The 112,727-nt window shown below is 57.3% G+C and carries 112 protein-coding genes, 1 pseudogene and 1 riboswitch; of the genes and pseudogenes, 43 read left to right on the top strand and 70 right to left on the bottom strand.

Annotated features, from left to right (window positions below; translation table 11 throughout):
• Positions 1–168: 168 nt before the first annotated feature.
• Entirely contained in the window at positions 169–471 is a 303-nt protein-coding gene (locus AC2FFF_RS13285; RefSeq protein WP_142637291.1) for an SH3 domain-containing protein, read from the bottom strand.
• A 310-nt stretch (positions 472–781) separates the two neighbouring features.
• Here AC2FFF_RS13285 and AC2FFF_RS13290 point away from each other — a divergent pair, with 310 nt between their 5' ends.
• Positions 782–1,111, top strand: a complete 330-nt coding sequence (locus AC2FFF_RS13290; RefSeq protein ID WP_281973422.1) for an arsenate reductase family protein — start codon at positions 782–784, stop codon at positions 1,109–1,111.
• 138 nt (positions 1,112–1,249) lie between these two features.
• On the opposite strand, the gene AC2FFF_RS13295 is transcribed toward AC2FFF_RS13290, so the two are convergent.
• A complete protein-coding gene (locus tag AC2FFF_RS13295; protein ID WP_281973421.1) occupies positions 1,250–2,164 on the bottom strand; it encodes an NAD(P)-dependent oxidoreductase in 915 nt (304 codons plus the stop codon).
• A 75-nt stretch (positions 2,165–2,239) separates the two neighbouring features.
• Between AC2FFF_RS13295 and AC2FFF_RS13300 the strand changes: the two genes are divergently transcribed.
• A complete protein-coding gene (locus AC2FFF_RS13300) occupies positions 2,240–3,133 on the top strand; it encodes a LysR family transcriptional regulator (RefSeq protein WP_221929485.1) in 894 nt (297 codons plus the stop codon).
• A gap of 198 nt (positions 3,134–3,331) precedes the next feature.
• Here the strand turns inward: AC2FFF_RS13300 and AC2FFF_RS13305 are convergent, their stop codons facing one another.
• The 3 genes from AC2FFF_RS13305 to AC2FFF_RS13315 are packed head-to-tail and all read right to left on the bottom strand — an operon-like array spanning position 3,332 to position 5,608.
• Positions 3,332–3,820, bottom strand: coding sequence for a DUF8737 domain-containing protein (locus AC2FFF_RS13305; protein WP_142637299.1), 489 nt, complete (start codon positions 3,818–3,820; stop codon positions 3,332–3,334).
• A gap of 55 nt (positions 3,821–3,875) precedes the next feature.
• Positions 3,876–4,448 (bottom strand): carbonic anhydrase, encoded by a 573-nt coding sequence (locus tag AC2FFF_RS13310; protein WP_142637301.1) that lies wholly within the window; start codon positions 4,446–4,448, stop codon positions 3,876–3,878.
• 47 nt (positions 4,449–4,495) lie between these two features.
• Complete coding sequence (locus AC2FFF_RS13315) at positions 4,496–5,608, bottom strand: NmrA family NAD(P)-binding protein (protein ID WP_496882971.1); 1,113 nt, start codon at positions 5,606–5,608, stop codon at positions 4,496–4,498.
• Positions 5,609–5,689: 81 nt separating this feature from the next.
• Between AC2FFF_RS13315 and AC2FFF_RS13320 the strand changes: the two genes are divergently transcribed.
• On the top strand, positions 5,690–6,277 hold the full coding sequence (locus AC2FFF_RS13320; protein WP_185956695.1) for a TetR/AcrR family transcriptional regulator: 588 nt from the start codon (positions 5,690–5,692) through the stop codon (positions 6,275–6,277).
• Between the two features lie 413 nt (positions 6,278–6,690).
• Here the strand turns inward: AC2FFF_RS13320 and AC2FFF_RS13325 are convergent, their stop codons facing one another.
• The 5 genes from AC2FFF_RS13325 to AC2FFF_RS13345 all read right to left on the bottom strand — a co-directional run bounded on the left by AC2FFF_RS13325 (position 6,691) and on the right by AC2FFF_RS13345 (position 11,205).
• A complete protein-coding gene (locus tag AC2FFF_RS13325) occupies positions 6,691–7,704 on the bottom strand; it encodes an alpha/beta fold hydrolase (RefSeq protein ID WP_425595604.1) in 1,014 nt (337 codons plus the stop codon).
• 9 nt (positions 7,705–7,713) lie between these two features.
• On the bottom strand, positions 7,714–9,153 hold the full coding sequence (locus AC2FFF_RS13330) for a glutamine synthetase family protein (RefSeq protein ID WP_281973417.1): 1,440 nt from the start codon (positions 9,151–9,153) through the stop codon (positions 7,714–7,716).
• Between the two features lie 103 nt (positions 9,154–9,256).
• On the bottom strand, positions 9,257–9,655 hold the full coding sequence (locus AC2FFF_RS13335; RefSeq protein ID WP_074739464.1) for a cupin domain-containing protein: 399 nt from the start codon (positions 9,653–9,655) through the stop codon (positions 9,257–9,259).
• 4 nt (positions 9,656–9,659) lie between these two features.
• Positions 9,660–10,094, bottom strand: a complete 435-nt coding sequence (gene gloA / locus AC2FFF_RS13340; RefSeq protein ID WP_085823161.1) for a lactoylglutathione lyase — start codon at positions 10,092–10,094, stop codon at positions 9,660–9,662.
• 19 nt (positions 10,095–10,113) lie between these two features.
• Positions 10,114–11,205 (bottom strand): aromatic ring-hydroxylating oxygenase subunit alpha, encoded by a 1,092-nt coding sequence (locus AC2FFF_RS13345; RefSeq protein WP_281973416.1) that lies wholly within the window; start codon positions 11,203–11,205, stop codon positions 10,114–10,116.
• Positions 11,206–11,639: 434 nt separating this feature from the next.
• On the opposite strand from AC2FFF_RS13345, the gene AC2FFF_RS13350 reads away from it, so the two are divergent.
• Positions 11,640–12,176 (top strand): Lrp/AsnC family transcriptional regulator, encoded by a 537-nt coding sequence (locus tag AC2FFF_RS13350; protein WP_496708133.1) that lies wholly within the window; start codon positions 11,640–11,642, stop codon positions 12,174–12,176.
• A 196-nt stretch (positions 12,177–12,372) separates the two neighbouring features.
• Here the strand turns inward: AC2FFF_RS13350 and AC2FFF_RS13355 are convergent, their stop codons facing one another.
• From AC2FFF_RS13355 to AC2FFF_RS13375, 5 genes are all read right to left on the bottom strand, one after another.
• Entirely contained in the window at positions 12,373–12,933 is a 561-nt protein-coding gene (locus AC2FFF_RS13355) for a tyrosine-type recombinase/integrase (protein ID WP_345741761.1), read from the bottom strand.
• A gap of 182 nt (positions 12,934–13,115) precedes the next feature.
• Entirely contained in the window at positions 13,116–13,562 is a 447-nt protein-coding gene (locus AC2FFF_RS13360; RefSeq protein WP_345741760.1) for an Arm DNA-binding domain-containing protein, read from the bottom strand.
• Positions 13,563–13,850: 288 nt separating this feature from the next.
• Complete coding sequence (locus tag AC2FFF_RS13365; RefSeq protein WP_142637315.1) at positions 13,851–14,249, bottom strand: (deoxy)nucleoside triphosphate pyrophosphohydrolase; 399 nt, start codon at positions 14,247–14,249, stop codon at positions 13,851–13,853.
• Positions 14,246–15,472: a bifunctional glutamate N-acetyltransferase/amino-acid acetyltransferase ArgJ gene (gene argJ / locus AC2FFF_RS13370; RefSeq protein WP_281973415.1), complete on the bottom strand. Its 1,227-nt coding sequence runs from the start codon at positions 15,470–15,472 to the stop codon at positions 14,246–14,248. Before argJ ends, AC2FFF_RS13365 begins: the two co-directional genes overlap by 4 nt.
• A 4-nt stretch (positions 15,473–15,476) precedes the next feature.
• A complete protein-coding gene (locus AC2FFF_RS13375) occupies positions 15,477–16,325 on the bottom strand; it encodes a peptidylprolyl isomerase (RefSeq protein WP_142637319.1) in 849 nt (282 codons plus the stop codon).
• Between the two features lie 176 nt (positions 16,326–16,501).
• On the opposite strand from AC2FFF_RS13375, the gene secA reads away from it, so the two are divergent.
• From secA to AC2FFF_RS13390, 3 genes are all read left to right on the top strand, one after another.
• Positions 16,502–19,219 carry a preprotein translocase subunit SecA gene (secA, locus tag AC2FFF_RS13380; RefSeq protein ID WP_496750959.1) on the top strand — a complete coding sequence of 906 codons (2,718 nt, stop codon included), beginning with the start codon at positions 16,502–16,504 and terminating at the stop codon, positions 19,217–19,219.
• A 100-nt stretch (positions 19,220–19,319) separates the two neighbouring features.
• Positions 19,320–20,246 (top strand): hypothetical protein, encoded by a 927-nt coding sequence (locus AC2FFF_RS13385; RefSeq protein WP_281973413.1) that lies wholly within the window; start codon positions 19,320–19,322, stop codon positions 20,244–20,246.
• A 25-nt stretch (positions 20,247–20,271) separates the two neighbouring features.
• Positions 20,272–21,828 (top strand): phosphate ABC transporter substrate-binding/OmpA family protein, encoded by a 1,557-nt coding sequence (locus AC2FFF_RS13390; RefSeq protein WP_281973412.1) that lies wholly within the window; start codon positions 20,272–20,274, stop codon positions 21,826–21,828.
• A 3-nt stretch (positions 21,829–21,831) separates the two neighbouring features.
• Here the strand turns inward: AC2FFF_RS13390 and radC are convergent, their stop codons facing one another.
• The 13 genes from radC to dnaK all read right to left on the bottom strand — a co-directional run bounded on the left by radC (position 21,832) and on the right by dnaK (position 33,433).
• On the bottom strand, positions 21,832–22,587 hold the full coding sequence (gene radC / locus AC2FFF_RS13395; protein WP_142637327.1) for a RadC family protein: 756 nt from the start codon (positions 22,585–22,587) through the stop codon (positions 21,832–21,834).
• Between the two features lie 35 nt (positions 22,588–22,622).
• Positions 22,623–23,357, bottom strand: a complete 735-nt coding sequence (locus AC2FFF_RS13400) for an ABC transporter permease (RefSeq protein WP_281973411.1) — start codon at positions 23,355–23,357, stop codon at positions 22,623–22,625.
• A complete protein-coding gene (locus AC2FFF_RS13405) occupies positions 23,354–24,082 on the bottom strand; it encodes an ABC transporter ATP-binding protein (RefSeq protein ID WP_142637331.1) in 729 nt (242 codons plus the stop codon). Before AC2FFF_RS13405 ends, AC2FFF_RS13400 begins: the two co-directional genes overlap by 4 nt.
• Positions 24,079–24,753 carry a thiaminase II gene (tenA, locus tag AC2FFF_RS13410; RefSeq protein ID WP_281973410.1) on the bottom strand — a complete coding sequence of 225 codons (675 nt, stop codon included), beginning with the start codon at positions 24,751–24,753 and terminating at the stop codon, positions 24,079–24,081. The genes AC2FFF_RS13405 and tenA overlap by 4 nt, the downstream gene beginning before the upstream one ends.
• Positions 24,750–25,685 (bottom strand): ABC transporter substrate-binding protein, encoded by a 936-nt coding sequence (locus AC2FFF_RS13415; RefSeq protein ID WP_281973409.1) that lies wholly within the window; start codon positions 25,683–25,685, stop codon positions 24,750–24,752. The genes tenA and AC2FFF_RS13415 overlap by 4 nt, the downstream gene beginning before the upstream one ends.
• 19 nt (positions 25,686–25,704) lie before the next feature.
• Positions 25,705–26,670 (bottom strand): ThiF family adenylyltransferase, encoded by a 966-nt coding sequence (locus tag AC2FFF_RS13420; protein ID WP_496750953.1) that lies wholly within the window; start codon positions 26,668–26,670, stop codon positions 25,705–25,707.
• The gene (locus AC2FFF_RS13425; protein WP_282027501.1) at positions 26,667–27,263 is read right to left on the bottom strand and encodes a thiamine phosphate synthase; all 597 of its coding nucleotides are present in this window, start codon (positions 27,261–27,263) and stop codon (positions 26,667–26,669) included. The genes AC2FFF_RS13420 and AC2FFF_RS13425 overlap by 4 nt, the downstream gene beginning before the upstream one ends.
• The gene (locus AC2FFF_RS13430) at positions 27,260–28,024 is read right to left on the bottom strand and encodes a thiazole synthase (RefSeq protein ID WP_496882972.1); all 765 of its coding nucleotides are present in this window, start codon (positions 28,022–28,024) and stop codon (positions 27,260–27,262) included. The genes AC2FFF_RS13425 and AC2FFF_RS13430 overlap by 4 nt, the downstream gene beginning before the upstream one ends.
• 2 nt (positions 28,025–28,026) lie before the next feature.
• Complete coding sequence (thiS, locus tag AC2FFF_RS13435) at positions 28,027–28,221, bottom strand: sulfur carrier protein ThiS (protein WP_142637341.1); 195 nt, start codon at positions 28,219–28,221, stop codon at positions 28,027–28,029.
• Positions 28,205–29,182 carry an FAD-dependent oxidoreductase gene (locus AC2FFF_RS13440; RefSeq protein ID WP_282022161.1) on the bottom strand — a complete coding sequence of 326 codons (978 nt, stop codon included), beginning with the start codon at positions 29,180–29,182 and terminating at the stop codon, positions 28,205–28,207. The genes thiS and AC2FFF_RS13440 overlap by 17 nt, the downstream gene beginning before the upstream one ends.
• On the bottom strand, positions 29,179–29,982 hold the full coding sequence (gene thiD / locus AC2FFF_RS13445; RefSeq protein ID WP_496750949.1) for a bifunctional hydroxymethylpyrimidine kinase/phosphomethylpyrimidine kinase: 804 nt from the start codon (positions 29,980–29,982) through the stop codon (positions 29,179–29,181). The genes AC2FFF_RS13440 and thiD overlap by 4 nt, the downstream gene beginning before the upstream one ends.
• A gap of 47 nt (positions 29,983–30,029) precedes the next feature.
• Positions 30,030–30,136, bottom strand: a riboswitch (TPP riboswitch).
• A gap of 166 nt (positions 30,137–30,302) precedes the next feature.
• Positions 30,303–31,451 (bottom strand): molecular chaperone DnaJ, encoded by a 1,149-nt coding sequence (dnaJ, locus tag AC2FFF_RS13450; protein ID WP_142637347.1) that lies wholly within the window; start codon positions 31,449–31,451, stop codon positions 30,303–30,305.
• 74 nt (positions 31,452–31,525) lie between these two features.
• The gene (dnaK, locus tag AC2FFF_RS13455) at positions 31,526–33,433 is read right to left on the bottom strand and encodes a molecular chaperone DnaK (RefSeq protein ID WP_142637349.1); all 1,908 of its coding nucleotides are present in this window, start codon (positions 33,431–33,433) and stop codon (positions 31,526–31,528) included.
• 211 nt (positions 33,434–33,644) lie between these two features.
• Between dnaK and AC2FFF_RS13460 the strand changes: the two genes are divergently transcribed.
• On the top strand, positions 33,645–34,247 hold the full coding sequence (locus AC2FFF_RS13460) for an alpha-ketoglutarate-dependent dioxygenase AlkB family protein (RefSeq protein WP_142637351.1): 603 nt from the start codon (positions 33,645–33,647) through the stop codon (positions 34,245–34,247).
• On the opposite strand, the gene AC2FFF_RS13465 is transcribed toward AC2FFF_RS13460, so the two are convergent.
• Positions 34,244–35,065 carry an ABC transporter permease gene (locus tag AC2FFF_RS13465; protein ID WP_142637353.1) on the bottom strand — a complete coding sequence of 274 codons (822 nt, stop codon included), beginning with the start codon at positions 35,063–35,065 and terminating at the stop codon, positions 34,244–34,246. The two genes, AC2FFF_RS13460 and AC2FFF_RS13465, sit on opposite strands and share 4 nt — an antisense overlap.
• A gap of 122 nt (positions 35,066–35,187) precedes the next feature.
• Between AC2FFF_RS13465 and cysQ the strand changes: the two genes are divergently transcribed.
• The 7 genes from cysQ (at position 35,188) to AC2FFF_RS13500 (ending at position 43,153) form a co-directional block, all read left to right on the top strand.
• The gene (gene cysQ, locus AC2FFF_RS13470) at positions 35,188–35,985 is read left to right on the top strand and encodes a 3'(2'),5'-bisphosphate nucleotidase CysQ (RefSeq protein ID WP_142637355.1); all 798 of its coding nucleotides are present in this window, start codon (positions 35,188–35,190) and stop codon (positions 35,983–35,985) included.
• The gene (locus AC2FFF_RS13475) at positions 35,985–36,785 is read left to right on the top strand and encodes a 3-deoxy-manno-octulosonate cytidylyltransferase family protein (protein ID WP_281973403.1); all 801 of its coding nucleotides are present in this window, start codon (positions 35,985–35,987) and stop codon (positions 36,783–36,785) included. Before cysQ ends, AC2FFF_RS13475 begins: the two co-directional genes overlap by 1 nt.
• 48 nt (positions 36,786–36,833) lie before the next feature.
• A complete protein-coding gene (galE, locus tag AC2FFF_RS13480) occupies positions 36,834–37,817 on the top strand; it encodes a UDP-glucose 4-epimerase GalE (protein WP_281973402.1) in 984 nt (327 codons plus the stop codon).
• Positions 37,777–38,871: a glycosyltransferase family 2 protein gene (locus AC2FFF_RS13485; protein ID WP_281973401.1), complete on the top strand. Its 1,095-nt coding sequence runs from the start codon at positions 37,777–37,779 to the stop codon at positions 38,869–38,871. Before galE ends, AC2FFF_RS13485 begins: the two co-directional genes overlap by 41 nt.
• A 146-nt stretch (positions 38,872–39,017) precedes the next feature.
• A complete protein-coding gene (locus AC2FFF_RS13490; protein WP_142637363.1) occupies positions 39,018–40,004 on the top strand; it encodes a glycosyltransferase family 2 protein in 987 nt (328 codons plus the stop codon).
• Entirely contained in the window at positions 40,001–41,701 is a 1,701-nt protein-coding gene (locus tag AC2FFF_RS13495) for a DUF5927 domain-containing protein (protein ID WP_142637365.1), read from the top strand. Before AC2FFF_RS13490 ends, AC2FFF_RS13495 begins: the two co-directional genes overlap by 4 nt.
• 6 nt (positions 41,702–41,707) lie before the next feature.
• Complete coding sequence (locus AC2FFF_RS13500; RefSeq protein WP_142637367.1) at positions 41,708–43,153, top strand: sulfotransferase domain-containing protein; 1,446 nt, start codon at positions 41,708–41,710, stop codon at positions 43,151–43,153.
• Here AC2FFF_RS13500 and AC2FFF_RS13505 read toward each other — a convergent pair.
• The 8 genes from AC2FFF_RS13505 to hslO form a co-directional block, all read right to left on the bottom strand.
• On the bottom strand, positions 43,137–43,655 hold the full coding sequence (locus tag AC2FFF_RS13505) for a L,D-transpeptidase family protein (RefSeq protein ID WP_142637369.1): 519 nt from the start codon (positions 43,653–43,655) through the stop codon (positions 43,137–43,139). The two genes, AC2FFF_RS13500 and AC2FFF_RS13505, sit on opposite strands and share 17 nt — an antisense overlap.
• 58 nt (positions 43,656–43,713) lie before the next feature.
• A complete protein-coding gene (locus AC2FFF_RS13510) occupies positions 43,714–44,499 on the bottom strand; it encodes an ion transporter (protein WP_142637599.1) in 786 nt (261 codons plus the stop codon).
• A gap of 20 nt (positions 44,500–44,519) precedes the next feature.
• Positions 44,520–45,749 (bottom strand): class I SAM-dependent RNA methyltransferase, encoded by a 1,230-nt coding sequence (locus AC2FFF_RS13515; RefSeq protein ID WP_281973397.1) that lies wholly within the window; start codon positions 45,747–45,749, stop codon positions 44,520–44,522.
• Between the two features lie 38 nt (positions 45,750–45,787).
• Positions 45,788–47,620, bottom strand: a complete 1,833-nt coding sequence (locus AC2FFF_RS13520; protein WP_281973396.1) for an ABC transporter ATP-binding protein — start codon at positions 47,618–47,620, stop codon at positions 45,788–45,790.
• Positions 47,617–49,455 carry an ABC transporter ATP-binding protein gene (locus AC2FFF_RS13525; protein WP_281973395.1) on the bottom strand — a complete coding sequence of 613 codons (1,839 nt, stop codon included), beginning with the start codon at positions 49,453–49,455 and terminating at the stop codon, positions 47,617–47,619. The genes AC2FFF_RS13520 and AC2FFF_RS13525 overlap by 4 nt, the downstream gene beginning before the upstream one ends.
• 190 nt (positions 49,456–49,645) lie before the next feature.
• On the bottom strand, positions 49,646–50,797 hold the full coding sequence (locus AC2FFF_RS13530; protein ID WP_425595605.1) for a CCA tRNA nucleotidyltransferase: 1,152 nt from the start codon (positions 50,795–50,797) through the stop codon (positions 49,646–49,648).
• Complete coding sequence (locus tag AC2FFF_RS13535) at positions 50,797–51,402, bottom strand: CoA pyrophosphatase (RefSeq protein ID WP_142637601.1); 606 nt, start codon at positions 51,400–51,402, stop codon at positions 50,797–50,799. The genes AC2FFF_RS13530 and AC2FFF_RS13535 overlap by 1 nt, the downstream gene beginning before the upstream one ends.
• Positions 51,386–52,363 (bottom strand): Hsp33 family molecular chaperone HslO, encoded by a 978-nt coding sequence (gene hslO / locus AC2FFF_RS13540; protein ID WP_142637378.1) that lies wholly within the window; start codon positions 52,361–52,363, stop codon positions 51,386–51,388. Before hslO ends, AC2FFF_RS13535 begins: the two co-directional genes overlap by 17 nt.
• 76 nt (positions 52,364–52,439) lie before the next feature.
• On the opposite strand from hslO, the gene AC2FFF_RS13545 reads away from it, so the two are divergent.
• A complete protein-coding gene (locus tag AC2FFF_RS13545) occupies positions 52,440–52,883 on the top strand; it encodes an NUDIX hydrolase (RefSeq protein ID WP_271950593.1) in 444 nt (147 codons plus the stop codon).
• On the opposite strand, the gene AC2FFF_RS13550 is transcribed toward AC2FFF_RS13545, so the two are convergent.
• The gene (locus AC2FFF_RS13550; RefSeq protein WP_246097238.1) at positions 52,880–54,151 is read right to left on the bottom strand and encodes a PP2C family protein-serine/threonine phosphatase; all 1,272 of its coding nucleotides are present in this window, start codon (positions 54,149–54,151) and stop codon (positions 52,880–52,882) included. The two genes, AC2FFF_RS13545 and AC2FFF_RS13550, sit on opposite strands and share 4 nt — an antisense overlap.
• A gap of 156 nt (positions 54,152–54,307) precedes the next feature.
• Here AC2FFF_RS13550 and AC2FFF_RS13555 point away from each other — a divergent pair, with 156 nt between their 5' ends.
• Positions 54,308–54,631: an Hpt domain-containing protein gene (locus AC2FFF_RS13555; protein ID WP_281973392.1), complete on the top strand. Its 324-nt coding sequence runs from the start codon at positions 54,308–54,310 to the stop codon at positions 54,629–54,631.
• 125 nt (positions 54,632–54,756) lie between these two features.
• Here the strand turns inward: AC2FFF_RS13555 and ilvA are convergent, their stop codons facing one another.
• Both ilvA and AC2FFF_RS13565 read right to left on the bottom strand, forming a co-directional pair.
• Positions 54,757–55,983, bottom strand: coding sequence for a threonine ammonia-lyase IlvA (gene ilvA, locus AC2FFF_RS13560; protein WP_496882973.1), 1,227 nt, complete (start codon positions 55,981–55,983; stop codon positions 54,757–54,759).
• Positions 55,984–56,040: 57 nt separating this feature from the next.
• Positions 56,041–56,766: a hypothetical protein gene (locus AC2FFF_RS13565; protein WP_496882974.1), complete on the bottom strand. Its 726-nt coding sequence runs from the start codon at positions 56,764–56,766 to the stop codon at positions 56,041–56,043.
• Between the two features lie 177 nt (positions 56,767–56,943).
• Between AC2FFF_RS13565 and AC2FFF_RS13570 the strand changes: the two genes are divergently transcribed.
• From AC2FFF_RS13570 to msrA, 3 genes are all read left to right on the top strand, one after another.
• The gene (locus AC2FFF_RS13570; RefSeq protein WP_142637390.1) at positions 56,944–58,170 is read left to right on the top strand and encodes an argininosuccinate synthase; all 1,227 of its coding nucleotides are present in this window, start codon (positions 56,944–56,946) and stop codon (positions 58,168–58,170) included.
• A gap of 147 nt (positions 58,171–58,317) precedes the next feature.
• Positions 58,318–58,599, top strand: coding sequence for an SCP2 sterol-binding domain-containing protein (locus AC2FFF_RS13575; RefSeq protein WP_142637392.1), 282 nt, complete (start codon positions 58,318–58,320; stop codon positions 58,597–58,599).
• 96 nt (positions 58,600–58,695) lie between these two features.
• Positions 58,696–59,367 (top strand): peptide-methionine (S)-S-oxide reductase MsrA, encoded by a 672-nt coding sequence (gene msrA / locus AC2FFF_RS13580; protein ID WP_142637394.1) that lies wholly within the window; start codon positions 58,696–58,698, stop codon positions 59,365–59,367.
• Here the strand turns inward: msrA and AC2FFF_RS13585 are convergent.
• Both AC2FFF_RS13585 and AC2FFF_RS13590 read right to left on the bottom strand, forming a co-directional pair.
• Entirely contained in the window at positions 59,364–60,233 is an 870-nt protein-coding gene (locus tag AC2FFF_RS13585) for a ribokinase (protein WP_142637396.1), read from the bottom strand. The genes msrA and AC2FFF_RS13585 overlap by 4 nt on opposite strands.
• A gap of 3 nt (positions 60,234–60,236) precedes the next feature.
• On the bottom strand, positions 60,237–62,492 hold the full coding sequence (locus AC2FFF_RS13590; protein WP_142637398.1) for an NADP-dependent malic enzyme: 2,256 nt from the start codon (positions 62,490–62,492) through the stop codon (positions 60,237–60,239).
• Between the two features lie 160 nt (positions 62,493–62,652).
• Between AC2FFF_RS13590 and mutS the strand changes: the two genes are divergently transcribed.
• Positions 62,653–65,265: a DNA mismatch repair protein MutS gene (mutS, locus tag AC2FFF_RS13595; protein ID WP_496882975.1), complete on the top strand. Its 2,613-nt coding sequence runs from the start codon at positions 62,653–62,655 to the stop codon at positions 65,263–65,265.
• A 32-nt stretch (positions 65,266–65,297) separates the two neighbouring features.
• Here the strand turns inward: mutS and AC2FFF_RS13600 are convergent, their stop codons facing one another.
• Together AC2FFF_RS13600 and hrcA are read right to left on the bottom strand one after the other, a co-directional pair.
• Complete coding sequence (locus AC2FFF_RS13600; RefSeq protein ID WP_142637400.1) at positions 65,298–65,861, bottom strand: nucleotide exchange factor GrpE; 564 nt, start codon at positions 65,859–65,861, stop codon at positions 65,298–65,300.
• 10 nt (positions 65,862–65,871) lie between these two features.
• Positions 65,872–66,936, bottom strand: coding sequence for a heat-inducible transcriptional repressor HrcA (gene hrcA, locus AC2FFF_RS13605; RefSeq protein WP_142637402.1), 1,065 nt, complete (start codon positions 66,934–66,936; stop codon positions 65,872–65,874).
• Positions 66,937–67,048: 112 nt separating this feature from the next.
• On the opposite strand from hrcA, the gene rph reads away from it, so the two are divergent.
• The 4 genes from rph to AC2FFF_RS13625 are packed head-to-tail and all read left to right on the top strand — an operon-like array spanning position 67,049 to position 69,874.
• Positions 67,049–67,762, top strand: a complete 714-nt coding sequence (gene rph, locus AC2FFF_RS13610; protein WP_142637403.1) for a ribonuclease PH — start codon at positions 67,049–67,051, stop codon at positions 67,760–67,762.
• The gene (rdgB, locus tag AC2FFF_RS13615; protein WP_142637405.1) at positions 67,759–68,373 is read left to right on the top strand and encodes an RdgB/HAM1 family non-canonical purine NTP pyrophosphatase; all 615 of its coding nucleotides are present in this window, start codon (positions 67,759–67,761) and stop codon (positions 68,371–68,373) included. The genes rph and rdgB overlap by 4 nt, the downstream gene beginning before the upstream one ends.
• On the top strand, positions 68,363–69,517 hold the full coding sequence (hemW, locus tag AC2FFF_RS13620; protein ID WP_281973388.1) for a radical SAM family heme chaperone HemW: 1,155 nt from the start codon (positions 68,363–68,365) through the stop codon (positions 69,515–69,517). Before rdgB ends, hemW begins: the two co-directional genes overlap by 11 nt.
• A 3-nt stretch (positions 69,518–69,520) precedes the next feature.
• Positions 69,521–69,874 (top strand): YbaN family protein, encoded by a 354-nt coding sequence (locus AC2FFF_RS13625; protein ID WP_142637410.1) that lies wholly within the window; start codon positions 69,521–69,523, stop codon positions 69,872–69,874.
• Here AC2FFF_RS13625 and AC2FFF_RS13630 read toward each other — a convergent pair.
• The 7 genes from AC2FFF_RS13630 to AC2FFF_RS13660 form a co-directional block, all read right to left on the bottom strand.
• A complete protein-coding gene (locus tag AC2FFF_RS13630; protein ID WP_142637412.1) occupies positions 69,864–70,760 on the bottom strand; it encodes a ParB/RepB/Spo0J family partition protein in 897 nt (298 codons plus the stop codon). The two genes, AC2FFF_RS13625 and AC2FFF_RS13630, sit on opposite strands and share 11 nt — an antisense overlap.
• 19 nt (positions 70,761–70,779) lie before the next feature.
• Positions 70,780–71,583 (bottom strand): ParA family protein, encoded by an 804-nt coding sequence (locus AC2FFF_RS13635; protein ID WP_142637414.1) that lies wholly within the window; start codon positions 71,581–71,583, stop codon positions 70,780–70,782.
• Complete coding sequence (rsmG, locus tag AC2FFF_RS13640) at positions 71,576–72,190, bottom strand: 16S rRNA (guanine(527)-N(7))-methyltransferase RsmG (protein WP_142637416.1); 615 nt, start codon at positions 72,188–72,190, stop codon at positions 71,576–71,578. The genes AC2FFF_RS13635 and rsmG overlap by 8 nt, the downstream gene beginning before the upstream one ends.
• The gene (gene mnmG, locus AC2FFF_RS13645) at positions 72,187–74,055 is read right to left on the bottom strand and encodes a tRNA uridine-5-carboxymethylaminomethyl(34) synthesis enzyme MnmG (protein WP_281973387.1); all 1,869 of its coding nucleotides are present in this window, start codon (positions 74,053–74,055) and stop codon (positions 72,187–72,189) included. Before mnmG ends, rsmG begins: the two co-directional genes overlap by 4 nt.
• 12 nt (positions 74,056–74,067) lie before the next feature.
• Positions 74,068–75,354: a tRNA uridine-5-carboxymethylaminomethyl(34) synthesis GTPase MnmE gene (mnmE, locus tag AC2FFF_RS13650; RefSeq protein WP_281973386.1), complete on the bottom strand. Its 1,287-nt coding sequence runs from the start codon at positions 75,352–75,354 to the stop codon at positions 74,068–74,070.
• A gap of 31 nt (positions 75,355–75,385) precedes the next feature.
• Positions 75,386–76,657, bottom strand: coding sequence for a transcription termination factor Rho (rho, locus tag AC2FFF_RS13655; protein ID WP_142637421.1), 1,272 nt, complete (start codon positions 76,655–76,657; stop codon positions 75,386–75,388).
• A gap of 124 nt (positions 76,658–76,781) precedes the next feature.
• The gene (locus AC2FFF_RS13660; RefSeq protein WP_271950620.1) at positions 76,782–77,231 is read right to left on the bottom strand and encodes a CopD family protein; all 450 of its coding nucleotides are present in this window, start codon (positions 77,229–77,231) and stop codon (positions 76,782–76,784) included.
• A gap of 404 nt (positions 77,232–77,635) precedes the next feature.
• Here AC2FFF_RS13660 and AC2FFF_RS13665 point away from each other — a divergent pair, with 404 nt between their 5' ends.
• From AC2FFF_RS13665 to dnaQ, 4 genes are read left to right on the top strand one after another with little or no spacing between them, the layout of a single operon-like run.
• Positions 77,636–78,235, top strand: coding sequence for a Maf family protein (locus AC2FFF_RS13665; protein WP_142637605.1), 600 nt, complete (start codon positions 77,636–77,638; stop codon positions 78,233–78,235).
• On the top strand, positions 78,232–79,065 hold the full coding sequence (locus AC2FFF_RS13670; RefSeq protein WP_281973385.1) for a shikimate dehydrogenase: 834 nt from the start codon (positions 78,232–78,234) through the stop codon (positions 79,063–79,065). The genes AC2FFF_RS13665 and AC2FFF_RS13670 overlap by 4 nt, the downstream gene beginning before the upstream one ends.
• Positions 79,062–79,655 (top strand): dephospho-CoA kinase, encoded by a 594-nt coding sequence (gene coaE, locus AC2FFF_RS13675; protein ID WP_281973384.1) that lies wholly within the window; start codon positions 79,062–79,064, stop codon positions 79,653–79,655. Before AC2FFF_RS13670 ends, coaE begins: the two co-directional genes overlap by 4 nt.
• The gene (dnaQ, locus tag AC2FFF_RS13680; RefSeq protein WP_271950625.1) at positions 79,648–80,370 is read left to right on the top strand and encodes a DNA polymerase III subunit epsilon; all 723 of its coding nucleotides are present in this window, start codon (positions 79,648–79,650) and stop codon (positions 80,368–80,370) included. The genes coaE and dnaQ overlap by 8 nt, the downstream gene beginning before the upstream one ends.
• A 26-nt stretch (positions 80,371–80,396) precedes the next feature.
• Here the strand turns inward: dnaQ and secB are convergent, their stop codons facing one another.
• The gene (gene secB, locus AC2FFF_RS13685) at positions 80,397–80,894 is read right to left on the bottom strand and encodes a protein-export chaperone SecB (protein ID WP_142637430.1); all 498 of its coding nucleotides are present in this window, start codon (positions 80,892–80,894) and stop codon (positions 80,397–80,399) included.
• A gap of 54 nt (positions 80,895–80,948) precedes the next feature.
• The gene (locus AC2FFF_RS13690; protein WP_142637432.1) at positions 80,949–81,449 is read right to left on the bottom strand and encodes an FxsA family protein; all 501 of its coding nucleotides are present in this window, start codon (positions 81,447–81,449) and stop codon (positions 80,949–80,951) included.
• Positions 81,450–81,557: 108 nt separating this feature from the next.
• Between AC2FFF_RS13690 and AC2FFF_RS13695 the strand changes: the two genes are divergently transcribed.
• The 3 genes from AC2FFF_RS13695 to AC2FFF_RS13705 are packed head-to-tail and all read left to right on the top strand — an operon-like array spanning position 81,558 to position 83,835.
• Positions 81,558–82,217 carry a Tim44/TimA family putative adaptor protein gene (locus tag AC2FFF_RS13695; protein ID WP_142637434.1) on the top strand — a complete coding sequence of 220 codons (660 nt, stop codon included), beginning with the start codon at positions 81,558–81,560 and terminating at the stop codon, positions 82,215–82,217.
• Positions 82,214–83,248: a murein transglycosylase A gene (gene mltA, locus AC2FFF_RS13700; RefSeq protein ID WP_281973383.1), complete on the top strand. Its 1,035-nt coding sequence runs from the start codon at positions 82,214–82,216 to the stop codon at positions 83,246–83,248. The genes AC2FFF_RS13695 and mltA overlap by 4 nt, the downstream gene beginning before the upstream one ends.
• A complete protein-coding gene (locus AC2FFF_RS13705) occupies positions 83,248–83,835 on the top strand; it encodes a Smr/MutS family protein (protein ID WP_142637438.1) in 588 nt (195 codons plus the stop codon). Before mltA ends, AC2FFF_RS13705 begins: the two co-directional genes overlap by 1 nt.
• Here the strand turns inward: AC2FFF_RS13705 and AC2FFF_RS13710 are convergent.
• The 3 genes from AC2FFF_RS13710 to hslU all read right to left on the bottom strand — a co-directional run bounded on the left by AC2FFF_RS13710 (position 83,832) and on the right by hslU (position 87,548).
• Positions 83,832–85,049, bottom strand: coding sequence for an MFS transporter (locus tag AC2FFF_RS13710; RefSeq protein ID WP_281973382.1), 1,218 nt, complete (start codon positions 85,047–85,049; stop codon positions 83,832–83,834). The two genes, AC2FFF_RS13705 and AC2FFF_RS13710, sit on opposite strands and share 4 nt — an antisense overlap.
• Positions 85,049–86,143, bottom strand: coding sequence for an alpha/beta hydrolase (locus AC2FFF_RS13715; protein ID WP_142637442.1), 1,095 nt, complete (start codon positions 86,141–86,143; stop codon positions 85,049–85,051). Before AC2FFF_RS13715 ends, AC2FFF_RS13710 begins: the two co-directional genes overlap by 1 nt.
• 97 nt (positions 86,144–86,240) lie before the next feature.
• On the bottom strand, positions 86,241–87,548 hold the full coding sequence (gene hslU, locus AC2FFF_RS13720) for an ATP-dependent protease ATPase subunit HslU (RefSeq protein ID WP_142637444.1): 1,308 nt from the start codon (positions 87,546–87,548) through the stop codon (positions 86,241–86,243).
• Positions 87,549–87,728: 180 nt separating this feature from the next.
• On the opposite strand from hslU, the gene AC2FFF_RS13725 reads away from it, so the two are divergent.
• Entirely contained in the window at positions 87,729–88,970 is a 1,242-nt protein-coding gene (locus AC2FFF_RS13725; RefSeq protein ID WP_281973381.1) for an MFS transporter, read from the top strand.
• A gap of 14 nt (positions 88,971–88,984) precedes the next feature.
• Here AC2FFF_RS13725 and hslV read toward each other — a convergent pair whose 3' ends face one another.
• Entirely contained in the window at positions 88,985–89,536 is a 552-nt protein-coding gene (gene hslV, locus AC2FFF_RS13730; protein WP_142637447.1) for an ATP-dependent protease subunit HslV, read from the bottom strand.
• 198 nt (positions 89,537–89,734) lie between these two features.
• Here hslV and AC2FFF_RS13735 point away from each other — a divergent pair, with 198 nt between their 5' ends.
• Positions 89,735–89,929, top strand: coding sequence for a DUF1127 domain-containing protein (locus tag AC2FFF_RS13735; protein ID WP_142637449.1), 195 nt, complete (start codon positions 89,735–89,737; stop codon positions 89,927–89,929).
• A gap of 166 nt (positions 89,930–90,095) precedes the next feature.
• Here the strand turns inward: AC2FFF_RS13735 and trxA are convergent, their stop codons facing one another.
• The 8 genes from trxA to regB form a co-directional block, all read right to left on the bottom strand.
• Positions 90,096–90,416 (bottom strand): thioredoxin, encoded by a 321-nt coding sequence (gene trxA, locus AC2FFF_RS13740; protein WP_271950641.1) that lies wholly within the window; start codon positions 90,414–90,416, stop codon positions 90,096–90,098.
• 60 nt (positions 90,417–90,476) lie between these two features.
• The gene (gene addA / locus AC2FFF_RS13745) at positions 90,477–93,836 is read right to left on the bottom strand and encodes a double-strand break repair helicase AddA (protein ID WP_281973380.1); all 3,360 of its coding nucleotides are present in this window, start codon (positions 93,834–93,836) and stop codon (positions 90,477–90,479) included.
• Positions 93,833–96,760: a double-strand break repair protein AddB gene (addB, locus tag AC2FFF_RS13750; protein ID WP_496750942.1), complete on the bottom strand. Its 2,928-nt coding sequence runs from the start codon at positions 96,758–96,760 to the stop codon at positions 93,833–93,835. Before addB ends, addA begins: the two co-directional genes overlap by 4 nt.
• Positions 96,753–97,439, bottom strand: coding sequence for a nucleotidyltransferase family protein (locus AC2FFF_RS13755; RefSeq protein ID WP_281973378.1), 687 nt, complete (start codon positions 97,437–97,439; stop codon positions 96,753–96,755). Before AC2FFF_RS13755 ends, addB begins: the two co-directional genes overlap by 8 nt.
• Positions 97,436–98,440: an aminoglycoside phosphotransferase family protein gene (locus AC2FFF_RS13760; protein ID WP_281973377.1), complete on the bottom strand. Its 1,005-nt coding sequence runs from the start codon at positions 98,438–98,440 to the stop codon at positions 97,436–97,438. The genes AC2FFF_RS13755 and AC2FFF_RS13760 overlap by 4 nt, the downstream gene beginning before the upstream one ends.
• Positions 98,437–98,910, bottom strand: a complete 474-nt coding sequence (gene tsaE / locus AC2FFF_RS13765; RefSeq protein WP_281973376.1) for a tRNA (adenosine(37)-N6)-threonylcarbamoyltransferase complex ATPase subunit type 1 TsaE — start codon at positions 98,908–98,910, stop codon at positions 98,437–98,439. Before tsaE ends, AC2FFF_RS13760 begins: the two co-directional genes overlap by 4 nt.
• A gap of 41 nt (positions 98,911–98,951) precedes the next feature.
• The gene (locus AC2FFF_RS13770) at positions 98,952–100,457 is read right to left on the bottom strand and encodes a PAS-domain containing protein (RefSeq protein ID WP_281973375.1); all 1,506 of its coding nucleotides are present in this window, start codon (positions 100,455–100,457) and stop codon (positions 98,952–98,954) included.
• 63 nt (positions 100,458–100,520) lie between these two features.
• On the bottom strand, positions 100,521–101,915 hold the full coding sequence (regB, locus tag AC2FFF_RS13775; protein ID WP_142637465.1) for a sensor histidine kinase RegB: 1,395 nt from the start codon (positions 101,913–101,915) through the stop codon (positions 100,521–100,523).
• Positions 101,916–102,007: 92 nt separating this feature from the next.
• Here regB and AC2FFF_RS13780 point away from each other — a divergent pair, with 92 nt between their 5' ends.
• The 3 genes from AC2FFF_RS13780 to AC2FFF_RS13790 all read left to right on the top strand — a co-directional run bounded on the left by AC2FFF_RS13780 (position 102,008) and on the right by AC2FFF_RS13790 (position 104,703).
• A complete protein-coding gene (locus AC2FFF_RS13780) occupies positions 102,008–102,628 on the top strand; it encodes an SCO family protein (protein WP_281973374.1) in 621 nt (206 codons plus the stop codon).
• 86 nt (positions 102,629–102,714) lie between these two features.
• Positions 102,715–103,269 carry an ActR/PrrA/RegA family redox response regulator transcription factor gene (locus AC2FFF_RS13785; RefSeq protein ID WP_142637470.1) on the top strand — a complete coding sequence of 185 codons (555 nt, stop codon included), beginning with the start codon at positions 102,715–102,717 and terminating at the stop codon, positions 103,267–103,269.
• Positions 103,270–103,626: 357 nt separating this feature from the next.
• Complete coding sequence (locus tag AC2FFF_RS13790) at positions 103,627–104,703, top strand: CapA family protein (RefSeq protein ID WP_281973373.1); 1,077 nt, start codon at positions 103,627–103,629, stop codon at positions 104,701–104,703.
• Positions 104,704–104,709: 6 nt separating this feature from the next.
• Here the strand turns inward: AC2FFF_RS13790 and AC2FFF_RS13795 are convergent, their stop codons facing one another.
• Positions 104,710–105,309: an HD domain-containing protein gene (locus AC2FFF_RS13795; protein WP_271950659.1), complete on the bottom strand. Its 600-nt coding sequence runs from the start codon at positions 105,307–105,309 to the stop codon at positions 104,710–104,712.
• Between the two features lie 204 nt (positions 105,310–105,513).
• Here AC2FFF_RS13795 and AC2FFF_RS13800 point away from each other — a divergent pair, with 204 nt between their 5' ends.
• The 4 genes from AC2FFF_RS13800 (at position 105,514) to AC2FFF_RS13815 (ending at position 108,697) form a co-directional block, all read left to right on the top strand.
• Entirely contained in the window at positions 105,514–105,831 is a 318-nt protein-coding gene (locus AC2FFF_RS13800; protein ID WP_142637476.1) for a hypothetical protein, read from the top strand.
• Positions 105,832–105,932: 101 nt separating this feature from the next.
• Complete coding sequence (gene ahcY / locus AC2FFF_RS13805; protein ID WP_271950718.1) at positions 105,933–107,321, top strand: adenosylhomocysteinase; 1,389 nt, start codon at positions 105,933–105,935, stop codon at positions 107,319–107,321.
• A gap of 13 nt (positions 107,322–107,334) precedes the next feature.
• A complete protein-coding gene (locus AC2FFF_RS13810; RefSeq protein WP_281973372.1) occupies positions 107,335–108,084 on the top strand; it encodes an extensin-like domain-containing protein in 750 nt (249 codons plus the stop codon).
• Between the two features lie 271 nt (positions 108,085–108,355).
• Positions 108,356–108,697, top strand: a complete 342-nt coding sequence (locus AC2FFF_RS13815) for a DUF2853 family protein (protein WP_281973371.1) — start codon at positions 108,356–108,358, stop codon at positions 108,695–108,697.
• A 204-nt stretch (positions 108,698–108,901) separates the two neighbouring features.
• Here the strand turns inward: AC2FFF_RS13815 and AC2FFF_RS13820 are convergent, their stop codons facing one another.
• From AC2FFF_RS13820 to tsaD, 4 genes are read right to left on the bottom strand one after another with little or no spacing between them, the layout of a single operon-like run.
• Positions 108,902–109,324, bottom strand: a complete 423-nt coding sequence (locus AC2FFF_RS13820) for an EVE domain-containing protein (protein WP_281995804.1) — start codon at positions 109,322–109,324, stop codon at positions 108,902–108,904.
• Positions 109,324–109,593, bottom strand: coding sequence for a YciI family protein (locus AC2FFF_RS13825; RefSeq protein ID WP_142637484.1), 270 nt, complete (start codon positions 109,591–109,593; stop codon positions 109,324–109,326). Before AC2FFF_RS13825 ends, AC2FFF_RS13820 begins: the two co-directional genes overlap by 1 nt.
• A gap of 1 nt (position 109,594) precedes the next feature.
• Positions 109,595–110,557 (bottom strand): NAD(P)H-dependent glycerol-3-phosphate dehydrogenase, encoded by a 963-nt coding sequence (locus AC2FFF_RS13830; RefSeq protein ID WP_281973369.1) that lies wholly within the window; start codon positions 110,555–110,557, stop codon positions 109,595–109,597.
• Entirely contained in the window at positions 110,554–111,651 is a 1,098-nt protein-coding gene (gene tsaD, locus AC2FFF_RS13835; protein ID WP_281973368.1) for a tRNA (adenosine(37)-N6)-threonylcarbamoyltransferase complex transferase subunit TsaD, read from the bottom strand. The genes AC2FFF_RS13830 and tsaD overlap by 4 nt, the downstream gene beginning before the upstream one ends.
• A 97-nt stretch (positions 111,652–111,748) precedes the next feature.
• On the opposite strand from tsaD, the gene AC2FFF_RS13840 reads away from it, so the two are divergent.
• Together AC2FFF_RS13840 and AC2FFF_RS13845 are read left to right on the top strand one after the other, a co-directional pair.
• Positions 111,749–112,462 (top strand): uroporphyrinogen-III synthase, encoded by a 714-nt coding sequence (locus tag AC2FFF_RS13840; protein ID WP_142637490.1) that lies wholly within the window; start codon positions 111,749–111,751, stop codon positions 112,460–112,462.
• A 54-nt stretch (positions 112,463–112,516) separates the two neighbouring features.
• Positions 112,517–112,727: pseudogene (locus tag AC2FFF_RS13845) on the top strand (hypothetical protein); the annotation flags it as partial.

Consider the following 112,727-nt stretch of genomic DNA (forward strand, 5'->3'; position numbering starts at 1 on the left):
TATACCCCTGAAACTCACGGGTATGAATCACGCAGGCGGGATGACGGCAACCAAATTAATAGGTCCAGAACCTAAGCCCATGTTGAACGATGCCAATTGAACAGAAAGGGCAATTTCCATCGACATTTCATGGTCGCTGTTAACATGGCAATGCTGATCTCCATTGTATCAAATTTTTCGCAAATATGCCCAGGAGACATACCCTTTGAGCCCACGCGCACGCACCAAAGAAACGCGGCACCAACGAGTGCCACCGGTTTGCTCGCAACTGTGAACACGTAAGGCGGTTCCATTTGGCAGACCAACAATCACATTGTAGCCTGTTCCGGGTCCACCACGCATTTTCAGCATGTCACCGTCTTCGACGCCAAAAACCTCGTATCGTCCGAGTGAGGCGGCCGTTGCTGGTGCAGCGTATATTGTGGCCCCCAGGAACATTGCCGCTACGGGTAAGAAGATTGCACTGCGCATCGCGTTATCCTGCTTGTTGCCTCATCTACAATCGTAGCGATTCAGCTCACCAAGAGGAATAACCCTAAGACAGGAATGCGCAAATTGGCCAAAGTCTGGTGGCTATGACTGCCACGCCCGGTTCGAAGGGCCGCAACGCAGTATCTCGATTGTCAGGCGATTTACTGGAATGGGTTGATCCAGAAACCTCAAGGAACGACGAACAATGTTCGTAGCGTGGGATACATGTGGGCAGCTATGCCAGATCAAATGGTTGCGTTGGAGGGGTTGATGCGTGAGGTTGCGAGATGGCTGCAAAAGAGACCGCGACATGATGATCTATGGATTGAACACCTGCGCGATTTGCCAGAAGGCCCGAAAGGCGTTGGAGGCAGAAGGCAAGGAAGTCACTTTCCGCGATGTCAGGGCGGAACCTCTGACCGAAGCGGAGCTGGCTGAGCTGATTGCAGAATTCGGGGACTTGCTGGTGGACCGAAAATCGAACGATTACCGAGCGCTTAATGACTGGCTAAAAAATTCGGAAGTAGAGGCACAGATTTCGGCCCAACCCAAGGTGATGGCGCGCCCGGTAATACGCGATCGGGATGTGTTGTATCTTGGCTGGGATGAGACGATTCAAGTCGCTTTGCTACAGAGCTGAGTTTTTAAAAAAAATGCATAATTAGCTTAACGAAACCCGCTGAAATGCTGCACATGGCCGAATGCCCGCTCTCGGAGTGCCGTTCGGTAGATCGTGGTAGCTGCAGAACGTCTGCAATGGGCGGAGAGCCTTTTTGCATCAGGCATCGGTCATATGCTGGACCAGTGAGGTCAGCTGTCTGTCGCCATGGCCATCGTCCCAAGCCGTCTTGGTTCGGTCATGCATCAACCGGATGAAATCAGCGGGAGCATTAAGTGAGAGATAGGTCTTCAACGCATCCTCTTGCGCCATCGCGTAAACCTTCAGAGAGGCTTCTGCATTGTCGTAGTCCTCGGTCGGAACGGTTCTGGCAAAGAGATCATGGTAGTCCTTGACCAATTTGATCGTGGCAGGAAGTTGGTCGGCATAAACTTGCATCGGGATGCCCGCTTTCTGACAAACAAGTGCACCGTATATCATTCCGAACATAAACCCCTGCCGAACCGTGAAGAGGCCGGCGAAGAGCGCGGCAAGCGCCGCTGGCTTCTCTCCAACATGGGCGGACTTTCCACCCAAGTTTCCGATGACGCTGCCATAACGGTCCCAGGTACCGGCACTGCCGACCGTCAGGATTGTGGTTTCGTCACCGCCAATGCCAGAAGGGTAGGCATTGATCATGCCAAGCATGTAGCCAGCCCCCTGTTTCTCCAGGATGGCGACCAGTCTATCGGCATCCGAGGTATCGCCTGTGCTCATGTCGCAGATAGTCTTACCCTCTAGCGAAAGACTCAGCCCGTTGACTAGTTCAACTGTTTCCGTGTGGCTCTTGATACAAATGATGACAAAATCAGACGCCGCGATGGCATCATTCGGTGAGGAGCAGATGGTGGCGCCAACCTCAGCGAAAACCTCTGCCTTTTCCGGCGTGCGGTTCCAAACGCTGACATCGTGACCTGACTTGAGCAGGCAATGCGCCAGCGCTGACCCCATGTTGCCCAGTCCCAATACAGCAAGTTTCATGATCTTAGCCTCCTGTGTCCGCCAATGAGTTCCAGCACCAGCATGCGCCGGCATGGGGAGATGACATAGTTGTAAATTTTTCTATATTGTTAGATGGTCTAACTTATGGATTGGCGCACGCTTCCCTCGTTGACATCTCTCAGAGCTTTCGCCGCCGCCGCCGAGTTTCAAAATCTGACCCGGGCGGCAGAGGCACTGAACGTGACCCATTCCGCAGTCAGCCAGCAAATCCGCGGGCTAGAACAACAACTCGGCACCCGGCTTATCACTCGTACCCGGCACGGTATTTCTCTGACATCGCAAGGCGAATTCCTGTCGGCTGGTTTGCTTGAAGCCTTCGCTGAAATGGCCTCTGTGACCGAGAGGGTGACGAGTGCAGAGTCGGTTCGACCGTTGGTGGTCAGCGCGACTCCGATGTTTTCAAGCGCGTTCCTCATGGCGCGGCTGTCGACGTTCATTGATGAATTCCCCAATATCGAATTGAGGATCGATTCAACGATCCAGGCTGTCGATCTCAAGCCGGGCGGAATTGATATGGCCGTCCGATACGGAACAGGTCGCTGGTCAGGGCTTGTCTCGCAGATGCTGCTACCTGGTTGTCTGACGGTCGTCGCGTCCCGCGAACTGATCGGAAACAGGGTGCTCAAAAACCCTGTAGAATTGCTTGATTTCACACTTCTTCAGGAACAGGCGTCGGTCGAGTTTGATCTGTGGCTGGAAAAGGCTGGCATCCCGCCCGAAGCGGAACGGAAAGTGATCCGCATGCCGGGCAACATGCTGTTGGATGGCATCCGCCGAGGTGACGGTATCGGGGCGACAGTACCGGCCTTTGTCTCTGACGAGTTGAAGTCAGGACAACTCGTGGCGCTGTTTGATGATCCAATACCACGGATCGGCTATTACCTTGTCACGCTGTCTGGTCCGGTTCGGCCAGTGGCAAAACTGTTCATACAGTGGCTTTCAAAATCAATTACCGAATATGAGAAAAGCCTGTTCCGATGGCCGCCCGGTCACCTGTTGTAGACGATAAAGAGCACCGGTTAGAGTCAAATAGGGTCTGGCTTACAAGGTAACGACCCGACAATGCTGCGCTACGACTGAAGGTCCGCTCTGTGGATGCCGCACCGCTGCGTTAATGGCAGGGGCGAAGGTCCGGTGTGGGCCGTGAGACTCAGTGGGGCAGGCAGCAGCACTGCCTGCCTGAGAAGCACATTTGTTCTGTCATGCCGACGCCGCCTTGGGCCATTCTGCCTTCAACAGCCGTGCAAAGATCATCACATGCGTGACCAAAAGTACCGGGACAAAGAATGTTGGAATGAACCAAGTGGGGCCAAAGTAGTTAATTGCCTCGGCTTGGCGCAAGGCGTTCACCAGATCTACAGTACCTAGGATGTTGAAACCCCACACCAACGGAAGGGCGGCCACTGATCCCCATCGCAAAGCGATAAGCGCGGCGATTGCCAGAAACGCCGAGAGTAAATCGCCATAGCTGGCGCTGGTTGCGAACGCCTCGGGCAACCCTCCGTTGTTGAGATTTGGTACCAAGAAGCTCATTCCGATGTGTCGGAATGCATGCGGCAACAGCAGGATTGAGAGCGCTGCCGCCGCCGACAGCCGTGCAAGCCAGGGTGCAACGTACCACGCCGCGATCAGAGCAAAGACAAAGAGACTCATCGCGAACTGAAGAAGGAATATCACTGTGGGCGTCATCTGATCGGTCCTTTCGATATGCGTTTGTTTACGTGAATTGGAGGTAGGCAGACCTTCACCCTCGAACCGCAGTTTGCGATACGCTCACCTCGGCCCGGATCGCCCCCAATGATGCGGCCGGAGCAATCTCGTGGGCTGTTCCAGTGGCGACATCATAAAGCAAGGCTGAGACGGTGATCGCGTCCGGTACCTCCGGTGCTACCGCTAGGCGCTTGATGTCTGCGAAAAGGTCGCTTTCCTGATCCGTGATCGCGTACTCGGACACATCTATCCCAAGCTTTTTCAGCAGCGCGTCCTGAAGGTCTGGATTGGACAGCCGCTGGGCTCCACATTGTGTGTGCTGCATCAGGATTACGTTGAACGCCTGTTCGCGGCCCTCCGTCATGACGCTCACCAGAAAGGCGAGGGTGGCGATTTCTTCGATTGCAGCGCGTGTAACCCGTCCGCCATTGTTTCGGATTACAACCGCATCACCAAGCTCCAGTCCGAGGATGTGCGCGGGATCGACCCGGGCATCGCCGCAAGTCAGCACAACCGTTCGCAACTTTGGCAGGATCGGCAGGTTAGCACTGTCAAAGCCCGCCGCGAATTCTTGGTTTCGAGTGATAAGTTCGTCCTGAATGTTCATTCAGAGGTCCTTTCGTCTTGGGGGACAATCCTTCGTCTTGCGTAGTGTCAGGCGACACGCATCGGTGCGGTCTTTCTGGCGGTGGGCTGGTGACTTTCCGCCCACGCGGCGTCGTCTTGGCAATACGACGGGGAAGAAAGCTGTACATAGTCTCGCTGCATCTGGGCGCGATCAAGATCGAAGGGGCGCGTCGTGAGGATCTTTAGAAAGCTGCCGATCGCGCCAATGCTGCCTGGTAGGCTGCGCGCCAGGCCCGGTTGATCAGCGACCTTGCGCCGTACAATGCTTTCGAAGGCTTCAGGTTCGTGCCCGCTGACTTGGAACACGTCTTCGGTTGGGGCGTTCACCGCGAAGGCGCCTCGCCGGTACTCTTCTGAATAGATTGCAAGCTGGGTGACTGCCGCTTCCGAATAGTTTGCTGGGCGAAGGGCTTTCAGCGCCTTGACCATCATACGCTCGGAAATGTCGACATAACGTACCCGCCGCCCCAGCGCCCGGCCCATTGCTTCAGCGATCTCGTTGGGTGACAACAGCGTTGGGCCCGTGGGACGATATGTCTTGCCTGCATGGTGTGCCGGATCCGTCAAGGCACCGACAACTACGCTGGCAATGTCTTCGTTTGAGGGGGCGGCATTCTTCTTCACGTCGCCGTCGCCGAGCGGCATCGTGAACTGCCCAAGATGGGCCGCCATGCCCAGTACCATCAGGTAGTTTTCAGCAAACCAGCCGACATTCACCGTGGTTACGGACATCTCGGGGCGCATGCCGATCAGGATGTCGCCCAAGTAAACTTCGCGTGTAAACAGTGATGGGTGATCTACGCTCGAAAGCCATTGGCTAAGTGTAACGACATGTTCAACCTTTGCTTCGTAAGCCGCAGCGGTGAAGACTGCGGTGAAGTGCAGCCCGTTGGGTGCCGTCGGGGCGCATTGATACGCCCGCTGCACGCCTTTCATGGCTTTGCGCATGTCGCTCAGCGAATACTGGTCACCCACGAATAATTCAGCGCCCGCGCGATCTAGCATGTCAGAACGATGATCTCTCTGTCGTATGAACGCACGGACTTGGTAACCCTTGGCTCTGAGCTGATGTGCAACTTGCAGTCCGGTCTTACCGCTTGCACTTGTGACAAGGATCTTGGGTTTGGTAGGCACGGGCACGCTCCTTTAGATGATGCTTGCAATCTATAATTTAGATGATACATATAATCTTAAATGTCAACCCCGTCTGGGAGCGCGAAAATGCCGAGGATGTCGGAAGCGGAGAAACAGCGCAGTCACAACAGGATACTGGATGCTGCAGCGCAGTTGTTCCGCGAACGCGGGGTCGAAGCGACCAGCGTCGCTGACGTCATGAAGGCAGCCGGAATGACACATGGCGGTTTCTACCGGCACTTCGAGTCGAAAGAGGATTTGATCGCGACAGCCTTCTGGCACGCAGTCGACGATGTGGTTTCCGACATGGAGCGCGAAGAAACCAGCGAAGGGCGAAAGAAGGAGCGCCAAGGCTACATAGCTAAGTATCTTTCCCAAGCTCACGCTCAAGATAGTCGGAACGGATGCCCGTTGGCGGCGATGGGAACAGAGCTTGCCCGCACAACGGGCGCGCCCCATCAAGTGGGCGCACAGGCGTTAGATCGCATGGCGGCCCTTTTGCAGGACACGTCGGAAACCCGTTCGGGTCAGGGCTTAGCTGCGATGGCGCTCTTGATGGGCACGATTACCCTGGCTCGTCTGACGGAATCCGAAGAAGAGGCAGACCGAGCGCTGGAAGCAGGGCGCACAGCCATAGGTTTGCTTCAGGATTATTGGCCGAAAGAAAGATCCTAACTATCGCAGAGTATCCCGAGAATTTGACGGCTATGTTGTGGTTTGCCGTCACCCGCTGTTCGACAATGCTGCAAGGTGCACGAACGGCAGCAATGCGCAGGCTGCGCTGCAGCGTCGAGTGGTGAGGCAAACGGCTGGTTTGGGCCGTACAGGACAGGGTTTATCTTGGCTTGGGAGTCATTCTGCGCCGCATCCGACGGTAGCAGTGAGTCCAATGTTTCGAATGCCGCGACTGGCATCGACGTCTGTTATGCGCAGTAATGCGGACTTGGCAACATCGAACGAATTACCCAGAGCGTAACTATAGCTAATCCACTGCGATTGCAGTTCTGTTGCCGAATTGCTGCCCTTCATTTGAAGGAATGTACCAGTCGCTAATGAATGAGTACAATCTCTCATTTATTTACAAGGTCTTATTCTTCTAAGAGCTCGCGGATATTAACGTCCAACTGTGCCGCAAAGCCTTTGTCGTTACCAGGATTGGCGGCGCAATGACCCCATGGCGAGTCGTAAGGACGGAAGATGGCGTTAGGCATGTGGTGGGCCTCAATTTCATTGTCTTCAGGAGGGAAATAGAGGTCCTGAGTGCAGGGCATCAGGATGGCACGCGCCTTGATGGCACCCAGCGCCAGTTTGTAATCCCCATTGTAAAGTGGCCCGGCAGAGATGTCGCCAGCCTGCCAGGTGGCAAGCTTGGCCAGTAGATTGTTGGCATCCCAGCTTTGTACATGGTCCTGTTCCCAATCTTGCATCAGCTCTTCAATGGATTGGAATCCAAGCTGCTCATAAAGCCCCTCGCGGTAAAAGGTCTGAGAGAAAGCCCAGCCTGCGTAGACCCGACCGAAGGCTTTGAGCCCGGCCTTGGGCGGGCTGTCATAATTGCCGCCGTTCCAATTCTGGTCCGCGCAAAGGGCGGCCTTGACCCCTTCGAGGAAGACGAAATTATGCGGTGAGGTTTTGGCCGAGGCGCAGAAAGGCAAGATCGCTTGTACCATATCCGGGTATTGCGCCGCCCATTGATAGGATTGACAGCCCGCCATTGACCAGCCGGCGACCAGCGCGATCTTTTCGATGCCGAGGTGATCTTGGATCAACCGATGCTGCGCCGCGATATTATCCCACATCTGCACCAACGGAAATCGCGGGCCGTCTTGAGGGGAGGGCGTATTCGAGGGCGAAGACGAACGGCCATTGCCGAACAAATTTGGACTGACGATGAAGTGGCGGCTTGGGTCAATAGCGCGACCGGGGCCGAAGAACCCTTCGTTCCGAGTATTTGTCCCCGTGTAGAAGGTCGGTAGGACGATGACATTGTCTCGGGTGGCCGACAACGTGCCGTAAGTTTGATAGGCAAGTTTGGCGTCGCGCAAAACCTGACCCGATAGAAGCGGGAAGTCTCCAAGGTCGAATGTCCTAAACTCATCCACGACCATCTTTCAGTACAGCCTCAGATACTCTTGCACTTCCCAGTCAGTGACCGATTGGTGATAGCGCTCCCATTCGTCGTTCTTGTACTCGAGATAGGAGTTGCGCATCACGCGCCCCATCACATGTTCGGCCATCTCGTCATGACGCAGAGCCTCAATAGCGTTGAACAAAGTTCGCGGAAGCCTGCGTATACCGAGCTCGGCAAGCTCGGATTCAGTCTTTGAGTACAAATCAAAATCTGTTGGTTTGCCCGGATCGATCTTGTTTTTGATGCCTTTTATTCCGCAGCTCAAGTGCATCGCCATCGCGAGATAGACATTCATTGTCATGTCACAGGCGCGATTTTCGATGCAGTGGCGGCTTTGCGGAAGGCGGAACTGGGCGGATCGGTTGTTGAAGCCGTAGGTGATATTTGTCGGGGCCCATGTGACCGTGCCGCCTTCAAAGCCGCCAACACGTGGCACCAGACCGTTATAGGAATTCACCGTCGGACAGGTGATCGCGGTGATTGCTTCTGCATGCTGCATCAGTCCGCCAACTGCCCAGCGGCTTTCGTCACTCCAATCGCCATCCGGCGTTTCGAAAATGTTCTCGCCCGGACGGCTTTCATGCTGCATCGACATGTTGATATGCGCGCCAGACCGCCAATCGCCCACTGTCGGTTTCGGCATGAAAGTGATGAACATCCCGTGCTTTTTTGCGACTTCTTTCAGGGTGATGCGCAGGAATGCCAGCCGATCAGACATTTCCAGCATGTTGGTGTAGTGGAAATCCAGCTCGAACTGCGAATACGCACCCTCGGCCACCACGTCATGCAGGTTCCAACCCAGACCCTCGATGATGTCGATCATGTCTTTCAGAAACGCCATCGAGTCGATCGAGTATTCAACGTCATAGCCAAACGCCTGACGGCGGGGCCGAAGGCCGCTTGCAGGGTCGTCGTCAAACGCCTTCACCGGCTGACCGGCGTCGTCGTATTTCATCACAATGAATTCGGGCTCGACCCCAGCATAACCTGTGTACCCTTCCTGCGCAGCCTCGTGCATGGCACGTTTCAGGGCCTGACGCGGGCAGACATTATAAGGCGCATCTTCCCAATAGAGATCCGAGAAAATAATCGCCATCGATGTGTCCCACGGACAGACGTAGACGGCATCGAGATCCGGAACCACTACCTGATCGCTGTCGGCGGGGCTTAGCTCGGGCACGTACGAAATCGAATGCACCGCGAATTGTGGCCCTTTCCCAAGGCATAGCGGTTCAAAATCACTCATCGGTACGGGTTTGGTTTTTGGAATACCGTGCAGGTCAATCCAGGCAGCCATCACGTATTTGACGCCAGCCTCCTCCAGACGTTGCCGTACCTCTGCGATACGCGGGCGGTTACGCTCGACAGCGTCATGGAAAGTCTCGTAGTAGATGCGGGTGCTGGCATTGTCCTTGGGCATTCGGCGTCCTCCCATCGAATGGCAATCAGATTTGGTTCACCGAAGGTGATCCCTCAGTGTTGGTGCTGGTTTCGGTTGTTCTGTCGCTCAGCGGTTAAGATGTTCAGCCAGGGACAAAATCGTCAGGGTCGATGCCCGGAACCTGCGTGATCCCGGCAAGCTGTTTCCAGTTGTGAGGGTAGGCGGCATAGAAGATCACGCATTTGCCATCCGACTCGTAGGAAATGTGGTTGTCCTTGGGGACAAACAGCACGTCACCGCGATTGCAAACATAGCTTTCGCCATCGCAAACCAACCGGAAAGTACCTTCAAGGCAATAAATGATTTCGTCGCAGGTCAGATCCCACGGCACCTTGATGTTGTTCAGGACGTTGATACCGCCGCACATGGACTTGCTGAATTCGCTGGTCACCATTGGTTTGATGTAAGTGTCGCTGTCGCCCATCGAGTCGTAGCGATTTTGAACCAGATCGAATTTGAAAAGTTGAGGTGTGTCACCCATTTGGTCAGCCTTCCTGTGCCAGGTGTTTCAGTATGGATTCGTTCAATTCGACCTTGTAACCGTCAGGGTCCTCGCAAAAGGCGATGACCCTTGTGCCGTTTTTCATTGGCCCCGGTGGGCGGGTGATGTTTACCCCGGCCGCAGCCAGCTGTTCGCACGCGGCATAAACATCTGGCGTTTCGATGCAGATGTGACCCCAACCGTCGCCTTTGTCATAAGGCGTGCCCTGATCCCAATTGGCGGTCAGCTCCAGCGTGGGAAACTCGGCCTCGGGCCCATAGCCGATAAAGGTATTGGTGAATTTGCCTTCGGGGTAGTCCGTGCGCCGCTGCACTTCCATACCCAGAATTCCGCAATAGAAATCCAGTGACTTCTCCATGTCGGTGACCCGCATCATCGTATGGGCCAGACGAAACCCTTTGGATATGGACTTGTTCATCGATATTGTTCCTTCTTGCTTAAGTACCGGCCACGTCGCGCTCGATCAGATCCTGAAAGGCGCGGACGCTGTCCTCCCAAGCGGGCGACAACAGGCCCCCATCCTCGGCGACCGGGGATTTGCGGCCCTCAAACATGCGTTCAACCATCTCGTGATCTTCCTTGTGGACATCCCACCAAAGGTTTCTGAGGGCTTGTACTTCCTCGGCGCTCAGTTCCTGGCCTTCTGTCGTGTAAAGTGCTCGGTACTGGCGCATCTTTCCGGGACCAATGGGCACGTTCAGATATACGCCCAGCTGATCCGGAAAATAGCGGCCCAGAATAAAATTGGGGTACAGGGTCAGATAGCGAGAGCTGACCCCCAGACTGCCGGATGTGCCCAACTCTTCGTTCAGATCCACCGCGCTGCCGATGCAGGTGCCATCGGTGATTGTATAGTGGTTTTCCAATGGTTGATCAGTGGTTGAGGCATGGACAAACTGAACGTGGTAGGGCTCAATAAAGTTCTCCATGATCAGCTTCCAGTTGGTGCTAATCTCACCAAAGTCGAGCAGGCCAATTGGTTCCACTCTGGTGAAATCCATCCCCTCCAGCCGGCTGATCAAAGGCGCGGCATAGTCTTCGAAATCAGGCGCGTTCCCATCCAGATTGACGAAGATCCAGTCATGCCAGACATGGGTGCGTACAGGCTTGAGGCGATGATTTTTGATGTCAAAGCCGTCGAACTCCTGCTTGCCGGTTCCGGCAAAATGAGGTGCAGCCCGCAGGCGGCCATCCAGGTCATAAGCCCAGGCATGATAGGGGCAGCGGATCAGCTTGCCGACATTCTTGGGCTTGTCGACCAATGTCATACACCGGTGCAAGCAAACATTGTGAAACACCTGGATGTCGCCGTCACGACCGCTCACCGCCAGCAGTGGTAAGTCTGCGCAGGTAACCGGATGAGCATCACCGGGGTTAGCCATCTGATGGGCAAACCCGATGAACACCCAGTTCTTGGCCAGGACAGTCTGGCATTCCCGCTGCCAGAACTCTTCGCTGCGATACGCCCCGGCGGTCAGCCCGTGCTGAGGCCCTCCAATGGCCTGAGTTCTATCCTCGGCAATTGTCATTTGTCCTCCCTTCGACACTGCCACCTGTACCCGTCGGTCCAACGACAGGCGCATGGTTTTACCGTTTCTCGCGGTCTTCCTACTTGCGGACTCTGTCCCGCCGCGCCGGGAATTGAAGTTTCGACTGCGAATATCGCATTAGCCGCCTAACATTCTTTCGATTTTCGCGAATATTTTGGGATTTTGGGGCACGAATCAGAAATAATCTGGTCAAAAAACGGCATGGAAGTGCGAATTTCGAATAACCAGGTCGTGTGGATTGCGAGAGCCGCAATTTCAGCGGGATTTTACAGAAAATTTGGCAATAGGCCCGCGTCACGGTCCTTGGAAGCTGCGGTGTCGAGGGCAAAAGATGTCGTTTTCTGCACTTCCTGCCACAGAATTCTTAGGAGAGAATTGCGAATTTCGATGTCCTCACCTAGTCTCAGCTACGAATGCAGCAATCGAGCATCGGGTATATGGCAGTCAAAAAGCAATCAAACGTGCGCGCCTCCGCACAGAGCATTAGGTCCCCAAAGGATGACTTGAACCAGCAGATCATCCGGCTATTGCAGCAAGATGGTCGGATGGCTTTTTCGGAAATTGCACAGCAGTTGAATGTGTCCGAAGGAACCATCCGCAACAGGGTGAGCGGTCTGCGAGACAACAACATGTTGCGGATCGTTGCGATGTCGGATCCGGTGGCCACAGAATACACAACCGACGCGATGATCGGGTTGAATGTGGCCGCTGGCGTGACCCCACGCCAGGTGGCGAAGCGCCTTGAAAAGAACCCAAGGGTTGTTTTCATCCTGTGGGTCGCGGGACGTTACGACCTGATCATTGAACTGGTCAGTGACCACGGTGACGCATTGAAGGAATTTCTAGAGCATGAAATCCATGCGAGTGACGATATCGCCAATGCCGATGTTATGCCGGGGCTGAAGAATTTCAAGAATCAGTTTCTGCTAAAGCAGGATGTGAAGGAGTGAAGAGGAAGAAGCCGATCGCTGACGTTTCTAATGCGAAAGGGTTTCAACAGGGTTTTTGGGGAGATGTTCAGCGCCGATCTTAATGCCGACCCCGACAGCCATCCGTCTTCCGAACTGCGCGAACGATGTTGTCTAATATTTCGCTTTGAATGTCAGATCCTGCAGCGAGTTACCGCTTGGGCTTCGGGCGGACGGTTCAGAAATCATCATGGATGCTTTCTTCCTCGCCAGTTACATAACGAGCCCATTCGTTCATGATTAGTCGACGTTGCTCCAGATAATCCGTCCTGCGATACGCCCTTTCGACCTGACTTCCTGCAACATGGCCAAGGCTGGTTTCTGCGACTTCCCTTGGCGCATTGGTTCGGTCCGCCACCCAATCCCGAAAGCTGGATTTGAACCCATGAGGCCTATATGGCAAACCTGCCTTGCGCATATGTTGCCCCATCGTCATATCCGAAATCACTCCTTTGCGAAGGCCGGGGAAGAGAAAACCATCACGGTAGAAGGGTTTGGTGAGGTCAACCACGCGCTGGGCTTCGCCGGACAAAGGCACGCGAAAATCCGCCGTTTGGCCTAACCGGCCCTTCATCTGATGCGCAGGGATTGTCCAAATGTCATCTTCAATTTGATCGTATCTCATAAAGCGGAGTGGACCTGAGCGGGCTGCCGTCAGGATCAGCATCCGCAGGGCCAGATTGGTTGTCGTGGGCACTTCTAGGGTTCTGTAGAATTCTGGAACGTCAATCCACGGCATGGCAGCAATGTGTTGTGGCGTATGCCTAGATTTACCAAGAAGCGCTTTGGCTTTTTCGGTGGCTTGCAAATCTACGTCCAACCCTAGCGCCGCAGCGTGCCTTAGAGCGATGCTGAGGCGATTAATGGCTTTCCGGGCAGTTTTTCCCCCTTTGGAGTGCCAAATGGGCTTCAGAGCGTCTCTTATGTCGATCTGATCGATATCTGAGCCGGGGATCTACCCAGTTTGGGTAAGACATGTAGTTCTAGAGGAGAAAACCAGCGCCCAGCTTTACCGTCGCCTTTGAGTTCGGCCTTCCGACTTTCGAACGCGTCCAATGCGACATCCGCCAAACAATGTAAATTGCGTTCAGCCTCACGCCGTTGTTTTTCGCGTTCTTTGATTGGATCAAGACCCTTCCGGGCAAAGGCGCGCCACTGTTCCGCGTGTTCTCTTGCTTCTTTGAGCGATACATCTGCAATGGACCCAAGGCCCATTTCACGCCTGCGACCGTGTACCGTGATCCTGAGGAACCATTGCCCGCCGTCATCTTGGCGCTTGTGTAACCACAATCCGGCACCATCGTTGTGCTTACCGGGGCCTGCTGCCTTCACCGCTGCGGCCGAAAGTTTACGGATAGGCCGCGCCATTCGTCCACCCTCCTATCCACCTTATTGTCTGCGGTATCCTGCTATATCCTGACACATAACGGAATAGCTAAAGTCTTAGGGTGTTGGTTTTTATAAGAAAGTGGAATGTCGTGGGGTATGGTGGTGTAAGGTCTAAATGCATCTCCTGGGCACCAAACTCCAAACATCTCCCTACTTTTCAAGCGATTGCGCTCGTGCGTTTTTCCGTTTCTTGCCTGCGCCTAAGCGCTGCAATAGGTTTAAATCGCGCGCTGAATTCCAGCGTCCAGACAAGATCGAACCGGGACCCTAAAGCCAATCCCGCAAAATCGGGATCAACGGCACATCTGCCGCAGGCATCGGGTAACTGCGCAGATCATTCGCACGCACCCATTTCAGCGCCTGTCCTTCCTTCGATTGTGGAATGCCCTCCCATTTGCGGCAGGCAAACAGCGGCATCAGCAGGTGAAAATCATCATAGCTGTGGCTGGCGAAGGTCAGCGGCGCAAGGCAGGAGGACCATGTGTTGATACCCAGTTCTTCGTACAGTTCGCGGATCAGGGCGACCTCGGGCGTTTCGCCGGGTTCGATCTTGCCGCCGGGAAACTCCCACAGGCCCGCCATGGATTTACCTTCGGGGCGCTGCGCCAGCAGCACCCGGCCCTCAATGTCTATCAGGGCGACCGCAGAAACCAGAACTGTTTTCACGACCGGTAATCCGCGTTGATCTCGATATAGCCATGGGTCAGGTCGCAGGTCCAAACGGTGGATTTACCCGCGCCCAGCCCCAGATCGACGCCGATTACAAGGTCCTGAGCTTTCATGTATTCGGCGGCGTCTTCCTCGCGGTAATCGGGACTGACCCAACCTTTTTCGGCCACAAGGATGTCTCCGAAAGAAATGCTCAGCAGGTCACGGTCGGCAGCTGCACCCGATTTTCCGATGGCCATGACGACGCGGCCCCAATTCGGGTCTTCGCCCGCAATGGCGGTTTTTATCAGTGGTGAATTGGCAATCGCCAATCCATGCACCTTGGCGTCGGCATCGGTGACAGCCCCGGTCACACGAATTTCTACGAATTTCGTGGCGCCCTCGCCATCGCGTACCACTTGTTGGGCAAGGTCCAGCATCACGGTTTCCAAAGCCTCAGCAAAGGCGGCATTGTCTGTCGCATCCACCCCCGAAGCCCCAGTAGCACACAGCAGCAGGCTGTCCGACGTCGAAGTGTCGCTGTCGACGGTGATGCAGTTGAAAGTGCGGTCGGTTTGCGCACCCAGCATCTGCTGCAACGCGGATTGCTCGACCTGGGCGTCGGTGAAGATATAAACCAGCATCGTCGCCATATCAGGCGCGATCATGCCAGAACCCTTGGAAATCCCCGCAATAGAGACCGTTTTCCCATCAATCTCGACCTGCGCCGAGGCTCCTTTCGGAAAGGTATCCGTGGTCATGATGGCCCGCGCTGCATCTTCGATTGCGTGGCGACTGAGGCCGGATTTCAGGGCCTCAAGCTGCGCCACGATGCGGTCATGCGGCAAGGGTTCACCGATCACACCAGTTGACGAGGTAAAAACCCGTTCGACCGGTACGCCTGTGGTCTTGGACACTGCTTGCGTCACCTCGGCGACCGAGCTTTGGCCATAATGCCCGGTAAATGCATTGGCATTGCCCGAATTCACAAGGATCGCCGCCGGCCCGTCACTTGGCCCGCCGATCTTGTCCTGACAATCCAGCACGGGTGCCGCGCGTGTGGCCGAGCGGGTAAAGACCCCAGCCACTGAAGTGCCTGGATCAAGGACCGCCAGCATCACATCAGTGCGGCCTTGATAGCGTACGCCGGCTTCGACGGTCGCAAAGCGCACACCGTCAATCGCGGGCAATTCGGGAAACGCCGCCGGGGCCAGCGGAGAGACTTTGGTGATCGAGGCCACGGGGTTACTCCTGAATCAAGTCCAACTGACGCACGATGCCCGGGGTCACATCTTCGAGCGCAGGACGTTCGATCTGTGCAGCCTGGGTCAATTCGCCGATACGGGCCTGAATAGCTTCACTTTGCAGATCCTGTGCCAGCTCGTCGCGTACCGCATCAAGTGCGGGCGCTTCGGATTTGCGCTTGTCATTCAGAATGATCACGTGCCAGCCAAACTGTGTCTGCACCGGGTCCGACACCTGATCCTTCTCAAGCGCGACAACGGCGGTTTCAAACTCGGGAACCATCTGCCCCTTGCCGAACCAACCCAGCACCCCGCCATTCGGGCCGGAAGGACCGGTTGATTTTTCTTTGGCCAGCTCGGCAAAGTCGGCGCCATCATCCAACTGAGCCTTAAGGTCTTTGGCCTCATCCTCGGTCTCGACCAGAATATGGCTGGCATTAAACTCATCTTCGCCTTCAAACTCGGCAAAGCGCGCATCATAGGCGGTCTGAATGGTTTCTGCCGTTACAACTTCGTCGATCAGGGCATTTACGGTCTGAACCGCCAGCAACGACCGCGTCTCGTTCTCGATGGCCAAGGCGTTCAGATTGCTCAGCCCTTCTTGCTCCTGGCCCAGCAACTGCTGCTGAATCAGCTGCTCGATGATGAAATCATACAGAACATCATCTTCGACCTGCTGGTAGTTGGGGGGCAGTGTCGCAACTGTTGCGATCACATGCGCCAGAGTGATTTCTTCACCGTTTACGCGGGCGACCACCGTGCTGGCATCGGGCTTGGTTTCGGCGGCCAATGGCAGCGCCATCACCGTTGCAAGGGCCAGCGATGGCAGAAAAGTGAGGCCTTTGGGCATGGAATCATCCTATTTCTTTGCCACGGCAGGGCGCAGCGTTGACACTCTGGAACCTGCCGCTTACATCGCTTTGAAGCCTTGGACAGGGCCGCCTTTCACCCCCCGTATCTATGGGTTGCGCGCAAGGTGGGCAAGCCTGTCAAAACCAAGACAAGAACAGATCCGCTGGAGTGAACATGCTGGGACTCGGAACGCTCGCCAAAAAGGTGTTCGGAACACCGAACGACCGCAAGATCAAGGCGACCCGCCCCCTGATCGAACAGATCAACGCGCTGGAACCCGAGTTCGAGAATCTGTCGGATGAAGGCCTGATCGCAAAGACCGCCGAGCTGCGCAAACGTGCGCTGGAAGGCGAAAGCCTGGATGATCTGCTGCCCGAGGCGTTTGCAAACGTACGCGAAGGGGCAAAACGCGCGCTGGGCCTGCGTGCCTTTAATGTGCAGTTGATGGGCGGCGCCTTCCTGCATCAAGGCAATATTTCCGAGATGAAAACGGGTGAAGGCAAGACATTGGTTGCGACCCTCCCCGCCTATCTGAACGCGCTGACCGGTAAGGGCGTGCACGTGGTCACGGTGAACGAATACCTGGCCAAGCGCGACTCGGAATGGATGGGCAAGGTGTTTGCCGCCGTGGGCATGACCACCGGTGTCATCTGGTCAGGGCAGCCCGATGCCGAGAAAAAGGCTGCTTATGCCTGTGACGTGACCTATGCCACCAACAATGAGCTGGGTTTTGATTACCTGCGCGATAATATGAAGGCGGAACTGGATCAAATTTACCAGAAACACCACAATTTCGCGATCGTGGATGAGGTCGACTCGATCCTGATTGACGAGGCGCGGACGCCGCTGGTCATTTCCGGGCCCTCCGAGGACCGGTCGGACCTGTATACCGCGATTGATGCGCTAATCCCGTCATTGGGAGAAGATCACTTCACGCTGGACGAAAAGTCCCGGAACGTGACCTTCACGGATGAGGGTAACGAGTTTCTGGAGCAACAGTTGATTGCCAACGGCCTGATCCCAGAAGGCCATTCGCTGTATGATCCTGAAAGCACCACGGTCGTTCACCACGTGAACCAGGGCTTGCGCGCGCATAAGCTGTTTACACGTGACAAAGATTACATCGTGCGGGACGGCAATGTCGTTCTGATTGATGAGTTCACCGGTCGCATGATGCCAGGTCGTCGCCTGTCGGAAGGTCTTCATCAGGCCATCGAAGCCAAGGAAAACGTGCAGATCCAGCCCGAAAACGTAACATTGGCCAGCGTGACGTTCCAAAACTATTTCCGCCTGTATGACAAGCTGGGCGGCATGACCGGCACCGCGCTGACCGAGGCTGAGGAATTTACCGAAATCTACGGTCTGGGCGTTGTCGAAGTACCAACCAACAAACCGATCGCGCGTCTGGATGAGGACGATCAGGTCTTTCGTACCGCAGCCGAAAAATACGGCGCCATGATCGACGAGACAAAGGAAGCCCAGAAAAACGGACAACCGGTCCTTCTGGGCACCACTTCCATCGAAAAGTCCGAATTGCTCAGCCAGATGCTCACCAAAGAGGGTATCCAGCACAATGTTCTGAATGCCCGCCAACACGAGCAAGAGGCGCAGATCGTTGCCGATGCGGGCCGATATGGCGCAGTAACCATCGCCACCAACATGGCCGGTCGCGGTACTGATATTCAGCTGGGCGGCAATGTGGAAATGAAGGTTCTGCAGGCGCTGGAAGAAAACCCCGATGCCGACCCGGCCGAGCTGCGTGCCGCGGAAGAAGCCCGCCATGCTGAAGAAAAAGAAAAGGTCCTGGCTGCCGGTGGGCTGTATGTCATGGCGTCCGAACGGCACGAGAGCCGCCGTATCGACAACCAGCTGCGGGGCCGGTCCGGCCGTCAGGGTGATCCGGGCCGCACCGTGTTTTACCTCAGCCTCGAAGACGACCTAATGCGCATCTTCGGCTCGGAACGGTTGGACAAGGTTCTGACCACGCTGGGCATGAAAGAAGGTGAGGCCATCGTCCACCCCTGGGTGAATAAATCGCTGGAGCGGGCGCAATCCAAGGTCGAAGGTCGCAACTTTGACATGCGCAAGAACGTCCTGAAATTCGACGATGTGATGAACGACCAGCGTAAGGTGGTATTCAGCCAACGGCGCGAAATCATGTCCGCTGACGATCTGTCCGAAATCGTATCAGACATGCGTGAACAGGTGATCGACGATCTGATCGACGAATATATGCCGCCGAAATCCTATGCTGATCAGTGGGATACCGAGGGTCTGCACGAGGCGGTTAAGGACAAGCTGACCATTGACGCCCCGGTTCAGGACTGGGCCGCCGAAGAAGGCGTAGATGACGAGCAGGTGCGCGAACGGCTGATCAACGCCGCTGACGAGATGATGGCGCAAAAAGTGGCCGCGTTCGGCCCCGAGAACATGCGCAACATCGAAAAGCAGGTCTTGCTGAACACGATCGACAGCAAATGGCGCGAACATCTGCTGACGCTGGAACATCTGCGCTCGGTCGTGGGCTTCCGCGGCTATGCCCAGCGCGACCCGCTGAACGAATACAAGAACGAAAGCTTCCAGCTGTTCGAATCCATGCTGGATTCGTTGCGCGAAACCGTGACCCAGCAGCTCTCCCGCGTGCGACCGCTGACCGAAGAGGAACAGCGCGAAATGCTGACCCAGATGCAAGCACAGCAGGCACGGGCGCAGCAGGCGGTAGATCAGGCCACTGGTCACGCCGAAGCGGTGGCCGAGGCCGAAGCCTCGGGTGATGCGCGGCCTGGATTTGTCGAAGACGACCCGGCAACTTGGGGAAACCCGTCGCGCAACGACAAGTGCCCCTGCGGTTCAGGCAAGAAGTTTAAGCATTGCCATGGCCGGTTGACCTAACGTCACCACAATCGAGACACAATGAGTCCGCCTCACGGCCACATATTAGCCGTGATTCAACTGCAGGGTGCGAATCGCTCCTTCAACTGGGGAGGGTGTCTTGTTTGTAATTAAGAACTACGTAACCACTGGCGGCACCGTTGCTTGTGCATTGGCCATTGGCTACCTCATGCAGAACGGAACCCCTGCGCAACCGCGAGGGGAGCGGGCTTCTGTTGATGTGGCATCAGTTACGGATCAGGCTTCAATCATCCCCGGGTTAAGCGAAGTCGTTCTGACCTCATCTGCGCCGGTTCACGGAACAAGCAAAGAGACTAGGTCCGACAGCCGTTTTATCGAATCCAGTCGATCAGAACCTGTCAATTCCGTTGACTGCACCCTCAGTGCGCGCGCTACTGCCGTTCCCGGCGCTGCCGCCCGGCTGGTCGTCAACGCCCCCTGCCACAGTAATGAATCCGTGGAAATTCACCACAGCGGTCTGACAGTCACACAGCGCACCGACGCAGTAGGGCGCATGGACATGACAATCCCGGCCCTGTCAGAATATGCGATCTTTCTGATCTCGTTTGAAGACCAGCATGGAACAGTCGCAACCACCCATATCGCTGACATTGCCAATTACGAACGCATTGCCCTGCAATGGCAGGGTGAAACTGACCTTCAAATTCATGCGCTGGAATTCGGGGCCATCTATGGCGGCAATGGCCATGTCTCGGCCGAGACCCCGACCGAAGGCGCCGGACAGGTAGTGCGTCTGGGCAATACCGGAACCGGGGACATGAAAAACATCGAAATCTATTCGTTCCCTGCTGGTCTTTCCAACCAAAACGGGTCGATAGAAATCACTGTCGAAACCGAGGTGACTTCAGAAAATTGCGGGCGCGACCTGAACATCCAGTCGCTTGAATTGCGGGATGATCGGTTGAGATCAAAAGACAGGACGCTGAGTTTTCCTGAATGCTCTCGCACCGGAGAGTTTCTGGTGTTGAATAATCTCTTCCAAGACCTGACAATCGCCGCAAACTAAATCCGCAGGCAGGCTCGGGCATCTTATGACATTCTTTCGTGTGGCAGCGGCTGCACTGGCTTCCGTTACAATCGCGTCGGGCGCACAGGCGCAAGACATCTCGCTTAGATCGCATGACGGCAAGGTCGAAGTCACCGGTGACCTGCTGGGATTTGACGGCGAGTTCTATCGTGTGGCAACACAATTCGGCACGCTGACAGTTGATGGGTCCGGTGTGACCTGTACCGGACCTGCCTGCCCAAGCCTGACCGATTTTGTGGCTGAAATCCGATTTGCCGGATCTTCGGTCATGGCGGAAAAAGTTCTACCAGCGCTGGTTGTTGGCTTCGCACAGCAGCAAGGGTTGTCGGCGACCCCAAACAGGCTGACCACCAACACATTTTCTTACGAACTGCACCAACCCGGGCGGGCAGCACCGCTGGGTCGGTTCTTCTTTGACGCAGGGAACACTGAGCGCGGATTTAGGGCGCAAGCAGAAAACCAGGCTGATATTGTTCTGGCGTTGCGCGAAATCCGACCCGAAGAGGAGCAAGCCGCACAAGCGGTAGGCCTTGGCGATCTGACCCGCTCCCGCCGGGCCCGCATCATCGCGCTGGACGCTTTGGTACCAATCGTTGCCAACTCGAACCCGTTACAGCAAATCTCGCTTGAGGAATTAACCCGGGTGTTTTCGGGCGAGATTACGAGTTGGGCCGAGTTGGGCGGGCCCGATGCGCCAATTTCACTGCACCTTCCGGAAGCCGGTTCGGGTCTGACCCAGAATGTCGAAGACAGGCTTCTGAGACCCTCCGGCACAGCCCTTTCCGAGGCGGCCATTCGGCATGACCGTAGTACTGATCTGGTGCGTACCGTTGCTGCGGATCCCTTTTCAATAGGTGTCGCAAGCCAAGCCGAAGCCAGCACCGCGCGTGCCCTGCCTTTGACCGGCGGGTGCGGTCATGCGCTGGCGGCTACTCGGCAGTCAATCAAGACCGAAGATTATCCGCTGACCTCACCTATGTTTTTATACCTGCCGGACAGGCGATTGCCGCGTTTTGCACGTCAATTCCTGGCCTACACCCAAGGAATCGAGGCGCAGATGGCAATACGCGAAGCTGGCTTTGTCGATCAAACCCCCGAGACTATGGGTCTTGGGGTGCAAGGGGATCGACTTGCCAATGCTATCGCGTCGGGCGGATCAGAAGTTGGTTTGGAGGAACTTCAGCGGCTGGTCGAGATTTTCAGACCCATGTCCCGCCTGTCATTGTCCTTCCGGTTCGAGCCCGGTTCCTCGCGCCCGGATGCGCAGTCACGGTCCAATATCCGACATCTTGCCCTTCTTTTGGAATCCGGGACCCTCGATGCCCGAAAGCTTAGGTTTGTCGGCTTCAGCGATGGCGAAGGGGCAGCGTCAACCAATGCGCGGATCGCATTGTTGCGGGCAAAAACCGTTCGCAATGCCGTATTGGCCGAGATTGAAACCGCTATCGGGGACAGCGTCGAAATCACGGTCGACGCCTTTGGCGAGGCCATGCCCATGGCCTGCGACGACACGGAATGGGGCCGAAAGGTCAACCGCCGGGTCGAGGTCTGGGTTCAATAGCACTCACAGATAGCCTTCGGACCTGAAGCTCAACTCGTTCGACTTTCCAATGATCAGATGGTCATGCAGCGTCAGGCCCAGTGCCAGGCATGCATCCTGAATTCGGTTGGTCATGTCGATATCCGATTGCGACGGGGTCGGGTCACCTGACGGATGGTTATGTACAAGTATCAACGCCGAGGCATTCAGCTCCAGCGCCCGTTTGGCAACCTCGCGCGGATAGACTGGGACATGATCCACCGTGCCCTTGGCCTGTTCCTCATCAGCGATCAGCACGTTTTTGCGATCCAGATAGAACACACGGAATTGTTCGGTCTCACGATGGGCCATGGTGGTGTGGCAATAGTCCAGCAATGCGTCCCATCCGGAAATCACATGTCGCCACATCACCCGCGCGCGGGCCATGCGATGAGCGCAGGCCTCAAGGATTTTCAGATCAGTGATCACGCTATCCCCGACACCTTTGATTTGGCACAGCCGTTCCTCGGGGGCGGTCAGCACCCGATTGAAATCGCCGAACGTATCCATCAGCGCACGCGCCAGCGGTTTCACATCCTGCCGGGGGATTGAACGGAACAGCACCAACTCCAACAGCTCATAATCCGGCATGGCGGCGGACCCGCCAGACAGGAACCGTTCGCGCAGCCGCTTGCGATGATCTTTGATGTAGGAGGGTAACCGACCCGTCGGCAGCGGCTGCGCGGGGGCTTCGTCTGTATCGAACAGCATTGGGGCTTCGGAAAAGGCGTCCTGTGTCATGCTCTCAGCCTGACGCAGAATCGGTTTCCAGATGGTTAACGCACCTCACCTGCCATGCGGGCAGTGGCGCGGCGGACAACCATATGCAACACGATGGAAAACACTCCCAAGGTCAGCATCGCGGCGAACATCAGATCGGTCTTTGCACGGCCATTGGCCAGCAGCATCAAATATCCCAACCCTTGGGACGAGCCGACCCATTCACCAATCACCGCCCCGATCGGCGCATAGACGGCGGCCAGCCTCATCCCCGACGCCAGCGAGGGCATCGCCGCCGGGATGCGGATATACCACAGCACTGCACGCGGACTGGCCTGCATCGTGTGCGCAAGGTCCAGATAGCCCTGCGGCGTCCGCATCAACCCATCGAAGAAAGACGAGGTGATCGGGAAATAGATGATCAGCACCGCCATCGCGACCTTGGACCACAGACCATAGCCCAGCCAAAGCGTCAGCAACGGGGCCAGCGCAAAAACCGGCAGAGCCTGCGTGAACACCAGCATCGGCTGTACCAGAACTCGCGCCGCCCGCGAATTGGCCAATTGCAGCGCCGTAACCACACCCAGAACCGTCCCAAAGGCCAGTCCAATCACCACCTCAACCGCAGTGATCCAAGTGTGTTCGGCGATCAGCCAACGGTTTTGCCACCAGGTCTCGGCCACCACGGTGGGGCTTGGCAGGATGAACTTAGGCAAGCCGGTCGTCCAGACGATCCCCTGCCAAATGGCAATCGCGAACACGGTGGCTGCAAGGGCTGAGAGATATTTCATGCGACCGCCTCGCGCAGCAAGCGCAACAGCGCACCTTGCGTCTCAAGCGTCTCAAGGTCGTCCACATGGCGCGGGGCAGGTGCATGCGGCGGTTCACAAGGGGTCAGGCCCTGCTGTGTCATCACCATGATGGACTGGCCCAGCCGGGCGGCCTCACCCGGGTCATGTGTCACCAGCAAAACGGTCCGGCCCTGCAACGCCTCGACCGCCAAGTCCTGCATATCGGCCCGAGTGCGGGCATCCAGCGCCGAGAACGGCTCATCCAGCAGAACAATCGGGCGATCCTCCAAGAGCGTGCGGGCTAAAGCGACGCGTTGGCGTTGGCCGCCCGACAGTTCGGCGGGTTTCTTGGTCATATGATCCTGCAATCGCATGCGCTGAATCAGACGGTTGCGCCGCTCCAGATCGACCGACTTGCCCCGAAGCCGCGCACCTAACGAGACATTCTGTGCGACCGTTGCCCAGGGCAGCAGCAGATCATCCTGCGCCATATAGGCCACGCGGTCCTGCATCGGAGCACCATCGCCGGCGGTGATCTGCCCGGTGAACACGGCACCTGTATCAAGCCCGGCAATCAGACGTAGAATTGTGGTTTTACCGACGCCCGATCCGCCCAGCAGGCAAGTCCACTGCCCGGCCCCAAGGGTCAGGGTGAGCGGCGCGAACAGGGTCGCTCCGTCAATCGTGGCCGTGCCTTTGATGCTCAGATCGGGCGCCGGGGTCATGGGGTCAGGCCCATTTGCCAGAAGTTGACTTCTAGCTCGGTTGCCGTGCGGAAGGTCTGGCACAGGCGATCCCAGCGCGGCGAGGCTGCAAAGTCCTCACCAATACGCCGTGTTAGAGCCTGATCGAACAGTTCTCCGACCGCTTCGCACGCGCCTTGGTAGTCGTCACTGGCATAGGTATTGATCCAGTCACGATAGACCTCGGAAGTTGCCTCGGAGGCCAACCGCGTCCCGATTTCGCCATAGCCCATCACACAGGGGGCCAGAGCCGCCAGCAGGTCCAGCAAATCACCGCTATACCCGGCCTCAAGCACAAAGCGTGTATAGGCCAGGTTTTCGGCGCGTTCAGGGGTTGCGAACAGCTCCTCATGGGAAATCCCAGCCGCCTCACAGATACCGATATGCAGCTGCATTTCCTCGGCGACTAACGCATTTACTGTGGCCACAGCCGTCAGCATTTCCGAATGAATCTCGGACTTAACAACCGCCAGTGCCCAGGCGCGGGAAAAATGGATCAGGAACACATAGTCCTGTCGCAGGTAATGCAGGAACGCCGTGCGCGGCAGCGTTCCGTCTTTCATCCCTTCCACAAAGGTGTGGCGAGTGTAATCCCGCCACGGCCCCTGCGCGGCATCCCGCATCAATGCGAAAGCTTTGCCGTAATTGCTCATTGCGCGGTCACATCGATGGCAATGTCGCTGACCGGGTTCAGGCTGTCGATCATGCCGCTGTTCTTCAGGAACTCCTCGAACCGCGCATAGCGACCCGCATCAAACGCCGCCGGACGCAGCGCGAACCGGGGAAGCGTGTCGACCCAGGCACGGGCATTCAGCTCATCCTTCAGCTCGGTCGAGGTGGCCGCGAAGATTTCCCAGCTTTTTTCCGGGTTGTTGACGATATACTGGGTCGCTTTCTCGGTCGCGGCCAAGAAACGGGCGATTTTGTCGGCATCCATCGTATCGGGATTGGCGACATAAATCAGCTCGTCATAGGGTGGGATGCCTTCCTCTTCGATATAGAAACAGCGACCCGCGACACCTTCGATATCCATCTGGTTCAGCTCAAAATTCCGGAACGCCCCGATAACTGCATCCACCTGACCGGTCATCAGCGACGGCGACAGCGAGAAGTTGACGTTGACCATCTCAATCTCATCCAGACCGATATCATGCTGCCCCAGCAGGGTTGTCAGGATCGCCTCTTCGACACCGGCGACCGAGAAACCGATTTTCTTGCCCCGCAGATCGGCCAGCGACTTGATCGGGCCATCATCCAGCACCAGCAGGCAGTTCAGCGGGGTGGCAACCAGCGTGCCGACCCGTTTCAGCGGCAAGCCCTCATGGATTTGCAGATGCAGCTGCGGCTGATAGGATACCGCCAGCTCGGCCTGACCGGCAGCCACCAGGCGCGGCGGCGCGGAGGGGTCCGCGGGCGGAATGATTTCAACCTCAAGCCCCTGGTCGGCGAAATAGCCGTTTTCCTGTGCGACGATAATTGGACCATGGTCAGGGTTTACAAACCAATCCAACAAGACGGTCATCTTATCCTCGGCCCAGGCCGGCGCGGCAGCCAGCAGGGCGATTGCAGCGATCAGTTTTTTCATATCTCGCGGTTCCTTCTGTTCACGAGGTTGAAGCCGCGACAAGAACAATCTCGCCCGGCCAATTCGGTTGAATTCGTTCGGCAGCGCGCCAGGCGCGCAATCCGGTAGCACAGCACAATGCCAGCCTTTTGCCCTTATTAGGGTCTATCTGATTCAGATCATCCGGCGATATTCGTTGCGCATCAGGATGTACCGGGCGCGGGGATTCCTCGGGGCTGCGCAGCTCGATGATCTGATCATCATTGGTCAGCTGCCCGGCCGAGAGAAACCGGAAACAGCTGTTCGGTTCGGGCGCATCGTCAAAGCGGAAGGCCGTGCTGCGGAGTGTCCGACCATCGTACTGAACCATCTGACCCAGCACCGAGGGCGTCAGCCCAAGGATCAGGTTCAGCGCCATCTGTGCCTGCATCGCGCCGACCGTCCCGACGACCGAACCCAGAACACCAGCGGTGGCGCAGCTTGCCCCGCTGTCCGGCGCATCCGGAAACAGCGCCCGCAAAGACGGAGCGCCGCCGCAGAAACCGCCGACATAGCCCGACAGCCCAAGCACCGAGGCGCTGATCAGCGGCTTGCCCTGCGCCAAGCAAGTGTCCGAGAGGATATAGCTGGCCGAATAGCTGTCTGCACAATCCAGGATCACATCCGCCTGAGCAACCAAGTTGCCAGCATTTTCGCTTTTTAGAGCCTGTTTTTTGCCGCTGACGTCTATGTCCCCATTGATCGCCTTGCACCGCACCGCCGCACGCTCGGCCTTGGGGTGTCCGCAATCCGTCTCAGAAAACAAGGTCTGCCGATGCAGGTTGGACAGCTCAACCTGATCCCTATCCAGGATCGTGATCTGCCCGATCCCAGCCCCGGCCAGCAATAGCAGGGCCGGAGCAGCCAACCCGCCTGCCCCTACCACCAACACACGTGCCGAGGACAGGCGCGCCTGCCCTTCGGCCCCAACCTCTGGCAACAGCGTCTGACGAGCATATCGGCTCATCTGGTGACCTCGATCCATTGACTCAAACGCGCCTCGGGGTTGGTATTCAGGGTAATATCGGTCACGACCGAGACGATATCCGCCCCAGCCTGCAGGACACCTGGTGCACGCTCGACGCTCATCCCGCCGATGCCAACCAGTGGAGTATCACCAACGCGCGCTTTCCATTCTGTGACGCGGGGCAGACCCTGCTGCTGCCATTTCATCTTTTTCAGGATGGTGGGATAGACCGGGCCAAGCGCCACATAGTCGGGGTCCATGGCCAGCACGCGCTCTAACTCATCATCATCATGGGTGGACACGCCCAGTTTCAAACCCGCCTTGCGGATGGCAGTCAGATCGGCCTCGTCCAGATCCTCTTGCCCCAAATGCACCCAGTCACAGCCGGCGTCGATGGCCGCCTGCCAATAGTCATTGACCACCAGAACTGTCCCATTTGCGCGGCACAGGTCACGCGACTTGGCAATCTGGTCACGCACCATATCCATGGGCTGGTCCTTGACCCTCAGCTGTACCAACTTGATGCCCAGCGGCAGCATCCGGCGCAGCCAGTCCGAATGATCGAAGATCGGATAAAACCGGTCGAGTGTCATGACAGAAATGCCTTTCCAATAACCGGGGTCGAAGGTTCCGCCATATCGCGCGCCTCGATCGGGTCGGCCTGATGGGCCAGTTGCCCGGCCTCGATCGAGCGGGCCATTGCGCGGGCCATCAAAACGGGGTCCCCGGCGCGGGCCACAGCAGTGTTCAGCAGTACAGCGTCATAACCCAGCTCCATCGCGTGGGCGGCGTGGCTGGGCAGGCCGATGCCCGCGTCAATCACCAAGGGCACATCCGGGAACTCTGCCCGCATCGCCCGCAGGGCATATTCATTGTTCAGCCCCCGCCCTGACCCGATCGGCGCGCCCCATGGCATCAGCACCTCACACCCGGCGGCAAGCAGCCGTTCGCCAACAATCAGATCGTCGGTCGTATAGGGAAAGACCTGAAACCCGTCGCTGGTCAGAATGCGCGCGGCTTCGACCAGCTGGAACACATCCGGCTGCAGGCTGTCGGTATGGCCGATCAGTTCCAGCTTGATCCACTTGGTATCAAAGACCTCACGTGCCATATGGGCGGTGGTCACCGCCTCTTTGACCGTGTGGCATCCGGCGGTGTTGGGCAGCACCAACACGCCCAGATCGCGGATCATCTGCCAGAATGCTTGCCCCGCCCCGGATTCACGGCGAAGCGAGACCGTGGCAACACCCGCCCCGCTTTCGCGAAAGGCCTGCTCCAGAATAGCTGGGCTGGGATATTGCGCCGTGCCCAGCATCAGCGGGTTGGCCAATGTGGTTCCGTAAAAGGGTTTCATCCTCAGCCCCCCTGCATCGGCGCGACGATTTCGATCCGATCCCCTTCAACCAAAGCATGGGCAACACGCAGCCCCGAGGGCACGAAATCTTCGTTCACCGCAGTGGCGACACGGCCCGAGTAGCCGCATTCCATCAGCAATTCCGATAAGGTCTCGGCCCGCACCTCGCGCGGCTCGCCATTAAGCACGATCTTCATCGACCATCTCCGAATGTTTGTGTTCAAGCGCCAGATCGGCAACGCCCTGGGCCAGCGCCGGTGCCAGCAGATACCCGTGGCGGTACAGCCCGTTGGCGTAAATCGTCCTGCCCCGACGCCGGATCCGAGGCAGATTGTCGGGAAAGGCCGGGCGCAGATCGACGCCGATCTCTAGCACCTCGGCCTCGCCAAAAGCGGGGTTCAACGCATAGGCCGCGCTGAGCAGTTCCAACATCGAGCGCGCGGTGATGCGGGTTTTATCCTCGGATTCAATCATCGTCGCGCCCAGCATGTAGATGCCATCGCCACGCGGCACGATGTAAAGCGGCATCCGGGGATGCAACAGGCGCACGGGCCGGGTCAGCGTCACATCAGGGCAGCGGATCACCAGCATCTCACCCTTTACGCCCCGAAGATCAGACAAGGCGTCCCGCGCCTGAAGACCACGGCAGTCAATCGCGTTCTCCAACCCAGTAGGGGCGGGTTCGCGATGAAAGGCAACGCCCCGCGCGATAAGATCGTCGAACACATCCTGCAGCGCCTTGCGTGGGTCTATATGGGCTTCGTCCTTGAAATACAGACCGTTGCCGAAACCATGTAGATCAGGCTCTAATGTGGCTAGTTCCTGCTGATTTACCTCATGATACCCCTGCGTTCGACGACCAAACCGACGCAAATCCGGCAAGTCGCGCGCACCGCAAACGACCAAAGTACCGCGCTGATGAACCTTGGTCCGGGTCGCCCACCAGTCAAAAGCACCCTGCCCCAGGCGCAAGACCGGCTCTTCGGCATTTTCGAACTCGCACCACGGGGCCAGCATTCCCCCGGCCCACCAAGAACAGCCATGCGGACCCGGCAGGCCGGCGGGGTCAAAGACCTGCACCCGTGCGCCGCGATGGGCCAATTCGGACGCAACAGCCAAACCGGCCACGCCTGCCCCTATGACAGACCAGATCCTCACGCTGGCCAGACCCGATGGAAATGATGCACCGGACCATGGCCCCGGCCCACGCACAGCCCATCAGCCTGGGCGATAGCGCCTTGCAAATAAGCATGTGCCTCTGCCACGGAATCCCGCAAGCTCAGACCTTTGGCCAGCCCGGCGGATATGGACGAGGACAAGGTGCATCCGGTCCCATGGGTGTTCTTTGTATTCCGGCGCTGCGCCGTGAATTCATCCACCAAACCCGAGCCGTCGACCAACAGATCATGACATATCTCGCCCTTACCGTGCCCGCCTTTCATCAAAACCGACGCGGCACCCTTTGCGCAAAGGACCAGCCCCTGAGCCACCATTTCATCCGGAGACTGCGCTTCGTTCTGCTCAAGCAGCCGCCCAGCTTCGGGCAAATTGGGTGTCAGGACGGTCGCGCGTGGTATCAGAAGGTCCATAAGGGTCCGGATTGCGTCACCCGCCAGCAATGCATCCCCGGATTTCGCTATCATGACAGGGTCCAAAACTATGGGCCCGGCATAGCCCGACAGGGCATCTGCAACGGTCTCGATAATCTCGGGGGTTGCCAGCATGCCGATCTTGATCGCCCTGACATCCAGATCGTTCAGCACGGCGTCGATTTGCGCGCGGATCACACTCAGAGGAATGCCATGAACGGCTGTCACGGCCAGGGTGTTTTGCGCAGTCACCGCCGTAATAACGCTGGCCCCATAAACGCCCAGCGCAGACATCGCCTTGAGGTCCGCCTGAATTCCGGCCCCGCCTCCGCTGTCGGACCCTGCAATGGTCAAGGCAATAGCTGCCATGTCGTTGCTCCATCTTCTAGGGGCAACAACGGAGGATGGAAAACGTCTGTATTCATAAGACCGTTCCCTCCGCCGGAATTGCCCGGATCAGGTTCGATGGGTTGATGCAGCTGCACCTCTCAGCCTTGCGAACAAGGCACCCCAACGGTTGCGCGGACCATCTCAGGAGCGGCGACAATAATCAAGCGGAGATTTGCGAGGCTCTGCCTCGCGCTCCGAGGTATTTTTAGCCCGATGAAGAGCGGATCACCTGCTTCATCTGGCCCTAAATACCTCGGGGGAGTCGCGGGGGCAGCGCCCCCTTTTTTTGGGAAAAGACTTCAGCCCTTCATCCCGTCCCAGAAGGATTTGACGGAGGAGAAAAAGCTGTTGGATTCCGGGTGATTGTCTTCACCCAGGTCGTCGAACTCGCGCAGCAGCTCTTTCTGGCGGCTGGTGAGGTTTACCGGAGTTTCCACGGCCAGCTCGATGAACATGTCGCCAACACCGCCGCCGCGCAGGGCTGGCATGCCCTTGCCGCGCAGGCGCATCTGGCGACCCGATTGGCTGCCCGCTGGAATCTGCACACGCCCGCGGCCACCGTCGATGGTCGGAACTTCGATCGAACCACCAAGCGCGGCTTTGGCCATGCTGACCGGCACGCGGCAATAGAGGTTCACGCTGTCACGCTCGAACAGCCTGTGATCTGAGACCTCTACAAAGATGTATAGATCACCCGGAGGGCCACCGCGCATTCCAGCCTCGCCTTCACCGGCCAGACGAATGCGCGTGCCGGTTTCGACACCGGCTGGAATGTTAACTGACAAAGCGCGTTCTTTTTCAACACGGCCCGCACCCTGACAGGATTTGCAGGGGTTCTTGACGATTTGACCCAGGCCCGAACAGGTCGGACAGCTGCGTTCTACTGTGAAAAAGCCTTGTTGCGCACGCACCTTGCCCATACCCGAACAGGTCGGACAGGTTGTGGGCTCAACACCGCCTTCAGCCCCAGATCCGTCGCAGGACGAACAGGCAACCGCTGCCGGGACATTGATGGTTTTCTGCTGACCTGAATACGCCTCTTCCAGCGAGACGCGCAGGTTATAGCGCAGATCCGAACCGCGTGCGGCACGACGTCCACCGCCCCCGCCCCGTTGGCCGCCCATGAAATCGCCGAACAGGTCGTCGAACACATCCGAAAATGCGCTGGAAAAGTCGCCCTGACCAAAGCCAGCGCCAGGTCGGCCACCGCCGCCCATGCCATTTTCGAATGCAGCATGACCGAACCTGTCATAAGCCGCCTTGCGTTCAGCATCTTTCAGGACGTCATAGGCCTCGTTCGCTTCTTTGAACTGTGCCTCTGACTCCGGATTGTCCTTGTTGCGGTCGGGATGCAATTCTTTGGCCTTCTTGCGAAAGCCTTTCTTGATCTCGTCCGCTGATGCACCCTTGGATACGCCGAGCACATCGTAATAGTCGCGTTTTGACATCAGTATTTCCTTCTGCCTCAACGTAATCGGGCCGGCCCGGTGACCGGACCGGCCCGAATTGGCCCGGTTACCCGTTAGCTACGCTTGTCGTTGTCCAGATCTTCGAACTCGGCATCGACGATGTCATCCTCGCCCGGTGCAGCATCCGCAGCGGCAGGTTCATCTTCGCCGTCTTCAGCTTGCGCTTTGTAGATGGCTTCACCCAGCTTCATGGCCGCTTCGGTAACGTTCTGGATGCCCGACTTGATCTTGTCGGCATTCTCGGTTTCCAGCTCGTCTTTCAGCGCGGCAATCGCCAGCTCGATGGCTTCGATGGTTGTTGGATCAACCTTGTCGGCATGTTCTTCCATCGACTTTTCTGTCGAGTGGATCAGGCTTTCCGCCTGGTTCTTTGCGTCGACCAGCTCGCGGCGTTCCTTGTCGGCCTCCGCGTTCTCTTCGGCGTCCTTGACCATCTTTTCGATGTCCTCGTCGGACAGGCCGCCCGATGCCTGGATGGTGATCTTCTGCTCTTTGCCAGTGCCTTTGTCCTTGGCCGAAACCGAGACGATGCCGTTGGCGTCAATGTCAAAAGTCACCTCGATCTGCGGCATGCCGCGCGGTGCTGGCGGGATATCTTCGAGGTTGAACTGACCCAGGATCTTGTTGTCCGCAGCCATTTCACGTTCCCCTTGGAAACAGCGAATGGTCACGGCGTTCTGGTTGTCTTCGGCGGTCGAGAAGACCTGAGACTTTTTCGTCGGGATCGTGGTGTTGCGGTCGATCAGTCGGGTGAACACGCCACCCAGCGTTTCGATACCCAGCGACAGCGGTGTCACGTCCAGCAGAACAACGTCTTTGACGTCACCCTGCAGAACACCGGCCTGAATGGCGGCGCCCATGGCAACCACTTCGTCCGGGTTCACACCCTTGTGCGGCTCTTTACCGAAGAACTTGGTGACCTCTTCGATCACTTTCGGCATCCGGGTCATACCGCCGACCAGAACAACCTCGTCAATGTCGCCAGCCGACAGACCTGCGTCTTTCAGCGCGGCCTGGCAGGGTTTCATCGACTTTTTGATCAGGTCCGAAACCAGCGATTCCAGCTTGGCACGGGTCAGTTTCATGACCATGTGCAGCGGCTGACCGTTCGACCCCATCGAGATGAACGGCTGGTTGATTTCGGTCTGCGAAGTCGAGGACAGTTCGATCTTGGCTTTTTCAGCAGCTTCTTTCAGACGCTGCAGGGCCATCTTGTCGGCAGACAGATCGACACCGTGTTCCTTTTTGAACTCATCCGCCAGGTAGTTGACGATGCGCATGTCAAAGTCTTCACCACCCAGGAAGGTGTCGCCATTGGTCGATTTAACCTCGAACAACCCGTCGTCGATTTCCAGAATGGTTACGTCGAAGGTACCGCCACCAAGGTCATAAACCGCGATGGTTTGGGTTTCTTCCTTGTCCAGACCATAGGCCAGAGCGGCAGCTGTCGGTTCGTTGATGATCCGCAGCACTTCCAGGCCGGCGATTTTACCGGCATCTTTGGTCGCCTGACGCTGTGCGTCGTTGAAATAGGCCGGAACGGTGATAACGGCTTGTGTGACTTCCTCACCCAAGTAGCTTTCAGCGGTTTCCTTCATCTTGCCCAGAGTGAAGGCCGAAATCTGGCTTGGGGAGTACTTTTCACCGCGGGCTTCGACCCACGCGTCGCCATTGCCGCCATCAACGATGGCGTATGGTACCATTTTCTTGTCTTTTTCGACTTCGGCATCATCCACACGACGACCGATCAGGCGTTTGACGCCAAAAACCGTGTTGTCAGGGTTGGTGACCGCCTGGCGTTTCGCAGGCTGACCGACCAGTCGCTCATCTTCGGTGAAGGCGACGATCGAGGGCGTGGTCCGCGCCCCTTCGGCGTTTTCGATGACCTTTGGCTGCGAGCCGTCCATGATGGCAACGCACGAGTTGGTGGTGCCGAGGTCAATCCCGATTACTTTTCCCATATGTTCAATCCCTTTCTCTTCAAGGCGATGTCCCGAGGCCCGACCCGTTATGGCATCTGGCCCCGATCTGATTTGCGCAATGGTCCTACACCATCGCGCGTCCCGGCGTATATAAGGACGGGAACAGGGGCCTGCAAGCATTCACAAATGCAGGTTTTCAGGAATCTGCAGCCTTTTTAGCAAGGTTTTGGCAAGGATTGAGGAATCTGGAATGGCGCGGCTGCTTTTACGCGGTTTTGAAATCAGGAAAGCTTACCTTGACGGAGCTGCCCAGGCACAGCTGATCACGCTGTTGCGTCCGATTCTGAAATCAGCACCTTTGTTCCGCCCGACCACCCCTTCGGGCAAGGAAATGTCTGTTCGCATGACCTCGGCCGGGGCGCTGGGTTGGGTCACTGACAAGAACGGGTACAGGTACCAGCCGCACCATCCAAAGGGTATGGAATGGCCCGCCATTCCAGACTGCATTCTGGATATCTGGCGCGATCTTGCCAGCCCCGAACGTGACCCCGACTGTTGCTTGGTCAATTACTATGGCGAAGGGGCGCGAATGGGCCTGCATCAGGATAAGGACGAGGCCGATTTTTCCTGGCCGGTCCTTTCGATCTCATTAGGTGACGACGCGTTGTTCCGCATTGGCAACACGACCCGAGGGGGCAAAACGGAATCGATCTGGCTTGGCTCGGGCGATGTTGTCGTGATGGGTGGACCCGCGCGCCTAACCTATCACGGGGTAGATCGCATTCGTTTCGGGTCTTCAAAACTGTTGCCAAAGGGCGGGCGGATCAACCTGACCTTGCGCGTGGCGGGTTAACGGCGTGCGCTCCAGCTTTGCGACACATGCTGGCGGGTAAAGAAAATTCCAAGCAAGCCGATCAACAACAGAGCCAACCCGACCCAGACAGGATATTCCCAGTTGGTATTGCGCGGATAGTAATTCCGAAAAACGAAACCCCGACACTGGTCGATAATGTGAAACAACGGATTCCAGGCGAACATGGTCAACATGAACCCGCCCAGCGCATTGCCGACGAACATTTTTCCCGAGAACACCATATTCAGGCGCCGGTAAATTGTGCTCATGATCGTGGCAGTGGTCGGAAACCAGGGCTTGATCGCCATGAACACCACGCCGACCGCACAGCCCGTGAACCAGGCCAGCATCAGCATTGCAAAGGCGCCACCGGGCTCCTGAATTTCCAGCGGAGCAACCGATACGCTGTAGACAAACAGGATGATGACGATTGTCAAAACCTGAGTATACAGCGACCCGAAAGCGGCAGCCATAAGCACGACCATCATGTTCATCGGCGAATGCAGCATCATCGGGTTATTACCCGTGTCCAATCCGGAAACCGAACCGACGGCTTTAATGTGCGTCAGAAACAGGAAAACCCCAGACAGCAGATACAGAATGAACTCACCCCGGATTTTGGCAACGCGCGCGCCAAGAAGGGACATGATCACGTAAAACACACTCACCAGCACCAGAACCTGGAAAATATTGATAAGCACCGAAAGCACAGCATTGCTATGTTGAGATCGGACATTCCGGACCACGGCGTGAAACACCAGTTCCGCCGTCGTAAACGCACCGCCTATAAGCGACCGGTTTCGCTTGTAATAAAACACCCGAAGCGTCTTTCCTGTATTATTGCCTGCAATCTGGCACGAAATTCTTGCCGTTCCGTAACCAGCACAGCATAAGGCCGTCAGGTTATTCGATCAACAAATCACAGGAACGGAGCTTTTTTGTGACCTATGACGCCCTCATCCCCGTCATCCGACGTCTGGCCCTGGAAGCGGGCGATACGATCATGGACATCTATAACTCGGATGGGTTTGACGTGAAGGTCAAATCCGATGCCAGCCCCGTGACCGAAGCAGATGAGGCCGCCGATGCGCTGATCTCGGCCGGTCTGCGTGCGGCGTTCCCCAATATCCTGCTGGTGACTGAGGAACAGGCCGCCTCGCATTCTGAAAAAGGCGATACGTTCCTGATCGTTGATCCGCTGGATGGCACCAAAGAGTTCATCAACCGGCGCGGCGATTTCACCGTTAATATCGCGTTGGTCGAAAACGGCACCCCAACGCGTGGCGTGGTTTATGCGCCAGCCCGCGGCCGGATGTTCTATACTTTGGCCGACGGGCAATCGGTCGAGGAAACCGGCGCGCTGGACAAGGATCAACCCGGTGCCGTGACTCCGATTTCGGTCTCTGATCCAGACAATTCCGCGCTTTTGGTCGTGGCCTCGAAGTCACATCGTGACCAGGCGACCGACGATTACATCAACAAATATCAAGTGCAGGACAGCAAAAGCGCGGGCTCGTCGCTGAAGTTCTGCCTGATTGCGACGGGCGAGGCAGATATCTATCCCCGCGTTGGCCGCACGATGGAATGGGATACGGCAGCAGGTCACGCCGTGCTGACAGGTGCGGGCGGCAAAGTTGTCCGGTTCGACAATCATGCGCCGCTGACCTATGGCAAGGACGGCTATGCAAACCCGTTCTTTATCGCCTACGCTCCGGGTGTAGACCTGAAGGAGGCCTGATGTCCGTTCTGATCGCCATTCCCGCCCGCTACGCCTCGACCCGGTATCCGGGCAAACCTCTGGTGCCGCTCACCGGGGCCAGTGGCAATGCAATGACTCTGATCGAGCGGTCATGGCGCGCGGCCAGTTCGGTCTCGGGCGTGGACCGCGTTGTGGTTGCCACCGATGACGACCGCATTCGCGAGGTGGCCGAAGGGTTCGGGGCCGAGGTTGTGATGACCTCGGAAACCTGTGGCAATGGCACCGAACGCTGCGCCGAAGCGCATGATGTGCTGGGCGCAAGCTATGACATCGTGGTGAACCTGCAGGGCGATGCACCGCTGACCCCGCATTGGTTCGTCGAAGATCTGATCACCGGTCTGCGTGCCGCACCCAAGGCTGGGGTGGCCACTCCGGTTCTGCGCTGCGACGGCGATGCGCTCAACAGCCTGCTGAATGACCGCAAACACGGGCGCGTCGGTGGAACAACCGCCGTTTTCGCCGCTGATCACGGCGCGATGTATTTCTCGAAAGAGGTCGTGCCCTTTACTTCACAGGCTTATGCGGGCGGGGAGGAAACGCCGGTGTTTCACCATGTCGGCGTCTATGCCTACCGCCCTGACGCGCTGGCGGCTTATCCGTCCTGGCCTGTCGGTCCATTAGAGCAACTGGAAGGGCTGGAACAGCTGCGTTTCATGGAAAACGGGCGTAAGGTTCTGTGTGTTGAAGTCGAATCCAAAGGCCGCCAGTTCTGGGAACTAAACAATCCGCAGGACGTTCCCAAACTTGAAGAGATGATGGCCGCGATGGGGCTGGACTGAGTGCCGCAGGCTGTCGCACCCTGAAAAACCGGAATAACGGGATCTGATATGACACATATCCTTGTAACCGGCGGTGCCGGATATATCGGATCCCATGCCTGCAAGGCGCTGGCGCTGGCCGGGTACACACCTGTCACCTATGACAACCTGATCACCGGTTGGCAGGACGCGGTCAAATTTGGCCCGTTCGCACAGGGTGATCTGCTGGACCGGGCGCGGTTGGATGAGGTTTTTGCCAAGTATCAGCCCGCTGCCGTGATGCATTTCGCCGCGCTCAGCCAGGTGGGTGAGGCGATGTCCGAACCCGGAAGATATTGGGCGAACAATGTCACCGGTTCGCTGACCCTGATCGAGGCCGCGGTGGCGGCTGGATGTCTGGATTTCGTGTTCTCATCGACCTGCGCCACCTATGGCGAACATGACAATGTGGTGCTGGACGAGAACACGCCACAGCAGCCGCTGAACGCTTACGGCGCCTCCAAACGCGCGATCGAGGATATCCTGCGTGATTTCCAGGCCGCTCACGGGATGAACCATGTGATTTTTCGCTATTTCAACGTGGCTGGCGCCGATCCGGACGGAGAAGTAGGCGAATACCACCGCCCCGAGACCCATCTGGTTCCGCTGATGTTGGATGCGATTGACGGCAAGCGCGACGGGCTGACTGTGTTCGGAACCGACTATGACACGCCCGATGGCACCTGTATCCGCGATTACGTGCATGTCTGCGATCTGGTTGACGCGCATGTTCTGGGGCTGCGATGGCTGGAACAGGGCAAAGACAGTCGCGTTTTCAATCTGGGCACCGGGTCTGGCTTTTCAGTGATGGAGGTGATCGAACAGTCGAAATCCGTCACCAATCGCGCAGTGCCCTATACAATCGGTCCACGCCGCGCCGGAGATTGCACCAAGCTGGTTTCGGGCTCGGACAGGGCCGGGCAAGAACTGGGCTGGTCCCCCAAAAGATCCGTGTTAGAGACGATGATTGCCGATGCCTGGCGCTGGCATCAGAACGGGCATTACGACAGATGAGGGCCGCGTGAGCGATACCCTGCCGCCAATCGGATGGGTGCAACGCTATCGCTTGCGCCTGAAACGCAGGCGGCTGTTGTGGCGATCCTTTCGCAGCCGCCATCAGTTAACCCAACTGGTCGACCGAACCGACCAGATACGCCCAGGTGCGATACTGGTCTTTACCACCCTGCGAAATGAAATCACGCGCCTGCCCTGGTATTTCCATCACTACCGGTCGCTGGGCGTTGATCATTTTCTTATTGTGGACAACGGCAGCGATGATGGCTCGGTCGCATATCTTAAAGATCAACCGGATGTATCCTTGTGGCAAACCGATGCCAGCTATCGCGCCTCACGATACGGGCTGGATTGGCTGACCTGGCTACAGATGCGATTTGGTCACGGCCATTGGACTTTGATGGTGGATGCGGATGAGTTGCTTATCTATCCCGAATGGGACAGCCATCCGCTGCAGGATTTGACCCAACGGCTAGAGGTGCAGGGGCGCGACGCTTTCGGGGCGCTGTTGCTGGACCTCTACCCCAAAGATCAGCTCGGTGCACAGCTCTATGACCCCGGGACCGACCCGACCGAAGTTTTGGGCTGGTTTGATCCAGGCCCGTTGCGCGCCAAACGGCAAACGCCGCTGGGTAACCTTTGGGTTCAAGGCGGCGCACGGGAACGCGTGTTTTTTGCTGACCGGCCCGAGCGGTCACCAACTTTAAACAAAATTCCGCTGGTACGCTGGTCGCGGCACTATGCTTACGTGAACTCCTGCCATTCCGCCCTGCCCCGAGGTTTGAACGCCACATATGACGGACCGGGGAGCAACGACCCTTCAGGCGTGTTACTGCACACAAAGTTCCTGCCCGAGGTGGTCATCAAATCAAGAATCGAGAAAACCCGAGCGCAGCATTTTCACGACCCGGCGGAGTTCGACAGCTATTATGACGGCATAATTAACCGCCCGATCATGTGGGATCCACAATCGGTGGAATATATCGGATGGCGCCAACTGTGTGAGCTTGGCTTGATGGGCAAAACTGACTGGAAAAACAACGTTTCGGACTAACTACTTTTAAATGCGTTGCTTCATTAGATGGTAAAGTGGCATAAAATGGCATTCGCCCGGCTCCACTCTGGCTTGTTCAGGCTCCGGGTATGCTCGCGTATAAACAAAGGTTGGGCAGTCGCGTGAGCCTGTTGGATTCATACCGAATGAGATTGCGGCGCAAGCGCCGCCTGTTGCGTTGCGTTCGCAAACGGCGCGAATTAGAAGCGGTTTCCGACAAAACCAACGCCATTCAACCCGGTGACATCCTGTTGATGAGCGTGGTGCGAAACGAAAAAATCCGCCTGCCCTATTTTCTGGAATATTACCGAAAACTTGGCGTTGATCGCTTTTTGTTTGTGGACAACAACAGCGACGACGGCACACGCGAGTTTCTGAGTAGTCAGCCGGACGTATCGGTCTGGCAGTCCAACGGCAGCTATAAGCGGGCCACATATGGCACTGATTGGTCGAACTATCTGCTGCGCAAATACGCCGATGGGCACTGGGTTCTGACGGTCGATCCGGATGAGTTCTTCATCTATCCGTTCTGCGACACGCGGCCCATTCGTGCCCTGACCGACTGGCTTGATGGCTGTGCCGTCCGCAGTTTCGGCACCATGCTGATCGACATGTACCCGCAGGGCCCGGTAGATGCCGAACCCTATCGTGAGGGGCAAGACCCCTTCGAGATTGCCCGTTGGTTCGATGCCGGGAATTATGTGATCAGCAAAAACCCTGAATACGGGAATCTCTGGATACAGGGTGGGCCGCGCGCCCGTGTCTTTTTCCGCCAGGCTCCGGAAAAGGCGCCTGCGTTGAACAAGATACCGCTGGTCAAGTGGGACCGTCGATATGTCTATGTCAGTTCGACCCATTCGCTGCTGCCACGCGGGCTGAACCAAGTCTATGACGATTGGGGCGGCGAAAAAACCAGCGGGGCGTTGCTGCATGCCAAGCTGATCAACACCCTGGGTGACAAGGCACATGAAGAGATGGAGCGGCGTCAGCACTATCGCGGGTCCGGCGAATATCGCGCCTATGCCGAAGGGCTGAACGACCGTCCGGTGTTTTGGTGCGACCGGTCCGAGGCTTATATCAACTGGCGACAGCTTGAGATTCTTGGCCTCATGTCGAAAGGGAACTGGGCATGAGCAGCCTTGGCGTCATCATGCTGGTGCATGCCGCGCTTCCAAGGGCGCAACAGGTCGCGCGCCATTGGGCGGCATCCGGCTGCCCGGTGGTGATCCATGTCGACCTCAAGGTAGCGGAGACTGTTTTTGATGGCTTTGTAGCCTCCTGTGCGGACGAACCTCTGATCCGGTTCTCGGAGCGCCACACCTGCAACTGGGGCGGTTGGGGCATTGTTGCAGCCTCGCAATCAGCGGCTGAACTGATGCTGAAGGCCTTTCCCGATGTACACCATATCTTTCTGGCCTCGGGCGCCTGCCTGCCGCTACGGCCCGTCGATGAACTGGTCACATATCTAGCGGAACGGCCCCGTGTCGACTTTATCGAAAGCGCGACAACAGCTGATGTAAGCTGGACGATTGGCGGACTGGATCAGGAACGATTTACGCTGAGATTTCCGTTCTCGTGGCGTAAACAGCGCAAATTGTTCGACGCTTACGTAAAGCTACAGCGGACCATCGGAATCCGACGGTCGATACCCGAAGGTCTGGTGCCACATATGGGCAGTCAATGGTGGTGCCTGACCCGTCAAACGCTGTCGGCCATTCTGCAAGATCCCAAACGCAAAACATATGACCGCTATTTCCGGCGCGTCTGGATTCCCGACGAAAGCTATTTTCAGACCCTAACCCGGCTTTATTCAACACATATCGAAAGTCGCTCTCTGACGCTGTCCAAATTCGATTATCAAGGTCGCCCGCATATCTTTTATGACGATCATCTACAGTTATTGCGACGGTCGGACTGTTTTGTAGCACGCAAGATCTGGCCCCAGGCCAATCGGCTTTATCAGGCGTTTCTGACCAACCAGGCACAGGCGATGAAGCCTACTGAACCCAACCCGGGCAAGATCGACCGGTTGTTCTCGAAAGCGGTCGAGCGCAGGACTCGAGGCCGGGATGGCCTGTATATGCAAAGCCGCTTTCCCCGCCACGGCAGCGAAAACGGACTGACGTCGTTCCCCTATTCGGTATTCCAAGGGTTTACCGAACTGTTCGCAGATTTCGAGCCCTGGCTGTCGGAAGCCACCGGAACAAAGGTCCACGGTCACCTCTTCGGTCCCGAACGTGCGGAATTCGCCGGCGGGGCGCCTCTGGTCAACGGCGCACTAAGCGATTGTGCCAGCCTGCGGGACTATAATCCTACGGCGTTTTTGTCGAACCTGATCTGGAATACTCGGGGCGAGAAGCAGTGCTTTCAATTTGGCCCCACGGATACGCAGGACATCAACTGGTTTCTGGCGCGCGACAGAAATGCGCAGATTTCCGTTGTCACAGGCGCCTGGGCCATTCCCCTGTTCCGTTCGAATGGAAATTTCGCGGATATCCGAAACGAAGCCGCCCGCCTGCAACAAATCGAGACCAAACAGCTTGAGGTTTTAACTTCGGTCTGGACCAAGGCCAAAGTGCGCACCTGGTCGCTGGCCGAGTTTGTGGAATCTCCGATGGAGCCTCTGCAATCCATTCTGGAAGAAACCGGATGCCAGAACCCCAGCCACCTGACCCAAGCCCCTACGATGGTCGACCTGTCCGGGTTCGGGAAGTTCCTGCAAAACCTAAAGAACCAGGGTATGCACCCTTATCTTATGGGAGATTTTCCAGCCGATGACATTTTTGGCCGGCAACTCAGGCCTTATCGAAAACCATATCTGGTGCAATAGCGTTTCATGTCATCCAAATTCGACTATTTCGTAATACTTGCCGCCATGCGGACCGGATCGAACCTGCTTGAGGCAAATCTGAACGCATTGGAAGGTGTCTCCAGCCATGGTGAGGCCTTCAATCCTCATTTCATTGGCAGGCTAAAGGGGGACAGCCTGCTGGGCGTCACTCTCGAAGAACGCGACAATGACCCTAAAACCCTGCTGAACGCCATCCGATCAGCTGACGGTGAAATGAACGGGTTTCGCTTTTTCCAGGGCCACGATCCGCGTGTGTTAGAGCCTGTTTTGGATGACCCGAGTTGCGCCAAGATCATTCTGACGCGCAACCCTCTAGACAGCTATATCTCATTGAAGATCGCGCGCGAGACCAAGCAATGGCAGCTGAAAAACGTCAAGCGGCGGCGCACCGAGCAGATCGCCTTCAACCCTCGTGAGTTCGAAACCTATCTGGACCAGCAACAGGCCTTTCAACTGACTTTGCTGCATCATCTTCAGGCCAGCGGGCAAACCGCCTTTTTCATCGCTTACGACGATCTGAACCGGCTCGACAGCCTGAACGGCCTGGCGGCCTGGCTTGGGGTATCGGGCCGGTTGACCACGATCGACGACACGCTCAAACCCCAGAACCCTGAGCCGGCCTTGTCCAAGGTGACAAACCCTGATGAGACCGAACAGGCCTTGTCGCGCATCGACAGTTTCAGCCTGCACAGAACTCCGAATTTTGAACCCCGGCGTGGCGCGGCCGTTGCGACCTATGTCGCCACGCCGAAAACCCCGTTAATGTATCTGCCCGTGCGGAGCGGCATCGAAGGGGTTGTGAAGCAATGGATGGCTGCGCTTGATTCAATCAGTGCGGATGATCTGATCACTGATCAAAACCGCAAAAAGACCCGCCAGTGGTTACAGAATCATCCGGGGCATCGCAAATTCACCGTGGTGCGGCACCCGCTGGTACGCGCACATTCGGCCTTTTGTTCCTATATCCTCAGCACCGAGCCCGGCGCCTATCTGAAAATCCGCAATATGCTGCGCAACCGGTTCAAGCTTCCGATCCCCGGACAGTTACGCGCTGAAAACTACCCCATCGAGCAGCATTATGAGGCATTCTCGGCTTTTCTGACCTTCCTGCGGCAAAACCTGGCGGGACAAACCCCTGTGCGCGTTGACGGCGTTTGGTGCAGTCAGGCGCAGGTGTTGGAGGGCGTAGTCGGTTTTGCCCTGCCGGATCTAATCCTGCGCGAGGAAGAAATTGCAACTGCCCTGCCGGATCTGGCGCGGCCGCTGGGTCATGACAGCCCGCCCGCGCCCGGCAATACCAGACCAGATATCCCGTTTTCCCTGAGCGATATCTATGACACCAAACTTGAGGCGCTGGCGGCCGAAACCTACCAGCGCGACTATATGCAATTCGGGTTTGACGTCTGGAAGCCGGCTACGGGCGCAGCGTAATCACTGTGCCGCGATTCACCATCGCATAGATCTCTTCGATCTCTTCATTCTTGACAGCGATGCACCCTGCCGTCCAATCCGATTGCTTCTTGGCACGCTTTTTCTCGGACCGGGTTTTCGGCTCGCCGTGGATGAAAATGTCACCGCCCGGATCAACGCCCGCAGCCTTGGCCTCTGCGATATCCTTCGAATCCGGATAGGAAATCCCCAGCGACAGGTGATAGCGGCTTTTGGGATTGCGCCGGTCGATCAGATAGGTGCCCTCTGGCGTGCGGCCGTCGCCGCGTTTTGTTTTGGTGCCATTGGGGGCAAAGCCAAGATCGACCTTATATTCCTTGAGGACATGTTCATTGTGCAGAAGATAAAGCTTCCGCGCGCTTTTGTTGATGACCATAGAGGTCACCTCGGGGCCATCATAGGCCAGAAATCTGGGGTTGGCCGAGGCGCAGGCCGAAAGACCCAGCGTAGCCACAGCACCCATTCCAAATGCTCGACGATCCATGTTTAATGCCTGCTTCTGCTTTTTTTAGTGATTATGCCAGAAATCCAGAAAACTGAAATCACTTTTTGCTGTTCGACTGCTCAAGCAAACGGCGTTCGATGGATTCCAGCCTTTCCAGCACCTCATCACGATAGGCATCGGTTTTCACCTCATCCTCGGCGTGATGGGCATCCTGCATTGAATTCACGATCAGACCGACCAACAGGTTCACCACGGCAAATGTCGTAACCATGATGAAAGGCACAAAGAATACCCACGCATAGGGATAAACCTCCATCACCGGGCGCACGATGCCCATCGACCAGCTTTCCAGCGTCATGATCTGGAACAACGTATAAGCCGACAGGCCCAAATCGCCGAACCAGTCCGGGAATGTGCCCGAGAACAGCTTGGTCGAAATTACCGCGCCGATGTAAAACAGGATCGCCATCAGCAGGAAAACGCTGGCCATGCCCGGCAAGGCCGAGATGAAACCCTCGACCACCCGGCGCAGCCGTGGTGCGACCGAGATCACCCGCAAGACCCGCAGGATCCGCAAGGCCCGCAGCACCGAAAGACCGCCAGCGCTTGGGATCAGAGCGATGCCAACAACGATGAAGTCAAACAGGTTCCAGCCATTGGTAAAGAACCGCCGCCCCGTTGCGACCAGCTTCATCGCAATCTCGGCCACGAAAATCGTTAGGCAGAGGCTGTCCAACACCACGATCAAAGGGCCCGCGGCCTCCATCAGCGTCGGTGAGGTTTCCATGCCGAGCAGGATGGCGTTGAAGATGATGACACCAGTGATGAACCGACCGAAGGTCGGGTTTTCAGTGATATCATGCAGGCGCTGGGCAAGCCCCATTCTGAAACTCTCCTGTTTGGTCATGATGCGGGGTTCAGTGCAAACCGCGCGGCAAGTTCCGTGTGTGACGACCATCGAAATTGGTCAACCACCTGTACCCATTCAAGGGTATAGCCTGCGTTAATCAGATTTTTTGCGTCCCGCGCGAAGGTGACCGGATTGCATGAGATATAGGCGATCACTGCCGGTTGCGCCTGCGCCAGCTCGGCCACCTGCGCCTCAGCCCCGGCGCGGGGCGGGTCCAGGACAACCGCGTCAAAGTTCTTCAGCTCATCAGGCATCAATGGGCGGCGGTACAGGTCGCGCGCCTCGGTCGTGACCCGTTTCAGACCTTGCGCGCGACGCCAGCCTTGATCCAGAGCGGTGGTCATCAGGGCCTCACCCTCAACCGCGTGTACTTCGGCGTCCTCGGCCAGTGGCAATGAGAATGTCCCGCAACCCGCAAACAGGTCCACAACCCGCTTGGCGCCCTTGGTTGCCTGCAGAACTGCCTGTAATAGAGCCTGTTCTCCGTCCTTCGTGGCCTGCAGGAATGCCCCCGGAGGCGGCACGACAGCCGCCACGCCAAATCGCTGAACCGGGGCGTGGCGCGAGGCGATCACCTCGCCATCCCAGCTGAGCCGCGCAAGCCCATGTGCCTCGGTCGCCTGTGCCAGGGCCAGTTCCAACGGACCGTCCAGCGGTTTGCCGCCTTTGACGGCGACATCCAAACCGCCCTCGGAAAGGGTCAACGTAACGGCCAACGCCCCCTTTCGGCTACCGCCCAAAGGGGCAAGCGCCTCGGCCACGGGAACAGCTGCAATCAGGGCCGGATCAAGCAGATGACAATCAGAGATTTCGGTGATCGTGTCCGAGGCGCGGCCATGGAACCCGGCCATGGTGCCTTTTTTGGTCCGCCGAACCGCAATCGTAGCCCGTCGCCGTGATCGTTCCGGCGAGGTATAGATCGGCCGCATCGGGGCCTCGAGCCCCTGCGCGGCCAGTGCGTTGCGCACGACCTCAACCTTCCAATCAGCGACGAAATCATCTGCGGCATGCTGTAGCTGACATCCGCCGCAGGCTTTGTAGTGCCGGCACGGTGCTTTGACCCGCTGGTCCGAGGGGGTCTCGACCCGTATGTCGCTCAGCACTTGACCAACCAATGTCCCGCTGACCACCTCCCCCGGCAAGGTGCGGGGGGCGTAGATCGGTCCGTCGGCGATGCCGTCGCCCTGATGACCAAGGCGTAAAATGCTGTAATGCTGCGTCATGAGGGCCTGATAGCTGGGCTTTACCCACAACAAAACCCTTATTCGGCGGCGGCGGCCTGAATAAACCCGCCCGATTGGCGATCCCAGAACCGGGCATAAAGCCCGCCTTGTTCCAGCAAGTCGTCATGGCTTCCCATTTCAACGATCTGCCCTTGATCCAGAACGACGATCCGGTCCATCTCGCTTAGCGTCGACAGCCGATGTGCAATCGCCAATACCGTTTTGCCCTGCATCACCCGATGCAACGCGGTCTGAATCGAGGCTTCGACCTCGGAATCCAAGGCCGAGGTCGCCTCATCCAGCACCAGAATCGGCGCGTTTTTCAGGATGGCGCGTGCAAGCGCAATCCGCTGCCGCTGACCGCCGCTCAGCTTGACGCCGCGCTCGCCCAGATGCGCATCATAGCCCTTGCGGCCATGGGCATCCCGCAGGCCAAGGATAAACTCATGCGCCTCGGCCTTTTGCGCAGCCGCGATCATATCATCTTCTGAGGCGTCGGGGCGGCCATACAAGATATTCTCGCGCGCCGAGCGGTTGAACATCGCCGTTTCCTGCGTGACCATCCCGATCTGACTGCGCAAACTGTCCTGCGTCACCTGTGACACATCCTGCCCATCAATCCGAATTGCGCCGTTTTCCCCTTCATAGAGCCTGAGTAGAAGCGAAACGAGCGTGGATTTCCCCGCACCGGATGCGCCCACGATGCCCAGCTTTTCGCCGGGATGAGCGGTCATGTGCACGTCGGTCACGCCGCCGATGTCACCGCCATAGGCAAAGCTGACATGGTCAAACTCGATCTGACCTTCTGGCACGCTCAGCCTAGCTGCCCCTGCCGCATCCTCGACCCGGTCGCGCTTGGCGAGCGTCTTCATGCCATTCTCGATCTCACCAACATTGGCATAGAGCCCCATCAGCGTGAAACTGACCCAGCCGGTCATCTGCGAAATTCGCACGGACATCGCGCCCGCCGCAACGATATCGCCAGCGCTGGCCATCCCGGACCGCCACAGCAGCAAGGTCACCCCCAGCAACAGCACGGGCAACACCCCGGCCAGAACCATCAGTATGAACCTAAAACTGGCGGAGAGCTTGCCAAAGGCCAGCATCTTGTGGCGCAGATCGACCATCGAGTTTCGGGCCGCCTGATCCTCGAACTCGGAATGGGCGAACAGCTTGACGGTTTTGATATTGGTGATCGTGTCGACCACCTGCCCCGACACCATCGCCCGCGCCCCGGCCCGCGCCGCTGAGCGTGCCCGGATGCGTGGCAAATACCAGCGGATCAGCAGGAAATACACCGCCAACCAGGCGGCGAAGGGCAGCATGACCAGCAGATGAATAGACCCTAACAAAAGCAATGTCCCTGCCAAAGACGCCAGCGCAAATACCATTGCGCTTATCGTCTCGGACACGACCGAGGCCATCGCGTTCGAAGTTTGCATCTGTTTCTGAGCGATCCGCCCGGCAAAATCGTCGTCGAAATAGCTCACAGACTGACCCAAAGTCCACCGGTTCAGCTTGGCCAGAACCAGGGGCGGGATATTGGGCATGACAATATAGTTGTTGGAAAAGGCCGAAAGACCAAACAGCGCCGGTCGCAGCAGCATGAAAAATGCGGCGACCCCTCCAATTATCCAAAGATTGCCCGCCGTCAGAACCCCATCCGGCCCGCTTTCGTTTGCCATGTCGATCACCAGACCCAGCATCCAGGCGGTTCCGGCCTCCATCGCCCCGGCAGAGGCCGAAAACACGGAGGCGACAAGGATCATCGGCCAAGCTCCGGACAGGCACCAGCGAATGAACGCCCCCAGCCTTTGCGGCGGGGGCGTTTCGGTGGGTTTGAACGGATCTATGAGATCGGCAAGTTTCACTCAGCTGCCTCCGTGTTCAGGAAGCCTCCAGATTGCCGTGCCCAGAACTGGGCGTAAAGCCCGCCGTGTGACAGCAATTCGGAATGGGTGCCCTGCTCGACGATCCGGCCGCCATCCATCACCAGGATGCGATCCATTTGGGCAATGGTGCTGAGGCGGTGGGCAATCGCGATCACGGATTTGCCCTGCATCATGCCATAGAGCGTTTCCTGAATCGATGCTTCGACCTCGGAATCCAGCGCCGAGGTCGCCTCATCCAGCAACAGGATCGGCGCGTCCTTCAGGATCACCCGCGCCAGCGTCACCCGCTGCCGCTGACCACCTGACAACTTCACGCCCCGCTCGCCCACATGCGCATCATAGCCGGTACGCCCCTTCGGGTCCTGCAGGTCAAGGATGAACTCATGCGCCTCGGCCTGTTTGGCCGCGGCAATCATCTGCTCTTCGGAAGCCTCGGGGCGGCCATAGAGGATATTGTCGCGCACCGAGCGGTGCAGCAACGCGCTGTCCTGTTGCACCATACCGATATGGATGCGCAAACTGTCCTGAGTGACCCGGGCAATGTCCTGATCGTCGATCAAAATGGCCCCCTGCTCCACATCGTAGAACCGAAGTAGGAGCTTAACTAGGGTCGACTTACCAGCTCCCGACCGTCCGATCAGACCGATCTTTTCGCCCGGCTCGATGGTCAGGTTGATATGGTCCAGCCCGCCGGTCTTGCGACCGTAATGATGCGACAGATCACGAACCTCGATCTTGCCGTTGGACAGATGCAGGAGTTTGGCCTGCGGCGCATCCAACAGGTCGATCGGCTGAGCGATCGTCTCCATACCTTCGGCAACGACACCAAGCTGGCGGAAAAAACTGGTCAGCGCCCACATGATCCAGCCGGTCATCGCGTTCAGGCGCAGGGTCAGGGCTGTGGCCGCCGCGACCACACCGACCGTAGCGCTGCCCTGCATCCACAGCGCAATCGCCCAGCCAACCACACCAACGATCAGCAACCCGTTCAATGCAACCAGAACCGCATCCATGATGGTGAAAATCCGCATCTCAGCCTGAAAGGTACGGCGGGTTTCCTCGATCGCTTCGCGCGCATAATCCAGTTCCTGTGCCCCATGGGCAAACATCTTTACGGAATGGATATTGGTATAGCTGTCCACAACCCGGCCCGTTACGGCCGAGCGCGCGTCTGAGGCCGCCTTCGAAGCCGGCCCCACCCGCTGCACCGTCCAATGCACCAGAAACCCATACAGCACGAGCCAGATCAACAACGGCAACAGCAGCCGGGCATCAGCCGTCATCAACAAAATGGCTGCGCCGATCAGGTATGCCAGCGAGAAGGAAATCGCATCAAACACCTGAAACACGGCCTCACCCGCAGCGGGCGGCGTCTGCATGATCCGGTTGGCAATGCGGCCTGCAAAATCATTCTCGAACCAGCCCACCGATTGCCGCAACACGTGCTTATGCGCGCGCCAACGGATCAGAGTGCCAAAATTCGGCAGGATCGTGTTGTTCAGCAACAGCACGTCAACGACATGCAGCATGGGTCGCAGCAGCAGCACAAAAAGCGCCACCAGGATCAGTTCCGTACTATGGGTCTGCCAAACTTCGTCCGGCGGGGCGGACAGCAAGTCAACAACGCGACCCATATAATAGATCAGACCGACCTCAACCGCGGCCACCACGACCGAAATCAATCCGGCCCAGAAGAACACCCGCATAAAAGGGCGGGAATAGTTCAACATAAAGGGCCACAGCCGTGTCGGCGGCGTGTCGGTTTCTTCGTAGTCGACAAAAGGGTCGACGAGATTTTCGAAATAGCGAAACATAGAGAGTGCTCCGATTGAGCAGATAACAAGTCATGCGAAAAAAGATGGCGCCAGAACACCACCCCTACGGGTCAAGTGTTATGGCTTTAGCCGAACCAGATCCCGTAATACATTCGCATCCCTCCATTCATGTTACAGGCGCAAGAAAACACAAACGATCAGGCTTGTCATCCCCTTTTGAGACTTCAATTTACTCGACCAGCAACTCGGAGCGCGTCAGGGTGAAACCCGAGGCGATCCAGCGCGCCTCAAGCTCGGCCAGTTTCTTGCCCAGCGCCGGGCCGGTAAAGTCAGGGATCAGGTCAGCGGCCCGCACGGGAAAATCCGCTGCTGCCCCGTCCCGGAGCGCTTGCCGCTTATCCTCGGACCAGGGCTGTTCCAACAAAGCACAACGCAGCAGAACTTCGTGCAGGCCGTCCTTTTCGCCATAACGGAACCCAAGCTCGGCAGTGCCCGCGGTTCCCGCGGCCTCATCCCGCATCCGTGTCAGGCGTTGCATCTGGGCCTTGCTCAGACGCAGGGTCTGGGCAATCTCGGGCGTGGCGATGGAGGAAAGTCGCCGGACCGGCTCGGGCTTTGCCCCAGCCTGCTGTTCCAAGGCGATCAGCGGGGCAAGTGATCGATCCTCAACCCCCGGCAATATCTGTGCCAGAACGCCCGTGCTGCGCATGGCAGCGACCGAAGGCGCAGGGTCAGGCGCGGTCAGCAATTTCATAAACTCGGCCCCAACCCGTTCGCGCGACAGGCCTGCCAATCCGTCCAGATTGGTTGAAATGGCCGACAGCGCTTCGGGATCAAACCCGGCTTCGGCATCCCCATACCAGGCGTGAAACCGAAAATAGCGCAGAGACCGCAGATAGTCTTCGCGGATGCGATGCTGGGCGTTGCCTATGAACCGAACCTTTCGGGCCTTTAGATCGGGCAGTCCGTTCAGCGGGTCCAAAAGCGTCCCATCCGGGCGGGCATACAGCGCGTTCATGGTGAAATCGCGCCGGCTGGCATCTTCATCAACATTGTCCGAGAATGCCACAGCAGCCCGACGGCCATCGGTTTCGACATCTCGCCGGAAGGTCGTGATCTCATGCGGGATGCTTTGGCTGACAACGGTTATCGTGCCATGCTCGATCCCAGTTGGAATGGCCTTCAACCCCGCCGCCCGCATCAAATCCAGTACCTGCTGGGGCGGAGCGTCCGTGGCAATATCCAGATCCGAGACCGGCGCCCCCAAAAGCGCGTTGCGGACGCAACCGCCGACGAAAAGCGCCTGAAAACCGGCATCGATCAAAACGGCGCAGACTGTCTGGGTTGCCGGATTTGTAACCCAGCTTTCTGATAGCTTCATCATTCACTCACCCGCGCAGCCAAGCCCCGCAACATCCGGGCCGTAGCCCCCCAGATGTAATAAGGGCCATAGGGCACGGTGAAATAATACCGCCGCTGGCCCCGCCAGCGACGCGACTCAACGATATAATTCGCAGGGTTTAGAACATGCGCAAGTGGGACTGAAAAAACTTCGTCAACTTCACCCGGCTCAGGAATTGGGTCGAACCCGTCTCGTAGGATCGCGACAACCGGGGTTACGACAAAAGACGTCACGGTTTCATGGGTAGGCAAATGCCCGAGAATTTCAGGCATATCCGAGGAAAGGCCAATCTCTTCCTGTGCTTCCCGCAGGGCGGTTGCGGTTACATCCGGATCAGTCTCATCCTGTTTTCCGCCGGGAAAGGCGATCTGGCCGGGATGGTGTTTCAGCGCCGATGAGCGCTTGGTCAAAAGCAGGCGCGGGGCCTCATTCGTCACAAGAATCGGAACCAGAACCCCGGCTGGACGCAGCTTGCGCCCCGCTGGCAAAACCGCATCAGGGTTCAGATCGAAATCACTGGACCCGTTGCCGGGGTGGCTCAAGGCCGCCCGCAGCAGTTCTGTTGGATCAGGCCTCACCGGCATCGAAGCCAACGGTGACGGGGTCCAATACGTAATGGGCACCACAGAACTGACAATCGGCGGTGACCTGGCCCTCGGGGGTTGTCATCTTTTCGATGTCGCGCGCCGAATAGATCGACAGGCTTTGGCGCACGCGCTCTTCCGAGCAGGTGCAGCCGAACTGAACCGATTGCGCATCATAAACCCGTGGCTGTTCCTCATGAAACAGCCGGATCAACAGGTCGGTTGGCGCAATCGAAGGGCCGATCAGTTCAAGGTCATCAACAGTATCCAGAAGGATGTTGACGCGCCCCCAATTTTCACCTTCTTCACCGTCAACCAGATCATCCGCCGACAGAATCTGACCGTCACCCTCTGCATTGGCTACAAATGGTGACGCTTTGGGCATGTGCTGCAGCATGATGCCGCCTGCGCGCCAGTGCTCACCGACGCCAGGTTCAGTTGATTTGCCGAAACTCAGTGAAAACCGCGTCGGCAACTGTTCGGACTGTGCGAAATACGCCTCAGCGCATGCGCTGAGAGAGCCGCCAGCCAGCGGTGTGATCCCCTGGTAAGGCTGCGTGCCCTCGCCCTGGTCAATCATGATGGCGAAATAGCCTTCACCCACCTGATCAAACGGTGTGGAATCGGTCAGGCGGTCCGGGTCAAAACTGGCATAGGCGCGGATGCGGGCCAGTTCGCCCTCGGCCTGCGGAGCGTAGTAATCGGTTGCGATCATCCGAACGGCGCCTTTGGACTGAACCTGAAGCGACAGCTTCCAGCGCAGCGAGACGGTCTGGCCGATCAGAGCAGTCAGCAAGGCCATCTCGGCCACCAAAGCCTCGACCTTTTCGGGATAGTCGTGCTGTTTCAGAATGCCGTCCAACACTCCGTCCAGCCGCGCCACACGTCCGCGCATATCCGGTATATCAAGTTGAAAGGGCAGGACGGTGTCGTCCCACGCGATTTTTGTTCCAAGAGACATGGGGTTTCCTTAAACGCCACAGATTGGCATACCGCCAGCATATAGGTCGAAGATTTCGGGTTGTAAGGGGCCATACATGATCAGACGGTTCGGTGAAACCCCACAAGCGGGGCGCAAATACACACGACGTGTGGGTGTATACGCATTGTTGCCTCGAGGACGACATCTGTTGCTGACCTGCCAGACCGAGCCCGGCCCTGATCTGCAGTTGCCGGGTGGCGGTATTGACCCGGGCGAATCGCCCATCACCGCCCTGCATCGCGAAGTCTTTGAAGAAACCGGCTGGTTGATTGCCAGCCCGCGGCGGGTCGGCGCCTTTCGCCGTTTCACATACATGCCCGAATATGACCTGTGGGCCGAAAAGGTCTGTTTGATATATCGAGCCCGCCCTGTGCGCCGCATAGGTCCACCTTCAGAGCCATTCCACGAAGCCCTTTGGCTGGACAGTGCGGATGCCGCGCAGATGCTGGGCAACAGCGGCGACCGACATTTCGCTTCGGGACACCTGATGGGGCTTTAAGGCCCGCTGTATTCAAAGAAAACCGCAGATACGTCATCATCCATACCCTGGTCCGGATCCATGGCCTGTGTCAGCCGCCAGAACATATCGTCCAGAAATTCGGGCCCGCTGAGATCGATGGCACAATCCGTCACCATTCTGCACAGCCCCTCTTCTTCCAGCAGGGATCCATCCGCCATCCGGCATTCCGTGAACCCGTCTGAATATAGCAACAGCTTGTCACCGGGCTTCATGTAGGTATCGGTTCGCTGAAACGTGACATCCGGCAACAGTCCGATGGGCAAACCACCTTGCCCCAGATACTCGGTCCCACCATCCTGTCGCAACAACAGCGGATGCGGATGCCCTGCTTGCACCATCTTGAGATGTCCGTTTCGCAGGTCGATAATGGCATAGACCATGGTAAAATACTCTTCGACGCCAGCATCGGCCATAAGGCGGGAATTGAGCATCTCTGCCACCTGATCAGGTGGTAGCAATGCGTAAAATTTATCGAACCGCTTTTCCATCGCCACGTTCTGATCGAAATGTTTGCTGGACAGATACCCGCCCAGCCGTGCTGTCATCATCGCCGAGGTGATGCCGTGGCCGGACACATCGATGCTGTAAAACCCCACACGGTTGACCCCCGGTGAAAACATTCCCACCAGATCGCCACCGATATGCCCACAAGGTTTCAGCAACATGCTGATACGCGACCTACCGAAATCACGCGTGAGTTCGGGGACCAGAGATTCCTGTATCTTACGCGCCTGAATCAGGTCCTTGTCGATCGCATCATGGACCACTTTCAGTTCTTCGAGCGCGGTCTCGATCATACGGTTCTTATCAGACAGCTCACGCTGCATATCCAATATCCGTGCGCCCGCAGATATGCGCGCCCGCAATTCATCGGCCTCAAGAGGTTTGATCAGAAAATCATCCGCCCCGGCATCCAGTCCGCGCGCAACCTCCTGCTTTTCGCTTTTTGAAGTCAGAAGGATGAAATAGCTGTATTCGTCATTCTCCAGCGCCCGAAATGCTTGACAGAATTCCAGCCCGCTCATCCCCGGCATGACCCAGTCGCTCAGGACCAGATCGGGGGACATGGCAGCACAGATTTCGATGGCGGCCTCTCCGCTATCGGCCTCGAGCACCTCAAAGCCCCATTTCTTCAGCGAGGCCACAAGGATGCGACGTTGCAGACGACTGTCATCAACGACCAGCACCTTGCGAATCGCACCAAAATCCAGCTCTGCCTTTGTTTCTGCCTGACTGACCTCTGCCACCTGACCCTCAGCTCTGCCACATAATGCGGAACGGGACGACCCTAGCGCACGGCTGTTTAACATCCTGTGAAGGTCGTAAATGCATCCATCTTAACCACGGATTTACCAACGGCCTGTAGTGATAATCGGGTCGTTATCTTTAGGGAAAGGATGGCCATGATCGACTGGTCCAGGGTCAGACAGCTGCGGGACGAGGTCGGCGCCGACGAGTTTAACGAGGTAGTGGAAATCTTTCTCGATGAGGTGCAACAAGGCCTGGAGCATTTGCAGGTCGATGATGATCGGTCTGACTTCGAACAGCATCTACACTCCTTGAAGGGCAGCGCGCTTAGTCTGGGATTCAGGACATTGGCCAGGCTCTGCCAGGATGGTGAGCGCCATTCGGCACAGGGTCAGGCCGCAACCGTCGATATCGCCGAAATAGTCGGCACATTTCGGACCTCAGCAACGGAGTTTCAGGCAGGATTGAACGAGCTCTGAGCGGCGCCGTACAGGCAGCAAACAGGTACACTAGCGATGGGTGACAACCCGGCCCTGTATATTGTCTGTTTCAAACGCAGCTGATCCATCGCCGCGACAGACAACTTTGCAGTCTGGTCATTTTCTCAGATCACAAACTGGGCGAGGGTCTCGTCCTCGGTGATATCCGTAAAAGTGAACCCGGCTTCATCCAGATGCGCGAACAGACGGGCAAAGTTTTCGGGCTTGCGGGTTTCGATACCAATCAGAACCGAGCCGAAGTTACGTGCCGATTTCTTCATGTATTCAAACCGCGCAATGTCATCCTCGGGGCCAAGGATGTTCAGGAACTCTTTCAATGCGCCAGGGCGCTGTGGCAAGCGCAGGATGAAGTATTTCTTCACCCCCAGATAGCGCTGCGCGCGTTCCTTGACCTCGGGCAGACGTTCGAAATCGAAGTTGCCACCAGAGGTTACGCAGACAACGGTTTTCCCTCGGATAAAACTCTGAATATCGCTCAGCGCCTCAATCGCGAGGGCCCCGGCGGGTTCCAGAACGATGCCCTCGACATTCAGCATCTCGATCATGGTTGTGCAGATTCGGTCTTCGGACAGGACCAGAGCATCCGACAGATGACGGGATTTCAGCAATTCGAACGGTTTTTCACCGATCCGACCAACCGCAGCACCGTCAACGAAATTGTCCACCTGATCCAATGCCACCGGATGTCCTGCTGCCATTGCCGCGTGCAGACAGGCACCGCCTTTGGGTTCCACAAACAGGCAATGGGTCCGATCGCCAAACCACGTAGCCACGCCCGCAGACATGCCGCCACCACCTACTGGCAAAAGGATGTGGTCCGGCAACCCACCCAACTGCGCTTCGATCTCAACCGCAAGCGAGGCTTGCCCCTCGATCACATCAACATCGTCAAAGGGCGACAGAAAATGGCCGCCCTGTTCGGTGCACCACGCCTGCGCGGCGGCCAACGTGTCATCGAAATAGTCGCCGGTCAGATGAATCTCGATATTGTCGCCGCCGAAGATACGAGTTTTCTGGATTTTCTGCTGCGGCGTCGTCACGGGCATGAAGATCACACCCTTCACATCCATGTGCTTGCACATAAAGGCCACGCCCTGCGCATGATTTCCCGCACTGGCGCAGACAAACAGGTTCTGCCTCTGCTGTTTGCGCATGGCGTTGAACGCACCGCGGATCTTGTAGGACCGCACCGGGCTGAGGTCCTCACGTTTCAGCCAGATATCGGCCCCGAAACGATCAGACAGATGGGCATTGCGCTGCAGAGGCGTCACCGGAAACACAGAGCGCATCGCCTGTTCGGCAGCGCGGGCGCGGGTCATGAAATCACTCATGCCGGTTTCCCTGCCCCATCATCGCTGAAAGAGCAAGGAATACATATGTGTACGAGTTCAGGTCAGCTGGCGCTTTTCAACGAACACGCCGTACATGGTGGTCAAGATACTGACATTGATCAGGGGCAAAACCAGAACCCCAAAGAACAGTGAGAGCAAAACACCCAGAACCGGGATGAAAGCGAGAGCTGTAAAGACCAACTGGACCACGACCTGGAACACAAAGCTTACAAGCAAAAGAACGATGATCGCACCACCCGCACCGGCGGTGTTGTTCCAAGCTTGCCCAAGCGTCAACGGTTGCCCAATCGCTGCTGCAGGCAGGATTATGGACAAACGGTAGAAGCCGATGATGAGGAAGACGACAAGGACAATGACAAACACAACTGACAATGCTCCACCGCCCAGCGCTGAAAGTACCGCGCCCGCCGGCAGGAACGCGATGGCCATCAGGATACCCAACAGAAGAACCCGCCCGAAATAGGCCAGAATTCTATCGAACCGGAAGGTTGGGAAAATACCTCTTGGATATTCCTCAAGCAGGACAAAGCGGTGCCACGACACCACAATCCAGAACATCGTCACAAATATCACGACCATAAAGCCCACCAGGAAGCCAATCACCGATCCGCTCGAAACGCCTGCAGGCAACTCTCCGGTGGTTGTATTGAGTTGATCCAGCGGAACGTCCAATACAAAAAACAGGGCGACAATCACCGCTGTCGCAACCAAAGATGGCCCGAACGTAATCTGCAAAACCTGTTTGAGATTCCCAATAACCATCCGCACCGAATGTGCAAAAATCTGCCAACCCAACATCTGAAATCTATCCCTTCAACCAATTCTTGTTTTCTTTCCTTCTGTTTCACCCCAAATCCCGACCTGCGTCAACGCAGATAACTTGCCCCCGCGTTCAAAACCCGCTAGGGGCCAGTCGTTCTACGCATAAAGGGAAGTCAGATGTCCGCGCCCAAGAAAGTTGTTCTGGCCTATTCCGGTGGCCTTGATACCTCGATCATCCTGAAATGGCTGCAGACCGAGTATGGTTGTGAGGTCGTAACCTTCACCGCCGATCTGGGTCAGGGCGAGGAGTTGGAGCCCGCCCGCAAGAAGGCCGAGCTGCTGGGGATCAAGCCCGAAAACATCTATATTGAGGACATCCGCGAGGAATTCGTCCGCGATTTCGTCTTTCCGATGTTCCGCGCGAATGCGCAGTATGAGGGCCTGTACCTGCTGGGCACCTCGATTGCGCGACCGTTGATCTCGAAACGTCTGGTCGAGATTGCCGAGGCGACCGGAGCGGATGCCGTATCTCATGGCGCGACCGGTAAGGGCAACGATCAGGTGCGGTTCGAACTGGCCGCTTACGCGCTGAACCCTGACATCAAGGTGATTGCCCCGTGGCGCGAGTGGGACTTGTCCAGCCGCACCAAGCTGCTGGAATTTGCCGAGGCCAACCAGATTCCGATCGCCAAGGACAAGCGGGGTGAGGCACCGTTCTCGGTTGATGCCAACCTGCTGCACACCTCATCCGAGGGCAAGGTTCTGGAAGACCCCGCCGATATGGCGCCCGATTACGTCTATCAGCGCACGGTCCACCCCGAGGACGCGCCGAATAAACCAGAATTCATCGAGATCGGGTTCGAAAAAGGTGACGCGGTCAGCATCAATGGCGAGGCGATGAGCCCGGCCACCATCCTGACCAAGCTGAACGAATATGGCGGCAAGCACGGCATTGGGCGTCTCGATCTGGTCGAAGGTCGCTTTGTTGGCATGAAATCGCGCGGTATCTATGAAACACCCGGCGGCACAATCCTGTTGGAAGCACACCGTGGCATCGAATCCATCACCATGGATCGGGGCGCGATGCATTTGAAGGACCAGCTGATGCCTCAATATGCAGAGCTGATCTATAACGGCTTCTGGTACTCGCCCGAGCGCGAGATGCTGCAGGCCGCGATCGACAAATCTCAGGATCATGTCACCGGCACCGTGCGCGTGAAGCTGTACAAAGGTCTGGCATCGACCGTTGGCCGCTGGTCGGAACACTCGCTGTATTCCGAGGCGCACGTGACCTTCGAAGAGGATGCTGGTGCCTACGATCAGAAAGACGCTGCGGGATTCATCCAACTGAACGCCCTACGCCTGAAACTGCTGGCAGCACGCGACAAACGGCTGTCAAAGTAAGACAGCTGAGATTTTGACCTGAAGACCCGGCAGCCCCTCAGGATGCCGGGTTTTTTATGCGCCCATTTTTGCCACCTCCCGTCAGGTCACTCTTGCTCCACCGCAGGATATGTCTTTACCCAAGTCACAACACTGAAAGGAGGGGGCATGTTGCAGGATATCGCAGAAGGTATTCAGAGCGGTCTGAATGGCAAAAACTTCGATGGGTCGTTGAAATTCGATTGCGGTGATGCCGGTGTGATTGTTCTGGCCGACAATCAGGCGACGACGCAGGATCGGGACACTGATTGCACCATTCGTATCTCACAAGAGAACCTAACCAAGCTGCTGACCGGCAAGCTGAACCCGATGACCGGTATTGCCATGGGCAAGCTCAAGATCTCAGGCAATATGGGTGTGGCGATGAAACTGGGGCAGTTGCTGGGCTGAGGCGATAAACTCGTCTCACCAGCGCGTGAGAACAGATGTCAGCGCGTTGCGCCTGAAGTTTTCCCAAGGCAGTCTGATCATGGAAGGAGACCCACCATGATCCGAACCACATATCTTGATGCAGTCAAGCCATGGCTTTTATTCGCGTTGATCCTCATCGTCGCAATGCTGCGCGCCGCCCCTGCACCCGCTGCCGGGACCGAAACGCTGACTGTGGCCGGGGGATGTTTCTGGTGCGTTGAATCCGATTTCGAATCCGTGCCAGGGGTGATTCATGCGGTCTCGGGCTATACCGGCGGCGCAACCGCCGACCCAACCTATGGCGAGGTGTCCAAAGGCGGCACAGGCCATTACGAGGCGGTTCAGATTACCTTTGACCCAGCCCGTGTTTCCCGTGAAACCCTGCTGAACCTGTTTTTCCGCTCGGTCGACCCTACGGATGCGGGCGGACAGTTCTGCGACCGGGGAGAGAGTTACCGCACAGCGATTTTCGTCTCTAACACAGGCGAAAAGGCGTTGGCCGAGGCTGCAAAATCCAAAGCGCAGAACGTCCTGCGTCAAACGATTGTCACCCCGATCCTGCAACAGGACCGGTTTTACCCGGCCGAAGCCTATCATCAGGATTACTATAAGGGCGAAAAACTGGTCTTTACGCGGTTTGGTCCCAAACGCCAGCACAACGCCTATAAGGCCTATCGCAAAGCCTGCGGTCGCGACGCCCGCGTCAAACAGCTGTGGGGCAGTGACGCGCCCTTTGCCGGGTCTTAATCAAAGCGCGCTTCGCGCACTTCTTTCAGATCAGGAATGACATCCGCCGTACCGTGCCGTGTCACCATCAACGCGGCAGCCCGGTTTGCCTGCAATATGGCCTGCTCCATCGGCATGCCACGATCCATTCCTGCCAGAACGTAACCTGTGAACGTATCGCCCGCACCAGTTGTGTCCACCGCCTGAACCTTGTAAGCCAAAAAATCCGAGGTCGTCCCCTTATGATGATATCGCGCGCCCTTTGATCCGAGGGTCACAATGACATGCTCTATCCCCAACTCGGACAGGCCCTGTCCGGTTGCCTGCCGCAGCTGCTCGGCCTCGACCTCATTTAGGATCAGGAAATCCAGATACGGAAGAACCGCCCGCACTGCATCGGCTTGAAAAGGGGCCGCCGCGTAACAGACAGTCAGCCCCATTTCGCGGCCCAATTTTGCGGCTTCGACCTGCAAGTTGGTTTCGTTTTGCGTCACAATCAGATCACCCTGATCCGCCGATGACAGCGCCTGGCCTAGTTGATCTGACGTAATTGCATGATTTGCGCCTTGAAACAGGATGATGTTGTTTTCACCCTCGGCGTCTACGGCGATAATGGCATGCCCGGTAGGATCTGAAACCTCGGCAATCCAACGGGTATCGACGCCATATTCGGTCAGCCTGTCACGCGCCCAGCGCCCGTCGGGCCCTATGGCCCCAATATGCGCCACCCGCGCGCCGGCCCGCGCGCCGGCGACGGACATATTCGCGCCCTTGCCGCCCAGAAACCGATCCAAACGGTTGGCCGAAAGCGTCTCACCCGCGCCCGGCAGGTGTGGCACATCATAAATCATGTCTGCGTTGATCGATCCTAGATTCCAGATTGTCATGGCTTAACCAATATCGCAGGAGGCCAGAATGGCCATGTTCAGAATGTCATTGGCCGTCGATATGGTCGAACAGATCTGAATCGGCTTGTCGATGCCCGACAAGATCGGGCCGATCACCGTGGCCCCACCCATTTCCTGCATCAACTTGGTCGAGATCGAGGCCGAATGCCGTGCTGGGACAATCAGGATATTCGCCGGTCCGGTCAGGCGCTGGAACGGATAGTTTGCCTGCTGGTCGACATTCAGCGCCACGTCCACCGTCATTTCACCTTCGTATTCGAAATCTACGCCACGCTGATCCAGAACGGCAGGAGCGCGGTGCATCTTTTCGGCCCGCTCCGACACCGGGTAGCCAAACGTCGAAAAGCTGACAAAGGCAACGCGCGGCTCCAGCCCCATATGGCGGGCAACGGCTGCTGAGCGCTCGGCGATATTGGCCAGATCGTTTTCGTCCGGCCATTCATGGACTAGAGTGTCGCCGATCAGCACGATCCGCCCCTTGTGCAACAGCGCCGTCACACCGGCCGCGCCACGGGCCGCATCTGCATCGAACACATGGTTGATCCGATCCAGCACATGCGCCGATTTACGCGTCGCGCCCGAGACCAAACCGTCGCCATGCCCATGTGCCAGCATCAGCGATGAAAACACATGCCGGTCGCGCGCGGCAAGTCGATGAATATCCTTTCGATCAAAGCCTTTACGCTGCAGGCGATCGTACAAAAAATCAGAATAGGTATCGAGATGCGCAGTGTTGGCGGCATTCACGACCTCCAGCTCACGCACAGCATCGCCCAGCCCGGCCTCTTCCAGCTTTTGCTTGACGTCATCCGGGCGGCCTACGACCAGCGCCTTACCAAAGCCCGAGCGTTGATACATCACCGCAGCCCGCAGCACACGCGGATCGTCGCCCTCGGCAAAGATCATTCGGCTTTGCGCCTGACGGGCCCGCGCGTTCAGGCCGCGCAGAATGCTGGCGGTCGGATCCATGCGGGATTTCAGGCTCAGCTCATACGCGTCCATGTCGATAATCGGGCGCCGCGCCGCGCCGGTATCCATCCCGGCCCGCGCAACGGCGGGCGGAATGCGGTGAATCAGGCGCGGATCGAAAGGTGTCGGGATAATATAATCGCGCCCAAAGGTCAGCGACTTACCATAGGCCATCGCGACCTCATCAGGGACATCTTCGCGCGCGAGGTTGGCCAGGGCGTGGGCACAGGCAATTTTCATCTCGTCATTGATGGCGCGGGCGTGGATATCCAGCGCACCGCGGAACAGGTAGGGAAAGCCCAACACGTTGTTGACCTGGTTCGGATAATCGCTGCGCCCTGTGGCGACGATGGCATCTACGCGCACCTCATGCGCCTCTTCCGGTGTGATCTCGGGGTCGGGGTTTGCCATCGCAAAAATCACCGGGTTATCGGCCATGCTGGCGACCATATCTTGCGTCACAGCCCCTTTGACCGACACGCCCAGAAAGACGTCTGCGCCTTTCATGGCGTCTTCCAGCGTACGCAGATCCGTGGTGATCGCATGGGCCGATTTCCACTGGTTCATGCCCTCGGTCCGGCCCTGATAGATCACGCCTTTGGTGTCACACACGATGCAGTTTTCATGCCGCGCGCCCATGGACTTGAGCAGTTCGATACACGCTATCCCAGCAGCCCCAGCACCGTTCAGAACAATCTTCACATCTTCAATCTTCTTGCCCGAGATACGCAGCGCATTCAGCAGGCCCGCTGCACAGATCACCGCCGTGCCATGCTGATCATCGTGGAAGACGGGGATATCCATTTCTTCCTTCAGGCGCTGTTCGATGATGAAACACTCGGGCGCCTTGATGTCTTCCAGATTGATGCCACCAAAGGTCGGGCCCATCAGACGCACGGCGCGGCAGAACTCATCCGGGTCTTCGGTGTCCAGCTCGATATCGATCGAGTTTACGTCAGCGAAACGCTTGAACAGGACTGACTTGCCCTCCATCACCGGTTTTGAGCCCAGCGCGCCCAGATTACCAAGACCCAGCACCGCCGTCCCATTCGAAATCACGGCGACCAGATTTCCCTTGTTGGTATAGTCATAGGCCGTTTCTGGATTTTCCGCGATTGCTTCACATGGAACAGCCACGCCGGGGCTGTAGGCCAGCGACAGGTCGCGCTGCGTGGTCATGGGAACGGTGGCTTGTACCTCCCACTTGCCAGGAGTTGGGTCCAGGTGAAAGGCCAGCGCCTCTTCGTTGGTGATCTTCGCTTTGGGCATTTGATACGTCGTTTCTCTGCAACTACGGGGCTTCTGCCTCATAGCGCAGGCACGCGCGCGCCTCAACGAGAATACTTTTGCCTTTCGCACCAGATGGCGGATTTGTAAGGTCGCGACCGAACGCCGTCAAAAGGGATCAGCCTTGTCCACAGTCACGCCGATGATGGCGCAATATCTCGAAATCAAAGAGGCCCATGCCGACGCCCTTCTGTTTTACCGGATGGGCGATTTCTACGAGATGTTTTTCGAGGATGCCGTCAACGCCGCCGAGGCGCTGGACATCGCCCTGACCAAACGCGGCAAGCACAACGACGCCGACATCCCGATGTGCGGTGTGCCGGTCCATGCCGCCGAAGGGTACCTGCTGACGCTGATCCGAAAAGGCTTTCGCGTGGCCGTTTGCGAACAGATGGAAAGCCCGGCTGAGGCCAAGAAGAGAGGCTCTAAATCAGTGGTAAAGCGCGGTGTTGTCCGACTGGTGACACCCGGAACACTGACCGAGGACGCGCTGCTAGAGGCGCGCCGCCACAACTTTCTGGCCTGTTATGCCGAGGTGAGGGATGAAGCGGCGCTAGCCTGGGCCGATATCTCAACCGGGGCATTTCACGTGATGCCTTTGACCTCTGTGCGCCTAAGCCCTGAACTGGCTCGACTGGCCCCGTCGGAACTGATCGTGGCAGACGGGGCCGAACAGGTCCTGCACGAACCTGCCCGCGATCTGGGCATCTCACTGACGCCCATTGGCCGTGCCAGTTTCGACAGCACGGCGGCTGAAAAGCGCATCTGCGATTTGTTTCACGTGGGCGCGCTGGACGCGTTTGGAAATTTTGGCCGGGCCGAAGTGTCCGCTATGGGCGCATTGATTGACTATTTGGAGATCACGCAAAAAGGCAAATTACCACTGCTACAAACGCCGCTGAAAGAATCCGAGGACCGCGTGGTGCAAATCGACGCCGCAACACGCCGCAATCTGGAGCTGACCCGGTCGCTGTCTGGCGGGCGCGCCGGATCGCTTTTGTCGGTGGTTGACCGTACGGTGACGCCGGGCGGCGCGCGGCTGTTGGAACAGCGCCTGTCCAGCCCCTCGCGCAATCTGGATGTGATCCACGGGCGGTTGGATGCGGTAAGTTTTACAGCCGATGACAGCCTGATCGCCCAAGATCTGCGCGATGCCTTGCGCAAAACCCCCGATCTGGACCGCGCCTTGTCGCGCCTGTCGCTAGATCGTGGCGGCCCTCGCGATTTGGCCGCCATCCGCAACGGGCTGGCGCAGGCCGCAACCATCGCCGAACTGTGCAATGCCGGAGATCTGCCGGTATTGCTGGCCACTGCGGTGCAAAACCTGACAGGGTTTGATGATCTGCTGACCCTGCTGGATGAGGCGCTTGTGGCCGAACCGCCCCTGATGGCGCGCGATGGCGGCTTCATTGCCCCCGGCTATGATGTGGAACTGGATGAAGCCCGGACCCTGCGCGACGAAGGTCGATCCGTCATCGCCGGGTTTCAGCAGAAATACTCCGAGCACACCGGCATCACCTCACTGAAGATCAAGCATAACAACGTGCTGGGCTATTTCATCGAAACCACGGCCACACATGCCGAAAAGATGTTGAACCCGCCGTTCTCCGAAACCTATATCCACCGGCAAACCACGGCCAATCAGGTGCGGTTCACGACAGTAGAACTGTCCGAGATCGAAACCCGTATCCTGAACGCCGGAAATCATGCTTTGGAGATCGAAAAGCGGCTCTATCAAAGGCTTTCTAATGAGATTCTTACCCGTGCTGCGCAACTGAACCAAGCCGCGCGCGGGCTGGCAGAACTGGACCTAACCACTGCGCTGGCCGATCTGGCACGGGGCGAGAACTGGTGTCGCCCGCAGGTCGATGCCTCTCGTGCCTTTGATATTCAGGGCGGGCGGCATCCGGTTGTTGAACATGCGCTGCGCCAACAAAGCGGTGACGCGTTTATCGCCAATGATTGTGATCTCAGCGCCGAAGATGGTGCTGCAATCTGGTTGCTGACCGGCCCCAACATGGCGGGTAAATCAACCTTCCTGCGGCAGAATGCGCTGATCGCCCTGCTTGCACAGATGGGCAGCTATGTTCCAGCCGAACAAGCCTATATCGGTGTAGTCAGCCAGCTGTTCAGCCGTGTCGGGGCATCTGACGATCTGGCCAGGGGTCGGTCGACCTTTATGGTTGAAATGGTCGAAACCGCCGCCATCCTCAATCAAGCCGACGATCATGCGCTGGTCATCCTGGATGAAATCGGACGCGGGACGGCCACCTATGACGGGCTTTCCATCGCCTGGGCCACGCTCGAACATCTGCACGCCGCCAATAAATGTCGCGCGCTGTTTGCAACGCATTATCACGAGCTGACCGCGCTGGCCGGAAATCTGGAAGGTGTCGACAACGCCACCGTTGCGGTCAAGGAATGGGAGGGCGAAGTGATCTTTTTGCACGAGGTTCACAAAGGCGCCGCAGACCGGTCCTATGGTGTCCAGGTGGCGCAACTGGCTGGCCTGCCGGCATCCGTTGTCGAACGTGCCCGCGTTGTGCTGGACCAGCTGGAGAAAACCGAACGCGAAGGCGGCAAGCAAAAGGCTTTGATCGACGATCTGCCGCTGTTCTCGGCTGCCCCGCCGCCACCGCCTCCCCCAAAAGCTTCACCCGTTGCGGATATGTTGGGTGAGATCTTGCCGGATGAGCTAAGCCCGCGCGAGGCATTGGACCTGATCTATAAATTGAAAGAGGCGGCCAGATCCTGACCGCCTCAATAATTGAATGATATCTTAAGCGCTTAGCTTGCCGGCGTGGACGACACACCCACCTGCGCGGGGCGCAAGAGCCGGTCGTACAGCATAAAGCCTTCTGCAGATACCTGGATGATGTCACCGGCGCGTGTTCCGGGCACGGGGGCCTCGAACATCGCCTCATGCACATTGGGGTCAAACCGATCGCCAACTTCTGGCGTGATCACCTGAATCCCGTGTTTCTGAAACACGTCCTTCAGCGCGCGCATGGTCAGCTCAACACCTTCCAGCAAAGCGCCTGCGACCTCTTTCTGCTCGTCGGTTGCGGCCTCAAGCGCGCGTTTCATATTGTCATAGACCGGCAGCATGTCACGAGCCAGTTTCGAGCCGCCATACTGTTCGGCATCGCGCCGTGCCTTGTCGCCGCGCTTGCGCGCGTTTTCCGCATCGGCCAATGCACGCATGAATTTGTCTTTGTAGTCGTCGCGCTCGGCGCGCAGCTCATCCAGCTCCAGCGCTTCTTCGCTGATCTCAGCAAATTCATCTGCCAGCTCTTCGGCCTCGGCCGTTGCGATATCGTCCAGAAAATCTTCGTTCTTGGGCTCTGCCATCTCTTACCCTCTAGCTCCGGTCGGATATCAGTTTGCCGACCAGTTGCGCCGTATAATCCACGATCGGCACGATCCGTCCATAATTCAGACGTGTGGGCCCGATGACCCCAACCGCACCGATTATCTTACGATCAGCGTTCATATATGGAGACACCACCAAAGAGGAACCCGAAAGTGAGAAAAGTTTGTTCTCAGACCCGATAAAAATGCGCACACCTTCGCCTTCTTCGGTCAATTCCAGAAATTCGGCGATGTCGCGCTTGCGTTCGAGGTCGTCAAACAGGGTGCGAATGCGCTCCAACTCATCTGCTTCGCCGCGTTCACCCAGCAGATTCGCCCGCCCTCGGACGATCAAACGGGCCGAGTCGCCATCATCCCCGTCCCATGCGGCCATGCCGCTGTCGACCATTTCACGGGCCAACACGTCAATTTCCTGTTTCCGCGCATCGATCTGGGTCAGCATCTGACGGCGAGCCTCGCTGATTGTGCGGCCCTCGATCAGGGCGTTCAGAAAATTCGCCGCTTCCCGCATCGAGCTGGGCGTTTGCCCGGGTGGCGGCTTGAACAGCCGGTTTTCCACCTGACCGTCGGAAAAGACCAAAACCACCAGGGCCCTGTCATGCCCAAGCGACACAAATTCGATATGTTTGATTTCCGCTTCGTGTTTCGGCGTCAAAACCAGTGAGGCCCCTTGTGTCACGTGTGACAAGGCCGCACCGACACGGTCAAGCATCCCGCCGACATCCCCCGAGTTAGCGCCCAGTGTGTCGTCCAGCTTCTGCCGGTCATCCGCGCCCAGATCACCGACCTCCAGCAATCCGTCCACGAACATCCGTAACCCGTGTTGCGTCGGAATCCGCCCCGCACTGACATGAGGGCTGTCGAGCAGGCCCAGAAACTCAAGATCCTGCATCACATTGCGAACCGTCGCCGCACTGACTTTTTCCGACAAAGTGCGCGTCAGGGTACGGCTGCCGACAGGCTCACCGCTATCCAGATAGCTTTCGACAATCAGCCGAAACACCTCGCGCGACCGGTCATTCATCTCGTTCAGAATTTTGCTTGCGTCACTCATCGGCAATCCTCTGCTGGATGGCCATTAAATAGCAGGTAGGCGAAAGGTCAATCAGGGTTGCATCCTGACGCTGCGGGGCGGTATCCCCAAACCAGCAAACAAAGGAATTCCCATGCGACCCTCAGGACGTGATCTAAACGAAATGCGCGCCGTTTCAATCGAAACGGGATTTACCAAACATGCCGAAGGTTCCTGCCTGATTAAGATGGGCGATACCCATGTGTTGTGCACTGCCACGATCGAAGATCGCGTGCCACCGTTCATCAAGGGTTCGGGCCTGGGCTGGGTTACCGCTGAATACGGCATGCTGCCCCGTGCGACCAATACACGGATGCGGCGCGAGGCTGCCAGCGGTAAGCAGGGTGGTCGTACCGTGGAAATCCAGCGTTTGATCGGCCGTGCCCTGCGTGCAGGTGTTGATCGGGTTGCCTTGGGTGAACGCCAGATCACCGTCGACTGCGATGTGATCCAGGCCGATGGTGGCACCCGATGTGCCTCGATCACAGGCGGTTGGGTTGCGCTGCGTCTTGCGGTCAACAAGCTGATGAAAACGGGTGACGTGATCTCGGACCCGCTGGTTGACCCGGTTGCGGCCGTGTCCTGCGGTATTTACGCCGGTCAATCGGTGCTGGATCTGGATTACCCCGAAGACAGCGAAGCCGGCGTGGACGGCAACTTTATCATGACCGGGTCCGGCAAATTGATCGAAGTTCAAATGAGCGCGGAGGGCTCGGTCTTTAGCCGCGTTCAGATGGATCAACTAATGGATCTGGCTGAACAGGGCGTTAGTGAACTGGCTGCTGCGCAAAAGGCCGCCACCGCATGACCCGCAAGTTCGACGGCGACAGGTTGCTGGTGGCCACGCATAACAAAGGCAAGCTTGAGGAGATGGCACATCTGCTTGAACCCTTTGGCGTCACTGTTATCGGCGCCGCTGACATGGACCTGCCTGAACCGGAAGAGACCGAGGATACATTCGTCGGCAATGCCCGGATCAAGGCCCATGCCGCGGCCAACGCGACCGGCCTGCCTGCGCTGTCGGACGATTCCGGGATCACCGTCGACGCGCTGAATGGCGCTCCGGGCGTCTATACCGCCGATTGGGCAGAAACCGGCAATGGCCGCGATTTCCTGATGGCGATGACCCGCGCGCATGAAGAGCTGGAGGCCAAGAACGCCCCGCACCCCCGCACCGCGCAATTCCGATGCACTCTGGTGCTGGCCTGGCCCGACGGGCATGACGAGGTGTTCGAAGGCATCGCCCCCGGTCACTTGGTCTGGCCCATTCGTGGTGCGGACGGCTTTGGTTATGATCCAATGTTTGTGCCCGAGGGTCATGGCATTACCTTTGCCGAGATGGATCGCTGGGAAAAGAACAAGATCAGCCATCGCGGTCGCGCGGTTGAGATGTTCGTGAAAGGCTGTTTTGGCGGATGATTGGCGCAATGGGGGCTTTGGCCTGTATGTGCATTGGCCCTTTTGCGAGGCCAAATGCCCCTATTGCGATTTCAACAGCCATGTTTCAAAAAATATTGATCAAAAACAATGGCTTGATGCATATCTGGTCGAGCTGCGCCGTAGCGCTTCCGAAACCCCCAACCGTGTCCTGAACACCATCTTCTTTGGCGGCGGCACCCCGTCTCTGATGGATCCCGAAACCGTCGCCGCAGTGATTGATACCGCCCGCGCCCTTTGGCACCCCGCCAATGACATGGAAATCACACTTGAAGCCAATCCCAGCTCGGTCGAGGCGGGACGGTTCGCAGCCTACCGGGAAGCAGGCGTCAACCGTATCTCAATGGGGGTTCAGGCGCTGAATGATGACGATCTGCGCCGGTTGGGCCGCATTCACAGCGTAGCCGAAGCGCGGGCTGCTTATGACATAGCCCGTCATTGTTTTGAACGGGTCAGCTTTGACCTGATCTATGCGCGGCAACATCAAACCCTTGATGCCTGGCGCGCAGAGTTGACCGAAGCCCTGTCGATGGCGGTCGATCACCTGTCGCTGTACCAACTGACCATAGAAGACGGAACCGCCTTTGGTGATCGCTATGCCGTGGGCAAGCTGCGCGGCCTGCCCTTGGATGATAGCGCCGCCGATATGTATCTGGCCACGCAAGAAATCTGCGAGGCGCATGGTCTGCCCGCCTATGAGGTATCGAACCACGCCCGCCCCGGCGCGGAATCACAGCACAATCTGATCTATTGGCACTATGGTGACTATGTCGGTATTGGCCCCGGCGCCCATGGACGGATCACCCAGAATGGCCAGAAATACGCGACTGAAACCTATCTGAATCCGCAGCGGTGGTTGGACGCGGCTTCCTGTGGTAGCGGAGAGAAAGAACGCGCCGCATTGTCGCGTGAAGACCAGGCAAGTGAATACCTTATGATGGGTCTTAGGGTTACCGGCGGGCTAGATATAGATAGATATATGGGAATATCAGGCCACCCCTTACCACAAGACCCATTGGGCCATCTTCAGGATATCGGCATGGTTCAAATGCTGGATGGTAGACTGATGGCCACAACCGACGGGCGGGCCGTCTTGAACGCGGTGATCCGCGAACTTTTGGGGTAGACCATGCAATATCTGTGGGCAGGGCTTGGATTGTTATGCGTCGGGCTGGCCGCTGTTGGGGTGGTGCTTCCCCTACTACCAACGGTTCCATTTCTGCTACTCGCCGCCTTCTTCTTTGCCCGCTCGTCTTCACGGCTGCATAGCTGGCTGATAACGCACCGACTGTTTGGCCCAATGATCGTCGATTGGCAGAGTTCAGGCGCGATTCGTCCGGCCGCAAAAAAGGCGGCCACCCTGTCGGTCACCGCCGTATTTGGACTATCGGTCATGATGTCTGCGCCGTCTCATGTCCTGATCATCCAGGCGATTGTACTAGGCGGCGTGATGTTCTTTATCTGGACCCGCCCTAGCGGCTGAGCTTGGAACAAAGATCATCCAGTTGATCCAGGTTCTCATAGGTCAGGACCACCTGCCCCGTTTCCGAGCCCGCTTTGTGATTGATCGCCACTTTCATCGCCAGAATCGCGGAAAGATCCTTTTCCAGCGCCCGGGTATCCGCATCTTTACCCGCATTCAGATCCCGAGACCTTGGTGCCGGTCGGGCCGCATCCCCCTGCTGTTGCTTCTTCACCAGCGCTTCCGTTGCCCGCACCGACAGCCCGTCTTTGACAATTTGCTTTGCAAGATCCGAGGCATTCTCGGCCGTGATCAGCGTCCGTGCATGGCCAGCCGATAATTTTCCTTCTATTACAAGGGTTTGTACATCCATTGGCAGGGACAACAGGCGCAGCAAATTGGCAATATGACTGCGGCTTTTGCCCAATGCTTCAGCCAGCTTTTCTTGCGTATGACCAAAGCGGTCCATCAGCTGCTTATAGCCGGCCGCCTCTTCCACCGCATTCAAATCCGCGCGCTGAATGTTTTCGATAATGGCGACTTCCAGAACCTCAGTGTCATCAAAATCGCGAACGATAACGGGGATATCATGCAACTGCGCCATTTGCGCCGCGCGCCAGCGGCGTTCACCCGCGACGATTTCATAATCGCCTTCGGCAATTTCTCGGACGATCAGAGGCTGAATGATCCCCTTCTCTTTGACCGAAGCGGCAAGCTCATCCAGATGTTCCCGGGCAAAGGTGCGGCGCGGCTGATTTGGGTTTGCGTGAAGCTTTTCGATTGGAATCGTCAGGTCCGGCCGCCGTGAATCAGTTGGCACGCGTCCCTGGGGCTCTTGTGTGACATCTGCCATCAACGCCGAAAGCCCGCGACCCAACCCTCTTGGTTTTGATTTTCTGGCTGTCACAGGGTCCTCCTAGTACCGCTCAGACTGCGGTTTTATTGTTCTTATGCATGACTTCCCGGGCCAAATGCCGATAGGCCATCGCGCCCAGAGACCCCGAGTCATATTGCAAAACCGGCAACGCGTATGACGGAGCCTCACTGACCCGCACATTTCTGGGTATTTTGGTTTTAAATACCATCTCACCCAGATTGTCACGTGCGTCTTTTTCGACCTGACGGGACAAGTTGTTGCGGTTGTCATACATAGTCAGCACAACACCTTCGATTCTGAGGTCTGGATTCGCAGTCTGTCGCACCTCGCGAATGGTCAGCATGAGCTGAGACAAACCCTCTAATGCGAAGAACTCGCTTTGCAATGGCACCAGTACGGAATGCGCTGCGACCATCGCGTTTACCGTCAGAAGATTCAGCGATGGCGGACAGTCAATCAGGACGAAATCCAGATCGTACTTATCAATAGCAGTCTGGCGTAACGCGTCATGCAGTAAATAGCTGCGTTTTTCGTTCGAAATCAGTTCGATATCGGCGGAACTGAGGTCTACCGTAGCGGGGACAACGAGAATACCTTCAATCTCCGAGTCCTGAACGACCGCATCCAAAGGCGCATCATCCAGAATCAGATCATAAGTTGTCCAATCTCGATCCTCGACTCCTAAACCGGTTGAAGCATTTCCCTGTGGATCCAGATCAACCACTAAAACCCTGCATCCGGCCTCGGCCAGGCCTGCTGCCAAGTTTATGGCTGTTGTCGTCTTCCCAACTCCGCCCTTCTGGTTGGCTACCGCTATGATCCGGGGGCCTGAGGGACGAGATAGATCAACCACGTGATACTCCTTTGACCTTGAGGATGACGGCTTGGGGTTCTGTTAAACTTGTAATCGGATCACAGGTGAAATTCCATTCTTCCTGCGCATCTTGTACCTCTTTTTTCCAGCTTACACCTTTCGGCAACAAAGCGACGCCAGAATCGCCTAAATGTCTGTCACAAAAAGATAATAATACCCCGAGATCTGCCAAGGCGCGGGCAGACAAAACATCTGCATTCAGGGGGTCCACCGCTTCAATGCGTTTCGCCACCACTTTACAGTTTGCGCCACATTCCCGGGATACATTGCGTAAAAACGCAGATTTTCGCTGATCGCTTTCAACAAAGGTAAATTTTGCGTCTGGCGCTTCTTCAATCGCCATGATTGCACAGACCATACCAGGAAACCCGCCACCACTTCCAATATCAACCCAATGCGAAAAGTTCTCGGCACATCGAAAAACCTGAACGGAATCCAAAATGTGCCGTGTCCAGATTTCGGACAAGCTTTTGCGCGATACGAGGTTGATTTTCGGGTTCCAGCGCTCGACAAGGGCAACATATGTTGCCAGTCGATCAAATGTTTCACGTGAAACATTCAGACCGTCAAACAGCTCTTCCTTCATGCTTTGCGCACCCTCTGATCTCGGCGAAGCTTGGCCAACACCAAAGTCAGCGCTGCCGGCGTCACACCCTCTATCCGGCTTGCCTGCGCTACATTCTCGGGACGGGCGTTGGACAACTTCTGCTTCATCTCTGACGACAGCCCATCCAATGCGAAGAAGTCAAAATCACGCGGAATCTCATAGGCTTCATCGCGTTTCATCGCTTCGACATCACGTCTTTGCCGCTCGATATAATTCGCATACAGCGCATCGCGTTCCACTTGCTGCCGAATGCCTGATTCAACGTCCTGCAACTCAGGAATCAAGGGAACAAGGTCCTCAAAGCTCACATCAGGAAAGGCCAAAATCGCCATACCATCGCGGCGATTGCCATCCTGATTGACCTTGATACCAGCTTCTCGCACTTCTTTCGGAGTATAGGTATGATCTGTGAGCTTCTTTTTTGCAGCCTCCAACTTCTCCATTTTTTCAGAGAAGTGCTTGCGGCGCGTCTCGCTTACGCAACCTAGGCGTATGCCAATAGGTGTCAGTCGTTGGTCGGCATTATCGGCGCGCAAAGACAATCTAAACTCTGCCCGTGAGGTAAACATCCGATAAGGTTCTGCCACTCCGCGAGTAGTCAGGTCATCGACCATGACGCCAATATAACTGTCGGAACGCGTGAAATGGATTGGATCCCGACCCGAGACCTGAAGGGCAGCATTGAGGCCAGCCACCATTCCCTGAGCTGCAGCTTCCTCATATCCTGTGGTGCCGTTAATCTGACCCGCAAGATATAGTCCTGGCGCCTCAGGCAACGACAGTGATGATGTCAGAACGCGAGGATCTACGTAGTCATATTCGATGGCGTAGCCAGGTTGGAGGATCTCTGCCTTTTCCAGCCCCTTAATGGATCTGACATAATCGACCTGAACATCCTGTGGCAGTGAGGTAGAAATTCCATTCGGATAGATTGTGTGATCATTCACACCTTCTGGCTCGAGGAAAATCTGATGAGATTCCTTATCCGCAAACCGCACAATCTTATCTTCGATCGAAGGGCAATATCTGGGGCCTATACCGTCAATATGTCCCCCATACATCGCCGATCTGGAAAGATTCTTTTCAATGATCTCATGTGTTCTGGCATTGGTATGCGTAATCCCGCAAGAAATCTGCGGTGCCACCACCCCCATCGAAAGGAATGAGAACAGCGTAGGTTCATCATCGCCGTCCTGACGTTCGAGACCTGACCAATCAATCGTCCGACCATCCAGCCGGGGCGGTGTCCCCGTTTTCAAGCGTCCTAGCGGCAGGTTAAGGCGATCCAAACGCTCGGCCAGCTTTACCGAGGGACGGTCCCCCATACGCCCGCCAGGGCGCGATACGTCACCAATGTGAATAACGCCTCTCAAAAATGTCCCAGACGTCAGGATCACAGCGCCGGCCCGTATTTCAGACTCATCCGCCAATCGAATTCCGGTAACAGCAGGTCCATTCACCAGGAAATCTGTCACCTCGCCGACTACGACGCTGAGGTTCGGCTGTGCCGTGGTTTCTCGCTGCATCGCAGCTCGGTACAAAGCCCGGTCTGCCTGCGTTCTGGGCCCCTGAACTGCGGGGCCTTTACGGCGATTCAGCAAACGAAACTGAATTCCCGCCTGGTCTGCGACGCGCCCCATCACCCCGTCCAACGCGTCAATTTCGCGAACAAGATGCCCTTTGCCGAGGCCCCCGATAGCGGGGTTACAGGACATTACGCCGATATCAGTGGCCGACAGAGTCACAAGGGCGGTAGTCGCACCCATCCGGGCGGCCGCATGGGCCGCCTCTGTTCCGGCGTGGCCCGCTCCGATAACGACGACGTCAAAATCCGAATGTTTCACGTGAAACACTCCTTACTTTCCCAGGCAGAAGCTTGAGAATATTTCATCCAACAAGTCTTCTACACCAATTCTGCCAACCAGAGCTTCCAAAGCGCGGATCGCGGTCCTCAGTTCCTCGGCTGCGATATCATACAGGTCGGGACCTGATTCCAGAACAGCGATTGCAGCACTAAGTGCATCGCGCGCTGTGATCAGCGCTATACGATGCCTTTCACGCGTGGCGATACCATGGGTAGTAGTTCGATCACCTAAAACACGCGATATGTTGGAAATCAACCGATCCACACCCTGCCCGGTTTTCCCTGAGATTCCTTCATCAGAACTGTTTCTCAGATCGGATTTCGGAAGAACCTGAATATCTCCCTCCAACAGCTGAACGCCCAGCTCTTTTGGATCATCAGTCAGAAATACGCGCAGATCGGCGGCCTCGGCGCGCTTTTTGGCCCGCTCAATTCCCAGGCTTTCGACGTGATCGTCGGTTTCCCGCAAGCCCGCTGTATCCAACAAAGTAACGGGAAGTCCCTCAAGGTCCATTCGAACTTCAATCACATCGCGCGTTGTGCCGGCATATTCCGACGTGATCGCTGCATCGCGACCTGCCAGAGCATTCAGCAATGTCGACTTTCCGGCATTTGGCAAGCCAACAATCGCAACCTCGAACCCGGTTCGAATGCGTTCTGCAATACGAACCCCTTCAGCTTCACGTTGTAAATCTGCAATGACATCTGTGATCAACTGGCGTACTTCAGGGGTAACATCGGTTGGCACCTCTTCATCGGCAAAATCAATCACTGCCTCAAGCAGCGATGCGGCGCGGATCAAATCGCGCCGCCAGCGTTCAGCCAAATTCCCAAGCTCTCCGGCCAGAATGATCTGTGCTTGCTTGCGTTGAGCTTCTGTCTCAGCGTCGATCAGATCGGCAAGGCCCTCGACCTGTGTCAAATCCATTTTGCCGTTTTCCAAGGCACGGCGGGTGAATTCCCCGGGATCGGCCAGGCGCAAACCGTCCATGTCCGCAAGGCAGCGCATGACGGCGTTGACAGCCGCTGTACTGCCGTGAATCTGTAGCTCTGCCACGTCTTCGCCAGTAAAGCTGGCCGGGGCCTGGAAGGTCAGAACTACCCCATCATCCAGGCGCGATCCGTCTTTGCCATACAGGCTGCGCACCCGCATCCCGCGGGAGGGCAAAGCAGCACCGGAAAGAGCAGCCGCGGCAGGATGCGCCAAGGGGCCCGAGAGACGGATGACCGCCACCCCTGCCTTGCCTTGCGCGCTGGCCAAGGCGAATATCGTATCCATTCGACCGCCTCGCTTGCGTCCAGGACCTGTGTCAGGTGTTCATCGAATCGAAGAACTCGCCATTTGTCTTGGTCTGTTTCAACTTGGACAACAGGAACTCGATCGCATCGGTAGTGCCCATCGGGTTCAGGATACGGCGCAGAACAAAGGTCTTGGCCAGATCACCCTTATCGACCAGCAAATCCTCTTTCCGCGTACCGGATTTGAGGATGTCGATAGCCGGGAACACGCGCTTATCTGCGATCTTACGATCCAGAACAATTTCCGAGTTACCGGTGCCTTTGAATTCTTCGAAGATGACTTCGTCCATCCGGCTGCCGGTATCAATCAGCGCAGTGGCGATGATGGTCAGCGAGCCGCCTTCTTCGATATTCCGTGCCGCACCAAAGAATCGCTTAGGCCGTTGCAGAGCGTTTGCATCCACACCGCCGGTCAGAACCTTACCCGAGGAGGGAACCACGGTATTAAATGCCCTACCAAGTCTTGTGATCGAGTCGAGAAGAATAACAACATCTCGTTTATGCTCGACCAAACGCTTGGCTTTTTCGATAACCATCTCAGATACGGCAACGTGGCGGGTGGCGGGTTCGTCAAAAGTCGACGACACGACCTCGCCCTTCACCGAACGCTGCATGTCAGTCACCTCTTCCGGCCGCTCGTCGATCAGTAGGACGATCAGATAGCACTCAGGGTGGTTCTTTTCGATCGAGTTCGCAATATTCTGCAGGATCACCGTCTTACCGGTCCGTGGCGGTGCCACAATCAACGACCGCTGGCCTTTACCGATCGGCGAAACCAGATCGATGACACGGGCGGACTTGTCCTTGATGGTTGGGTCTTCGACCTCCATCTTCAGGCGCTCATCCGGATAAAGCGGTGTCAGGTTGTCGAAAGCAACTTTATGCCTGGCTTTCTCGGGATCTTCGAAATTGATCTTGGTGACCTTGATCAGTGCGAAATACCGTTCGTTCTCGTCCGGCGCCTTGATATCACCTTCGACCGTATCACCGGTGCGCAACGAATGCTGACGGATCATTTCTGGCGAGACATAGATATCATCAGGACCAGGCAAATAGTTCGCCTCGGGCGAACGCAGGAACCCGAACCCATCTTGCAGAACCTCAAGTACGCCATCGCCGCCCACGGTCCAGCCTTCATCTGCGCGTTCGCGCAGAATCTGGAACATCATCTCGCCTTTTCGCATGGTCGAGGCGTTTTCGATCTCAAGCTCTTCGGCCATCGCCAGAAGGTCTTTGGGGCTTTTGGCTTTCAGATCGGCCAGATTGAGGGATTCATTAGACATGATGATAAGAACCTTGGCCGCATGGATGCGGCTCGGACTGGAATTTCAATACGGAAGATACGCCGCCCGGACGGGCGTGTTACGCGATAAATAAGCGCTTACCTACAAAGAGTCAAATAGCTGCTCAGAACTTCAGAACGACCGCCAGAACGATGATAACCATCAAAATGGTAGGCACCTCGTTCATCATGCGATACTGCCGCCCAGTGAGCGTATTTCGGCCCTCTAAGAAGTCCTTTCGACGTTCCATCAGCCAGTAGTGGAACCAAGTCATCGCAATCACTGCTGCGCCTTTGACCCAGGGCCAGGCAAAATCCCAGCCGACTATGCCTGGAGTGAGTACCATGATCAGGCCGCAGGCCCAGGCCACGTACATCGCCGGGCGCATGATCACCCGCAGCAGCTTTTCTTCCATTTCAAAGAAGATCTCCTGCGCCCCGTCAACGCCTTGGGCTTTTTCTACGTGATAGACGTACAATCTAGGCAGATAGAACAAACCGGCCATCCAAGAGATTACGGCCATGATGTGCAGGGACTTCGCCCAAGGATAGATGGCGAAAAGAAGATCAGTCATTCCAGCTCCGGGCGTGGTTTGGATCTCTCCCTATAAAAAAAATTGGAAAAGAGAAAGGATGATGGTTTTGTAGGGTGATCAAATTCCGTGGATTACTTATTTACCCATCTGTTTTCCCCAAGTGGATAGTTTCACCCGAGAACTGGGTAATTCTGTTGATTTCATAAAAAACAACAATAAAACAATATGTTATGATTATATAGGACGTAGAATTCAGGGGATAACTTGATGAATAAGCTGGGATATCCCGCTTGTCCCGATGTTCAAAGTTATCCTTGTCCAGACTGGACAGGGTTCGGGCGACTCATAGAAGTTTTTCGCGAAAACACCGGGCTTGCGTGTCAACAGGAAAACCATACAAACCATCCTTGAACGATCAACCATTTGCTCAGGGGGTTTTCCACATTTCTGTCCCCATCATATTGGCCTCGGGGTCATCCATTCGCGCGCAGTTGCTAGAGAATGCGGGCGTGCGGTTTACCGTTCAAACTGCACGCGTGGACGAAGAGACCGCCAAACGGGCTTTGCTGGCCGAAGAGGCATCTCCACGTGATATTGCCGATACTCTGGCAGAGATGAAAGCCCGCAAGGTCAGCGACAAGGTGCCGGGGCCGATGGTTCTGGGATGTGATCAGGTGCTGGATTTCGAAGGTCAGCTTTTGTCCAAACCGCAATCGCCCGAGGATGCGCTGGCGCAGCTCAAAGCGATGCGGGGCAAGCGGCATATGCTGTTATCCGCAGCCGTCATCTATCAGAATGGCGAGCCGATCTGGCGACATGTAGGTCAGGTGCGCTTGCGGATGAGGATGAGTTCGGACGCCTATCTGCGCGATTATGTTGCGCGCAACTGGGACAGCATCCGCCACGCTGTCGGGGCTTATAAGCTTGAGGAAGAAGGCGTGCGGCTGTTCGCAACCATTGACGGTGACTATTTTAACGTTTTGGGTATGCCCCTATTGGAGCTGTTGAATTTTCTGGCGGTCAAAGGGGTGATTGATCAATGAGTGGCAAGCAGATCCCGCTGGCGGGTGTGATCGGGCATCCGATTTCCCATTCGAAATCCCCAATACTGCATGGCCATTGGCTGAAAACTTATGGCCTGGCCGGTCACTATATCCCCATGGATGTCGCACCGGATGATCTTGAGGCTGTTCTACGAACCTTGCCCAAAGCCGGATTTGTCGGGGCCAACATCACAGTGCCCCATAAAGAGGTAGCCTTGGATCTGGCGGATACGGCTTCGAACCGGGCCAGGCAGATCGGGGCTGCTAATACGCTTGTGTTTCAGCCCGACGGTTCGATCCATGCGGATAACACCGATGGGTACGGGTTCATGCAGAACCTGCGCAGCGGCGCCCCAGATTGGATTCCAGCGGATGGTCCCGCGGTTGTCTTTGGTGCCGGAGGTGCCGCGCGTGCTGTTCTTCAAGCGTTGGTCGATGCAGGTGTGCCCGAGATTTTGTTGACCAACCGGACGCGCTCACGTGCAGATCGCCTGAAGGAAGAGTTTGGCACGACCATAACGGTGGTGGATTGGTTGAAAGCGGGCAACGTGGTTGAAGATGCGGAACTTGTGGTCAACACAAGTTCGCTTGGGATGCACGGCCAGCCCGAGCTGCGGGTGCCTCTGGACGGGTTACAGCCCGGTGCCATTGTCACCGATCTGGTCTATGCGCCACTTAAGACACGCTTGCTGGAAACAGCAGAACAGGCGGGATGCACACCCGTAGATGGCCTTGGCATGTTGCTGCATCAGGCCGTACCTGGATTTGAAAGCTGGTTTGGGGTGCGCCCTGAAGTCACTTCTGATTTGCGTGCTGCGGTGCTGGGATGAGCTTTGCACTTGGCCTGACCGGTTCTATCGGCATGGGAAAAAGCACAACTGCCAGCATGTTCGTCGACGAAGGCTGTGCGTTGTGGGACGCAGATGCCGCCGTGCATCGGCTATACGCGCGTGGCGGGACAGCGATCAAGCCGATGCGTAGGGCGTTTCCTGAGGCCATTATCGACGGCGCGGTTAGCCGGGAAGTATTGAAACGGTTCATTTCGGCAGACCCAGCGGCGCTGAAAGCGATTGAGGCCATTGTTCACCCGCTGGTGGCGGCGGATCGAGCGGTGTTCCGGGAACAAGCCACCGCAGATATTCTTGTTTTCGATATTCCGCTGCTTTTTGAAACCGGTGGAGATGCGGCGATGGATGCGGTCGCCTGTGTCTCGGTCCCGGCTGACGAGCAGAAACGCCGCGTGATGGCGCGCGGTACCATGACCGAGGCGCAGTTCGAGCAGATCAAAGCCAAGCAGATGCCGAATGACGAAAAATGCGCGCGGTCTGATTTTGTGATCGTCACGGACAGTCTGGACCACGCCCGCGCGCAAGTGCAGGATGTGGTCAGACAGATACGGGTAGGGCTGACAGATGCGTGAGATCGTACTCGATACAGAAACCACAGGCTTTGATCCTGAAAGCGGCGACCGGATTGTGGAAATCGGTGCGGTTGAGCTTTGGAATCATGTGGCCACGGGCGAGACCTATCACGTCTATATCAACCCCCAACGGTTCATGCCCGAAGAGGCGTTTGGCGTGCATGGCATTGGCCCGGACCTGCTGGAACCGCCCCGGCCGGTGGAAAAAGGTCAGGTCACGCTGAAGGACAAGCCGGTTTTTGCCAAGGTTGGTCAGGGGTTTCGGGATTTTGTCGCTGACTCGAAACTGGTGATCCACAATGCGTCATTCGACATGAAGTTCCTGAATGCCGAGCTGGGCTGGATGGGTCTGCCGCCGATCCCGATGGATCAGGCGCTGGATACGCTGGCGATTGCGCGCAAACGGTTTCCGGGCTCGCCCGCCTCGCTGGATGCGTTGTGCCGGCGGTTCAACATAGACAACTCGAACCGGGTCTTGCACGGAGCGTTGCTCGACTCTGAAATTCTCGCTGAGGTCTATCTTGAGCTGATCGGCGGACGTCAGCCAGATTTCGGGCTGTCGACCTCTGCGTCTTCTTCGGTTGGCGGAGCAGAAGAGTGGCGGCCATCGCCGCGCAAAGATGCCTTGCCGTCCCGGATCACCCAAGACGAACGCGCGGCGCATGAGAAATTTATTGATAAACTGGGCGAAAACGCCCTTTGGTCCCGCGCCTGAGATCACTCCGGCGCGGGGAGGGCTGATTAGGCCTGAGTCTTTTGCGTCTCGGCTTGGCGACGCATCAATTCATTCCGGTACAGGCTGACAAAATCAATATTGTCCAGGTTAACCGGCGGGTATCCTCCATCGCGCGTGATGTCGCTGACGATGCGGCGCAGGAACGGGAACAGCATGCGCGGGCATTCGATCATCAGGAACGGATGCAGCTGGTCTTCGGCGACACCTTCCACATGGAACAGGCCGCAATAATCCAGCTCGCACAGGAACAGGATGTCTTCCATGCCCTTGGCTTTGGATTTGAGGTTCAGCTTGATCGACACCTCGTATTGATGCTCAGCCGGGCGCTTTTTGGCGTCCAGATTGACCTGAACCGCGATCTCGGGCTGGACATCGCCAGACACGCCTTTTTGCGCCATCACGTTTTCAAAGGACATATCGCGAATGAATTGTCCCAGAACGCGCATCTGGATCTGGGGTGCGGTCTGGGCCGCGGTGTTTTCTTGGGCGCCGTCTTCGGCCATGGGTCTACTCCGAAACTGAAATTCGCCACTGCTTAGCAAGTTGGGCGAGGCACCTCAATGCTGGTGCGGCCCTTCGACCCATTTCGATGGCTTTGACGGGTTCTGACGGGGACGAACCTCGGTGTATTCACCGTCGACCACATCGCCCTGGGTCGATGCTTGGGGCCCGGTCCTGAACTGCGTCCCGCCGCCCATCTGAAACTGCGTGATTGTGACCTTCGAGCGGAGATAACGGAATACAGAGACCCGGACGCCAGGGATTAACAGCGCAAATCCAACGGCATCGGTGAAAAACCCCGGTGTCAGCAGCAAGACACCAGACAGCAAGATCATCGCGCCATGGGCCAAAGGTTCGGTCGGGTCGTCAAGCTCTGCAAAGGACCGTTGCAGGTTTTCCAGCGCCATGCGACCTTGTGTCCGCACCAAAGCGGTACCCAGAACGGCCGTTAGAACCACGATCGCAAGGGTTGGCCACAGTCCGATTAGCCCACCAACCTGAATGAACAGGCCGATTTCGATGATCGGAACAAGTAAAAAAGCCAGGAACAGGTACATTTGCATTATCCTTTACTGCAGGTCGGGCGGTAGACTTGTCCCGAACTGTCACCTACATAGTGGCAAGAGGCCGTGTATACAAAGTCGCGGTCTGACCAAGAGGATGAAATGAACGAACCAATGATCCAGTTGCTGGTCCTGGCCGGAATTGCCGTTTTCCTGATCCTGCGCCTGAAAAGCGTACTGGGTACACGTGAGGGTTTTGAGAAACCCCCGCTTCAACAACAGTCCGAAGCCAATAAGTCGCGCCGTGATTTTGAGGTGATTGAGGGTGGGCCAGATCACGACATTACCGATCACGTGCCCGAGGACAGCGAACAGGCGCAGACCCTATCCGCTATGAAACGGATCGAGCCGGGCTTTTCGGTGGGTGAATTTGTTCAGGGCTCTCGCGGCGCTTATGAGATGATCGTCATGGGGTTCGAAAAGGGCAATCTGGATGAAATCCAGCCCTTCCTGTCGGAAGAGGTATTTGAAACCTTTGTTTCGGTCGTTGCCGCGCGCGAGGATCAGGGGCTGACCATCGAGGCCGAATTTATCGGTGTGCGCGAAACCACACTGGCAGATGTGAGCTTTGACAAGGATACCAACCAGGCCGAAATCACCATGAAATTTGTTGGTGAGCTGACTTCGGCCGTGCGGGATCGTGGTGGCGATATCATCGAGGGCAACCCAAACACGGTTAAACGTCAAAAGGACAGCTGGACCTTTGCCCGCGTTATGGGCTCGGACGATCCGAACTGGCTGCTTGTTGCCACGGACGCATGATTGCAGCGTTTCGGTCGCTTTTCCTGGTGGCTGTCATGACCACCTCTGCCAGCGCCGAGGTGACACGATCCATACTGTCCTACGATGACCTGAATGGCTGGGCCGCCGATGATCACCGGGCGGCCCTTTCGGTTTTTCTGAACACGTGCGGTGATCTGGATGATCCGGACTGGCAGGCATTGTGCGGCGTGGCGCGCACCTATAAGCCCGATGCGGCCCGGTCATTTTTTGAGCTGTTCTTCCGTCCCGTTCTGGTCGAAGACGGGAAGGATGGCCTGTTCACAGGCTATTTTGAACCCGAACTGGACGGGTCCAAAACCAGATCGGAGCGGTATAAATACCCGATCTATAAAATGCCTCCTGAGGCGCGCGGAGCCGAAAAATGGTTATCCCGTCGCGATCTGCTGACCGGTGATGTCATGCAGGGCCGCGGTCTTGAAATCGCCTGGGTGGACGACCCAGTCGAGCTGTTCTTTCTGCAGATTCAGGGCTCAGGCCGTATCCGGTTGCCCGATGGGAAGGCGCTGCGGGTCGGTTATGGGGGCGCCAATGGGCATCCTTATCGTTCGATCGGGTCCGAACTGATCCGGCGCGGTGCCCTGGGTGCGCATCAAGTCAGTGCGCAGATGATCAAATCCTGGGTCCGCAAGAACCCCGAGGCGGGTACCGAATTGCTGTTTCACAACCCGTCTTATGTGTTCTTCCGCGAGGTGAATCGTGTTGCACCGGAATTTGGCCCTCTGGGTGCGATGAACCGTTCGGTCACCACCATGCGCAGCATTGCCGCCGATCCGGCATACACACCGCTGGGTGCTCCAGTCTGGGTCGAAAAGGACGGCAAGGATCCTTTGCGCAGGCTGATGATCGCTCAGGATACCGGGTCGGCCATCAAGGGCGCACAACGGGCTGATATTTTCTTTGGAACCGGCGATGCCGCAGGAGTCGCAGCGGGGCGCCTGAAAGATCCGGGTCGCATGGTGGTTCTGCTGCCGATTCAGCGCGCATATGCTCTTTTACCGGACGAGTTCTGATGTCGCGCCGCAAATTGACCCCTGACGAAATGGATCTGTGGCGCAAGGTGACCAAACAGGCAGATCGCCTGCATCCCGAACTCCCGCAGTCGGTGCACCCCACCTCATTGCCCAGGCCGAAACCGACAAAGACCTTTAAGCCCCGGATCGAGGCGTTTGAAGTCGGGCAGAACGCGGCTGGCAGGGGTGTAGGGCATGTGTTGAAACCATCCGTTACCGAAGGGTTACGCGCCAACCCAGTGCAAATGGACAGCAAGGCTTTCGCCCGGATGAAACGTGGCAAGCTCCGACCCGAGGGCAAGTTGGACTTGCATGGCTTGCGGATGGACACGGCCTATCCGGCGCTGGTGCGCTTTGTGCTAACCGCGCAGGCTTCGGGCAAGCGTCTGGTTCTGGTGGTGACCGGCAAAGGCAAGGACCGGGATGAGCCCGGCCCCATCCCCACTCCGCGCGGCGTCTTGCGCAATCAGGTACCGCAATGGCTGTCACTGCCGCCCTTGGCACAGGCTGTGATGCAGGTGACGCCCGCGCATATCAGCCATGGTGGCGACGGGGCCTATTACGTCTATCTGCGCCGCAGTCGCTAAAGCGTGCGTGCGGCGCGGCTGATGCCAATCCAGGTCAGCAGACAAACCAGCAGGAAGAATACTCCGATCCACAGGAACTGCGTGTCCAGCGGAACCCCCTGATCAATCAACACGCCGGTCAGTCCGGGGCCAATCGCCGACCCAAGGACCATGACCGCAGTGGCCATGGCCTTGATCGCGCCAATATGACGGGTTCCATAGAATTCCGCCCAGAACGCGCTGGGCAAGGTGCTGTTTGCGCCGACGGTAAGCCCCAGAAAGACCAATGCAGCAACCGCACCCCCAATGGAGGTGCTTGCAGACGCCAACATGAACCCGATAGCTATCGGCACCTGATAAAAGGGCATCATCCGGGCGGTTCCCCATTTATCCAGCGCCCATCCCGCGACAAACATCGAGATCAGGGAAACACCTGTGTAGACGGGAAACAGCGCCACCAACTCGATATGTTGCCAGCCTTTGATCTCGGCCAGATGGACCTGATGAAAGAAGAAGGCGGTGATAAAGGCAGAAGGACCCAGCAAAGCGGGGGCCATGAACCAGAACAACGGGTTCAGCAAAGCGTCGGTGCGTGTCCAGTGCCGCCCCTGCATACCTGATGCCGAATACTCGCTGGCCAGACTTTGCGGTGTGCGCTCTTGCCGAAGCAAGCGCAGCAGAATCGGAATGCCGGCCACACAAATACCTGCCGAGATGATCCAGAGCAGGCGCCAATCCAAAAACACCATCGCAGCGACAAAGATTACCGGCAAAAGCGCTTCGCCAACCGCAAATCCGACCGAGGCGATCGACAAGGCCCTGCCACGCGTTGCGGTGAACCAGCGGGCCATCGCGACCAAGGCCAGATGGGTGCTCATCCCCTGCCCGAACAGGCGCAACAGGAAGATCACCAGCGGTAGCAGGATCAGCCAGCGGTTCAACGCCATCGCTAGCGCCGCCACGGCTAGCCCAGCCAGAACAGCGGGGCCGAGCACACGCACCCGGAAGATATCCGTAAGTCCACCCGCCCAGATCATGATGATGGCGGATGCGGTTGTACCCAGCGAATAGATCCCACCCCAGGCCCCATGGCTCAGCCCGAACGCCGCACGAATTTCGCCGGAAAAGATCGAGATGAAGAACGTTTGCCCAAAACAGGACAGAAAAGTCAGCAGAACTCCGGCGCCAAGCCATGAGGCATTTGCTTTCAGATAATGCCCCAGGTGAAAGGACATTACGGAGAGCTGACCTTGGCCTGCCCGGTCTCGGTCAGCTCAATCTCGGTCGCCCCGGTCGGGTTGCGGACCTCGGCGGGGGCGATCACGTCAATCCCGCGTTGCCTGCCAAAGGTACTGCTGACCCGGCGGGCGGAATTGATAATCGCCAAAAGCGCCGGAGAGGTAGCAGCCACGAAATGAGACGACCCGGCATCGCTGTTGAAGGCGGTCGTATCCAGAATACTGATCTTATATTCGGACAGCGCATCGGCCGAGCTGATATTTCCCAGACGTTCGCTTTTGGCGGTACCGCGCAGGCGTGCGGATATACTCAGCAGCCTGTCTTTGCGTGAGATCATCACAATGAACGGGTCAGGCAGCGTTTTGATGCTGTCCATCTGCGACCGGAACAGATCGACATCCAGATCCGGTGCGATCAGAACAACCCCTTCGATATTCCGATGCGACCAGCCCGGTTCGCGCAGCTCGGCCTGCCGCATCATCTCCATCGTCAGGGCGGTGCCCATGGAATGCGCCACAAGGATAACCCGATCGACCCCCATTGATTTCAGCTGGCGAACAGTTTGTTCCAGACCATCACGGGCGAACAGCATGCTGTCGATGTCATAGGCATAGCCATAACCCGTTGCCTGGCTTGGCCAGGAATAGACCATGGTTTCACCCGGTATTTCCAGATCATGTTCCAACTGCGCGGCGCGGAACACTGTTTCCGACTGGGTCGTGTTATAGCCGTGGATAAAGATCGAAACCTCGTCCACACCTCTTAGTCGCGAGGCAAGGCCCTGGGGTCCGGCAAGCTCGTCTTCATCAGCCATCACGAACTGATTTTCCGGGTCCGGGTCGGCATAGGAAAAATCCAATGTCCCGGGTGTGTGATTGGGTGGAATCGAGACCGTCATCTCGAGAAATTGCAGCTGATCGCTGCGGCGGTACCCATAGGATCCGTCCGCTTCGCGCGCGCGGGTGGTTGCTGCGTAAATGGTTTTGGGCGTGCCAATGTCCAGTGCCGAGGGCACGGTTTGAGATACGGTCCGGTCGACACATGCGGCAAGCGTTGCCGCAGTCAGGACAAAAATAATATAGCGCAGCACCTGTCGCCCCCTAAGGAATTTGCGCACACGCTACTCTATTCTGATCCCAGGTCCAGCGGGGTCAATGACGCGGACCGGCAAAAACCGGCTGGAGATATTACAGAACGTAACGGCTGAGGTCCGTAGACTTTGTCAGCTCACCAAGATTGTCGTCAACGAACTGTGCATTCACGGTGATTTCCAAACCGGCCTGATCGGGGGCTGTGAAAGACAATTCCTCGAATACGCGCTCCATCACGGTGTAAAGCCGACGTGCGCCGATATTCTCGACGCTTTGGTTCACATCCGCTGCGATTTTCGCCAGGGCCGCGATGCCGTCTTCGGTAAAGCTGACCGTGACATCCTCGGTGCCCATCAAGGCAGTGTACTGGCGGGTCAGCGCGTTGTCTGTCTCGGTCAGGATGCGGACGAAATCCTCTTCGGTCAGTGCGCGCAGCTCGACACGGATCGGCAGGCGCCCCTGCAGTTCCGGCAACAGGTCGGACGGTTTGGCAATATGAAACGCGCCAGAGGCAATGAAAAGAATGTGGTCGGTTTTGACCGGCCCATGCTTGGTGGAGACGGTTGTGCCTTCGATCAGAGGCAATAGGTCACGCTGCACCCCCTCGCGGCTGACATCACCGCCGCGTGCGTCCGAACGGGCGCAAACCTTGTCGATCTCGTCCAGAAACACGATGCCGTTCTGTTCAACCGATTCCAGCGCCGCGCGGTTTACGGTTTCGTCATCCAACAGTTTGTCGGCCTCTTCCCCGATCAGCATGTCATAGCTTTCGGCGACGGTCAGGCGTTTCTTGACGGTGCGCCCGCCAAAGGCCTTGCCGAAAATATCGCCCAGATTCATCATCCCCATCTGACTGCCCGGTTGGCCAGGGATATCGAACATCGGCATCTGGCTTGAGGTATCCGTCAGTTCCAGCTCGATCACTGTGTCGTCCAGCTCTCCGGATTTGAGCTTTTTGCGGAACATCTCGCGGGTGCCCTCACGTGCGTCTTCCCCGGCAATGGCGGTAATCACCCGGTCTTCGGCGGCCTGATGGGCCTTGGCTTTGACGTCCTCACGCATGAATTCACGGGTCTGCAGGATCGCGGCATCGGCCAGATCACGCACGATCTGTTCCACATCGCGGCCAACATATCCAACCTCGGTGAATTTGGTGGCCTCGACCTTGATGAAGGGTGCGCGGGCCAACTTGGCCAAACGCCGGCTGATCTCAGTCTTGCCAACGCCGGTGGGGCCGATCATCAGGATATTCTTGGGATAAACCTCATCCCGGATGTCATCAGCCAGTTGCTTGCGCCGCCAGCGATTACGCAGCGCCACGGCGACCGCGCGCTTGGCATCCTTCTGCCCGATGATAAAGCGATCCAGTTCCGAGACAATCTCGCGCGGGGTCAGGTCGGTCACGGGGGCAGTCCTTTCGGTCGGCATAAGTTGGCTGCGGTCTAGGTAATCACCGCAACGGCGAAAACAACAGCGGCAGCGTTGGTTAGCAATGCCCCACCCGGTTTGCAAATGCTTTCCATAGGTAAAGCGCCCGGCCTCTGGTACAGTGATTTCAAAGCGTTGAGGGCCCGGAGCGCGGAAATGACCAAGATTGCCAAGATCACCCTGCTGTTTGTCGTGTTTGTCGACCTGATCGGGCAAGGGTTGGTCTTTCCGATCATCAACTCACTGATCATGGAGACGAAATCGGGGTTCCTGCCTGAAAACACGGCCATGGGCACCCGGCATTTCTACTACGGCTTGGTGATTGGCTGTTTCTTTCTGTCCTGGTTTCTGGGCGTGGTCTATGTCTCTAAGGTTTCAGATTCCATTGGTCGCAAGAACGCGCTGTTAGTGTGTCTGGGAGGGGCATTGATAGGTTATGCGCTGACCATCGCCGCGCTGTATCTCAACAGCCTGCTGCTGTTGATTGTCGGCCGGTCGATCACCGGGTTTACAGCTGGCAACCAGCCGATCGCGCAGGCGGCAATGATTGACGGCAGCACCGATGCCGCCGACCGCGACCGCAACATGGGCTATATCGTGACAGGTGTCAGCTTTGGCCTGGTTGGTGGTCCCATTATTGGCGCGGTCCTGTCGGACTCGGCCCTGCTGGGCAGCGCGGCGACGCTGAAAACGCCATTCTACGGCGCCTTTGTTCTGGTATTGATCGCCATTTTCCTTGTCGCCGCGTATTTCAAGGATACCCGGACCGAGCGTGAGCCCTTTGTCTTTCGCCCCCGCGATATCACCGACAGCCTGATAGCGGTGCGCGAACATCCGATGGTTCTGAAAATCATGCCGGTCTATGGCCTGTTTATGATCGCCAATGTGACCTTCTATGTGTTTGTCGACAACTTCTTGACCAGCGCATTTGGATACGGGGTCATCGGCGGCAGCATGGCCATGGTCGTCATTGGGGTTGCGCTGGCCTTTTCCAGCACCTTCCTGGTCAAACCTGCGCAGGAACGGTTCAGCAAACACCAGATCATCTATGTCTCACTGGTTGTGATGGTGATCAGCGGCCTAGGTTTCGCCTTCAGCCCCAGCGGTGTGCTGAGCTATGTCCCGGTCTTTTTCTTCTATTTCTTCTTTGGCGTCTCATACCCGACACTGCTGGGCCTGTTTTCCTCCAGTGTCAGCGACACCGATCAAGGCTGGGTCATGGGGGTGACCACGGCTGTCTTCTGTTTGGCCGGGGGCGTCATGTCCCTGATCGGCGGCGGGTTGATGAGTATCGACATCCGACTGCCCTACTACATCGTGATCCTGACCGCCCTGTTGGGGCTGGTCGGGATGCATATGCGGTGGAAGGGCAAAGAGATCCGAGAGCTGTTGGCCTGAGACAGTTCTGCGTCTTAGATCGTCTCAACCGTGAGATTGCCATTGGTATAGACGCAGATATCGGCGGCGATGGCCATGGCTTCGCGGGCGACTTGTTCCGCCGGTTTGTCGCCATCCATCATCGCGCGCGCCGCTGCCAGGGCAAAATTGCCACCCGATCCGATGGCAGCCACGTTGTGTTCCGGCTCCAGCACATCCCCTGCCCCGGTGATCACCAGCAGATCCTTGCCATCAGTGACGATCAGCATCGCCTCAAGCTTTTGCAGGTATTTGTCGGTGCGCCAGTCCTTGGCCAGCTCGACCGAGGCGCGGGCCAGTTGGCCGGGCGTGGCCTCAAGCTTGGTTTCCAGACGTTCCAGCAGGGTAAAGGCATCGGCGGTTGATCCGGCGAAGCCTGCGACAACCTCGAACCCGCCGGGTGACAGGCGGCGTACCTTGCGCGCGGTCCCTTTGATCACGGTCTGGCCCAAGCTGACTTGCCCGTCTCCGGCAATGACCACCTGCCCGCCTTTTTTGACGCCAATAATGGTTGTGCCGTGCCAACCGGGAAAGTCGCTGTCTGCCATGGGGGCCTCCGTTTTCGCCTGCTGTTCTATATGGGCCGGTCTCATCCGCAGCGCAACAGTTCACAACTTGCTTATAAGATATGCAAAAAACGCAAATCGGGGCTGTAAAACCAGCAATTGTGGGACTCAGTTGAAAATCCTACATGAGGCTCACAACCGACAACGGGTCGGCTGTTTCTGTTTATAAGGAATGCGCAAATGGCAACTACCGCAAATATCCATGCGCCGCTCGGAGCAGCTACCATCCTGCATGTAGTGGACGCGTTTTTTGGCGCTTTTGAAAAAGCCGCCGATTGGAATGAATCCCGCAAAACCCGCAATGCCCTGTCGGCTCTCAGTGATGAACAGCTGGACGATATCGGCCTGTGCCGCGCGGATATCACCACCCTCTGATCCACGAGAATTCGTGAATTCAAGATAAGCCGCCCGGGTCTGGGCGGCTTTTTCTTTTTCTGCGCAGCTTTTTCCAGTCAGACAATTCAGGCGGAAGCGCTTTGCCCCAGATACGAAAAAAGGCGCCCCGAATAAGGCGCCTTCAAACGTTGTTTCCCGAACCGGATCAGAGCGCTTCTTCGATCCAGCTTTGCAGCGCGGCTTTCGGCGCGGCGCCTGCGCGGTTCGAAACGACCTGACCATCCTTGAAGATGAACAGCGCCGGGATGCCACGTACGCCCATGGCGGCGGCAGAGTTCGGGTTGCTGTCTACATCGACCTTGGCGATCTTGACCTTGTCGCCATATTCAGCCGCCAACTCTTCCAGAGCGGGTCCGATCTGTTTACAGGGGCCACACCATTCGGCCCAGAAATCGACAACTACGGGGATGTCGGAATTCTTGACTTCGGCGTCAAAAGTATCGTCGGTAACAGCTACGGTCGACATATTCTGTCTCCTGAATGGGGAATGCTTGGTCACTGAAACTAGGTGTCGGGTATGCCAAGGTCAAGGCGTCAGCGCACGGGTTAGCGCAGCTTTCACCAGATCGTGTGGCAGCCACATCAGCTGGGCTGTTCGGGTCCACAGAATTGCAGTTCTGACTTCGCGGTCCGGATAGATCTGCGACAATGAATCAGCATAGGCACCCATCTGCCGCAGCAGTCCTTCGGGGCAGGATGCTGCATTGTCTGGCACTGTCATATTCGATTTAAAATCAATTACCTGGACGTCCGTTTTGGTGACGATCACCCGATCAATGACACCATGGATACGCCGCCCTCCCAGATCGGCCGTTACCGGGACTTCGGCCAAGGTATCGGGGGCGAACACGGCCTTCAGGTGATCCGCCGTCAACACATTTTGCGCCTCGGCCAGCAATCCTTGCCGCTCGGCCTCACGCATATCGGGAAGAACCCGTGCGCAAAGCTGCGGCCAGTTCTCAGGAAGGACCCGCGGCAAATGCTCCAGCAGCAGGTGCAGGCGGGTGCCGCGCAGCTTGGCGGCCTCTTCATCCTGGCCCATATCCCCGGGCAAGGCCTTGGCCCCGCCCAGATCAGACGGGCTGAGGGTTTCCGGCGCCGCATCAATGGCGGGGGCGGAATTCAGGAAGGTCGGCGGCAATTCGCTGTGGGCATGAACAGCGCCTGTGTGTTCGATAAATTCCGGACCATGCCAATCTCCGTGCGACAAGCGCAGGATCTCACTGTTGGGCAGAGCTGTTGCCCCTGCCCGCGCCATAGCCGCCTGAACCAGTTGATACCAACTGGTTCCGTCCTTGCCGACATCCCCTGCCGCACTTACGATTAGCCACTTCTCTGCACGGGTCAGCGCCACGTATAACAGGCGCAACCGTTCATTCTCTTCCCGTTCGCGCGCTTCGGCTCGCGCCTGCGCGATCAGCGCCGGGGACGCGTCTGCCGGTACTTTCCATAGTGGCTTAGCATCCGTCACCATGATCTCGGCATCGCGCGGTGCTTGCCGTTTTCCGGTATCGGGCAGGATCACGATGGGCGCCTCCAGCCCTTTTGATCCATGCACGGTCATCACGCGGATCATGTTTCCGACACCGCTCATCTGCCGTTTGATTTCCAGATCGTCGGTCTGCATCCAGACCAAAAATCCGGTCAGGCTGGGAATGTCGGTACGTTCATAGGCCAGCGCCTGCGACAACAGCGCGTTGATGCCGTCTTCGGCCTCGGGGCCCAGCCGACCCAACAGCAGGCGCCGCCCGTGATGACGGGTCAGAATCCGCTCGATCAGGTCATATGGGCGCAGAAAGTCGATTTGGCTGCGTAGGTCATTCAGAATGGCTAGCGTCTCGGGAAACTCCTCGGCCCGATTTCGCAGCGCTGCCCAAAGGAATTGCTCTTGTCGCCGATGTGCCAGATCAAAAAGCCGCTGTTCGGACCAGCCAAACAGAGGCGATTTCAGTACCGTGGCCAGCGACAAGCTGTCCTCGGGCGTGGCCAAAAAGCTCAGCAGAGCCGCCAGGTCCTTGACCGCGAGCTCGGCTCCGACCTTCAACCGGTCAGCCCCTGCAATCGGCAGTTCGGCAGCCTTGCAGGCGCGGATGATCTCAGCAAACAGGTCCGAGCGGCGCTGAACGAGGATCAGAAAATCCCCCGGCTGTACCTTTCGCCGGACGAAACTGCCCGGTACCTCGCCATCTTCGGGGATGGTTTCCCCCTGTTCGATCATATCCCGGATCGACTGTGCAACCTGCTCGGCCAGAACAACGGTATGGTGGCGCGCACCAGGGCGGTCCACCGGGTCGGTCCATTCGGTATCTTCCTCGTCTTTGACTTTTTCGACCACCGGCCATAGGTCGACGCGCCCTGGCAGATCGGACTTGAAGGCGCGGTGCTGGCTTTCTTTGTGAAACCCGGCCTCGGCATGGTTTTCGAACAGAATATCGACCAGAGACAGAATGGCGCTGGAGGAGCGGAACGAGTACTCCAGCGTAGAATCCGACAGTTTAGAGCCTGATTCTTCCAGTTTCCGCCCAAATTCGGCCTGCATCCTGTCAAAGGCCTGAGGGTCGGCCCCCTGGAAGGAATAGATCGATTGTTTCTTGTCACCCACCACGAAAATAGTGCGCTCAATCCCGGACCGGGCCCCCTCCCCGCTGGTGAATTCCTGCGCCAACTTTTCGACGACGTCCCATTGGTCCGGGCTGGTATCCTGGGCCTCATCCACAAGAATGTGGTCAATCCCGCCGTCCAGTCGGTACAATACCCAAGACGCTACCGCCGGGTCGTTCAGTACGTTTCGGGCGCGCAGGATAAGGTCGTCAAAGTCCAGCCAGCCGCGCAGTTGCTTGCGCCGTTCATATTCCGGCAGAAAGGCCATTGCGAACCGGTGAAGTGCCAGCGTTTTGCGGGCTGCAACCAGTGCAAGCCGCTGTTCACGCGCGGCTTCGATGCGCAGCATCAACGCCTCTAGCTGTGGCATCTGACCCGCCAGAACACCTTCGCGCAGGGGTTTGGTCGGGAAAGCGTTAATCTTGGCGGTAAACGGGTCCTTGGCCGCCTTTCCGGTCAGAAATACATCTTCAAGCACCGGCAGCGCACCGATTTCGGCGCGGGTGAAGGCCGCAAGCCTGGTGGCTGCCTTGGCGTTGTTCCCGCCGCTTTCGGTCAGTGCGGGCAGGACGCTGCGAATAAGATCGACCTCACCCCCCAAAAACACCTGACCCAGCAAGAGCTGTTCGTCAAAGCCGGCGGGCAGATTGAATTGCTGCAAAACCTGCGACCAATCGACGGCCTGCGCAAACAGATTGCGCTTTTGCGTGATGGCGGCGGTCAGTTTGTCGAACCCTGTGTCAGTCACAAAACGGGCGACATCGCCGATCAGATTGGCCATAGGCCCTTGGGCAAAATCCTCGACGATTTCTTCGCGCAGCAAGGCGGCGGCCCGATCCTCCATCTCGGTGAATTGTGGGCTTACTCCAGCCTCAAGTGGGAAACGGCGCAGTAGCGAGGCGCAGAAAGAGTGGATGGTCTGAATTTTCAGCCCGCCGGGCGTTTCGATCGCACGGGCAAACAATGTGCGGGCCTGTGCCAGACGGTCCGGGTCAATCGCACCCTGAACGCCCAGATCGGTCAACTGCGCCAATAGCGGAGCATCTCCCAGCATGGCCCACTCACCGAGGCGTTTGAACAACCGGTTTTGCATCTCGCTGGCTGCAGCCTTGGTGTAAGTCAGGCAGAGGATGTGTTGCGGCTGCACCCCGTCCAGCAACAGCCGCGCCACCCGATCGGTCAGAACCCGCGTTTTGCCAGATCCCGCATTTGCCGCCAGCCAGGTCGAGGTATCGGGTCGTGCGGCCTGCACCTGCCGTTCGGTTGCGTCGTTGCGGGCGCTCATTTCAGGTACTCGGGGGCGCTGTTGCTGGTTCGGTCCCACTCTCCGAAACGTGCCAGATGATCATAGTCCCCGATATCGGTATCCTTGTGCAGCATGCGGCGCGAGGTGAAGCCTTGATCAGGCTCTAAATAAGAGGAAATGAGCTGTTTCAGCTCAGCCAGGACCTTGTCGACCGGCTCTTTGGTCAGAGGCGCGGGCACCTCTTTATAGGTGCCGCCCATGCCGATAAAAATTGCTTCGGCCACAGGCAGCGGGTCAAACCCTTCGATCCCGCCCTGCTCGGCCATTGCAGCTTCGATCAGCAACTGTTTGTCAAACTTGGCCTGCTGGCTTTCGGTCGGGGGCGCACCGGTTTTATAGTCGACCAGCCGCAGCGCCCCGCGGCTGTTCAGGTCAATGCGGTCGGCGCGCCCGACCATGGTGAAATCCAGCGGACTGAGCGCCAGTTTCATCGCGGCCTCAAAAGCCACAGGTCCACCATCGCTGCGCCGGGTGGTCTCGGCCCTCAGGAAATCATCCGCAATCCGTTCCAGCCGCGCGAGCCATAATTTGCGCGCTGTGGGCCATGGAACATGCTGGACCAGCAGGCTTTCGGCGCGTTTCAAGAAGCTTTCGCGTGTCAGCAAGGCCGTGTCCAGCACGCTGTCCTTAACGAATTGCTCCAAAATCTCGTGGATCACGATCCCGCGCAGCAGCGCATCCGGGGCCTGAACCAAAGGGTCCAGAGGTTTCAACCGCAGCACATGTTTGGCGTAGATCGCATAAGGATCACGGATCAGGCGCTTGATCTCGGTGACGCTCAGGCGGCGCGGGCGCGACCCGACCGGAGGGCGCGGAGATGGGCGCGGTGCCGCCTTGATTTCTGGAGCGTATTCAAGTTGTTCGGACCACCCCAGATATTGCCGCCCTCGGCCGCGCATTTCTGCAAGGGCGGTTTGGCCACCCTGTTCTGCCAGGCCACTCAACAGGTTGGTTAACCGATTCAACCAGCGGGAAGGAACGGTTTCGGCATCGTCGGACCGGGTCGACCGGGTCAGCCAGACCTCGGGCGCGCCGATAGCCTGCTGGAAGTCATGTGCCGACAGGCCAATGCGCCGCTCTGGCAGTAACAGCCCAGCCTTATCGCGCATCTGCCTGTTCAACCAAGGATCGGGCGCGGGCGCCTCGGGCCAGCTGCCCTCGTTCAAACCGCCAAGGATTAGCAAATCGGCGCCCTGCACCCGGGCCTCGAGCGTGCCCCAGATCATGATCCGGGGGTGTGGCGCGTCGCGGTCGCGGACCTCTTCTCCGGCCAGCAAAGCACCCAGCAGATCGGCAAAGTCATGGGCGGTCATGGTGCCGCCATGCTGAGCCTCATTTCGCAGCTCGGTCACAACCGCCAGGGCCTTTTGACCGGCGTTCTTGTCCCACAAAGTACCGGGATCGTCAGTGTTACCGGCGGAAATGGCCTGAGCCAACCCGTAGAGGCGATCAACCCAATCCGTCAGTGGCAACTCATCAGCGATTTGCTGGTCGCAGAAATGCTGCACCAACCACTGGACCCAGCCTTCGGGCACCTCTTTGCGGATGGCAAATGCCGTCAGGCTGGCGGCATCCGGGAATGGTGGCCCGTGGCGGCGCAGGTCCAGTTCCAGATCGCGGGTGTGCAACAGATGAGAGCCACGCTCGCCCCCGTCATGGCTGAGCGGATGTTTCAGCAGGGTCAACAGCGCCTCGCCGTCCAATCGACGCGCGAACAGGGCCGCGACATGGCGCAGGAACCGTCCGGGTGGGGACAGCTGCAGCGGCAGGCCAGCACTGTCATCGGGCAGGATGTTCCACCGGTCCAGCGCAGCGCTGACCTGACGAGTCAGCATGCGGTCGGGGGTGATCAGAGCGGCGGTCTGGCCGGTTTCAGCTGCCTCTCGCAAGCGGAGTGCTATGGCCAGGGCCTCGGCCCGGGGGGACTGCGCCTCGACCAGGGTCAGGTCCTTGGTTGCACCATGCAGATCGGTCAGTTGTGGACCTTCGGACATCCATGCATCCGTGATCGGGGCAGGGCGTAACGCAAGCGATATCAGTTTGTTACGGGCGGGTGAGGGTGGATTGTCCTGGGTCCAGGCTGTGATTTGATCCGGGTTCTGCCCAAGCTGGTTCATCAGCTTCCGGAACCGGTATTGCGGGTGATCCTCAGAGGTTAACGCCGCATCCAGCTGAGCCCAAACCTGATCGGGCTGGTCAAAGTCAAAACCCGGCAGGATCAATGCGCCCTGCGGCAGGCAGGCAACGGCTTGCATCAGCATCAGTGTCGTTCCCCGTGACCCCGTCGAGCCGGCAAGAATGACCGGGTGCTGAGGTGGATCCACTCGCCAATGTTCGATTAGGTTCTCGACCACGCGGCGCTGCCGGGCCTGCGTGTCCAGGATGTCGTCTTCTGAGTCGATGAAATGATCCGCAATCCCGATAAAGGCCTGCGCGCGGGCCCAATGCCCAGACATGTCGCCGACATCCAGCCGCCGGATCGCTTCGGGTGAAACGCCTTCGCCCTGCATCTCATCTATCAATGCGGCCAGACTGTCTGATAGGTCAAACAAAGACGAGCGCGCCGCCAGATCCGGTTGTTGATCCAGCAGCTTCGAGACCAGCTGCGTCAATTCCAGCCGCCGTCGCAGGGGCGGGATTGCGGGTGGTATCTGCGCCAGATTCACGCTTTCACCCAGATCAGTCACCAGTGATAGGCGCGGCAACAAACAGGCAGGGCCCTGGTCGAACAGCTCACGCACCCTGCGAGCCATACGCCGCGTGTTAACAACCAGCTCCACTCGGGCCAAAGCCTCGGGCGGAAGAGCGGCACAGCGATTTCTCAACCCCCGGACCAGCGCCTTTGGAAAATCCACACCCGGAGGTACGGCAAAGACGCGGGGCAGGGGTGAGGGGTCAAACATCCGCCAACAGACCTTCAGCAAGGGCGATCCCTTCCGGATGGCCAACATCGCACCAGCGGCCGGGATAGGTCAGGGCAAACAGCCGGTCTTTCTTTTGCATCCGATCCCAAAGCAGGTTCAGCGAAAACACCTTGTCTGGAATTTCGACCAGCCCTTCCGTCTTCATGATCTGCGCGCCTCCGTAGATCAATCCGGGGCCGCGGGTAATCCGGCCCGTTTCATCAGCAGTAAAGTCTCCGGCCCCGGCATGACCAATCGCCTGCGCGGTCGGGATGCACATTAGCAATGCGTCCATCAAATCAGGGTTCCAGGCGGCCCGCAGCATTGTCAGCGGGTTCGGGCCGGACCAAATGGCGTCTGAATTCATCGTGAACACTGATTCAGACCCTAATAAAGGCAAAGCTGCCCGTAATCCGCCACCAGTATCCAGAATGTCGGGCTGTTCATGTGAGACAAGCACGTCTTTCGGGGCCAGATGCGCCTCAAGCTGATCTGGCAGGTAATGCAGGTTGGCCACTTTGCGAACCGGCCCAAGCGCGTCAACCAGATCCAGCGTATGGTCGATCAGCGGGCGCCCGGCTACCTCGATCAGCGGCTTGGGGCGGTTCAGGGTCAGGGTGCCCATGCGGGTGCCGAACCCGGCTGCGAACAGCATGACGGCATTGGGGGGCTGGGTCATCTTTGTCTGAGCCTGTTCAGGTTTTCGGGTGTTGGCGCGGGCAGAGCCGCGCGCAGCAGGTCGGCAACATTCACCAGCGCCGGGTGATCCAGATCCCGCATCAGATGGCCCCACGCAGCGGGGATCAAATCGACATAATGGGGTTTGCCATACTCGGTCGCAAGCCGGGTAAACACACCAAGAATCCGCAGATTTCGCTGGGCACCCAGCACGGCATAGGCACTGCGGAAATCATGATCGTTGACGCCCGTAGCCGAGATATAGTGGCTGACCATCCGCATTTCCGTACCCGGCGTCACTTTGCGGCGCACATCCTGGAGCAAAGACACCAGATCATAGGCAGGATGGCCCAGCATGGCGGTCTGAAAATCCAGCAATCCAACGCGCTCAACCCCTTGGCGGTCAGGGAGCCAGATCAGGTTTTCCGCGTGGTAATCCCTTTGGACAACAACTTTGGTGCCGGATGTTTCTTGATGCAGGATATCAGCAAATCGGTGTTCGAACCGATCCTGCGCATCCTGGTCATAATCGCCAAGAACCCCTTGGGCGTATTTGGTGAAGGATAAGGCCGCCAGTTCGGTCATCAGTGCCGGGCCGTAAGATTGCAGCGACAGGGTCGGGGCCTCGTGCAACGTGATCAGAACATCTGTCGCCGCCTCGTATAATTCCCGCTCCATATCGGGATGTTTGACCAGAACCCGCGCGAACAGGTCATCGCCAAGGTCTTCCAGAAGAAGAAACCCATATTGCGTGTCTTCGGCGTAGATCTGTGGGGCGCTTAGTCCGATAGATTGTAAATGCCGGGCCATCCGTACGAAGGCTTCGACCGGTTCCGCCTGGCCCGGTGGTGAATCCATCAGAACAGCGGACTTGCCCGTAACCGGGTCGGTCAGGCGCTCGTACCGGCGGTTCGAGGCATCCCCCGCCAAAGGCTCTCGGCGGGCCTTGGACCACGGCGTGTGTGAAATCAGAGCTTCGGCAAGGACGGCGCGGTTTGTCATTCGCTGACCTCCAGTTTTTGAGCCCATTTTTCGTCGGTCCATGTGAGGGTGATGTGGCGCATATCCAGCATGTCCGGGTCTGTTTCAAATGTCATCGTCAGGGCAGAACCGGGTGTCAGCAGGCCCAGTTTCTCGGGCCACTCAATCAGGCAGATCGCTTGCTCCATCGCTTCGGCCAGCCCAAGCTCTTCGACTTCCTCCACCGCGCTCAGCCGGTATAGATCGCAGTGCCAGATCTCACCTTTACGGGTGTCATAGACCTGAACCAGCGTGAATGTGGGCGAGGGCACATCCTCGGACCGGGTCATCAGCGATTGGATCAGACTACGCGCAAAATGGGTCTTACCGGTTCCGATCTCACCCTGCAGCAGCAGGATGTCGCCCGGATGCAGAATTGCACCCAGCCGACTGGCAAATTTGGTCGTATCTTCGGGCGAATTCAGGGTGATCCTGAGGGGTGGTAACGTCATGGCGCCACAATGGCCCCACGCTGGATTGGCTGCAACCCGGTTCAGGCGCTGATTTGCTGTATCTCGTGCTGTGGCAACGCATTGTGCGTGGCAAAGCGAATGATGGTGGCCCCGTTTTGCAATGGGCAGATGGTGCAGTTCAGATCGGTTCCGTTACGCATTTGGATTCTGGCTGACCACTCAGCCCGGCTGTCCCGCATTTCGACGAAATCCCGGATTTCACCCAAAATCGGAGTGGCCGTGCAATGTTTCTGCCAGTTGCGGGTCACGTCCAGAACCGTGTCGGGTTCAAATCCGGCACCATCGGCTTCACCCCATAATTTCTGATAGGCATAATTGGTGAAGGCCAAGGTACCGTCATCACCGAAAACGGCAACCGCGTCGGCCAGCTTATCCAGGATGGATTGCATCAAATCCATTTCCGCCCGAAAGCGGCGGGTCAACGTGATCTCGGCCGTGATATCTTCGAACAGAAAGGCCACCGCACCATCCGGGTGCGGGCGGCCGCTGACGGAATAGACCGAGCCGGATGGCAGCGACCATGTTTCCTGGTAATTTCCGTCTTCTGCGGCCTCCAGCAGATCGTTCATCTGATTACGCCAGCTGCGATAGTTCTTGGGTTCCGGCATCATGTGCTGATCGCGCAGGCGGTCAAAGAAACTGGACAGGTTGGGGCGGCAGCTCAGGAAATCCGGGGGCAGGGTGGTCAGGTCAATCAAGGCGGGGTTGAACAGGGCAAGCTGGCGATTTCTGTCAAAAATGGCCAAGCCGATGGACAGCTGTGCAAAGGTTTTGGTCATCGTCTGTACGAATTTTCGCTGTGCTGTCTCGGCGGCGACGATGGCGTTGATGTCCACAGCGTAGCAAAGGCTGCCTTCCGGATGGTCCAACATCGTCAGGTCAAACCAAAGCTTGTTTGCACTGTCTTCGGACGAAATGAATACACGGGTCTTGGCGCTGATACGCGCGCCATTTTCGGGCCCGGGAAAAAGAGGTGCAGTCAGGTCGGTATCGCCACCGCGCACTTTGCGGACAAGCGAGACATAGGCGGCGTTGCACCAGCGGATCTTGTTTTGATAATCCAGATGCCAGACCGGGTAGGGCGCCAGTTCCATCGCCAGGCGGATCGGATCGCTATTCTCGCGCAATACGGTTCTGGGGTAATCAGAGCTTTCCCGCAGCTGTACGCGCACGACCCCGTCGATCCATTCGCACAAAACGTCCCGCTCGACCGAGCAATCAATGGCGGGGATGACAAGATTCCCTTCGTGCCTGACGCGTTCAGGGGTTTCAGGAAAGCCCGGAAAATCCCGCTGCAGCAGCCGACGCAGATCTGACCAGTCGCGCACAGCCTCAAACCCATCCAGGGCGATGTCTGTGTGGCTGATCAGGCGGTCACCGTCGAACAGAAACACGACATTGAACAACGAGGCCGGCTCGGACAGGCCGAAATTGTCACTTGTCTGCTGACGACGGGGCAAAAGCCATTGAACCGCCAGACTGGCAGACACCACACTGATGACGGCCAATATGATCCAGTCGACCATGTGCTCTCCCGCGGTGAATTCACGGGTATAGCTATGGGTGGAAATGGTTAACGGGGTCTTAACTCAGACTTGGATATGCTGATTTACACCTGAAGGAACGGGGGTGTCGCCGGTCTGTGCATCCACAAGTTTTCGCGGCCAGGATACCCGGACGATGGCCCCTATACGTTCGGGATTGTCCGACAAGGTCTGATATGGATCAGAGCCATTGGCGAAGTCCAAATGCGCACCGCTGCGTTCCAGCAGGGTTTTTGCGATGAACAGGCCCAGGCCCATACCTTCATATTCCGGCCGGGCCCGCTTTTCCGATTCTGCCCGCCGTCGGCGCATGAACGGATCCCCGATCCGGCCAATCATTTGCGAAGGATACCCGCGGCCGTCATCCATGATGTTGATCGTAATCCTTTCGGCTGTCCATTCCGCTTCGACCCAGACGTTGCTGCGCGCGAAATCCACAGCATTCTGGATGAGGTTGCGCATTCCGTGGATGATCTCAGGTTTACGCAGGATCGAAGGCTGTTGAACATCGCCATCCCCGACCGGACCTTCGGCAAAGTGTACCTGCTTGCCGCGGTTGATATGTGGCTCGGCGGCCTCATGGATGACAGTGGAGAGGGGGGCCTGTCTCAGGTGGAGGTCGTCTTTACCAGCCCGCCCCATGTCGCGCAGAATGTCGCGGCAACGATTGGCCTGTTCGCGGATCAAGGCGGCGTCTTCTTTCAGATCCGGGCGGTCGTCCAGCTCTTCAATCAGTTCGGCACTGGTCAGTTTGATTGTTGCCAGAGGTGTTCCAAGTTCGTGCGCGGCGGCAGCGACAACTCCACCAAGATCGGTCAGTTTCTGTTCACGTGCGAGGGCCATATGCGTGGCCGACAGCGCCTGAGACATCGACTGGACCTCAGAGCTTACGCGGTGGGAATAGGCCCCCAGGAAAACGATCGCGATAACGATGGCAGCCCAGTTTCCGAACAGAAGGATATCGGGGATCTCAAGATCCACACCGCCATCCGTGTGCAGGGGAAGGTGAAATTCGGCTAGCAGCGTGGTCAGAATGATGGCCACCGTACCGATGATCAGCGTAGACCGGGTGCTCATGACATTGGCCGAGATCGTCACAGGACCCACCAATAGCAAGGCGAACGGATTATTGAGGCCTCCGGTAAGGTACAGCAGGATGGTCAGCTGCAACAAATCGAACAACACCATCAGAAAGTTTTCGAACTCGGACAGGCGTTTGTTGCGTGGAAAGACAAGAATAGCCGTCAAGTTGCCCATGACCGAAATGCCGATGGCCAGATAGCACAGCGTCACATCCAACTGCACATCATAGGTCTGTTGCGCCACGGTGATTGCGGTGATCTGGCCAAAGATGGCCACCCAGCGCAGCAGGATCAGCGTCCGCAGGCGAATCCAGCTGCGTTCCTGACCAGGCCAAAAAGTGATGTTGGAATCTGCCATTGGTCCATTATGTCCTGTTGCATCGGCTGTTCATCTTGATAGGTGTCCCGGCCGGAACGATCAACAACTCCTCTATCGTCAGGTAAGATGCCATGGTCCGTCTATACGCTATCCTTGCAACAGTTGTTTTGGCCGTAGGTCTGGGGGCCATGTGGCTGCTGACGCGCGGCGCAGGCTCGGACGACAAATTCGCGCAGTGCCGGTCCAGCCAGATCGCAGGGGGCACGGCCACCATTGGCGGGCCCTTCGAACTGATCAACGGCAAGGGCGAGACTGTGACCGACAAACAGGTGATAACCGAACCTACGCTGGTCTACTTCGGCTATACCTTTTGTCCGGATGTTTGCCCCTTTGACATGTCCCGCAATGCCGAAGCGGTGGATATTCTGGCCGAACGCGGACAATCGGTGACGCCGCTGTTTATCTCGATCGACCCGGATCGCGACACACCCGAAGTTATGGCCGATTACGCCTTTAACCTTGGTGGTAAGACCATCGCCCTGACCGGCACGCCTGATCAGGTCAAGGCCGCCAGCAAGGCCTATAAGACCTATTATAAGGCCCATGACAAAAGTGATGAGTACTATCTGGTTGATCACTCGACCTTTACTTATCTGGTCACACCCCAGGACGGGTTTATCGAATTTTTCGATCGCAATGACACAGCCGAGCAGATGGCTGACAAGGTGGGCTGCTTTCTGGACAAGATCTAGAACGCAACGGTCTGTTTGACCTTTGCAATGGCGCTGCTATTACTCATGTTTAAGCCAACGGCGTGAATTAGCGGAAAGAATAGAATATGGCGGACAGCTCTGACCTCGACATCGGCCCGGATAAATCGCTGTTATTGGTGGATGATGACGAACCGTTTCTGAGACGTCTGGCCAAGGCCATGGAGAAACGCGGGTTCGAGGTTGAAACCGCGGGCTCTGTCGCCGCTGGCCGCGCCATTTCCACAGCCCGTCCACCTGCATATGCGGTTGTTGACCTGCGGTTGGAGGATGGCAACGGCCTGGATGTGGTCGAAGTGCTGCGCGAAAAGCGCCCCGACAGCCGGGTTGTGGTTCTGACCGGGTACGGCGCTATTGCCACCGCTGTGGCCGCAGTCAAGATTGGTGCCACCGACTATTTGTCGAAGCCCGCCGACGCCACCGACATCACCAACGCATTGCTGGCCAAGGGCGACGAACTGCCCCCGCCGCCGGAAAACCCAATGAGCGCGGATCGCGTGCGCTGGGAGCATATCCAGCGGGTCTATGAGCTGTGTGATCGCAACGTCAGTGAAACCGCGCGACGCCTGAACATGCACCGCCGGACATTGCAACGGATCTTGGCGAAGCGTAGCCCGCGATGAGGTCGTGGGTTTAGCTTGCGCATAACAGACCAGAACTCATGAAGCCGAAAAGCCGAATTGAGTCTCGACATGCGGCCACCAAACATATGCTTTGTCGCGGCTGATGGACCGCCACCCCTGAAGACTTTAATTTAGTGTCTGTTAACCAGTTTGTGTTGTCGTTAAGTTCAATAATTATATTTTCCGAACAAATAGTTGAGATGTATCGAAGTGTCGCCGCTCCCTAATACGCCATACGAAAGCCTCCGTATTTCCAACCCTGCCCTTAAAGTCATTGTCTCTGTTGTCACCTGGGCAGCAGAGAGATTTGGGTTTTGGGCGCGACCACGAAAGGGCGCTGCAGGTGAGCTTTCCGAAATGAACATTTTGGACAACCTGTACTGGGTCTATAAAAGTAAGAACCCCATTCAGCAGCCTGAAGCGGAGCTGGATCAGTCCGGCTTTATGACTAAAACGGCCGTACGACTTTCAACCGCTGACATCAGTGACACATCAAATTCGGTCACTCTGAGCTTTGCCGGGGACATTCTAAGAACCCACAGGGCCAGTGTCGCAAAAGACCAGGTATATGCTGAGATTGAAGATCTTTTGTTTCAGGATGATATTTTGGTCGCCAACTACGAGTCACCTGTAACGACACAGCCTTTGATTGACGAAGTGATCGGGGACGCTGGCCCGCCGATCGAATGTGCGTCGGAAGAACAGTTCGATGCTTTGACCAGCCATAACGAAAGGTTCATTGATGTTTTGAACCTTGCAAACAACCATATTCTCGACATGGGTGTTGAGGGGCTTGAGACGACTTTGAACGTCTTAAGTGACAGAAATATCATGCAAATCGGCGTGAATGAGAGTTTGGCAGAAGCCACAGCCGTCAAAACGATCGAACGAAAAGGGATAAAGTTCGGATTTGCGTCCTGCGCTTTTGGTACCAACGGCCACGCGCTTCCTGAAGGTCAAAAGCAGAGCATCAATATCGCCAAGCTGACTTCAAAACATCAAGCGCCGGACACCACCCTTCTAAAGACACAGATCTCGAACGCAAAAGCGGCTGGCTGTGATCTGGTTATTGGGATTATTCATTGGGGTCATGAGTTCGAGCTGTTCCCGCGCCGAGCGCAGCAAGAGGCCGCACAGGATTTGGCCGAATTCGGAGCTGATCTTATCGTCTGCCACCACCCCCATGTCCCTCAGCCAATACAGCTGTATCGCACACAGACCGGAGATCGGACGGTGCCAATCGCCTATTCCCTAGGAAGTCTGCTGTGGGGTTTCGCCGATAGAGACATTGCCAGCAGTACGATTATGCAGATTGAAGTACAGAAGACTGAGGGCAAGGCCGAAATAACAAATCTGAAGGCGACGCCAGTGCGTTGGCATGCCCATGAGATGGACGGTAACGTCTTTCAGAAGGTGGCGCGATCAGAAGGCTGATAGTGGTCAGGGCCCAATCTCGGCCATCAATGCCGAATGTCTATGCGTATAGGCACATCTTACTTCAACGGGTGGCCGCAATTTGATCTGCAGCCCTTCCATAATAACCCTGTCCGGGCGGCCGAAGAATTTTGTCGCCTCGGCCTCGGAAAAGCCCGCGATCTGGGTGGCTTCCATCCAGGCGCTGATCTTGTCGGCCTTTTTGATTTGCCGTTTAACCGTTTTAGGCACCGCAGCGGGCAGGCCAAACCGGATGTGGATCGCCGCAGCCAGCCGGTCATCCAGTGCGCCATAGTCGGGACCGACAGCGGATTTGACCGGAGAGATCATATCTCCGATCACGTATTCCGGCGCATCGTGTAACAGGGCCGCCAGCCGCCATTTGACCGGTGCCTTGGGGGCAATACGACCAAAAAGCTCTTCGACCAACAGCGAATGCTCGGCCACCGAATAGGCGAAATCGCCATGTGTCTGCCCGTTCCAGCGGGCCACAAAGGCCAGCCCATGCGCGATATCCTCAATTTCGATATCCACCGGTGTTGGGTCCAGCAGGTCCAGCCTGCGCCCGGACAGCATTCTTTGCCATGCGCGGGGTTGTGTTGCCATTCTGCCATGCCTTGTGAAGTGGGACACATTAAATTCGCATTTTTGTGGTAAGCTGTACCTGTCAAGATCACCAGCTGCCAACTTTTTCTTGAGCAATCGTGCTTTGAACAAGCGCGCGGTGATACCGACATTTGTACCGAGGGGGGCGCATGCTCCTCCCGGTGTGCCCCTCTCGGACGTAACTCGTATCGAAAGGAGCTTGCTATGTTCAAGCGTTTGTTAGGAATTGCTCTGGCCTTTGGTATGGCCGCCACTGCACCGCCTGCCTTTGCCCAGCAAAGCTGTGCGTTGCGTGATCAACTGATTTCAACGCTACAGGACAATTATTCCGAGGAATTGGCCTTTGGTGGATTGCAAAAATCCCGTGGCTCGCAATCGGTGATGGAGGTCTGGACCTCTCAGGAAACGGGTAGCTATACCGTTTTGGTGACACGTCCGAACGGCATCAGTTGCATTGTCGCCGTTGGGACCGACTTTTTCCAAGCGATCCCCAAAATCAAGGTAGAGGGCATACCAAGTTGATTTTGGCGGCTTAAAACCCCGTTTCCGGCCATCTGCGTTGCCACGTCCCAAAAGGGATGCTAGGGCAACCCGGATTGAATTATACCGGAATGGAGCACCTGATGGCCGGGGACTATATCGTCAAAGACATTTCGCTGGCCGGGTTTGGCCGCAAAGAACTGGATATTGCAGAGACCGAGATGCCGGGCCTGATGGCCCTGCGCGCGGAATACGGTAACGCAAAGCCCCTGAAGGGCGCGCGTATTGTTGGGTCGCTGCACATGACCATCCAGACAGCCGTTCTGATCGAAACACTTGTGGCGCTGGGCGCGGATGTGCGTTGGGCGTCGTGCAACATCTTCTCAACCCAGGACCACGCAGCGGCGGCGATTGCCGAAGCCGGAATTCCGGTGTTCGCCATCAAGGGCCAGACGCTGGTAGAGCATTGGGATTATCTGGACAAATCCTTCCTGTTCACCGACGGCCCCAACATGATCCTGGACGATGGCGGCGATGCGACGCTGTATATCCTGCTGGGCGCCCGCGCCGAAGCGGGCGAAGACATTATCCCCGTACCGGGCTCGGAAGAGGAAGAGGTGATCAAAAAGCAGATCGCTAAGCGGATGGCCGCGTCCCCGGGTTGGTTCACCAAGATGCGCGACCAGATCCAGGGCGTGTCCGAAGAAACCACGACCGGTGTGAACCGCCTGTATCAGCTGGTGAAAGACGGCCAACTGCCGTTCCCAGCGATCAACGTCAACGACAGTGTCACCAAGTCGAAGTTCGACAACAAATATGGCTGTAAGGAATCGCTGGTCGACGGTATCCGCCGCGCCACCGACACTATGATGGCTGGTAAAGTTGCCGTGGTCTGTGGCTATGGTGACGTGGGCAAAGGCTCGGCCGCGTCGCTGCGCGGTGCCGGTGCCCGTGTGAAAGTGACCGAAGTTGATCCGATCTGCGCCCTGCAGGCCGCGATGGACGGGTTCGAGGTTACGCTGCTGGAAGACGAAGTTGACAGCGCGGATATCTTCATCACCACGACCGGCAACAAGGACGTGATCCGCATCGAGCATATGCGCGCGATGAAGGACATGGCCATCGTCGGCAACATTGGTCACTTTGACAACGAAATTCAAGTGGCTAGCCTGAAGAACCACAAATGGACCAACATCAAGGAACAGGTGGACATGATCGAGATGCCCTCGGGCAATCGTCTGATCCTGCTGTCCGAAGGCCGCCTGCTGAACCTGGGCAACGCCACCGGTCATCCGTCTTTTGTGATGTCGGCTTCGTTCACCAATCAGGTGTTGGCCCAGATTGAGCTGTTCACCAAAGGCGATCAGTACGAAAACAAGGTCTACATCCTGCCTAAACATCTGGACGAGAAGGTTGCACGCCTGCATCTGGACCGTATCGGCGTGAAGCTGACGCAGATGGACAGCGAACAGGCATCGTATATCGGTGTGAATCCGGAAGGCCCCTATAAGCCTGAACATTACCGCTATTGATTGCGGGTCAGGCATGACCAAACCTTCTGGACGCCGTCGGATATTGCATCTGGCGGCGTCTTTCGTTTTCTCAGCACTCGCCTTGGTGGTTTTGATGGGTGGGGGTGGCTACTGGCTTTTGTCCCACCCGCAATCACCGGTTCCGGACCACTGGAACCCTTTGCGAGATCTGACCATTACGGCTCGGGTCACGCCGGTCACACCTGTGCAAATGCGACGAGCTTTGGCCGATGAAACGCAGTGCAGGGCCGCATTGGCCGGGGCGGGGGTAAGCTTTTCCTTGGTCGAGGATCTGATTGTCGACGAGAAATGCGGAATAGCCGGGCGCGGGGTTCTCTCGGGCTTAACCACGGCCAGCGTCAATGGCGTCGAGACCCGTTGTGCCACGGCTCTGCGATTGGCCATGTGGGAACACCATGTGGTCCAACCCGCCGCGCGCGAGATGTTGGGCAGCAGGGTGCGCAGCTTGCGCCACCTGGGCAGCTATAACTGCCGGCGAATGCGCACCGCGCAGGGAAAGGACAGCGGTTGGAGCAGTCATGCCACAGCTGATGCCATCGATATTGTCGGGGTCGAGTTGGCAGATGGGCGAAGCCTGAGCCTGCTGTCGGACTGGACAACACCCGGACCCGAAACAGATTTTCTACACCGGATTGGCCGGGGTGCATGCGAATGGTTTCGGGTGGTACTTGGGCCAAATTACAACCGGCTGCATGCGAACCACTTCCATCTTCAGGGACCGGGTTGGGGATATTGCAGATAACCACCGGTCGGTTAGCAGGTGCCATGTCGGCACGCTGCACTGGTTTCAATATTTTCCCGCTACGCCCTGAATCCAAACCACCTGACCCTTACAGAAGGCCAGAATCAGGCATTGTGGTACGCGGAGTCTATCTGTGCTGCCATAATTTCGCTTACGGGGAATGACCTGAAATTTTCCCTTTGTGTAAACAGAACAACTGACTAACCTTCCGACACCTGTTCATAGGCGCATTGAAAATCGCAGCCAAAGCTGCTCAACGGGAGAATTATTCATGGGAAAACGCGACGAACTGATCGCCAAATACGCAGATGATCTGAAAAACAAATGCGGGATGGACGCCGACATGGACCTTTTGACCAAGGTCACAATCGGATGTGGTCCGGCGATTTATGACGCCGACGCGTCGACCGTGGCAGCCACTCAGTCAGGTGAGCTTGAGACCGTCAAAAACAACTTCCTGGTCAAGAAACTGGGCCTTTCCGACGGCCCCGAGCTGATGGAAGCGATCAACAAGGCGCTGGAAACCTATGGCATGTCCGAGCGCAACAAGTATCGTGCTGTCGTTTACTATATGCTGACCAAGCATTTCGGCAAAGAGTCGGTCTATAGCTAAATCCGGGTTTCGACCAATCAGCGCCCGCCCGATCTGTGGCGGGCGTTTCCAATTTTAGGTACTTGTTGTTTGTGCCAAGCCGGCCAAATGGGCTAGTGTCAGTTTGTGATCAGGACGGTCAGAACCGAAATTCTATACGCGTGTGGTGAGTCGGGAGCACGCGGGGTAGGGAAGGTTCTGCATCTGTCAGGACCTTCCCTTTAATCAATCCGACTTCGTTTGCCCCAGATCGCAGATCACCTGCCACTCGGCATCGCTGACCGGTTGTACGGACAGGCGGGAATTCTTGACCAGAACCATCTCATCCAGACGTTCATCCACTTTGATCTGATCCAGCGTGACCGGGATGGTGAACGGGCGCACGGCTTTGATATCCACACATTCCCAACGCTCATCCTCGGTGGTGCTGTCTGGATGGGCTTCGGCGCAAACCTCAACAATGCCGACAATCGCCTTGTCTTTTTGCGAATGATAGAAAAAACCACGGTCGCCCACGGCCATCTGCCGCATGAAATTGCGTGCCTGATAGTTGCGCACCCCATCCCATTCTTCGCCCTCTGCGCCCTTGGCGACTTGCTGGTCCCAACTCCAGGTCGAGGGTTCGGATTTGAACAGCCAATAAGCCATCAGCCGACCACCTTTTTCCAGACGATCAGATCAACTGACTGGAACAGTCCTGCATTGGCATAGGGATCATTGTCGGCCCAGTTTTGCGCCGCCGTCATATCCTCGACCTCGAGGATGATCAGTGATCCGATCATCGCATCGCCTTCCAGAAGGGGTCCGGCCTGGGCAACAACACCGGTTTCTTCGATATAGGCCAGATGGGCGGAACGGTTATCCAGCCGGGTTTGCAGCGCGTCGGGTTTATCCTTGGCGATAAGGGCGATCAGCATGTTATTCCTCCTTCAGGGGTCGGTTCAGCAGCCAGCGCATGGCTTCACCAACGCTGCATTTTCCGGTGCTTATTTCTGAAACGATTGTGCTTATGGGCATGTCCAGGTCTTCGGCCTTGGCAATTTTGGCCAAAGCCTTGGCCGTGGCAACACCTTCGACGGTTGTGTTTGCGTCGAATTCATCTTGACGCCCAAGCGACAGGCCAAAGCGATAGTTTCTGGACAGCTCGGAACAGCAGGTCAGCACCAGATCACCCATGCCTGACAGGCCCATCAGGGTGTCAGGGCGGGCCCCGCGCATCAGCGCAAAACGCTGCATCTCGGCAAAGCCTCGCGTCATCAAAGCGGCCCGGGCGCTTTCACCCATTCCCTCGCCAATACAGGCGCCACATCCGATGGCCATGACGTTTTTCAAGGCCCCGCCAAGCTCGGCACCGACAGTATCCGTCGTGCGATAGAGGCGTAGATTTGCGGTGCTCAATTCATGCTGCAGGTCACGGCCAATCGCATCATCCGCACAAGCGAGGGTCAATGCGGTGGGAAGGCCGCGCGCGATGTCGTCCGCAAAGCTTGGCCCGGTCAACAACGCAGCGCGCGCCTCTGGGACGGTTTCACGGATAACGGAAACCGGCCCAAGGCCCGAGGTCAGCTCTATCCCTTTGCAGCAGGCGACCAGCGTTTTATCTCTGAGGGTAGCAGAATGCGCACACAGCGCGCTCCGCAATTTCTGCATCGGCACGGACAGGAGGATGATTTCGCTTTCTGACGCCAGATCAGCGTCCGAAGTAATCGTAATCGCTTTGGGCAGAGGTGCATTCGGCAGGCGCGCGCTGTTTACGCGATGGTTCTGCATCATCTGGGCCTGATCCGGATCCCGAGCCCATAGCGTGACGGGGCCTTTTCCGGCCAGCGAAATCGCCAGAGCTGTTCCAAACGCTCCGGACCCCAGAACCGACACGCTCATGCTTTGGCTCCTTTTTTGCCGCTGCCCAACATGGCCGGGCTAGTTTGATCCAGAGGCCAACGCGGACGCGCGGTCAGGGTCAGATCATCGCGGGCACCCGTGCGGAAACGTTCAATTCCGGCATAGGCGATCATGGCGGCATTGTCGGTGCACAGGGCCAACGGAGGGGCGGTAAATCTGGCACCTTTTTCGGCGCAGATAGACTCTAACGCGGTACGAATGGCCGTATTTGCCGCAACGCCGCCCGCAACAGACACAACCGCCTCCGCAGGGCCTTCCAATAGGTAAAGGTCGATTGCGCGGCGGGTTTTCTCGGCCAAAGTGTCCACGATGGCCTGTTGGAACCCGGCGCAAAGATCGGCGCGGTCCTGTCGCGTCAGGCCACCTTTTTCAGCCACGATCTGGTCGCGCATTCGCATCAGCGCGGTCTTGAGCCCGGAAAAGGACAAATCGCAGCCCGGACGGTCCAGCAGTGGCCGCGGAAACCGGAACCGCTTGGGATCGCCCGTGCGGGCTTCGACCTCGACCGAGGGGCCACCGGGTTGCGGTAGGCCCAGCAGGCGGGCTGTCTTGTCAAAGGCCTCTCCCGGGGCATCGTCGATGGTGCCGCCGAGACGGGTGAACTGCTCGGGCCCATGGGCAATCAGATATTGGCAGTGCCCGCCCGAGACCAGCAGCATCAGGTAGGGAAACGCGATCCCGTCCGTCAGGCGTGGCGTCAGTGCGTGACCGGCCAGATGGTTGACTCCGATCAATGGCAGGCCCGTGGCGGCACTGATCCCTTTGGCGCACATGACGCCTGACATAACTCCCCCAATCAGGCCGGGACCGGCGGTTACGGCAATAGCGTCCATGTCGGCAAGGCCCAAACCTGCGGCCTCTAAAGCCTGCATCACACAGGTATCCAGCTTTTCCGCATGGGCGCGGGCGGCAATCTCAGGCACCACGCCACCAAATGCGCTGTGCAATTCGGTCTGGCCATAGACAACCGAGGACAGCACCTCGGCGGCTGTATCATCGGATTGGCGCACGACTGCGGCGGCCGTGTCATCACAGCTGCTTTCCAACCCGAGGACAGTAAGTGTTTGCACCATTGGCCTGATCCGTTACACCTTGGTTGCCAAGCGGGGTATCACCCTGCGCGGATGCAAACAATCCCAAGGCCGAAGGCGCCAACTGTTGTATTTGTTGATGACCCGCCCGCGCGCTGCGTCTGAAAGGTTCGTCGCGCAGTTGCCAACCCGCATCAGAAGCCGGGTAGAGGTTATCCATTCGCCGATCCTGGAAATAAAACCTTTGGCGGTGCAAGTGCATGCGGATGAAGCAAAGGGGCTGATCTTTACTTCGGCCAACGCCGTTAATGCGGCGATGTCTTTAGATGTATCTCGAAAGATGCCGGCCTTTTGTGTGGGTCCTGTTACCACCGGAACGGCCAAAGGCGCTGGCTGGGATGCCCGGATGGTGGGTGCTACCGCCGAAGAGCTGATTGCAAACCTGCTAAAGCACCGGCCCCAAAGCCCGCTGCTTCATCTTCGGGGGGAGCACAGCCGGGGTAACATTGCTGAACGGTTGACCGAATCCGGTCTGGCTGTGCGTGAACAACCTGTCTATAAACAGCACTTGTTACCGCTCACAGATCGGGCAGGCGCCGTTGCTGAGGGCAACGAACCGGTGATTGCCCCCATATTTTCACCCAGAACAGCGCGACAATTTGCCGACATCTGGGTGGGTTCGGCACCACTTTGGCTGGCTGCAATCAGCGAGGCCACGGCTGAACCCCTTTATTCCTTGGATTATGTCCGCCTGAAGATTGCCAAAGAGCCGACACCGAAGAAAATGCGGAAAGCCGTTAAAAAGCTTGTGAAACATGCGATGCGGGTTGAGGGCGGCGAGGCCACAGATTAACTTAGTCTGGTTAGTTGTTCAGGTTGTTTTGGATTCGAAAAGGGGAACATTGCGGTGGCTGGTAAGAAGAAAACCGATCAAAAGCCGGAAGATGACCCCAAGGCTGACGCAGTCGAGGACATTGTCCAGACCCCGGATGAGGCACCTGTTGACGATGCTGACCCCGTAGACGAAACGCCTTTCGAAGCCGAAGCCGAAGCCGAAGCCGAAGCCGAAGCCGAAGCCGAAGCCGAAGCCGAAGCCGAAGCCGAAGCCGAAGCCGAAG

This window comes from Ruegeria sp. YTSA226, from assembly GCF_059609905.1.

Excerpts from the sequence above, each read along its gene's own strand:
- radC (WP_142637327.1), bottom strand. The coding sequence starts at position 22,587 with ATGACACAGGACGCCTTTTCCGAAGCCCCAATGCTGTTCGATACAGAC.
- AC2FFF_RS13510 (WP_142637599.1), bottom strand. The coding sequence starts at position 44,499 with ATGGGGCTTGCCCAGCGCCTGCATGATATCACTGAAAACCCGACCTTC.
- AC2FFF_RS13705 (WP_142637438.1), top strand. The coding sequence starts at position 83,248 with ATGTCGCGCCGCAAATTGACCCCTGACGAAATGGATCTGTGGCGCAAG.
- AC2FFF_RS13295 (WP_281973421.1), bottom strand. The coding sequence starts at position 2,164 with ATGCCGGCGCATGCTGGTGCTGGAACTCATTGGCGGACACAGGAGGCT.
- AC2FFF_RS13830 (WP_281973369.1), bottom strand. The coding sequence starts at position 110,557 with ATGAGCGTGTCGGTTCTGGGGTCCGGAGCGTTTGGAACAGCTCTGGCG.
- addB (WP_496750942.1), bottom strand. The coding sequence starts at position 96,760 with ATGTTTGACCCCTCACCCCTGCCCCGCGTCTTTGCCGTACCTCCGGGT.
- AC2FFF_RS13460 (WP_142637351.1), top strand. The coding sequence starts at position 33,645 with ATGGCGCGGCTGCTTTTACGCGGTTTTGAAATCAGGAAAGCTTACCTT.
- dnaQ (WP_271950625.1), top strand. The coding sequence starts at position 79,648 with ATGCGTGAGATCGTACTCGATACAGAAACCACAGGCTTTGATCCTGAA.
- AC2FFF_RS13485 (WP_281973401.1), top strand. The coding sequence starts at position 37,777 with ATGCCTGGCGCTGGCATCAGAACGGGCATTACGACAGATGAGGGCCGC.
- thiD (WP_496750949.1), bottom strand. The coding sequence starts at position 29,982 with ATGGCAGCTATTGCCTTGACCATTGCAGGGTCCGACAGCGGAGGCGGG.
- rsmG (WP_142637416.1), bottom strand. The coding sequence starts at position 72,190 with ATGAAGGAAGAGCTGTTTGACGGTCTGAATGTTTCACGTGAAACATTT.
- AC2FFF_RS13565 (WP_496882974.1), bottom strand. The coding sequence starts at position 56,766 with ATGGTTATTGGGAATCTCAAACAGGTTTTGCAGATTACGTTCGGGCCA.
- dnaK (WP_142637349.1), bottom strand. The coding sequence starts at position 33,433 with ATGGGAAAAGTAATCGGGATTGACCTCGGCACCACCAACTCGTGCGTT.
- AC2FFF_RS13415 (WP_281973409.1), bottom strand. The coding sequence starts at position 25,685 with ATGAAAAAACTGATCGCTGCAATCGCCCTGCTGGCTGCCGCGCCGGCC.
- rph (WP_142637403.1), top strand. The coding sequence starts at position 67,049 with ATGCGACCCTCAGGACGTGATCTAAACGAAATGCGCGCCGTTTCAATC.
- AC2FFF_RS13285 (WP_142637291.1), bottom strand. The coding sequence starts at position 471 with ATGCGCAGTGCAATCTTCTTACCCGTAGCGGCAATGTTCCTGGGGGCC.
- gloA (WP_085823161.1), bottom strand. The coding sequence starts at position 10,094 with ATGAACAAGTCCATATCCAAAGGGTTTCGTCTGGCCCATACGATGATG.
- AC2FFF_RS13475 (WP_281973403.1), top strand. The coding sequence starts at position 35,985 with ATGTCCGTTCTGATCGCCATTCCCGCCCGCTACGCCTCGACCCGGTAT.
- rho (WP_142637421.1), bottom strand. The coding sequence starts at position 76,657 with ATGTCTAATGAATCCCTCAATCTGGCCGATCTGAAAGCCAAAAGCCCC.
- ahcY (WP_271950718.1), top strand. The coding sequence starts at position 105,933 with ATGGCCGGGGACTATATCGTCAAAGACATTTCGCTGGCCGGGTTTGGC.
- AC2FFF_RS13695 (WP_142637434.1), top strand. The coding sequence starts at position 81,558 with ATGAACGAACCAATGATCCAGTTGCTGGTCCTGGCCGGAATTGCCGTT.
- AC2FFF_RS13535 (WP_142637601.1), bottom strand. The coding sequence starts at position 51,402 with ATGCCGGTGAGGCCTGATCCAACAGAACTGCTGCGGGCGGCCTTGAGC.
- AC2FFF_RS13530 (WP_425595605.1), bottom strand. The coding sequence starts at position 50,797 with ATGAAGCTATCAGAAAGCTGGGTTACAAATCCGGCAACCCAGACAGTC.
- addA (WP_281973380.1), bottom strand. The coding sequence starts at position 93,836 with ATGAGCGCCCGCAACGACGCAACCGAACGGCAGGTGCAGGCCGCACGA.
- AC2FFF_RS13590 (WP_142637398.1), bottom strand. The coding sequence starts at position 62,492 with ATGCCCAAAGCGAAGATCACCAACGAAGAGGCGCTGGCCTTTCACCTG.
- AC2FFF_RS13490 (WP_142637363.1), top strand. The coding sequence starts at position 39,018 with ATGAGATTGCGGCGCAAGCGCCGCCTGTTGCGTTGCGTTCGCAAACGG.
- AC2FFF_RS13400 (WP_281973411.1), bottom strand. The coding sequence starts at position 23,357 with ATGAAATATCTCTCAGCCCTTGCAGCCACCGTGTTCGCGATTGCCATT.
- AC2FFF_RS13800 (WP_142637476.1), top strand. The coding sequence starts at position 105,514 with ATGTTCAAGCGTTTGTTAGGAATTGCTCTGGCCTTTGGTATGGCCGCC.
- AC2FFF_RS13825 (WP_142637484.1), bottom strand. The coding sequence starts at position 109,593 with ATGCTGATCGCCCTTATCGCCAAGGATAAACCCGACGCGCTGCAAACC.
- AC2FFF_RS13420 (WP_496750953.1), bottom strand. The coding sequence starts at position 26,670 with ATGAGCCGATATGCTCGTCAGACGCTGTTGCCAGAGGTTGGGGCCGAA.
- AC2FFF_RS13690 (WP_142637432.1), bottom strand. The coding sequence starts at position 81,449 with ATGTACCTGTTCCTGGCTTTTTTACTTGTTCCGATCATCGAAATCGGC.
- AC2FFF_RS13660 (WP_271950620.1), bottom strand. The coding sequence starts at position 77,231 with ATGACTGATCTTCTTTTCGCCATCTATCCTTGGGCGAAGTCCCTGCAC.
- AC2FFF_RS13840 (WP_142637490.1), top strand. The coding sequence starts at position 111,749 with ATGACCCGCCCGCGCGCTGCGTCTGAAAGGTTCGTCGCGCAGTTGCCA.
- AC2FFF_RS13735 (WP_142637449.1), top strand. The coding sequence starts at position 89,735 with ATGGCAACTACCGCAAATATCCATGCGCCGCTCGGAGCAGCTACCATC.
- AC2FFF_RS13305 (WP_142637299.1), bottom strand. The coding sequence starts at position 3,820 with ATGACGCCCACAGTGATATTCCTTCTTCAGTTCGCGATGAGTCTCTTT.
- AC2FFF_RS13500 (WP_142637367.1), top strand. The coding sequence starts at position 41,708 with ATGTCATCCAAATTCGACTATTTCGTAATACTTGCCGCCATGCGGACC.
- AC2FFF_RS13790 (WP_281973373.1), top strand. The coding sequence starts at position 103,627 with ATGAACATTTTGGACAACCTGTACTGGGTCTATAAAAGTAAGAACCCC.
- mltA (WP_281973383.1), top strand. The coding sequence starts at position 82,214 with ATGATTGCAGCGTTTCGGTCGCTTTTCCTGGTGGCTGTCATGACCACC.
- AC2FFF_RS13810 (WP_281973372.1), top strand. The coding sequence starts at position 107,335 with ATGACCAAACCTTCTGGACGCCGTCGGATATTGCATCTGGCGGCGTCT.
- hrcA (WP_142637402.1), bottom strand. The coding sequence starts at position 66,936 with ATGAGTGACGCAAGCAAAATTCTGAACGAGATGAATGACCGGTCGCGC.
- msrA (WP_142637394.1), top strand. The coding sequence starts at position 58,696 with ATGATCCGAACCACATATCTTGATGCAGTCAAGCCATGGCTTTTATTC.
- dnaJ (WP_142637347.1), bottom strand. The coding sequence starts at position 31,451 with ATGTCAAAACGCGACTATTACGATGTGCTCGGCGTATCCAAGGGTGCA.
- AC2FFF_RS13725 (WP_281973381.1), top strand. The coding sequence starts at position 87,729 with ATGACCAAGATTGCCAAGATCACCCTGCTGTTTGTCGTGTTTGTCGAC.
- AC2FFF_RS13770 (WP_281973375.1), bottom strand. The coding sequence starts at position 100,457 with ATGGTCGACTGGATCATATTGGCCGTCATCAGTGTGGTGTCTGCCAGT.
- AC2FFF_RS13290 (WP_281973422.1), top strand. The coding sequence starts at position 782 with ATGATGATCTATGGATTGAACACCTGCGCGATTTGCCAGAAGGCCCGA.
- AC2FFF_RS13515 (WP_281973397.1), bottom strand. The coding sequence starts at position 45,749 with ATGACGCAGCATTACAGCATTTTACGCCTTGGTCATCAGGGCGACGGC.
- AC2FFF_RS13335 (WP_074739464.1), bottom strand. The coding sequence starts at position 9,655 with ATGGGTGACACACCTCAACTTTTCAAATTCGATCTGGTTCAAAATCGC.
- coaE (WP_281973384.1), top strand. The coding sequence starts at position 79,062 with ATGAGCTTTGCACTTGGCCTGACCGGTTCTATCGGCATGGGAAAAAGC.
- AC2FFF_RS13375 (WP_142637319.1), bottom strand. The coding sequence starts at position 16,325 with ATGCCCAAAGGCCTCACTTTTCTGCCATCGCTGGCCCTTGCAACGGTG.
- mnmE (WP_281973386.1), bottom strand. The coding sequence starts at position 75,354 with ATGGATACGATATTCGCCTTGGCCAGCGCGCAAGGCAAGGCAGGGGTG.
- secA (WP_496750959.1), top strand. The coding sequence starts at position 16,502 with ATGCTGGGACTCGGAACGCTCGCCAAAAAGGTGTTCGGAACACCGAAC.
- AC2FFF_RS13330 (WP_281973417.1), bottom strand. The coding sequence starts at position 9,153 with ATGCCCAAGGACAATGCCAGCACCCGCATCTACTACGAGACTTTCCAT.
- AC2FFF_RS13345 (WP_281973416.1), bottom strand. The coding sequence starts at position 11,205 with ATGACAATTGCCGAGGATAGAACTCAGGCCATTGGAGGGCCTCAGCAC.
- tsaE (WP_281973376.1), bottom strand. The coding sequence starts at position 98,910 with ATGACGTTACCACCCCTCAGGATCACCCTGAATTCGCCCGAAGATACG.
- AC2FFF_RS13815 (WP_281973371.1), top strand. The coding sequence starts at position 108,356 with ATGGGAAAACGCGACGAACTGATCGCCAAATACGCAGATGATCTGAAA.
- trxA (WP_271950641.1), bottom strand. The coding sequence starts at position 90,416 with ATGTCGACCGTAGCTGTTACCGACGATACTTTTGACGCCGAAGTCAAG.
- AC2FFF_RS13555 (WP_281973392.1), top strand. The coding sequence starts at position 54,308 with ATGATCGACTGGTCCAGGGTCAGACAGCTGCGGGACGAGGTCGGCGCC.
- AC2FFF_RS13820 (WP_281995804.1), bottom strand. The coding sequence starts at position 109,324 with ATGGCTTATTGGCTGTTCAAATCCGAACCCTCGACCTGGAGTTGGGAC.
- AC2FFF_RS13505 (WP_142637369.1), bottom strand. The coding sequence starts at position 43,655 with ATGGATCGTCGAGCATTTGGAATGGGTGCTGTGGCTACGCTGGGTCTT.
- AC2FFF_RS13320 (WP_185956695.1), top strand. The coding sequence starts at position 5,690 with ATGCCGAGGATGTCGGAAGCGGAGAAACAGCGCAGTCACAACAGGATA.
- AC2FFF_RS13585 (WP_142637396.1), bottom strand. The coding sequence starts at position 60,233 with ATGACAATCTGGAATCTAGGATCGATCAACGCAGACATGATTTATGAT.
- ilvA (WP_496882973.1), bottom strand. The coding sequence starts at position 55,983 with ATGAGTGATTTCATGACCCGCGCCCGCGCTGCCGAACAGGCGATGCGC.
- AC2FFF_RS13350 (WP_496708133.1), top strand. The coding sequence starts at position 11,640 with ATGCAGCAATCGAGCATCGGGTATATGGCAGTCAAAAAGCAATCAAAC.
- AC2FFF_RS13670 (WP_281973385.1), top strand. The coding sequence starts at position 78,232 with ATGAGTGGCAAGCAGATCCCGCTGGCGGGTGTGATCGGGCATCCGATT.
- hslO (WP_142637378.1), bottom strand. The coding sequence starts at position 52,363 with ATGTCTCTTGGAACAAAAATCGCGTGGGACGACACCGTCCTGCCCTTT.
- AC2FFF_RS13710 (WP_281973382.1), bottom strand. The coding sequence starts at position 85,049 with ATGTCCTTTCACCTGGGGCATTATCTGAAAGCAAATGCCTCATGGCTT.
- AC2FFF_RS13545 (WP_271950593.1), top strand. The coding sequence starts at position 52,440 with ATGATCAGACGGTTCGGTGAAACCCCACAAGCGGGGCGCAAATACACA.
- AC2FFF_RS13405 (WP_142637331.1), bottom strand. The coding sequence starts at position 24,082 with ATGACCCCGGCGCCCGATCTGAGCATCAAAGGCACGGCCACGATTGAC.
- AC2FFF_RS13785 (WP_142637470.1), top strand. The coding sequence starts at position 102,715 with ATGGCGGACAGCTCTGACCTCGACATCGGCCCGGATAAATCGCTGTTA.
- AC2FFF_RS13360 (WP_345741760.1), bottom strand. The coding sequence starts at position 13,562 with ATGGCGCGGCCTATCCGTAAACTTTCGGCCGCAGCGGTGAAGGCAGCA.
- hslV (WP_142637447.1), bottom strand. The coding sequence starts at position 89,536 with ATGGCAGACAGCGACTTTCCCGGTTGGCACGGCACAACCATTATTGGC.
- AC2FFF_RS13795 (WP_271950659.1), bottom strand. The coding sequence starts at position 105,309 with ATGGCAACACAACCCCGCGCATGGCAAAGAATGCTGTCCGGGCGCAGG.
- AC2FFF_RS13570 (WP_142637390.1), top strand. The coding sequence starts at position 56,944 with ATGTCCGCGCCCAAGAAAGTTGTTCTGGCCTATTCCGGTGGCCTTGAT.
- galE (WP_281973402.1), top strand. The coding sequence starts at position 36,834 with ATGACACATATCCTTGTAACCGGCGGTGCCGGATATATCGGATCCCAT.
- tenA (WP_281973410.1), bottom strand. The coding sequence starts at position 24,753 with ATGAGCAATTACGGCAAAGCTTTCGCATTGATGCGGGATGCCGCGCAG.
- AC2FFF_RS13600 (WP_142637400.1), bottom strand. The coding sequence starts at position 65,861 with ATGGCAGAGCCCAAGAACGAAGATTTTCTGGACGATATCGCAACGGCC.
- AC2FFF_RS13355 (WP_345741761.1), bottom strand. The coding sequence starts at position 12,933 with ATGCCGTGGATTGACGTTCCAGAATTCTACAGAACCCTAGAAGTGCCC.
- AC2FFF_RS13495 (WP_142637365.1), top strand. The coding sequence starts at position 40,001 with ATGAGCAGCCTTGGCGTCATCATGCTGGTGCATGCCGCGCTTCCAAGG.
- AC2FFF_RS13575 (WP_142637392.1), top strand. The coding sequence starts at position 58,318 with ATGTTGCAGGATATCGCAGAAGGTATTCAGAGCGGTCTGAATGGCAAA.
- rdgB (WP_142637405.1), top strand. The coding sequence starts at position 67,759 with ATGACCCGCAAGTTCGACGGCGACAGGTTGCTGGTGGCCACGCATAAC.
- thiS (WP_142637341.1), bottom strand. The coding sequence starts at position 28,221 with ATGAAGATCGTGCTTAATGGCGAGCCGCGCGAGGTGCGGGCCGAGACC.
- AC2FFF_RS13390 (WP_281973412.1), top strand. The coding sequence starts at position 20,272 with ATGACATTCTTTCGTGTGGCAGCGGCTGCACTGGCTTCCGTTACAATC.
- mutS (WP_496882975.1), top strand. The coding sequence starts at position 62,653 with ATGATGGCGCAATATCTCGAAATCAAAGAGGCCCATGCCGACGCCCTT.
- AC2FFF_RS13310 (WP_142637301.1), bottom strand. The coding sequence starts at position 4,448 with ATGAACATTCAGGACGAACTTATCACTCGAAACCAAGAATTCGCGGCG.
- AC2FFF_RS13525 (WP_281973395.1), bottom strand. The coding sequence starts at position 49,455 with ATGTTTCGCTATTTCGAAAATCTCGTCGACCCTTTTGTCGACTACGAA.
- AC2FFF_RS13755 (WP_281973378.1), bottom strand. The coding sequence starts at position 97,439 with ATGACCCAGCCCCCCAATGCCGTCATGCTGTTCGCAGCCGGGTTCGGC.
- AC2FFF_RS13425 (WP_282027501.1), bottom strand. The coding sequence starts at position 27,263 with ATGACACTCGACCGGTTTTATCCGATCTTCGATCATTCGGACTGGCTG.
- AC2FFF_RS13430 (WP_496882972.1), bottom strand. The coding sequence starts at position 28,024 with ATGAAACCCTTTTACGGAACCACATTGGCCAACCCGCTGATGCTGGGC.
- AC2FFF_RS13625 (WP_142637410.1), top strand. The coding sequence starts at position 69,521 with ATGCAATATCTGTGGGCAGGGCTTGGATTGTTATGCGTCGGGCTGGCC.
- AC2FFF_RS13760 (WP_281973377.1), bottom strand. The coding sequence starts at position 98,440 with ATGACAAACCGCGCCGTCCTTGCCGAAGCTCTGATTTCACACACGCCG.
- regB (WP_142637465.1), bottom strand. The coding sequence starts at position 101,915 with ATGGCAGATTCCAACATCACTTTTTGGCCTGGTCAGGAACGCAGCTGG.
- AC2FFF_RS13780 (WP_281973374.1), top strand. The coding sequence starts at position 102,008 with ATGGTCCGTCTATACGCTATCCTTGCAACAGTTGTTTTGGCCGTAGGT.
- secB (WP_142637430.1), bottom strand. The coding sequence starts at position 80,894 with ATGGCCGAAGACGGCGCCCAAGAAAACACCGCGGCCCAGACCGCACCC.
- tsaD (WP_281973368.1), bottom strand. The coding sequence starts at position 111,651 with ATGGTGCAAACACTTACTGTCCTCGGGTTGGAAAGCAGCTGTGATGAC.